The sequence below is a fragment of the Methylobacterium sp. FW102-HT35C08 genome (assembly GCF_058790235.1).
The window spans coordinates 4,266,075-4,379,337 of record NZ_JBYTCL010000002.1 but is presented as its reverse complement, the minus strand read 5'-3'; the positions used below and the strand labels follow the sequence as shown (position 1 = coordinate 4,379,337).

The following is a 113,263-nucleotide window of genomic DNA, read 5'->3' as shown; positions in this document are numbered from 1 at the left end:
GTTTACGGGCCGCGGCTGAAATTGCAATCTGTCGAGGCATTCTGCCTACCGATCGGGCGATTTGGTGTCGAAGCTTGGCTGGCGGCGTGGGTCCGATCATCGGAACCGGTCGCCGAGGACACCGTGAGACATGACGATGCCGGACGGCGGCGATCGACGCCCTGTCCAACGACTGTGTTGTGGAAGGCCCGAGAAAGCCGGGCGGTTATGCAAGCCCGGGTTGCAACCGGGGCGAGACCTTGAGCATTGGAACAGCATAGCCATTCGGCATCCCAAGGTCTCCCATGCTGCTGATCTCGTTCCTCGTGGCGGGCACGTTCGTCCTTGCCACATCGTTCTCGCTCATTGCCGTCCTGACGGACTAGGCGCCAGACCGACGCCGCGCCCGATCCCCAGGCCGGCGCCTCCTGCGAGATCCAACGGCCCGTGTGGGCCAGGATCCTGCACCGAGCTATGGTGTGGAAGCGCACCTGACGGGGAAATCCATCCCACTTATGCGCATCATACGGCCTCGGGCCGGTTGTGCCCTGCGCGGCCGGAGCCTAGAGCGTGTTGTTTTCACACGGAAGCGTAGCCTGAGTTGGTGAGGTAGTTGGCGCATTCGTTGGGCGCGACGAGATCGAGAACGTGCCCGACGCGGCGCCACGTGGCCTCGACGGTCCTGGGTTCGCCGGCTCGGGTGAAATGCTTGAGCTTTGAGAAGAGCTGCTCGATCGGGTTGAGATCGGGGCTGTAGGGCGGCAGGAACAGCAGATGCGCGCCGGCGGCTCGGATGGCAGCCCGGGCGGCTCTGCCTTTGTGGCTTCCAAGATTGTCCAGGATGACGACGTCGCCCGGTTTCAGCTCAGGGACGAGGACGGTCTCGACGTAGCGGCGGAAGATGGCGCCGTTGATCGGCCCGTCGACGACCCAGGGCGCGCTGACCCGGTCATGGCGGAGCGCGGCGATGAAGGTGAGCGTACGCCAGTGGCCGTGTGGGGTCTGCGCGTCCAAGCGCTGGCCGCGCGGTCCCCAGCCGCGCAACGGTGCCAGGTTGGTCTTGACCCAGGTCTCGTCGAGGAAGACCAAGCGGCGCGGATCGACTTTCGCCTGATGCCTTTGCCAGCGTTGGCGCTTACGCGCGACGTCGGCCCGGTCCTGCTCGCTCGCCCGCAGCGTTTTTTTTGAAGCTTAGCTCCTGGGCGCGCACGAACACCCAGACCGCACGCAGGTCCGTCTTCACCCCGCGCTCGGCCAACTCCGCCACCAAGCCCCGCAGGGTGAACGGCCCACCCCGCACCCGCTCGGAAAGCCATGTGCCCGGCTCACCCGACAGCACCGGCTTCTTGTGGCCGCCGATCTGCCCAGGGCTCAGCGTGCCCGTCTCCCGCTTGAGCTTGCGCCACTTCGAGACGCAGGATGGGCTGATCGCCAAAGCCCGAGCGATCATCCGGATCGTCTCGCCGGCCTCAGCGCGGGCCAGAGCCCGCTCGCGTAAATCCTCCGAATAGGGCTGCGTCATCCCACATCGCCCTCCGCTGCAGGGCTGACAGACAACCAGACCACAGCCGGCCCGTGAACCTCGATTCCGTCAAAAAACAACCTGCTCTAGATCGGACGGGTGAGGCCGCGATGGCGTCGCGGTTTCGCAGCCCTTCTCGAGGGCGTTTCCTCCCAAGACTTCGGGCCGCTCCTTCGGGAGTGGCCTTTTTTGTGCCGGCCGCCGCAGAGCTGTGATGACGGCCGCAGCCCCACCGACTATAAGTTTAGCTCCCCCTGCTGATGTGCCCGAGGTGTTCGCGACCCGCACGGTGCTGTTGCGAGGGGACGCGCGATGACAGGGGGGTGCGGACCAGTTCTCCGCACCCTACCCGTGATGCCTTGGCCGGGCGGTCGCGTGAGGGTCGGCGCATGCGGGGGAACTGGACACCGCGAAGCGCCGGCCCACGGCCTTCGATTCACCCTGCCCCGGCCGGCAGCGCGACATTCGATGCGACCGGGGCGCCCTCGCGGTCGAAGACGGTGTAGAGGACGCTGGCAGGGTCGAGCCCGAGCTCGGCGATATGCGCAACCGCCGCGTCCTTGGCTTCGGCCGGCGTACCGAACGGATCGGGCAGCTGGTACATCCGCGCCGCCTGTTCCTCGCCGTCGATCTGCATCGGTGGCGTCGTGATCTCGACCGTGTAGGGCATGGCGTCAGCCCACCTGCGCCTAGTGGAACACGCCGAAGAACCACAGGAGCAGGATGATCGGCAGCGGGATTCCAAGCAGCCAGAGCAATCCACCGCGCAGCATTACCGCCTCCACTTCCGCAACTGTTCTACCCAGGGTTGGGTAGCTCTCGATCGGAACGCACGAGGACGTGAAAGCGATCCTCCCGCTCTGCAGCAAAGCTGGCAATCCTGCTCCGAACCGGAAGAACCGCTTTCGGCCCGCCAAGATCGCAGCGCACGCGCCAGCACGGCGCCTCGGAAGGCTGGACGTGCGCCTCTCCGCTCCTGAGGAGCCCAGGCATCAGAGCCGGCCGCGCCTGCCGGCCCATGAGCGGCATCACGCCGTTCACGCTCCGCCCGAGTTCGTGTACGAGCGTGTGCCGTCGATCGACGACGGCACAGAGCGTGGAGCGCCAGTGACCGAAGACGATGCAGCGCCGGTTTCCACGGGACTGGTCGGTCTCGATCATATCCTGGACGGCGGCTACGCGGCGCGCCGTTCGCATCTCATCGAGGGACGGCCCGGGTCCGGCAAGACCACGCTGGCAATGCAGTTCCTGCTCGAGGGCGCGAAGCGCGGCGAGGGCTGCCTCTACATCACCCTCTCGGAGAGCCGGCGCGAGCTTCTGAACGTCGCGGAGCGTCACGGCTGGTCGCTCGACGGCATCGAGATCTGCGAACTCGTCGCGCCGGAACTCAGCCTGGATCCGAACCTGCAGCAGACCCTCGTCCATACCTCCGACCTCGAACTCGGCGAGACGGTCCGCATGGCCATCGCCGAGATCGAACGTGCCAAGCCCGACCGCGTCGTGTTCGACAGCTTGTCCGAGATCCGGCTGCTCTCGCAAGGCTCGTTGCGCTACCGCCGGCAGGTTCACGCCCTGCGAAGCTTCCTGCTCATCCAGAACATCACGGCGCTTCTTCTGGACGATCTGGCCGCCGAGGAAGACGACCTGAACCTGCACAGCCTGAGTCACGCCGTGATCCGGCTGGAACAGCTCGCGCCCCTGTACGGCGGTGAGCGGCGGCGGCTGCGCGTGATCAAGATGCGCGGCACACCGTTCCGGGGCGGGTACCACGATTACATCATCCGGCGCGGCGGCTTGACCGTGTTCCCGCGGCTCGTGGCCGCCGAGCATCTCGGCACGTTTCTGGACGCCCAGTGCGGCACGGGAAGCGCCGAACTCGACCAGCTTCTCGGGGGCGGTCTCGACCGCGGGACCAGCACGATGCTGATCGGTCCGTCCGGCGTCGGCAAGTCGACGGTGGCGCTCACCAGCGTCACCGCGGCGATCGCCCACGGCGAGAAGGCGCTGATTCTCAGTTTCGACGAGACGACGAGCGTGCTGCGGAGGCGGGCCGCCGGCCTGTCCATGCCGATCGATGACGCGATCGCGTCGGGCGCGCTCCAGGTCGAGCAGATCGATCCGGCGGAGGTTTCGCCGGGCGAGCTCGCCGACATCGTGCAGAACGCGGTCGAGCACCGCGGTGTCACCCTGGTGGTGATCGACTCCCTGACCGGCTATCACAACGCCATGCCGGAGGAGAATTACCTGCTCCTGCAGATGCATGAGCTGCTGACCTACCTGAATCAGCAGGGCGTCATCACGCTCTTGGTCCTGGCACAGCACGGCATGATCGGGGCCATGAGCACGAGCGTCGACCTGACCTATCTCAGCGATACGATCCTGCTCTTCCGCGCGTTCGAGGCCGAGGGGCGTCTGCGCCGTGCGATCTCCGTCGTGAAGAAGCGGACCGGCAGCCACGAGGATACGATCCGCGAGTTGCGGATCGACTCGCAAGGGATCCGCGTTGGCGAGCCGCTGAGCGCGTTCCGAGGTGTCATGACCGGTGTCCCGACCTTCGAAGGTGAGCGGTCGTCGCTTCTCCGCACCCGCGGCGCCTGATGACCGATGCTGACCCGCCGGTCCTCGTCCTCGCACCGACGGGCCGCGACGCGCATGTGGCCGCGACCCTCCTCGGCGAGGAGCGGATCGCGACGCAAACCTGCGGCGACCTCACGGACGTCGTGGCGTGCCTCGATATGGCGGCCTGCGCCATCCTCACCGAGGAGGCACTGTTCTCCTCCAACCGGCAGGCCCTGGCGGACTGGATCGCCGCGCAGCCGCCGTGGTCGGACTTTCCGTTCATCCTGCTGACGCGGCGGGGCGCCGAACCCAAGGTCCACCTGACCGACCTCCTCGGGAACGTCAGTGTTCTGGAGCGCCCGTTCCACCCGGCGACGCTGGTGATGGCGGTGCGCTCGGCCCATCGCGCCAGACGCCGGCAACTCGAGGCGCGCGCCTATCTGGAAGAGCGCGAGCGCTCGGCGGAACGGCAGACGCTCCTGATCCGCGAGCTGCATCATCGTGTGAAGAACACGCTGGCGACGGTCCAGGCTCTGCTGGGCGCGTCGTCCCGATCCGCGACCAGCGTCGAGGCGTTCTACACGTCGTTCTCGGCGCGGGTGATCTCGCTCGCGAAGACGCACAACCTGCTCACCGAGGATTACTGGCAGCAGGCGCCGTTGCGCGACATGCTGATGAACGAACTCGGGCCCTACAACGACAGCGAAGAGTCCCGCATCGTTCTCGACGGCCCCAGGGTCGATCTGGTCGGCGATCTTGCGGTCCCCACCGGGATGGCGATCCACGAACTCACGACGAACGCGGCCAAGCACGGGGCGCTGTCCGTCCCGGAAGGTCGCATCCGGATCAGCTGGACGGTCGAGAAGACCGCGGACCATCAGGTGCTGTGTCTCGACTGGATCGAGCGCGGCGGTCCGCCGACGGAGCCGCCGACCCGCAAGGGCTTCGGGTCGACGCTGCTCCAGCGCGTGCTGAAAGTGCAATGCCAGGCCGAGCTGGCCTTCGATTATCAGCCCGCCGGCCTGCACTTCTCGATGCGCGCGCCGTTGCCGGAGAAGCGCATCGTCCCCGCCTACTGAGGGTGTCGGGGCGGGGCATCGTCCCGCTGCGCAGTGCCTGCGGGCCGGCCACAGCCGCAACCCCGACGAGGCCTGTCCGAGGCGCTGCTGTTTGCCCGCGGTCCAAGAGGTGGTCCAAGAGGTAGTCCAAGACGTGGGACGATCGCGGCCCGTCGGCACGACCGATGCAGCAGGGCCGTGGCCGGCCGCCCCGGCCGCGTTGAACAGGAATCCAGAATGGCGCCGCAAGAAGCATCCAGGTCGCCGGCCCGCGGCGGGCGCGTCGCGATCGCCGGCCTGGGCACCGTCGGGCGGGCCGTGGCGCGGGCCCTCGACGGCGGCGCCATACCGGGCCTGACCCTGACCGCCGTCGCGGTTCGCGATGTCGGGAAGGCGCGTGCCGAACTCGCGGCGTTCGCTCAGCCGCCCGAGATCCTCACCGCGTTCGATGCTCTCGAGCCGCGGGCCGACATCGTGCTGGAATGCGCGCCGTCGCAGTTTCTCCCGTCGATCGTGCGGCCGTTCGTGACGGCCGGCAAGACGGCCGTGGTGCTGAGCTGCGGGGCGCTCCTCGACAACGCGGATCTCGTGGAGGCCGCCCGCGCCCATGGCGGTCAGATCGTCGTCCCGACCGGTGCCTTGCTCGGCCTCGACGCCGTGACGGCCGCCGCGGAGGGCACGATCCACGCGGTGCGCATGATCACCCGCAAGCCGGTGCGCGGCCTCGTCGGTGCGCCCTACCTCGTCGAGCACGGCATCGAGATCGCCGGCATCACCGAGCCGATGCGGGTCTTCGCCGGCAGCCCGCGCGAGGCGGCCCGCGGCTTTCCGGCGAACCTGAACGTCGCGGTCGCGCTCTCGCTCGCCGGCATCGGGCCGGATCGGACCGAGCTGGAGATCTGGGCCGACCCCGGCCTCGACCGCAATACCCACCGCATCGAGGTCGAGGCCGATGCGGCGCGGTTCGCGATGACGATCGAGAACGTGCCGACCGACGAGAACCCCCGCACGGGCCGCATCACCGCACAGTCGGTCATCGCCTACCTGCGCAAGCTCGCCGCCCCGCTCCGGGTCGGGACCTGACGGGCCGGGCCCGGCTGGCACACCCCGTGCTGTCCGTCGCACGCGCCCGGGCCGAGGTCCGCGCGGAGGCCCCGTAATCCCGGAGAGATCCTTGACAGCGGTGAACGGCGAGATCCCGTCCGAGATCGAGCGGGCGACGATGCGGCGGGTCACGGCGCGGCTCATGCCGCTGCTGATGCTGGGCTTCCTCGTCGCCTTCATCGACCGCGTCAACGTCGGCTTCGCGGCCCTGCAGATGAACGCCGATGCCGGCCTGTCGGCCTCGGTCTTCGGCCTGGGTGCGGGCCTCTTCTTCGTCGCCTACTTCCTGTTCGAGGTGCCCTCGAACCTGATGCTCGAGCGGTTCGGGGCCCGCCTCTGGCTCGCCCGGATCATGATCACCTGGGGGCTGATCTCCGCAGCCACCGCGCTCGTCGTCGGGCCGATCTCGTTCTGCGCGGTGCGCTTCCTTCTGGGCGCGGCCGAAGCCGGCTTCTATCCCGGCGTGATCTTCTACCTGACACGCTGGTTCCCGAAGGCCTACCGCGCCCGGGTGATCGCCCTCTTCGCCGTGGCCGTGCCCCTGTCGAACTTCGTCGGCTCGCCGATCTCGGCGGCACTGCTCGGGCTCGACGGCTGGCTGGGCCTGCGCGGTTGGCAGCTGATGTCGATCGTCGAGGCCGCGCCGGCCGTGGTGCTCGGCCTGCTCGCCCTGCGGTTCCTGCCGGAGGGGCCGGACCGGGCGCCCTGGCTCGACGACGCGCAGCGCCGCTGGCTCACCGGGCGCCTGGCGGCCGAGCGCGCGGAGCAGCCGGCGGTCCGGCCCTCCGTCTGGCAGGTGATCCTCGACCGGCGCGTGCTGGCCGCGGGCCTGATCTTCGCCGGCAGCGTCGGCGCGAGCGCCTGCCTGTCGATCTGGCAGCCGCAGATCTTCAAGTCCTACGGTCTGACGACGATGGAGATCGGGCTGCTCAACTCGGTGCCGTTCGGGATCGCGGCCGGGTTGATGGTGCTCTGGGCCCGGCGATCGGACCGCACCGGGGAGCGGGCCTGGCATGTCGCCGGCCCGCAGGCGCTCACCGCGCTCTGCCTCGCCGCGGCGCTGGCCGCCCACGGGTTCGGGCCGACGGTCGCGATCCTGTTCCTGGCGATCCTCGGGACCTACGCGGTCAAGGGCCCGTTCTGGGCGCTGGTCACGGAATGGCTGCCGCCGGGCGCGGCCGCGGCCGGGATCGCGCAGATCAACGCCATCGGCAACCTGGGCGCCTTCGTGGGGACGTACCTGATGGGTGTGATCAAGGATGCGAGCGGGAGCTACGCACTGGGCTTGCTGCCGCTCGCCCTGATCACCGCCGCGGGGGCAGCGCTCGCGCTGGGACTGGGCCGCGCCCGCCCGCCCCTGATCCCGGTCCTGCCGGGCGAGAGGCCTTAGGAAGGCTGCACGCCGCATGAGTCGGCCCGAAGCCGACGCACCCCTCTCACCCGCTCAGGGGGCGTACCGGGTGAAGACGTAATCATGGTTCCTGACGCGCGCTTCGTGGCAGCCAAAGCAGGTTTGATGCTGCGCCTCGTCCACCGGTTTGCCGTCGATGAAACGGCCGAAGCCCCAGCCGCCGGTCGCGGCGTAACGCTTCGCATCCTTGACCATGACCTGCACGGTCGTGGCCCGGCCGGGCACCGTCGCCGACTCGAACTCCGCGGACGGTCTCCGCTCCCAGGCCAGCTTCACCAGGACCGTACCGTCCGGGAACGGCAGCGTACCGGCCCGGTAAGCCGTCACGGCCCGGTCGTTGCCGACGACGGCGCGCAGCTCGTTCAGCGGCGCATCCTCGAGCGCCGGAGCGATCAGGCGCCAGTCGCGGTAGCCGTCGGGAACGGTGACGCCGTAGATCGGCGCGGCGGGCTTGCCGCTCCCGTCCACCGCCCGGGCGACCGCGATCAGGAGGCCTGAGGCGGCGCAGGCCAGGAGAAGGGCGCTGGGCCCGTGGAGGCGACGGTCAGAAGGCATCGACGTCCACCACGGCTTGCGCGAAGGCCTGCGGGGCCTCCTGCGGAAGGTTGTGCCCGATGCCGCCGCTGATCGTGCGATGCGCGTAGGGCCCGGAGAACTGCTTGGCGTAGGCGGCGGGATCGGGGTGCGGTGCCCCGTTCGCGTCCCCCTCCAGGGTGATCGTTGGCACGCCGATTTTCGGCGCCTCCGCCAAGCGGGCTTCCAGGGGATCGTACCGCCGCTCGCCGTCGGCGAGACCAAGGCGCCAGCGGTAATTGTGAATGACGATGCTGACGTGATCCGGATTGTCGAGGGCCGCGGCGCTGCGCGCGAAGGTGGCGTCGTCGAACTGCCAGCGCGGCGAGGCCGTCCGCCAGATCAGCCGGGCGAACTCCGTCCGGTTGGCCTCGTAGCCCGTTCGGCCGCGGCTGGTCGCGAAGTAGAACTGGTACCACCAGGAGAGTTCGGCCTGGGGCGGCAGCGGCTTCTTGCCGGCCTCCTGGTTGCCGATCAGGTACCCGCTGACCGACACCAGGGCCTTGCACCGCTCCGGCCAGAGCGCGGCGACGATGCAGGCGGTGCGGGCGCCCCAGTCGAAACCGGCGAGAACGGCCTGACGGATGGCGAGCGCGTCCATCAGGGCGATGACGTCGACCGCGAGCGCCGCCTGCTGACCGTTGCGCACGGTATCGGCCGCCAGGAAGCGCGTCGTGCCGTAGCCGCGCAGGTAGGGGACGATCACCCGGTATCCCGCCGCGGCGAGCAACGGTACGACCTCCGCGAAGCTGTGGATGTCGTAGGGCCAGCCGTGAAGCAGGAGCGCCACCGGACCGGACGGGTTGCCCGCCTCCAGATAGCCGACGCGCAGGAGGTCGGCGTCGACCGCCTGCAGCGGCCCGAACGCGGCGCCTGCCCCCTGTCCGGTCTGCGCGCGTGCGGGCGGCACGAGGCCGAGTTCGGCGGCCGCGATGGTGGCGGCCGCGCCGCCGAGAAGGCGGCGGCGGCTCCGGTTGATGGTCTCGGACGGCATGGGCGCATCCCGCTGCTGAGGTGTCGATGCGCCGGACATTGCCCCAATCGGCCGCGCGCCGCTTTCAGAACCCGTACAGCGCACCTTCAGAGCCTCTTGATTTTCGGTGCGGGACGGCTCTGCTGCACCGGCATGATCGCTGAGGCGACCGCGTGATCTACCGGTTCTCGTCCTTTACCCTCGACACCGCCCGGCGCGAGCTCAGGGACAGGGACACCCTCGTCGCGCTGGAGCCGCAGGTCTTCGATGTCCTCGCGCACCTCGTCGCCGCCCGCGATCGCGTGGTCAGCCGCGACGACCTCCTGGAGGCCGTCTGGCACGGCCGCATCGTGTCGGACGCGACGATCAGCAGCCGGCTGAACGCCGCGCGCACCGCGATCGGCGACACGGGGCTCGACCAGCGCCTGATTCGCACGCTCCCGCGCAAGGGCGTCCGCTTCGTCGGCGCCGTGGAGGCGGGGGACGACCCCCCGACCAAGCCGGGAGCGGAGACAGGGGCCGATACCGGGCCGTCCTGGCGCGCGGGACCTCGCTTGCCGGCCGTGGCGGTCCTGCCCTTCACCAACATGAGCGGCGACCCGGAGCAGGACTATTTCGCGGACGGGATCTGCGAGGAGATCATCACGGCGCTCTCGCGCATGAGCGGACTGTTCGTCATCGCCCGCAACTCCTCGTTCACCTACAAGGGCCGGGCGATCGACTTGCGCCGGGTCGGCGCGGAACTCGGCGTCGGTTACGTGCTCGAGGGCAGCGTGCGCCGTAGCCACGACCGGCTGCGGATCGCAGGGCAACTCGTCGATGCGGTCTCGGGCGCCCATCTCTGGTCGGACCGGTTCGACGGTGACCTGCACGACGTGTTCGCGCTGCAGGAGCGGGTCGCCGAGGGCGTCGCTGCCGCGATCGAGCCGACCCTTCAGCAGGCCGAGATCGGTCGTGTCGGGCGCACGGCGCCGTCCCGACTCGACGCCTACGAGCGTCTGCTGCGGGCCAACGCGCACCTGTCCGAGTTCACCGGTCCTGGCATGGCCGCAGCCCTGGCCTGCTTGGGCGAGGCTCTGGAGGCCGAACCGGACTACGCCCCCGCGATGGCGGCGACCGCCTATTGCCGCGCGCAGTGCCACTTCCAGGGCTGGGCCGAGCAGGACGACCACGCCCGCAGCGCGGCCGTGGCCCTGGCCTGGCGGGCGGTCGAGCGCGCGCCCGGCGACGCGCAGGTGCTGTGGATGGCCGCCTTCGCGATCTGGAACATGGCCGGGACCGGGCGTGAACGCGCGCGCGACCTCTTCCGGCGCTCGCTGCTCCTCAACCCGAACTCCGCGATGGCGCTGACGCTCGCGGGCTGGATCGAGACGATGTGCGGCAACGGCGCCGAAGGCCGCGCCATGGTGGCCCGCGCGCAGCGGCTCAACCCGCGCGATCCGCGCGGCTGGCTGATGTCCGGCGTGATGGCGGTGGCCGCGTTGATCGACGGAGACGACGCCGCCGCGATCGACTGGGCCGAGCGCGCCCTGGCGCAGAACCGCCGCTTCGCCGTGGCCCTGCGCGTCCTCGCCGTCGCCAATGTCAGGCTCGGGCGGCTGGACCCCGCCCGCGAGGCTGTCGCGGAGATGCTGGCGATCGAGCCGCACTTGACGATCTCGGGCTTTCTCGCACGCATCCCCTTTCCGCTCGAACAGACGGCCAAGCTCTATGCCGAAGCCTTGGCGATCGCGGGCCTCCCGGCCTGATCGCCGAACGGGACCGAGCGAGCGTCCGGGCCGCTTCGCTATTTTCGCGGTTGTCCAGCCGAATGTCCGGTGACTTGGATTGTCGAAATCCACTCTTGCGGACGTGGAATAGGGCGTCGCCAAGCCTGTAGACCTCCGATCAGCTTACGGTGCCGGGGCTGTTGCAGTGGTTCGGACTGCGTCCGATGCGATCCTCGTCGTGTACCCATCGATGACGTGTAGAGAGGCCCTCACGGCGGCCGGAGCGCGTGCGACGGGGGCCCGCACCCCACCGCGGCTTGAAAAAGCTGTCGGCCGCCCGGCTCGAGCCCGATTTCAACTGGCGCGCGCCATATGAATTGCCCAACGCGTTCAGGTTGATGCCGTTGCGGTCCCGCGTAACGTACGAATCGTTGAGGGCCCACGCAAAAAGGGCCGCAGGGAGGACGCGGACATGGATTCCAAGTGGTCGCGGAGATCAATACTGGCGGCCGGCGTCGGAGCCGGCGTGACCACGGCGCTGGCGACCCGGTCGTCGCGCGCGCAATCCTACCCGACGCGCCCGATCCGCTTCGTCGTCGGCTATGCCCCGGGTGGCGCGACCGACGTGCTCGCCCGCCTCATCGCCGAACCGCTCGGACGGCGCCTCGGCCAGCAGGTCCTCGTCGAGAACCGCCCCGGGGCGGGTAACAATATCGGCACCGACGTCGTCGTCCGCGCCGAGCCGGACGGCCACACGATCCTGCTCGCCAATCCGGCCAACGGCATCAACGACAGCCTGTACAAGAATCTGAGCTTCAAGTTTCAGCGCGACATCGCCCCGGTGGCGGGGATCATGCGGTCGCCCAACATCATGGAGGTCAGCCCGAAGCTTCCGATCAAGACCGTGCAGGAGTTCATTGATTACTGTAAGGCCAACCCCGACAAGGTGAACATGGCCTCCAGCGGCATCGGCACGTCGCTGCACATGTCGGGCGAGCTGTTCAAGGCGATGACCGGCGCGCCGATGGTGCATGTGCCCTATCGCGGCGCCGGTCCGGCGATTATCGACATGATCGCGGGCCACGCCGACGTGATCTTCGACAACCTGCCCTCGTCGATCGGCCACGTGCGCGGCGGGACCCTGCGCGCCCTCGCGGTGACGACGGCCGAGCGCTCGCCGGCTTTGCCCGACGTGCCGACGGTGGCCGAGACGGTGCCGGGCTACGAGGCGAGCGCGTGGTTCGGGATCGGCGCACCGCGGAAGACCCCGCCGGAGCTGATCGCGCGCCTCAACAAGGAGGTGAACGACATCCTGGCCGACCCGGCCATGGAGAAGAAGCTCACCGACCTCGGCGGGACGCCCTTGCGGGTCTCGCCCGACGCGTTCGGCACGCTGATCGGCCAGGAGATCGAGAAGTGGCGCAAGGTCGTCGCGTTCTCCGGCGCGACGGTCGACTGACAGGAGTCCTTTCGGCGCTCGCTATCGAGGTCGCCGAGAGCCGCGACCGTCCGTGTGCGACATGCTCGGGCGTGGGAGCGTGTCGTGAGCCGCGGCGACGAGCGTCTTTCCCATCCCCTTCCTCATCCTGAGGTGCCCGCGTCAGCGGGCCTCGAAGGAGGGCTCCAGGGCTCTCGCGGCCGGCTGGAGGGCTCCTTCGAGGCCTCCGCTGCGCTTCGGCACCTCAGGATGAGGTCGAGGGTGGGAAAGCCCGACCTGACGCGACCACCCATGACCTGCCGTCGGCCGTCTCGATGTGGTCGGGAACGGCTCTAACCGCCGGGCGACTTGATCATCGCGGCCGGCGGTGCCTCGTGGTCGAGGTTTCCGACCGAGACGGGCGACGGCCTCCCTGAGCGCATCCGCACGACCGCGGAGACGATCTGCACGAGGATCAGCACGGCGATGAACGCGAGAAGCGTCGCGCTGATCGGTTGCGTGACGAACACCTTGAAGCTGCCGCGGCCGAGCAGCATCGCGCGGCGGAAATTCTCCTCCAGCATCGGGCCGAGGATGAAGCCCAGCATCAGGGGCGCCGGGTCGAGGCTCAGGCGCATCAGGATGTAGCCGAGCAGGCCGAAGGCCGCGGTGATCAGCACGTCGTCGAGGTTGTTGTTGACGCTGTAGGTTCCGACGCAACAGAAGAACAGGATCGACGGGAAGAGGACGCTGTAGGGGATCTTGAAGATCGACAGCCAGAAGCGGACCAGGGGCACGTTGAGGATCAGGAGGAAGCAGTTCCCGATCCACATGCTGGCGACGAGGCCCCAGAACAGGTCCGGATGCTTGGCGATCATGTTGGGGCCGGGCTGGATGCCCTTGATGATGAAGGCGGCCATCATCAACGCCATGACGGCGTTCTCGGGGATGCCGATGCTCATGAGCGGGATGAAGCTCGTCCGCGCGGCGGCCTCGTCGGCGGCGGCCTGCCCGGCCACGCCCTCGATCGACCCGGTGCCGATCTCGTGCCGGTACTTGCTGACCTTCTTGTCGATCGCGTAGGCGGCGAACTGCGCGATGGTGGGCCCGCCCCCCGGCAGGATCCCGAGGAGCGAACCCACCGCGCTGCCGCGCAGGGCGCTCGGGATGATGCGCTTGAATTCCGGCCAGCTCGGCATCAGGCGGATCTTGCCGTTGAACGGCGTCCGCTCCTCGCGGGCGTCCAGGTTCCGGCAGATCTCGGCGATGCCGAAGCAGCCGAGCGCGACGCTCACGACGCTGACGCCGTCGGCGAGCGGCGTCAGGCCGAGGGTGAAGCGCAGCGTGCCGGATTCGAGGTCGGTCCCGATCTGGCCGAGCAGCACGCCGAGCAGGCACATGGCGAGGCCGTTCAGCAGGTTCCCGGTCGTCACGAGGCTGACGCAGACGAACCCGAGCAGCATGAGCGCGAAGTAGTCGGCCGGCCCGAACAGGAAGGCGACCTGCCCGAGAAGCGGTGCGAGGAAGGCCAGGACGACGATGGCGACCGTGCCGCCGATGAAGCTCGACACGCCCGCGGTGAACAGCGCGAGGCCCGTGCGCCCCTTCAGCGTCATCTGGTAGCCGTCGATGCAGGCCACGATGCTCGACGCGTGCGGGATCTTCATCGTGATCGCGCTCACGCTGTCGCCGTACTGGGCGCCGTAATAGATCCCCGCCAGCATGATCAGCGCGCCGTCGACCGGGATGGAATAGGTCAGGGGCAGCAGCAGGCTGATCGTCGCGAGCGGGCCCAGCCCGGGCAGCAGCCCGATCAGGGTGCCGATGACGCAGCCGATCGCGCAGTACAGCAGGTTGCTCCAGGTGAGCGCGTGCTCGAACCCGAAGGCGAGATTCGTGATCACATCCATCAGATCACCTGCAGGTTGAGGCCGAGCAGCTTCTGGAAGGCGAGCGCGACGGCGATGAGCGCGACCGAGATGGCCAGCACCCGCTTCCACGAGAACGACGTGGCCGCCAGCGAGGACACCAGGACGAGGAGCACGATGCCGAGGACGATGCTGGCGACCTTGGCGGCCGCCACGAAAGCCACGAGGCCGAGCAGGATGATGCCGATGTTCCGCCACGCGAAGTGGATGGGCTTCGCCGGCTCGAACCGGGCCTTGACCAGGGTGATGAGACCGAGGAGCAGCAGCAGCGAACTGACCAGCAGCGGGAACAGGCCGGCGCCGGCATGGGCGAAGCTGCCGATCGGGTAGCGCAGCGCCGTCACCCCGAAGCAGAGGGCGATGGCGCTGAGGACCACGCCGCGGACGGTATTCTGGTTGGCCATGTCAGTGCTCCGGACGGGGCGGCTTTGCTGGCGCCGAAGGTGTGAGCGGGAGGGGTTCCGGGCCTGCCCGGTGACCGGGGATGCATGTCAGCCGAGGGACGGGCCGCGCGCCGTCGCGGCGAGCCCGCCATCGACCAGCAGCTCGGTGCCGGTCACGTAGGCCGCGCGGTCCGACGCGAGGAACAGGGCGGCCTCCGCGACGTCGAAGGCGGTGCCCATCCGGCCGAGGGGGCACTGCGACGCGCGGAGCGCCTTCATCCGCGCGAGGTCGCCCACGTAGGCGTTCGCGACGGTCTGCTCGATGCGGGGCGTGTCGATCAGGCCCGGGACGATCGTGTTGGCCCGGATGCCGTGGGGCGCGTTCTCGACCGCCAGCAGGCGCAGGTACTGGATGAGCGCCGCCTTGGTGGCCCCGTAGGCGAGATGCGGATAGCCGACATCCCGTAGGCCCGCGATCGACGACGTGGCGAGGATCACGCCGCGCCGGCGCGCGCGCATGCCCGGGAGGACGGTCGTCGCCGCGACATGGAGCGCGGTGAGGTTCGCGTCGGCGATGCGGCGCCAGTCGGCGGCCGAGGTCTCGATCGACGGACCGGCCTTTCCGATGCCGACGTTGAAGTAGAGGATGTCGGTCCCGCCGCGCGCCGCGCCCGCTGCGGCGAGGCAGGCGGCGAGGCCGGCATCGTCCGCGACATCGACCCCGACCGCCTCGGCGCTGCCGCCCTCTCCGAGGATCAGGTCCCGGGTCTCCTCGGCCGAGGATCGGTCGCGGTCGGCGGCGACGACATGCGCGCCGGCCCGGGCATAGAGCAGGCCGATGGCCCTGCCGATGCCCCACCCGGCCCCGATCGAGCCGGCGCCCAGCACCACCGCGACGCGCCCCTCGAGGTCGCGGGTGGGGATGGGTGCGGTCTCAGCCGCGCTCATCACGCTGTTCCTCCCGCGGAGCGGTCACCGATGGCCTGCGAGGCGAAATCCACGCGCACCTCCTGTCGCGACGGGGCGAACCAACATCGGCGCCGCGCCGATGCTACGGATTACTGTTTCGGCACGCCGGCCTGCTCGATCACGGTCTTCCACTTCTGCAATTCGGTGTCGACGCGCCGGCCGAGATCCTCCGGCGTCCCGCCCTCGGGCACGCCGCCGGTCTCGACGATGAACTTCGCGACTCCGGGCTCCTTGAGCATCGCGTTCACGGCCGCGTTGACGCGATCGACGATCGGCCGCGGGGTGTTGGCCGGCGCGAACAGCCCGAACCAGGCGCTGACGTCGTAGCGCGACAGGTCGGCGCTCTTGGCGGCTTCGGCGAGGGTAGGGACGTCGGGCGCCTGCGGCGAGCGCTTCAGCGTGGTGACCGCCAGCGCCTTCAGGTTGCCCGCCGTCACGTAGGGATAGGCGGACGGCATGTTGTCGAAGATCATCTGGGTCTGGCCGCCCATGACCGACACGATCGCCTGGGCGCTGCCGTGGAACGGCACGTGGGTCATGGTGACCCCCGTCATCGCCTTGAACATCTCGCCGGACAGGTGTGTCGAGGCCCCCGTCCCGGAGGAGGCGAAGTTGAGCGCGTCGGGATGGGCCTTGGCGTAGGCGATGAGCTCGTCGATCGAGTTCACCGGCAGCGCCTTGTTGACGACCACGATGTTGGGGATCGTCTCGATTGACACGATCGGCACGAAGCTCTTGACCGGGTCGTAGCGCAGTTCCGTGTAGAGGTTCGGCGCGATCCCGTGGGAGGACACCTGCCCGAGGAAGAGGGTGTAGCCGTCGGGCTTCGCGTTGGCCGCGAGCGCGGTGCCGAGGGTACCGCCGGCCCCCGGCCGGTTGTCGACCACCACGGTCTTGCCCAGGGCGCCGGACAGCCCCTCCGCGACCTTGCGGGCCAGGATGTCGGTGGCCCCGCCCGCCGAGTAGGGGACGATGATCGACACGGTCCGGGCAGGCCAGGCCGGTTGAGCCCGCGCGGCGTCCGGCGCCGGCACCGCGCATCCGAGCGCCAGGATCGCTCCGAGCAGCGTTCTCAGGCCGCGCCGAGTTATGGATGCCACGGTGTCCTCCCGGTTGGATCGCGTGCTTCGTGCCGCGTTTCTTGTGTCGTGTCGGTCTTGGTGGGCGTCAGACGGAGCCGATCGTCATCCCGCCGCATACGTAGAGAACCTGTCCGGTCACGAAGCCCGCGCGATCGGACAGGAAGAAGCTGACGGCATCCGCGACGTCGTCCGGCGTGCCGAGGCGGGCCAACGGCACGGCGCCGATGATCGCGTTCGTGCGCGGATCGCCCGGCGGATTCACCGCGTCGAACAGGCTCGTCCGGATCGGGCCCGGCCCGACGGCATTCACCGTGATGCCGTGGCGCCCGAGTTCCAGGGCCCAGGTCTTGGTCATCCCGTGCAGGCCGGCCTTGGTCGCCGCGTAGACGGTGCGCAGTTCCTTGCCCAGGGCGACCCGGCTGGAGATGTTGACGATGCGCCCCCGGCCAGCCGCCTTCATGCCCGGCAGGAGCGCCTGCGCGCAGAGGATCGGCGCCTTGAGGTTCACGGCCGCGACGGCGTCGAGGGTCGCGGGGTCGGTGTCCGCGAGGGCTGCGGGCGCCACAATGCCGGCATTGTTGACGAGGCGCGTCACCGTCCGGCCCGCGATGGCGTGCGCGAGTGTCCGCGGCAGCGCGGCCGCGTCGGACAGGTCGGCCTCGACGAAGCTGTCCAGGGCGTCGTGCTCCGGCTTCACGATGTCGAGGACGATGACCTTGAAGCCGTCCGCGGTGAGGCGCCGCGCGATCGCCCCGCCGATGTTGCGGCTGCCGCCGGTGACGAGGGCGTAGTCGGGCATCGTCAGGCCTCGTAGGGGATGGATTTGTCGACGAGGTCCCAGATGAAGCGGCCGCTCGGGCGCTGCTGCTCCTCGGCGATGTGGGCCACGAGGCCGGCCGTGCGGCCGATCAGCGAGAAGCCGCGCATCAGCTCGACCGGCACGCCCATCTCGCCGAGCAGGGCGGCTGTGGCGCCCGTGGCGTTGATGGTGATGTGCCGGCCCGCCCGCTGGTCGACCACCTCCGACAGGAGGCGGAGGGCCACGACGTGACGGCCGGCGAGACCGTTCTCCGCCCCGATCTCCAGGAGGCGGACCGCGCGCGGATCCTCCGGCCGGTGCAGGTGGTGGCCGAAGCCCGGCATGTGCACCTTGCGGGCCTTGTGGTCGTCTACGATGCGCTCCGCGAGGGCACGCTGCGCGTCCGCCTCCAGGGCGACGAGCTGGTTCAGGATCCGGGCGTTGTTCTCGACCGTGCCGACGAACTGGCTGCCGACCGCGAGGAGACCGGCGGCCACCGCGCCCTGCATGTTCTCCGGCGCGCTCATGTAGATCGAGCGGGTCGCGATGGCGCTCGGCGTGAAGCCGTGCTCCATCATGGTGATCATGATCGCGTTGAGGACGCGCCGCTCGCCGTCCGAGACGTCCCGCCCCAGGATGTGGGCGGCGGCCTCCGCGACGAAGTCGGGGGCGGCGCCGGGCTTCAGGATGTCCGTGACGAGGTTCTTCTCGCGATAGTAGATCGCGTCCGTGGTGTGGTGGCTCAGGGCCGTGGTCGGCTGCTTGGTGCTCATGGCTGCTGCCTTTCCCGAGCTTCGCGCGCGATGTGGTCCTCGACCAGGATCTGCTTCTGCAGCTTCCCGTAATTGTTCCGCGGCAGGGCCTCGTAGACGGTGATCGACTTCGGCGCCTTCACCGATCCCAGGCGATCCTTGACGAAGCGGATGATCTCCTGGGGATCCGCCGCCATGCCGTCGCGCAGCGCGACGGCGCCGTGGACCGCCTCGCCCCACTTGTCGTCCGGCACGCCGTAGATCGCGCAGTCGGCGACGGCCGTGTGCTGGCCCAGCACCGGCTCGACATCGACCGGGTAGACGTTGAAGCCGCCCGTGATGATCAGGTCCTTCGCCCGCCCCTTGATGGACAGGAAGCCCTCTTCGTCGAAGCTCCCGAGATCGCCGGTGAGCAGCCAGCCGTCCCGGATCGTCTCGGCGGTCTTGTCCGGCTGCTTCCAATAGCCTGTCATGACCAGGTCGCCGCGGATCGCGATCTCGCCGTCGGCGCCGGTCGGGAGGATGTTGCCCTCGGGATCGAGGATGGCGACCCGGGTCAGCATCGTTTCCCGGCCGACGGTCGCGCGCTTCTCCGGGCGCGTGAGTTCCTCGGCCGAGATCATGGTGGCGATCTGCGGCGCCTCGGTCTGGCCGTAGGTCGAGGCGATGCAGGGGCCGAACACGGATTGCGCCTCGGCGATCGCGTCCGGCCGCATCGCGGCCGAGCCGTAGACGAGGTTGCGCAGGTGCGGATACGCGCCGCGCCGCGCCGCCGGCAGCTCCATCATCATGTAGATGAGCGTCGGCGGCAGGAAGGTCGTGGCGATGCGCTCCTCGGCGAAGCAGCGCAGGATCTCGTCCGGCCGCGGCTGGTCGAGCAGGACGAGCGTGCCGCCGGTGCCCAGCGTCGGCAGGATGTAGGTCGAGGTGCCGTGCGTGATCGGCGCCGCCGCCAGGAGGCGCTCGCCCGGCTTGAGGCCCCAGGCGGCGATCTGGGTCGCGATGTTGGTGTTCCAGGCCCGATAGGGCTGCATCACGCCCTTCGGCTTGCCGGTCGTCCCGCCGGTGAACTTGATGGCCTGCGTCGCGTGGAGCGGCTGCGCGTGGAAGCGCGGTGCCGCGCCCGCGTGATCCTGCGCCAGACCGCCCGTGGTCCCCGCGCGCCCGTCCCGGTCCGCCACCAGGATCCGGGCCCCGGCCCCTTCGACGAGGGGGCGCGCCGCCGCGTCGGCGATCACGATCGAGGCCTCGGTGAAGGCGATGCCGAGGCCGATCTCGGCCGCCTTGTTCTTCGGATAGAGCGGGACCCAGACCTTCCCGGCCGCCACCACCGCCAGCCAGGCCACGACGTGCTCGACGTGGTTGAAGCAGCAGATGCCGACCCGCGATTGCGGCTCCGGGTCGAGCGCCTGCAGGCCGGCGGCGAGCGCCCCGACCCGCGCGGCGAGATCCCCGTAGGTCATCCGCGCCTCCCCGAATTCCAGGGCGACATGCCCGGGCGTCCGGGCGGCCTGACGGTGGAAGAGGTCGATCGGATACATCGGTCAGGCTGCCTCGACGTGGAAGCCGGCATCGGTCACGGCCCGGCGGAGGACCGCGGCGATCCCGGCCCGCGCGTCGCGATGCAGATGCGAGATCGTGTTGGTGACCGAGACGGCGCAGACGACCGCGCCGTCCCGGAAGACCGGGAGCGCCAGGGCGCCGATATCCGGAATGATCAGCGCTTCGTTCACGACGTAGCCGTCGACCGGAAGACGCGCGCAGGCCTCCGCGACGAGATCCGCCGACAGCCGCCCGTATTTGAGGTAGCGCTCCGCCTCGCGCGCGATCACGGCGGCCCGCGCATCGGCCGGATGCGTCGCCAGCAGGGCGAGGCTGGCCGCCCCGACCCCGAGGGGCCGACGCGCCCCGATCTTCAGGGTACTGACGAGGATCGCCGCGCGCCCCTCGATCACGTCGATACATAGGGCCTCTCCGCGGGACGGCACGGACAGGTTGACGAGGCCGCCGAGCGTCCTCTGCGCGGCGTCGAGGAATGGGCGCAGCGTCTTCCGAAGGTGCAGGAACTCGAGGTCGGAGCCGGCCCGATTGACGAGTTCGTAGGGCATCAGGCCGAGGAAGTACCGTTTCGTATAGGGATCGAAGTTCAGGAAGTTCTCGTCGACGAGGGCGCCGAGCAGTCGATGCGCGGTCGCGACATGGAGACCGGTGCGGGCCGCAGCGGAACTCAGGCTGACGCCTTTCTGGCTTCGCTCTGCGACAACCACAAGTAATGACAGGGCTTTGGAGAGCGACGATCGGGACGCCCCCTCGATCGACGCAGCTGTGTCGAGCAGCATCGTTTCTCCCTATGGCCTTGTTCGTTGAACTCAGTCTGCCGGTCCGGCTTGAGCACTGTCCAGCACCGACATTCCGAATTCCGGAATTTCCTTCTCGCTCTGCGAGAAGGTTACTGGCCGAGACAATAGGCTCTCTGTTCACAGGCGCGCGGACTTTGTGGCCGATCACCATTCCGAGCGGTGCAGGACAATGACGCCTTGGGGCTTCGGGTCACCCGAACGCGGGCGTCAGGAAGCCTTCGGCCGATGATTCGATCGCGACTTGCACTGTTCGGTGGAAGACCTGTCGCGGGCACAGCATGAGATCGGGAGGATGTGCGACTGATCTGCAGCCCGCATCCACTTTGCAACACGCTTTGCCGATCACCAGCTTGTCCGCTCTCCCGCTCACGGCTACAGCGCGCTTATGCCCGACAAGCTCAATGCCCTCCTCGAGCGCCTTAAGGCGCATCAGCGCACGCTCATCCTGGCCATGGCCGAATACGACGGCCTACCGGCCGGGAGCGCGCTGCGTCAGGTCGCCGAGCTGGAGAACGTCATCGCCGCGGTCGAGGCGGTCGCGGCCGAAGAGGCCGAGCGCGCGCGAAGCGCCCACGGATCGGCCCCGCGCCGCACTGGCGGCTAGAGCCGCGACCGTCCGGCTGCGACACGCCTCACGAGCGGGGCGCGCGGGCGAGCCGCGACGACCGGCCCATGCTCCATCCCCGCCCTTATCCTGAGGTGCCCGCGTCAGCGGGCCTCGAAGGAGGCCTTCAGGGATCGCGCGGCCGGCTGGAGCCCTCCTTCGAGGCGGCTGCGCCGCACCACAGGATGAGGACCAGGGTGGGATGCCCCCCACCAAACCACGACCCGTGATCTTTCGTCAGGGTCTCAACGCGCTTGGAAAGCCGGAAGCGTCCTGCCGACGCGCGCATCGAGACCCGTTCAACCTGCGCGAACAGCGTCGGATTGCGGAAATCGGCCGCCTGCATCGACCGTCAGACGGCGGCGGCCCGCACAGAATGCTGCCGACCCGGCGGGTCGTCGCAGACGACAACGGCGCAGCAACCGGTGAGGTCACTGCGCCGCTGGATCGGGCTGCTGAGGGGGCGAAAGCAGCCACCGGGAGGCGATAGACCCGGCGCGGCGTCCGCGCGGTGCGCCGGAGCACATCCAGCCCTCTGTGGCTCGGCGGTAACACGCGTCGCGGACCGCCTGTGGACGACGTCGGATGCCTCGGATTGGTCAAGGTTCAGGAGCGAGCGTGAGGTGCTTCCTCCGATCCGGCCCCGCCCCATGTTTGCCAGCCCGCGCGCCTTCATCCTCCACCATCGCGAGCGCCTCGCCGTGCTCGTCTCGTCCGCGTTGTTCTTGACCGGCGCCCTGCCTCTCGTTTGGGCAATTGGCTAATAGCGCGTTCAACCGATCGGAATTTCAGGCAAATGGATGCATATCATTCATATTGGATATAGAATTAACTATTCCGCCGTAAGACCTTAACTTGGCAGCTTCATCGACGCTGGGCTCAGCAGCTGCCTTCGAGGTCAGTCGTGCCGCTCAACTCCTTGTCCATCCGCAGCAAGCTGATTGCTGCCTTCGCCGTTCTGCTCCTGCTGCTCAGTGGCCTGAGCCTCGTCGGGCTTCGAAGCGCCTCAACGCTCAACGGGCTGCTTCTCGATGTCGAGACGAACTGGCTGCCGAGCGTGCGCGCCGCAAGTCAGATCGATTCCCTGACAGGGCGGTATACCACCAGTCTGCTCCGCCATATCCTGACGGAAGAACCGCAGATGCTGGCCAGCGTCGACAAGGATCTCGTCGATCGGGGTCAGAAGATCGATGCAGCAACGAAGATCTACGAGAAGCTGATCAGTTCCCCTGAGGAGCGCGCGCTCTACGAAGCGTTCGTCCGGGATTGGCGCGCGCTCGCAACCGCCGTCGAGCCGATCCTCGCGCTGTCCCGCAAGGGCGAGAAGGCGCAGGCTCTCAGCCTCTACGAGGCCAAGGTGGTCGCGCCGCGTCGGAGCGCGTCAGCGGCGCTCGATAAGATCATCAAGCTCAACCAGGATGGTGCCGAGCAGGCTGCCAGGGACAGCCAGGACACATACGCTCAGACGCGCACCATGCTCATCGGCGTCGGGCTTTTCGCCGTGGCTCTGTCGATTGCGCTGGCGGCCTTGATCATCCTGAGCATCTCGCGCGGCATCAATTCGGTAGTCCAACCGATGCAGGCGCTCGCGGACGGGGACCTTGCCGTCACCATCCCGCATCAGGGCCAGAAGACGGAGATCGGAACGATCGCGAATGCGGTGCAGGTGTTCAAGAATGGCCTGCTCCGCATGAAGGCGCTGGAAGACGAGACCGCAGTGGCGCGGCTCGCCGCCGAGGAGCAGCGCAAGGCCGGCATGCGCCAGATGGCCGACGGCTTCGAGGCTGCCGTCGGCGGCATCATCGGCATGGTGTCGTCTTCGGCGACCGAGTTGCAGGCCACCGCGCAGACGATGACCGCGACGGCAACCGAGACCGCCAGCCAGTCGACCACCGTTGCGGCCGCCGCCGAGGAGGCCGCCTCCAACGTCAACACCGTCGCGGCGGCGGCGGAGGAGCTGGGCTCGTCGGTCCAGGAGATCGGCCGTCAGGTCGCGGGCTCGGCCGAGCTGGCGCAGCGGGCGGTGCACGAGGCCGACCAGACCGGCAGCCTGGTGCAGGAGCTGAGTGCCGCCGTGTCGCGGATCGGCGATGTGGTCGGGTTGATCTCGAACATCGCCGGGCAGACCAACCTGCTGGCCCTCAACGCCACCATCGAGGCGGCGCGGGCCGGTGCGGCGGGCAAGGGCTTTGCGGTCGTCGCCTCCGAGGTGAAGGCGCTGGCCGAGCAGACCGCCAAGGCGACGAACGAGATCTCCGGCCAGATCGCGCAGATCCAGGCCTCGACCGGGCAGGCGGTGACGTCGATCGGCGGCATCACCGGGCGGATCCGCGAGATCAGCGGCGTGGCGACCTCGATCGCGGCGGCGGTCGAGGAGCAGGGTGCGGCCACCCAGGAGATCGTGCGCAACGTCGCGCAAGCCGCCATGGGCACCGGCGAGGTGACGAGCAACATCTCCGGTGTGGCGGGAGCGGCCGAGGAGACCGGGGCGGCGGCCAGCCAGGTTCTGGGCGCGGCCTCGGAGCTGTCGCGTCAGTCCGAGCACCTCGGCGCGGAGGTCGCGCGCTTCCTCGCCACCGTGCGCGCCGCCTGAGCGGACGCCGATCGATATCTGTCGCCGGACCAAGGCCCGCCTTCGCGCATCTGCGGAGGCGGGCCTTTACGCGTTCGGCGGCAGAGCAGCGCGGAGCCGTCGGAGACCCGCCTTGGTGCGCCCCCCGCTGCTTCGATCGGGGCTAGCTGACCTTGTCGTCGGGCTCGGTCGGCTCCACGCTGGTCCCCAGCGCTCCGCCGCGCGGCGCATCGGCCGGATCGTGCCGGTCCCGACGCGACAGGCCGCCGCTCCCGGCGGTGCGCGTATCATGCGGGTGCGTCGCGCGCCGTTCGGCCCCGCTCAACTCCTTGCGGGTCGGGATGGGCCGCCAAGGCGCCGGAGCAGCGCCCAGACGGAGGACCGTCGGGGCCCGCGTGAGAAACACCGCAAGCACCACCCACGGGACGACGAAGACGACAAACGCGGTCAGGCCCATGGCGATGCTCCCAGGATGTTTTGCAGTACTGGTGAGAACGCCGGTCATCCATGACTGATCCCGCCGGGGCGAGCTCAATCGATGCTGCGCCGCAACGCATGGATCATCATCGGCGTCGCAGTGCATCGCCAAGCCGGTCCGGCCCGAACACCGCGTCTTCGATCCCGTCGACGGGCTGCGGCGCGAACGCGGCGGACGCCAACCGCGCGGCCTTCGACCGGAGATGGTCGAGGATCCCGGATCGGTCAGAGCATCGGCGCACGCTGTTCTGCACGAAGACGCTCGGGAACAGGTTCGGCGGCGCCCAATCCTGCACACGCCACGACGAGACCGCTCTGCGTGTTCCCCAGCACATCGGACCGGAGAGCTTGAGCATAGATCTTCCTCAACGACGGCAGCCGCCGCCCATCACGTGGAGATCGTCATGTCCCTCTCAGCCCGCCTCGTCCTGCTCAGCGGTGTCGTCGTCCCGGCCGGAGCCTTGCTCGTCGGCGCGTATGTCGCCCTCGTCAGCCTGGCGCTGCCGATGCACTTCGCCTGAACGCCCGCGCTGGGTGCATGCTGAACCAGGGCCGCCGGCGAGCCACCCTGCATACGCTGTTCTCAGACATTGCCGTCACTCGTTACTGCATTGTACGAGTGCTCATCGCTAGAGACCTGCCGTGCGCTACCAAGCCCTCGTTGCCGTCGCCCTTGCCGTCACTGCACAGGCTGCGCCTGCGCGCGCGCAGCCTCAGGAGCAGGCGCTGGCCCTGCTCCGCGCCTCCAGCGCGCAATCGGCCATCATCACGTTCTGCGGCAAGCACTACGCGATCGACGGCACGACGGCGCTGCGGATCTCCCAGACTGCGCGAGACGTGGCCACCGAGGTGCTGGGCCAGGAGCGCGCGCACGCCGCCTTCAAGGATGAGCTGGCGCGGCGCTACGCCGAGGTGCAGGAAGTCGGGGAGCAGCAATGGTGCACCGACCAGCGCGCGGCGCTGTCCGAGGGCGACGTTCAGATCTTCAAGAACTGAGGCGCCCGCGCGCCGCGCCCGCCGCCTCAGTCGCCGCCGCCATCACCCGCGTCGCCGCTGGCATCCATGAGCCAGTCCGGTATCCCGGGGAGGACGTCGCCGGCCACCGCGCCGGCGGATTCAAGGGCCCGTCCCGCCTTCGCCTCGTCGCTGTCGGCCCGAACCTCGGCGAACAGCTTCCGCGCCAGACGGTCGAGCTCCGCGTCCGACAGGGTCTGGTCCGGCTCGTCCGTCATGGGCGTCCCCTTCGCGGATCGGCCGCTCGGCCCCACCGCGATCTGCTCACGGGGTGGGGGAGCGTCCGATCTCACCAGCGTGGGCCGATACGCAACGCGGCCCGACCGTAAGGTGCCAGGATCGGGTTAGCGGGACGTCAGCTCCACCGGCCCTGCTGTGTGTCGGATCAGGCCAGGGACCGTGCGGCGAGCCCGGGAAGGGCCAGGCGCAACGGTGCTTCACGCGCTTCCGGTTGAACACCCCATATGATGGCAACCGGTCTGTGAGCACGGGGTCCGGCCATGCGGTATCACCTGCGGATCGCCCGAGCACGCCTGCAAGGCAGCGTGGATACGCACTGCACTGTCCTCAACGCCCCGACCATCGAGGCCGCGATCGACCGCGCCGCCGCGATCGTGGACAGCGTCCTCGACGGCCGGCCCGGGGTCGCGACCCTCACCAGTCCCTATCGCGGGCTGATCTGGGCGCATCGCCAGAATTTGCCGGCCCCCGCGTGGCCGTAGATGAAGCCGGGCGGATGTCGCCCGCGCATGCCCCGCGATCGCGGGGCCAGGGCGGCGATGCCGGTGACGTGGGCGTCACCCGTACGCCCATCGCCCTGCTGCGTGCTTCTGCAACGGCCGGATATGGCGGCCCAGGCCGCGGTGCGGACGCCGCGTGGCATCACGGTCCAGCGGCGGTTGCTGGACACCAATGGATCGGCGGTGCCGCAGGCTCCGCAGCCATCTGGGCCGCCGCAGGGTAACGGGGGCCGGTCGGCCCCCGTCGGACAGGAATGTCAGCGCAATCCGTCGGCCGGTCCACCCGCGTGCTGACCCGAGTACCGGTAAGCCGGCGCGGCCCGGTAGTGGGTCACCGAGATCTCCGGCAGCAGGATCGCGGCAGTGTTGCCGGCGTAGCCCGCGTAGGCTGACGCGGGGTAGGGGCTGTGCTTGCTGTCGATGCCCTGCGCGAGGGCGGGCGTGGCGACGGCGACCAGGGCGGCGGCAGCGAGGATGTGGGCCTTCATGACGATCTCCATGCGTGTGCGTTTGACTTCACGGGGAAGCCATCCGGTCAGTCGGGTCGCGTGAGGAAGATCGTCGGTCTGGCGGTCTTGATCGCGGCGGCTGTGCTTGGCCGGCAGTGACCTCTCAACGGCGATCCTCCGCCGATCGTTCGCCGGATTTTGTGCGCCGCCACACAGGGCACGCGGACGGCGTGTCGGGTGGTTCAGGAGGTCCGTCCCGGTCGAGGCGTCGGAGCGCGCGACAGCCCTCGACCCCGCCGGCTCCGTTGCCCGAGACGAGGGTCAATTACGCCGCAACGCGGCCTGCCTGCTCAGAACAGGGCGACCATGGCCACGCCGGCGATCATCAGCAGGGCGCCGAGGACCCGCCACAAACTGGCCGGATGCACCGGGAAGCCGACCCACCCGTAATTGTCCAGCACGAGCGAGACGGCGACGCCCACCGTCACGATGATGCCGAGGAACGACGCGGCGCCGATCGCGGGCGAGGCGTAGAGCTGGGCCAGGATCAACAGGACGCTGAAGAACCCTCCGAGCCAGGCCCACCAGGGCACCGCAGCCAGTTGCTGTCCGCTCGGCACCTCGAGCTTGCCGATGGCGAGGCCACCGATCAGCAGAGCCGCTGAGCTGACGAGGAGCGTGATCAGCCCCGCCGTGACGGGGAGCCCGAGCGACTTCGACAGCGTCGCGTTCTGGCCGGGCTGGATCGCGTTCGCGATGCCCGCGAGGATGGTGAGACCGTAGAGGAACAGCATGCTCGGCTAGCGCGCGAGCCCGCGGCCAAGCTCCGACGATCGGGCGATGCGCGGGGTTCTGCCGCACCGCCGGAGCCCGGTGCGCCGCGCGTCCGGCCCCCGCCCGTAAGCCCCAGGACGACGGATGGCTCTGCCTTCGGTCCGCGGCGGCGATGCGGTCGTGCGTGTGCGCCTGCCCAGCCAAGCCGGTGGCGTGCGGCGTGCGGTGGTGTAGGAGGGCGTGACGACCCCGGCGGAGACGGTGTCGCATCCCTCTCGTGTGTGGGTCGCGGTTCATGCGCGCAAGCCGGTCGTGGTGATCTCCCGCTGGATCGCGGGCCTCGCGCTCATCGCTGTCCTGTGGGCATTCCCGACTGCACCACGCGCACAGACGCCCCCGCCCGGCTTCGGCGGCCTCGCGCTCAGCCGCGACCTGGACGAGCACCTCCGCACCATCCACGACCGAGCGAACCATCTGGCGGTGGCGGCCGCCGGCATACCGGCGGCGACCGCCGCGGCGCTCACCGACATCGCCGCGGACGAGACGGCCTCGCCGGCCGGTCTGGCCGCCCGCCTGCTGCTGCTCTGGCTCGGGGGCTGGCTCGCCGAGCGGCTGTTCTGGCGCTGGTCGGCCTCGTGGATGCAGCGGATCGTCGACAGCCCCCTGGACACGGCGCGCCAGAGGCTGCTGGCGCAGGTCCAGCGCCTCCTGTTCGCCCAGGCCCTCGTCCTGAGCTTCGCGGCGGGCGCGTGCCTCGCCTACCTCGTCGCCGCCCCGTCGGGCGCGGCCGGCGTCATGGCCCTCGACGCGCTCCTGGCCATCGTGGCCGTGCGCAGCACCCGCGCGCTCGGCCGCTTCCTGCTGGCGCCCGGCGGCGCGCGACTGCGTCTGGTCGCCCTGCCGACGCAGGCGGCGTGGCGGGCGCAGCACGGCGTCACGACACTGGCCCTCACGGCGGCGACCGGGCTGCTGTGGGCGGCCGGGCTGCGCTCGGGCGGCGCGGACCCGGCGATCGCGGACGCGGTCACCAGCCTGACGCTGCTGCTCGTGGCGCTGATGGTCCCCGCCGTCGTCGGACTGGTTGCCCTGTCGCTGCGCGGGCCCGACAGGCGGTCGCCGCGCCCGGCCGCGCTGATCCTGGGGCTCGTTCCGATCGCCGCATGGCTGCTGGCCCAGGCCGGCCTGCCCAGCGCCGCCTGGGCCACGCTGGTCCTCGGCGTCGCGCCGGCCCTGTCGCTGGCCCTAGGCGACGCGGCCCGCACGGTCGCGTTCGGGCCGAACCGCGCCGGCGAATTGACGCGCGAGGAGCGCATCGTCGCGCGTGCCGCCCGCAACGTCGCCCTGATCGCGGCCCTGCTGCTCCTCGCGGAGCGGCTGCCGGGCGCGGACGGGGGGCTGGGCCCGGCGATGACCGCGCAGATCGTGTCGGCCCTGCTGATCCTGCTCGGGACCGACCTGGCCTGGCAGGTCGTCCGTAGCCTCATCGACCGCGGTCTCGCCCATGTGGGCGGGGACCCGCGCGCGGATCGCCTCGCCACGATCCTGCCCGCCATGCGCACGGTCGTGCTCGTCGCGCTCTCGGTCACGGCCGCCCTGAGCATCGCCTCCGCCTTCGGCCTGCAGATCGGCCCCCTCCTGGCGGGCGCGGGCGTGGTCGGCCTGACGATCGGCTTCGGGGCGCAGGCGCTGGTCCGCGACGTCATCGCGGGCTTCTTCCTGCTCCTCGACGACGCCTTCCGGGTCGGCGAAACGATCGAGAGCGGCAACCTGCAGGGCCAGGTCGAGGCGTTCTCGCTGCGCTCAGTCCGGCTGCGCGACGACAACGGCCACATGCACACGGTCGCGTTCGGCGAGCTGAAGGCGGTGACGAACTTCTCGCGGGACTGGGCCGGACTGGAGGTGCCGGTCTACGTGCCGCACGGCGTGCCCTACGCGGCCGCGGCGGGGGTGATCGAGGCCGCCATCGCCGAACTGGAGAGCGACGCGGCGCTGAGCGCCTTGATGGTGACGCCGCCCAAATTCGTGGGGCCCACGGCCCTGTCGGAGACCTGCGTCCGGCTCGCCGTGCAGGTCCGGACCCTTCCGGGCAGCCAGGCGCGGCTCAGGTCGGAGCTGCTGCGCCGCATCCTGTCCGGCATGGCGGAAGCCCATGTTCCGCTCAGCACCGGCTAGAGCCGGGACCGTCGGTGTTGCGGCCCGCTCCGGGGGCGGGGAGCGTGCCGGCGCGCCGCAGCAGACAGCCGATGTCTTATCCCTGCCTTATCCTGAGGTGCCCGCGTCAACGGGCTTCGAAGGAGGGCTCCAGAGATCGCAGCGGCATCTGGAGGGCTCCTTCGAGGCCTCCGCTACGCTCCGGCACCTCAGGATGAGGGCGAGGGTGAGAAAACCCACTCCCCACGCCACGACCTGGATCCTGCCGTCGCGCGTCCGACCGCGGTCGGGGGCCTAGCGCGGGGTCACGCGCGCCGCCTGCAGATCCGGACGGAGCTGCAGGGCGAGCAGCCCGGCCGAATAGGTCAGCGAAACGACGAGCGCGGCCGTGAGGGCGAGGGCGGGCCCGAACGGCTCGACCAGCAGGTGAAGCGTGAGCAGCGTCAGGCCGAAGCCGAAGACGCCGCGGATCGTGATGCTCGCCAGCCGGGCCATCGCCGTCCCGCCGACGCGGCGGTGCAGGATCACGAAGGTGCTCGTGAGGGTGACCGGGTAGGCCGCGACGACCCCGGTCCGCGCCGGGCCCAGGGCCGAACTCACGGCGAGGACGGCGGTCACGAACAGGGCGACGGCAGCCGCCCGGACGACGAGGTCGAGGGGGCGGGGTCGCGCGACTGTGGTGCTCCGGGCGAGCGAGGTTCGCGCCGCCGGTCGGGTCAACAGGGTGCCGGCTCCGTACACGGCCGCATTGAGCAGGAACGCGGTCAGCGGTGTCCACGCGACGGCCGAGATCGGAGCGGCCGCCGCGAGCCACGCCACCGCCGCCGGGCCCAGGCTGAGGGCCAGGCCTCGGCCGGCCGCGCGCCGGGCATAGACGATCAGGAACACGCCCGTCGCCGCGGTCGCCGCGAAGCCGTTGAGGGCCGCGCCGGCGACGAAGGCGGGATCGTGTTCCAGGGCCATGAACACGTAGGCCGGTCCGGCCGAGACCGGCAGGCTGATGATGAGCGCCCCCCAGACCGGCCCGAGGATCTCCGCCAGCACCGAGGCGAGCACGACGACGGCTCCCGAGGTCAGGGCCCGGATAAGCGCTGTCACCCAGATCGCTGACAAGACCGTATCCCGTGCGTCGTGCCGCCGATCCGCGGCGGCTTCGGAGTCGCGGCCTCGCTATCACGCGCGACATGGGATGGGCGAAGGCGTCCTGTGCGACGACACGCGATTCTGGACGGGTGTGGCGCAAGCCGCCGCAGGATCATCCGGGCTCGGGATCCGTCATCTGCCCCGCCGCGAAGGCCGACACGCGGCTGCGCACCGATCCCGGTCCGTCGCGGCTCACGTCCGATCGCCTCTTGAACAGCCCGGAGCCCGTCGGCATCTCGGGGGCATGCCCGATGCCACGCTCGACGAAGCCAGCCTGTCCCGTTTTCTCGACGCCTTCTATGCCCGCGTGCGCGGCGATACGCTGATCGGCCCGGTCTTCGCCGCCGCGATCCCCGACCCGGACTGGCCGCGGCATATGGCGACCATCCAGGCCTTCTGGTCCTCGGTGCTGTTCAAGACCGGCCGCTACAAGGGCAATCCGTTCGGCAAGCATCTCGCCTTGGGGCAAATCCAGCCGGCGCATTTCGCCCGCTGGCTCGGCCTGTTCGAGGAGACCGCCCGCGCGCATTTCCCGCGCGACGTGGCGGCCATCCTGATCGAGCGCGCGCACCGCATCGGCGACAGCCTGAAGGCGGGCTTGTTCTTCCGACCGGGGCCGTCAGGAGCAATCTCAGGTGGTCCCGTCCCGGACGCGGTCGGCGGATGATCGCGCCCGGCCTGTTCGCCGACGTGAAACGGTCGTTGCCAAGCCGGATGTCGGCGGCTGTCGTCGGCGCCGGCGGGCGCAAACAGGGATTCCCAGGATGAAGACGATCGGGTTTCTGTCGTTCGGTCACTGGTCGCCGACGGGGCATTCAGAGACGCGCACGGCCGGCGACACCCTGCTGCAATCGATCGACCTCGCGGTCGCGGCGGAGGAGCTCGGCGCAGACGGGGCGTATTTCCGGGTCCATCATTTCGCGCGCCAGCTCGCCTCGCCGTTCCCGTTGCTCGCCGCGGTGGGCGCCCGGACCAAGCGCATCGAGATCGGCACCGGCGTCATCGACATGCGCTACCAGAACCCCCTCGCCATGGTTGAGGATGCCGGCGCGGCGGACCTGATCGCGGGCGGCCGCCTGCAGCTCGGCATCAGCCGGGGCTCGCCCGAGCAGGTCATCGACGGCTGGCGGCATTTCGGCTTCGCGCCGCGTGAGGGCGAGAGCGATGCCGACATGGGACGCCGGCACGCGGAGGTCTTCCTCGATCTGCTGAAGGGGACGGGCTTCGCCGAGCCCAACCCGCGGCCGATGTTCGCCAACCCGCCCGGTCTCCTGCGCCTGGAGCCGCATTCCGAGGGCTTACGCGAGCGGATCTGGTGGGGCTCCGCGTCCGACGCCACCGCGATCTGGGCGGCGCGGCAGGGCATGAACCTGCAGAGCTCGACCCTCAAGGCGGATGAGACCGGCGAGCCGTTCCACGTCCAGCAGGCGAAGCAGATCCGCCGCTACCGGCAGGCCTGGGCGGAGGCGGGGCATCCCCGGACGCCGCGGGTCTCCGTCTCCCGGTCGATCTTCGCGCTCGTGAACGACCGCGACCGCGCGTATTTCGGACGTGGCGCGAGCAGCGACCAGGTCGGCATCATCGACAACATGCGCGCCGTCTTCGGCCGGTCCTACGCGGCGGAGCCCGACCGGCTGGTCGAGGAACTCCGGGCCGACGAGGCGATCGCCGAGGCCGACACCCTCCTGCTGACGGTGCCGAACCAGCTGGGCGTGGCGTACAACGCCCATGTCATCGAGACCATCCTGACGCACGTGGCCCCGCCGCTCGGCTGGCGGTGACCGACCCGACGCGCGGCGGTGCGGCGGGCAGCGGTTCCGCCCGCGCCCGACCCGTCTCGGGCCTTCGGAACGCCCGCTCGCCGACGGTCAGAGGTCCCCGGCTCGGGCGGAACGCGGGATCATCTCGCGGATGCGGGAGGCCAGGGCCTCGACGGCGAACGGCTTGGTCAGCACGGCCATGCCGGGTTCGAGCTGGCCGTTGGTGAGCAGGGCGTTCTCCGCATAGCCGGTGATGAACAGCACCCGGAGGTTCGGCCGGGTTGCCCGCGCCGCATCCGCCATCTGGCGGCCGTTCAGACCGCCCGGCAGGCCGACATCGGTGACGAGCAGGTCGATCCGCGCGTCGGACTGAAGGACCTTGAGACCGCCGGCCCCGTCGGCGGCCTCCACGGCGGTGTAGCCGAGGTCGCTGAGCACGTCCGTCACCAGCATGCGCACGCTCGGCTCGTCGTCCACGACCAGCACGGTCTCGCCGGCCTCCGCGACCGGCATCGGGCCTCCGTCCGGCGAGGCCTCGTCGCGTTCGGCCCCACCCCGGTGGTGTGGCAAGTAGAGGGTGACCGTCGTGCCCTGGCCCACCTCGGAGTGGATGCGGACCTGTCCGCCCGACTGCTTGGCGAACCCGTAGATCATGGACAGGCCCAGGCCCGTACCCTGGCCGAGCGGCTTGGTGGTGAAGAACGGGTCGAAGGCCTTGGCGATCACCTCCGGCGTCATGCCCGTGCCGGTGTCCGACACGCTCAGCGACAGGTACTCGCCCGCCGGCATGTCCTGCCGCTCGGCGGCCGGCGAGGCGATCCGGAGGTTGGCGGTCTCGATGGTGACGCGGCCCCCGTCCGGCATCGCGTCGCGGGCGTTGATGCAGAGGTTGAGCAGCGCGTTCTCGAGCTGGGACGGATCGACCAGCGCGGGCCACAGGCCGGCCAGACCGGCCGTCTCGACCTGCACGCTGGGCCCGACCGTGCGCCGGATCAGGTCGACCATGCCCTCGACCAGGGCGTTCACGTCGGTTCCCTTTGGGGCGAGCGTCTGCCGGCGCGAGAATGCCAGCAGGCGGTGGGTCAGCGCCGCCGCCCGCTTGGTCGCCCCCTGCGCGGCGGCCATGTACCGGTCGACATCTGCCAGGCGCCCCTGGTCGATGCGGGTGCTCATCAGTTCCAGGCTGCCCGAGATGCCGGCCAGCAGGTTGTTGAAGTCGTGCGCGAGGCCCCCGGTCAGCTGGCCCACCGCCTCCATCTTCTGGGCTTGGCGGAGCTGCTCCTCGGTGTTCATCAGCTCCGCGGTGCGCTCGCTGACGCGCTGCTCCAGGGTCTCGGTCAGGGCGCGCAACTGCATGATGGCGCGGTCGCGCTCCTGCTCGACGATGCGGCGTTCCTCGACGTCGAGGACCACGCCGGGAAAGCTCAACGGCGTCCCGTCCGCTGCCTGATCGACCCGGCCGTTGGCCTCGATCCAGTAGTAGCGCCCGTCCGCCCGGCGCACCCGGTACTGGTGCGCATAGGCGCCGCCCCGGGCGATGGCCGCATTGATCGCCCCCGCCAGCCCCTCTTGGTCGTCCGGATGGACGGTGGCGACGATCTGGGCGAGCGGAATGCCGTCGCGCCCGAGCGCGGGATCCAGCCCGAAGCTCCGGGCGAAGCCCTCGTCGACGGTGAAGCGGTCGGTGGGCAAGTCCCAGTGCCAGGTCCCGATGATCGCGCCGGCCGCCAGGGCGAGCTGCACCCGCTCGATGTTGGCCCGGGCCAGCGCCTCGCTCGCCCTCAGGCGCTCCTCGGCCTCGCGCCGCGCGGTCACGTCGTTGAAGATGATGGCGATCTGCCGGTCGACGGGGTCGCCGACCGGCACGGCCCGCACGTCGAACCAGCGTGAGAACGCCTTCGCGTAGCTCTCGAAACTCGCCGGCTCCCGGGTGCTGGCGACGCGCCCGTACGTCTCGAACCAGAACTGCTCCAGGTCCGGCGCGAACTCGGTGACCCACTTGCCGCGAAGGTTGACGCCGGACTCGCGCTCGAAGGCCGGGTTGGCTTCGAGAAAGCGGTAATCGACGGGCCGGTCTTCGGCGTCGAACTTGACCTGGACGATGGCGAAGGCCGCATCGACGGTCTCCAGGATCGTCCGGAACCGCGCCTCGCTCTCGCGCAGGGCAGCATCCGCCGCGCGCAAGTGCAGGATCTCGGCCTCGAGTTCCGCGCGAGACAAGGCATTCAAAGCGGCACCCGACACGAACGACATGTTCCTTCTGGCAGCCGCTGACCGGCGGCGCCCGTGCAAAGAATGAAAGCGGCCGTATCCCGGTTCAGATCACCGCCCCGTATGAGGATGGCAACGCGCGTGCCGAGCACGCGGAGGGCGGCGCACCGGGTGGGGTATCGGGTGCCGGTGCCACGCAACCATGACCGGAAGCAGGCCGCGCCGGAACTGCGTCTAGCGGCTCCGAAGCGGCTTCCTGCGATACGGTCGACCCCCCTGTGGAGCCGCTTGGCCGCCGAGGCCCGCGTCATACCGGTTCTGCGCGCTTCTGTCCGCTTCCGAGAGGCTGAAGGTCGCCGAACGCCCGCGATCGCGCGTCCGGGCCGCACGCGATCGGCAAAGGACGGTCCCATCTCCAGAGCGCGCATCTATTGTGTCGGAACACGGAAGGCTGAATTCCACCATCACCCTGTTCTGATCCCGGCCAAGTCCCGGCATCATGGCCTGGCCGTCGGGTCCGCCGCCCGGGCGATGGTGCCGTCCCGCTCGACCGCGAGGCGGCGGATCCTGACGACCCTGATCCCGCCGGTACGAGGCGCGCCATGATGCGACACGAGCACGGATCCGAGGTGAGCGGAGGCGGATTGGCCCAGGCGACGCGGCGGCATCTGCTCGCCGGCGGCGTTCTGGCGACGGGCGTAGGGGCCGCAGGCGCCGCCGGGGCGGAAGGCCGCCCCGCGCCGGCCGGCGCGGTCCGCCACGGCACCATCCGGGCCGACGGCGTGAACGTCTTCTACCGGGAGGCAGGCCGCCCCGACGCGCCCGCGTTCCTGCTGCTGCACGGCTTCGCCAATTCGTCCTTCTATTTCCGCCATCTCATGCCGAAGCTCGCCGACCGCTTCCACCTGATTGCGCCCGATCTGCCGTCCTTCGGGTTCACGGACGTGCCGGCCGGACGCGGCTACGTCTACGACTTCGCGTCGCTGTCGCGCACGATCGAGGCCTTCGTCGATGCGCTCGGCCTCGACCGCTACATCCTCTACACCTTCGACTACGGAGCGCCGGTCGGATGGGACCTAGCCCTCGCCCATCCCGATCGCGTCGCCGGCATCGTGTCCCAGAACGGCAACGCCTATCTGGACGGACTCGGCGAGGCGGCCTGGGCGCCGCTGCGGGCCTATTGGGCGGCGCCGAACGAAGCCGCCGTCGGGGCGATCCGCGCCCGCATGACCCTCGACGGGGTCAAGGCCGCCTACTTCCAGGGTGTCGCGGATCCATCGCGGATCGAGCCCGAGGCGTACACGCTCGACGCCGCCATCCTGGCGCGCCCCGGCAATGCGGACCGGCAGGTCGCGCTCAAGCTCGACTACAAGCGCAATCTCGAACGGTATCCTCTGGTCCAGGCCTATTTCCGCGCGCGCCGCCCGAAGCTCCTCGCCATCTGGGGCCGGAACGACCTGTTCTTCATCCCGGCGGGAGCCGAGGCGTTCCGGCGCGACATCCCGGAGGCGCGCGTCACCTTCCTCGACACCGGGCACTTCGCCCTCGAAACGGACGGCGATGCAATCGCGGAGGAGATCCGACGCTTCTTCTAAGGCGCTGCGCCGGTTCGGAATGCCGGCGTGCGTCGGCCGGTCCGACCCGTGACCGGCTCGGGCGGCGGGGCCGTGCCTTAGGCGCTGTCGCGGAGCCCGGGCCTGGGCTCATCCTCACCGACGAGGGTCGCGATCAGCCGCCAGAGTTCCTGATGCTCGGGGCCGTTACGGCCCGACGCGAGGAAGGTCGCGAGACTGAAATCCGTCACGTGCCCACCGGACGCGACATTGCCGGTATGGCGGACGAAGCTGTGCCCGGTCGTGGGATCGAACAGAAGATGCCAGTGGTCGCCGTTCGGGCTGGCATAGATCAGGCGCGCGCGTTCGGACGGGCTCACGATCATCCTCCGACCTAGGGCCTGGCGTAGTGCGCCGCGCGGATTCGCAACGCGCTAGTCGCGCCGCGCCTCGGCGCTCGCGCGCTCGACCAGGGTCCGCAACGCTGCGCTGCCTTCCACCGCGAACCAAGCGCGCAGCATGCTGGTGGTCTCCGGCGTGTCGTCCGGCCGCTCGCGGTACAGATCGGCGGCGCGGGCGAGTTCGCGCTCCACGAACATGTCGAGGTAGGCCGCCCCCCTGGTCCTGGCGAGATCGGCGAGCGCGTCTTCGAGGACGCGCCGCATCATCTCGCCGACCATGGCCGAGACGTAGACCGCTTCCGCGCTTCCCTGTTCGGGCTCGTTCAAGAAACGCTCCAGCCTGCCCAGCCGCAACCCTGATCCGCAACGGGCAGGATACAATGAGCGGGCCCCGAGGCCGAAGCCCCGGGTTCTGTTGCTAGGCGTGCCCACGCCCCGGAAGATTACGCCGCGAGGCGCATCTCCATGCCGACGTTGTCGTTGGCATTTAGAGTTTTGGTCAGGTGCTCGGAACGAGGGTTGCCCGCGCCGAACCGGTCGAGTCCTTACCGAAAGCCGCATCTTACCCTGCCGAAGCAGGACAGAACTCGCGATCCCTTTACCGCCCAGTCGAACCTGTTTCACCCCCATCAGAAGCACCCTGGCAGCACGCCATCCGCAACGCCGGACGCGCGCCCTGACCCCCGTGCGGTATCCGGGGCAGGATGCTTCTGGTGGAGGCGCCGGGTACCGCCCCCGGGTCCTGAAGCGTTATTATGAACCGGTCATCAACCTCGCGGCCAACGTATCCGATTGTGGCCGGCCCGTCCATCGCACGCGGGCCACGAACGCGGCCCGAAGATGCCGGCGCGCCGACAGCCGGGGCCGCGCTCGCCAATCTCCCCTGGAGAGATCCGGGCAGGCCCTGAATGGATCGGGTACCGACCGCTCCGGATCGGAGCGGCGCCTGTTATGCCGCACTGAATTTTGATTGCATCGAACGATCGTGCTGCGTTGCGGCGCGTTGGCAAGCATGGCCATTCCGAACCGCTCCGATCGTCACAATGCTGCGCTGAAGCGGCTCGCGCGCGCCCTGAACGTGCCCGCGGAGACGTTCCTGGGCGAGCCGCCGGAAGGCGTCGCCGGAGAGCTGTTCGTCCTGGTGCGCCACTGGTTGGCGATCGAGGACAGCCAAGGTCGCCGACGCGTCCTCAGCGCGGCGCGCCAGGAAGCGGAGCGGTCCGGCTACAAGGAGTGCGCCTGAGCCGTCCCAACCCATGTTGGGCAAGGTCGCTTCTGGCCGCATGGCCACCGGGGCGGGCCTGCCATAGCTCGGCCGCATGCCCTCCGATTTCGCTCCCACCATGCTCCCCGACGCCGCCGCCCTGTGGCGCAGTGCGATCGCGGACCTGTCCCCGCACGCCTCGCCGTGCCGGCATCTCGTCCTGGCGCGCTGGGCGCCGATCCGAGAGGCGGCGATTGATTTCTGCGACCGTCTGGGCCCCGAGGCGCACGCGCTCGGCTGGACGGCGCCCGAGCTGTTCGCCGTTCACCCGGAGCACGGGACCCTGCGGGTCGATTGCTGCGGCGTGCTGATGGTCACCGGCGATCGGGCGCAGGCGGTCGAGCCGGGCCGGCTCGTCTTCGCGCGCGGATCCGCCTACCGGACACGTCCCGGTCAAGTCTGGGGTGTGCCGGTCTGGGAATTCGCGGCGCGCGGTCACGCCAGCGCGTGATGCCGACTGCGGCCTGAAAGAGACGCTGCCCGCCGCAATTGCCTGCAGGTCCGATCCGTACTTCCGCCGCGATCCGATGGCTCGATAGAGTGTCGAGACGTCGGTGATTGCGGCGATAACAGCTGCGGCCGAGATGGGGTGGATTAATGGCCCAGGGCTATTCGCGCGCTGCAGACGTTGCGCGCACCGTCAAGACCGCAATGCGCAACCTCGCTCTCGGACGCGACGATACGCTTCCGGTTGCGCCGCCGCCGACGCGGGGCCCGTCTTATACGGTCGAAGCCGATGTCCCGGTCGATATCGGCTGCATCAAGGTTTTCCGCGCCGAGAGCTTTCCGGAATCCGGGCCCAGCCCCTGGCTCGATCAGCCCGATGCCTTGGAGATCATCGACCGGCGGGTGGCGCGACGCGAGATCAGCCCGAAGCAGGCCGAGATCTGCCGGCACTGGGAGCAGCACGGCTACTACGTCCTGCGCGGCGCCATCGATCCCGACACGATCGACGAGGCGTGGCGTGCCTACGAAGCGGCGATCGCGCGCGGCGACCTCACGCTCGCACCCGAGAAGGCTGCGGCCGATGATCCGCATCCCGGCCGGTACCTCAACCCGCACCTCAAGGTCGAGGAGCTCGATTTCCTCCTGAAGCATCCGGTGCTGATGAACTTCAGCAGCATGGTGCTGGGCCGGCCGGCGATCCCGTTTCAGACGATCTCGTCGCACAAGGGCAGCCAGCAATCCGAGCACTCCGATTCAATCCATATGACGACCTATCCGCTGGGCTATCTGGCCGCCTGCTGGGTCGCCATGGAGGACATCCACGCTGAGGCCGGGCCGCTGGTCTACTACCCCGGCACACACCGTCTGCCGTACCTGTTCAGCCACGACGTCGGCATCTCGACGGACGATTTCCGCGAGCGCGGCTACGGGGCCTACGTCGAGCGCTATGAGCCTGCCATCAAGCACGAGATCGCGGAGCATGGCGCGAAGCCGGAATACTTCACGGCGCGCAAAGGCGACGTGCTGTTCTGGCACGCCAACTTGCTGCACGGGGGCTCCGCCCGCGCCGACATGCAGCGGTCCCGCAAGGCCCTGGTGCACCACTATTTCGCCGAAGGCTGCGTCTGTTACCACGACCTGTCGGCCTCGACGTCGGCCGTGCATGGGCCGGTCGAGAGTCTGCCGACCTGCGGTGCGTCGAGCCCCAACATCCCGGTCAGGGACAAGATCGCATCCTAGATCGCGTCCGGGATCAGGTGACCCGGCCATGAAGGCCTGAGCGCCGAACCGGACATGGGCGCGAGACAGGCAAAGGCCCCGGGACGTCTCCGCCCGGGGCCTCGAATCAGGTCGGATCGCGCCGTTGCGGCCTAAGGGCAGTGATGCCGACGGCCATCGTTGCCCAGGTAGGTCCCCGTGCGCTGATCGTATGACCGGAAGCGCTGGACGCAGTAGCTGACGGAGGTGTCCGGCGTTGTGGCCTCGGATTCGGTCGTGCCCAGGTCGGCGCCGTATCCGGCAGGCGCGTAGCCGGCGCCGTAGCCGGCGGGTCCGAAATCGGCTCCGTAATAGCCGTCGTCGAAGGCCCCGTAGCCGTAGCCCAGACCGGCACCGGCAAGACCTAAGCCGACGCCGAGCCCCAGGCCGCCGTAGCCGAAGCCTCCGCCACGACGGAAGCCGCGTCCGGCAAACCCGCGATTGCCGACAAAGCCGGCACCACGCAGGCCCGAATGGCCGGCGATCCCCCGACCGGCCAAGCCGCCCCGGAATCCCCCGCCCGCGAGTGCATTGCCCTGGAATCCTCCACCCGCGAGCGCATTGCCTCGGAAGCCGCCGCCGACGGCGCCGCCGCGAAAACCACCGGCACCCAGGCCAGCGCCGCGGAAGCCACCCCCGAAGCCGCCACCGTGGAAGCCACCACCGCGGAATCCGCCCCCTCCGAAGCCTCGCGCATCGGCCGAAGCCGGGATCAGCGCCAGCGCGCCAACGATCGTAGCAGCCGTCAAGACGATACGGTTCATCGTGTTCCGCCGATATGTGTGAGGAGCATCTGATGGGACAACACGGCGGCGACCGGGTTGGTCCCGCCGCAATCGGTCCGTGTCGCCGCAGGCCGTGCAGGCCCGCGGTTCGGGAGCCGCCGATGGTTCTCCGCAGGGCCGGCCTGGGTCGAGGACGAGCGACTCGGCGCCGGCGTCCTCGAAAGCCGTTCCCGACCACGTCGAGATGGCCGACCGCAGGACACGGGTCGTCGTGTCGGGTTGGGTCGTCCCTTCCACGACCTCATCCTGAAGTGCCGAAGCGTAGCGGAAGCCTCGAAGGAGCCCTCCAGATGCCGCGGCAATCCCTGGAGCCCTCCCGAGGCCTGCGGACGCGGGCACCTCCGGATGAGGGCGGGGATGGGAAAGACGCTCGTCGTCGCGGCTCGTGACACGCTCCCCACGCCCGGGCGTATCGCAGCACGGACGGCCGCAGCTCTCGGCCGGCTACCGGTGCGGCCTCAACCGCGTCAGCCGTGACGCTGTGCGGCGCGGAACGGGTGGCGCGCCGAGGCGCTGGCTCGCACCGTCGCGGCGACCGCGCCCCGCCGCACGCCGCGCTGGCACGACGCAGGAACACCCTCGGTCAGCGCGCGATGACGGTTCATCGGAACAGGAGGTCTCATGTCCGTTCGCGCTTTCGCCGTCGTCTTTGGCGTCGTGTTCTTGCTCGCTGGAATATCCGGCTTCATCCCCGGCCTGTCGCCCGAGCACGCGCATCCCGGCATGGTCGTGACGTCCGAGTCCCGGCTCGCGCTCGGGCTGTTTCCGGTCAATGTGCTGCACAACCTCGTGCACCTGGCGTTCGGCGCCTGGGGCCTCCTGGCGGCGCGGACCGTCATCGGCTCGATCCACTATGGACGGGGCGTGGCGCTCATCTACGGGCTTCTGACCGTGCTCGGCCTGATCCCGGCCACCAGCACCACGTTCGGCCTGGTACCGATCTACGGCAATGACGTGTGGCTGCACGCCGGACTTGCTGTCGTCGCGGCGTATTTCGGTTTCCTCCACAAACGGCCCGCCGGGGGCTATTCGCAGGCTTGAGGGGAGAGGCTGCGCCCAGAGGCTCGGCCGCGCGGCCGTATCGACACGACTTGAACTGCGCCGCTCGTCCCGGCGATGAAGTCCGCTGACGCGTCGGAGCAGCGGAACGGTATCGAAGGCTTGCGGTTTCCCCTGATCCAGAGTGCCTTACAGGAGTCGCGTCATGCCGAACGGTGCTCAGGACCAGAGATCCCGCGCCGCCGATCCCGATGCCGGCGCGGCTCAGAGCCTGGCGGAGACGCTGCGCCAGCAGACCCAGGGCTATGTTGACAAGCGCAAGGCCGACGCGGCTCGGCTGGTCTCGGATGTGGGTGACGCGATCCGCGACACCGGCAGCAACTTCGACGGGCTGCCGCAGCTGAAGGAATTCTTTGGCCAGGCCGCCCTCGGCGTCGACGAATTGGCCGACAGCATCGCGCGCCGCTCCTTCGGTGAGATGTACGACGAGGTGCACGCCGCCATCCGGCGCCGTCCCGCCTTGGCGACCGCGGCGGCCGTCCTGGCCGGGTTCGCGCTATACCGCACGTTGAATGCTTCGAAGATCCGCCCGATCCCGCGCTCGCATGCCGTGATTCCGGTCGATGTCTTCCCGACACCGGACCTTTAGGAGGACGGCATGGCTGAGCCGGGCTTGCGCAGCATCCCAACCCTCGTCGGCGATGCGGTCCGCGAATTGCGGGACCTCGTCGGCAGCGAGATCACGCTGTTCCGCACCGAGCTTGCGCAGGGCGTCCATCGCATCAGCTTCGGGCTCAGCCTGCTGCTCGTGGCGGCGGTGTTCGCCATCGCGGGCCTGTTCACGCTGCTCCTCGCCCTGGTGAAGGGCATTGCCGTCCTCGTGCAGTCGGACGCGCTGGCCGCGTTGATCGTGGGCGGCGTCTTCCTCCTGCTGGCAATCGGCCTCGGCCTGTTCGGACGCAGCAAGACGTCGCTGTCCACGCTGGAGCCGACCCGGACGGGGCGGCAGGTCAAGCAGGACGCGCAGGTTCTGACGGAACGGATGGACACATGAGCGACGCGCCGGACAAGCTGGAACGAGACGTCGAGGCGAGCCGCGGGCGCCTGGACCGAACGCTGGCCGATCTACAGGCCCGGTTCAACCAGCCGGGGATGCCGCGCGACCTGGCCGATCTGCGCCGGTCGGGGCAGGCCGCGAGCGAGACCGTGGAGCGGATCGCCCAAGATGTCCGCCTCAATCCCGTGCCGGCGCTGCTGATCGCGGCCGGCTTCGGATTGCTCGTCTACGAGGCCTTCCGGACCGCCGCGGAGCGGCGGCGCCTGACCCTCGTCCCATCTGCGACGGCGATGCCGGACCGCCACCTGCCGGAGAACCATCCGGACCGGATGCACGCGCGGCTCGACGACGCGCTGGAGGAGAGCTTTCCCGGCAGCGATCCTGTCTCGGTGCGGATCACCAAGTAAGGCGCTTCGCACTTCGAGCTGGGCCGCGACTCTCAGTGCTGGCGGCGCGTCACCGGCCCGCACCAGCCGGGCAGGTAGTCGGCATCCTTCGACTTGGCGAGGCCCATCGCTTTCTCCAGGGCGGCGTCGAAGTCGTTCTCGATGCGCTTTTCCTTGATGTTCCGCCGCAGGAAGTCGGCCCAGAGGAACTCGCTGAACGGCGTCGTGTCCTTGGCGAAGCCGCCGGCCCGGCGCAGCTCGCCGGCGAGGCTGCGGTAGGGGTCGTCCACCAGCGCATCGATCGACTTCGGGATGTCCGTGAAGTGCTGGCGCACGCCTTCGGCATCGTAGGGATGCACCCAGGACTTGTGATCGCACACCGTCCAGAAGGCGTCCTTGTCGAGGTAGTGCAGGTCCGCCACCACGGTGACCAGCACGCTCTCGACGCCCTCTTCGTGCAGGGCCCGGGACAGGTGGTGGTGATCGATGATGTAGTGGTGCTTCTTCGGCCCGAGCAGCGTCGGGATCATGTGGGCGCCGAGAAATTCCTTCTTCTTCTCGCCGTCGTAGTCCCGCCAGCGCCGCCGCTTCTCCGCCACTTCCCGGTAGCCCACCGTCATCTGCGTCGGGCGCAGCTCCCCGATGGGGACGGGCTTGAGCAACGGTTCGCGATTGGCCATGGACGATCCTTCCTGCGTGGTTTTGTCACGCGATCGTCGCAACATATTCAGGATGACGGGAGCGGACAGGGCGCAGGGCGCTCACGTTTCCGGGATCGCCCGCACGGCCTCCAGCACGAAGACCCGGATCGCCGAGGACAGGTTCTGCGCACCGCGCCCGGCGTCGATCGCGCCGATGAGCGCCTGGACCGACTGGCCGCGGGCTTCCGCGACCTCGCGCAGCGCCGCCCAGAACGGATCCTCGAGGGACACGCTGGTACGGTGGCCGGCGATCATCACGGAGCGCTTGGTGACGCCGGCGCTCATGCGGGATCGGCTGCGTGCCCCGCCCCTGCTTCCTTCCGCTCGCAAGGACGCCGGCCGGGGAGCGACAGGATCATTCTGCGGTATCGGGCTCGGAGGCGCCCCGCTCCAAACGGTGCCCCTCGTGCCGCTCGGTCTCCAGGGCCTTGCGGCGCTGCTGGAGCGTCTTGGCCTTCTTCGGCTGCCCGAAGGCGATCCGGTTGGCCTCGGCCTTCGTGTCGGCCTCGGCGCGGGCCTTCGCCTTGCGGACCTGACGCAGGTTGATGATCTCGGCCATGGATCGCCTCCCGGCAATGGCGGCCGGCGCAGGACATCCGCGCCGGCCAAGTCGCAAACTTAATCGGCGCTGGGGGCCAGCATGGTCTCCGGCCGGACCACGCGCTCGAACTCCTCCTCGGTGACGTAGCCGAGGCGCAGGGCCTCCTCCTTGAGGGTCGTGCCGTTCTTGTGCGCGGTCTTGGCGATCTCGGCGGCCTTGTCGTAGCCAATCGAGGGGGCGAGCGCGGTGACCAGCATGAGCGAGCGGCTCATCAGGTCGGCGATCTTGTCCTCGTTGGCCTTGATGCCGACGACGCAATTGTCGGTGAAGCTCACGGCCGCGTCGGCGAGCAGGCGGATCGACTGCAGCACCGCGTTGGCGATCACCGGCTTGAACACGTTGAGCTCGAAATTGCCCTGGGAGCCGGCGAAGCTCACCGTGGTGGCGTTGCCGATCACCTGGGCGCAGACCATGGTCAGGGCCTCGCACTGGGTCGGGTTAACCTTGCCGGGCATGATCGACGAGCCGGGCTCGTTCTCGGGCAGCGACAGCTCGCCGAGGCCCGAGCGCGGGCCCGAGCCGAGGAAGCGGATGTCCTGGGCGATCTTGAACAGGCCGGCGGCCAGCGCCGACAGGGCGCCCTGCGTGAACACCAGGGCATCGTGGGTGGCGAGTGCCTCGAACTTGTTCTCGGCCGACGTGAACGGCAGGCCGGTCAGCTCGGCGACCTTGGCGGCGAAGCGCTCGGCGAATTCCGGATGGGCGTTGAGGCCGGTGCCGACCGCGGTGCCGCCCTGGGCGAGGGCCAGCACGCCCGGCAGGGTCGCGGCGACCCGCGACCCGCCGAGCGCGACCTGCGCGACGTAGCCGGAGAATTCCTGGCCGAGCGAGACCGGCGTCGCGTCCTGCAAGTGCGTCCGGCCGATCTTGACGATCGACTCGAACGCCTTGGCCTTGGCGTTGAGCGCCGTGTGCAGGTGGCTGAGCGCCGGCAGCAGGCGTCCCTGGATCTCGCGGGCCACCGCGATGTGCATGGCGGTGGGGAAGGTGTCGTTGGAGGACTGGCCGCGGTTGCAATGGTCGTTCGGGTGGACCGGGGACTTGCCGCCGCGCTGGCCGCCCAGGCGCTCGTTGGCGAGGCTGGCGATCACCTCGTTGGCGTTCATGTTCGACTGCGTGCCCGAGCCGGTCTGGTAGATGACGAGCGGGAACTCGTCGTCGTGGCGGCCCTCCACCACCTCGGCGGCCGAGGCCGCGATGGCGTCGGCGAGCTTCGCGTCGAGGGCGCCGAGATCCTTGTTCACCAGGGCGGCGGCCTGCTTCACCACCCCGAGGGCATGGACGAGCGGCGCCGGCATCCGGTCGGTGCCGATCTTGAAGTTCTGGATCGAGCGCTGCGTCTGCGCGCCCCAGTAGCGATGCGCCGGAACCTCGATCGGCCCGAAGGTGTCGGACTCCGTGCGGGTGGCGGTCTCGGTGGGCGACATCGTGGCCTCTACGTCTGGTGCAGTGCGGTGCCTACTTAAATGAGGCGCGGGGGAATCGCGATGCCGGTTTTCCCGGCGCGCCGACAAGGGCGGGGCTCTGTTCCCGCCGGACAAGGAGCCGATGAGCGCCACGATCGACCTGCCCGAGCCCGCCACGCGATTTCGCCCGACCGTGCCGCCCCCGCTGAAGGAGCCGCTCGGCCTGTTCGAGTTCCTTCGGGCGGCCCGGAAGAATCCGATCACCACCTGGATGGACGCGCATTTCAAGCTGCCGGTCGTGGCGGCCGAGAGCGCGATGGGCCGGATCACCCTGGTGAGCGACCCGGCGCTGATCCGCTACCTCTTGATCGAGAACGTCGACGGCTACCGCAAGGACGACCTGCAGCGGCGGGTCCTGGCCCCGGGCCTCGGCAACGGCCTGCTCAGCGCCGAGGGCGACGAGTGGCGGCTCCAGCGCCGGACGCTGGCGCCGATCTTCAACGCCCGCACCGTCCAGGGCTTCTCCGACGCGATGAACGCCGCCGGGGCGCGGCTCGGCCGCCGCCTCGTCCGCCGCGACGGCAAGCCGGTCGACGTCGCCCTGGAGATGACCCGCGTCACCCTCGACGTGCTGGAGCGGACGATCTTCACGCAGGGGCTGCCGAGCGATCCCGACGCGCTGGGCCGCGCCATCACGCGCTTCCTGGAGGCGGTGGGGCCGATCGATCCCCTCGACGTGTTCGGCGTGCCCGATTTCGTGCCGCGGATCGGCCGCTTGCGGGCCCGCCCGGCGGGCCGGTTCTTCGCCGAGGTGGTTGACGCGCTGATCGCCCGGCGCAAGGCGCTGATGGCGCAGGGCGAGGCGCCCCGGGATCTGCTGACGCTGCTGCTCGCCGCCCAGGATCCCGAGACCGGTAACGGGCTCTCGGACCTCGCCGTGAAGGCCAACATCGTCACCTTCATCGCCGCCGGCCACGAGACCACGGCCAATTCCCTGACCTGGGCGCTCTACTGCCTGTCGCAGGATCCCGCCGCGCAGGCGCGGGTCGAGGCCGAAGTCGACGAGGCCGGGCCGGGGGATTTCGCCGTCGAGCGCCTGCCCTTCACCCGGGCGGTGATCGAGGAGGCGATGCGGCTGTTCCCGCCGGTGCCGTTCCTCAGCCGGCAGGCGATCCGGGACGACCGGCTCGGCCGGATCAAGGTGCCGCGGGGCTCGCTGGTGATGGTGGCACCCTGGGTGCTCCACCGCCACCACCTGCTGTGGGAGGACCCGGAGGCTTTCGTGCCGGAGCGTTTCCTGCCCGGGAACCGGGACGCGATCCCGCGCTTCGCCTACCTGCCGTTCGGGGCGGGGCCGCGGGTCTGCATCGGCCAGAGCTTCTCGATCCAGGAGGCGGTGATCCTGCTGGCGCACGTGGTCCGGGCGGTGCGCTTCCGGCTGCCGGAGGGTCACCCGCCGATCACGCCGCTCCACCGGGTGACGCTCCGGCCGGAGCACGGCTTACGCATGGAGGCCGAGCGGCGGGCCTAATCGCCCTGCCGCGCTTCGAGCTTGCGCGTGTTGCGGTCGTAGATCCGTGCGGCGACGAACAAGCCTCCGAGGCCCGGCGCCGACGCGGCGACCGGGATCTGGAGAGCATAGGTCTGTGGCGTGTCGCTCTTCCTCCGCCCGCAGGAACAAACGAAGCGCGATCGGACCGATCAGATGTAGGAGGAGGGCTGCCAGCAGGAAAGCCCATCCGCTGTTCGTCAGGACATCCGTCGGGTGCTGAACCAGCGGCGTTATGAAGGCCGTTCCGAGTGTCAGGATCGCCGTGGCGTTGAAGACCGTCGCAGTAAGCTTCAAGCCTTCGTTGAAGCGCTTGGCGCGATGCGTCCACTCGCTCGCCGACAGCATCGCCTGCGCGACCGTCTCGTCCACCGCGTGAACCCCCGGCCGTCGAGTCGGCCGGGGAAGTTCAGCTCTTCTTGCGGAAAGCGTCCAGGCTTACGACCTCGGCACTGCCCTCCTCGCCCTCCTTCTTGGCGGCAGGGCGGGGCGCCTTATCGTCGGACGTGCCGGCGGCCTTCTCTCCCTGGGCGGCGGGCGCGGGAAGTCCCTTCGGCGCGCTCGCGCCGATCGTGGCGAGCCCGGCGCTCTTGGGCCGCACCTCGCTGGGCTCCGAACCGGCCCCGCGCGGACCGGGTTTGGCCGGGGCGGTGTTCGCCTCCTCGGGGGTCTCGCCGGCCTCACTGAGGTCGAACTTCAGGCCGAACTGCACGGAGGGGTCGAAGAAGCCCGACAGGGCGTCGAACGGCACCAGCAGGCGCTCCGGCACGCCCGAGAAGGACAGGCCGACCTCGAAGGCGTGCTCGGTGACGTTGAGATCCCAGAACTGGTGCTGCAGGACAATCGTCATGTCCTGCGGGTACTTCTCGCGCAGGGCCTGCGACATCCGCACGCCGGGCGCTTCCGTCCGGAACGAGACGTAGAAATGGTGCTCGCCCATCAGCCCCTCGCGGGCCGCGTCGGTCAGCACCTTGCGCACGACGCCGCGCAGGGCGTCCTGTACCAAGAGATCGTAGCGGATCAGGTCGTCTGCCATCTGCGGTCGCGCTCTAGCCCGGTCTGCCCGGCGCCCCGCCGCGGATGGCCGGACCGAGGAATGAGTGGAGGCTTCTGTTGCCAGGTGCCTCCGAACCCCGCCTATGCGGTGCTACCCGCTAGGTCTTTAGGTCGGTATTGGGGACCGCTTACGCGGCCACCGCCACCGGAGCAAAGTTGTCGTTGGCAACTATTGCAAAGGCCCGATAACGGCGGAACCATGCCGAGCGAAAGTCCAACCTTTACGCCCTCGTCGATCCTATTTCGCCCCCGCCGGAACCCAGGCTCGCGGTCACGCGCCTTGCGGCAGCATGTCCTGGGTTCAGGTGGAGGCGCCGGGTACCGCCCCCGGGTCCGATAGGTTTATTGCGAAGAACGTTTATCGCCATAGCCGGCCTCGCGACCGGCTCCCAAGATATAGAGGGGATCGGTCCGGTTTTGAAGCCCGATCGTGTCGCGTCGCTGTCTCATTTGGAGCCTCCGGACGAGGCTGTTGCCGGAAGTGCGCAGTCGCGCGCCGCCGGCCTCGACCACCGCGGGCCGCTCGACCGGGCCTGGGCGGCGACCTGGCGTCTCGGCGCCCTGGTCGCCCTCGTGATCCTCTATCTCGGCGCGGCGAGCCTGCTGTCGCTGGCTGCCGTGCGCGTCGGCTTCGACCTGTGGAACGGGATCGACCCGTTCCTGCCCCCGGAGCGGCGCCCGTTTCTCGGCGCGGTGGAACTCGCCCACCGAGCCTTCGCGATCGACGCCCTGCGCCAGGTCTTCCTCGCGGCCCTGGTGCTCGGCGGCGCGTGGTGGCGCGACCGGTCCGGCTGGCGGCGTCGCCTCGCCCTGGACCGCGAGCGCCCGAACGGGATGCGGCCGGTCGCGCTGCTGGGCCTGCTCCTGGTCTGGCCGGTTCTGCACATCGCCTGGGTGACCGGCACGGCGGAGCTGTTCGGCGCAAGCTTCGGCCAGCACGTGCGGCTGTCGCCGTTCATGAGCCAGGCCGCCATCGCGGCCTGGCTCGTCTATCTCGCGATTCTGGCGCCCGTGGCCGAGGAGCTGCTGCTGCGCGGCGAGGCCTTCGCCCGTGCCAGCGCGGCGGTGGGGCCTGTTGGGGCGATCCTGGTCACTGCGATCATCTTCGCCGCCGCCCACATCTCGTCCTGGGGGCTCGCCCGGCCGGTCTCGCTGCTGCCGCTCGCCCTGGCGTTGGGCTGGCTGCGCTGGCGCACCGGCCGGCTGTGGCCGGGCATCGCCCTGCACGGCTGGTCGAACCTCGCCTTGGTGACCTACCTGCTCTGGCCGGGCTGATCACCATGATGCGGGACGGCGGTGGACATATGCCGGCGGCGAACTTGCCGGGCGGCGCGCCGACGCGCAGGAATGGGCCATGGACGCTTATCACGACCTGCTCCGGCGCATCCTCGACGCGGGCGTCGCCAAGGACGACCGGACCGGCACCGGCACGCTGTCGGTGTTCGGCCACCAGATGCGCTTCGACCTGTCGGCGGGCTTCCCGCTGGTCACCACGAAGCGGCTGCACCTACGCTCGATCATCCACGAGCTGCTCTGGTTCCTAACGGGCGACACCAACGTGGCTGCGCTCCAGGCGAACGGCGTGACGATCTGGGACGAGTGGGCCGACGCGAACGGCGATCTCGGCCCGGTCTACGGCCGGCAGTGGCGCTCCTGGGAGAAGCCCGGAGGCGGCACGGTCGACCAGATCGCCTGGGTGCTCGACGAGATCCGGCGCAACCCCGATTCCCGCCGCCTGATCGTCTCGGCCTGGAACCCGGCCGACCTCGACCGGATGGCGCTCGCCCCGTGCCACTGCCTGTTCCAGTTCTACGTCAGCGAGGGGCGGCTCTCCTGCCAGCTCTACCAGCGCTCGGCGGACGCCTTCCTGGGCGTTCCGTTCAACATCGCGAGCTACGCGCTCCTGACCCACATGATCGCCCAGGTGGCCGGCCTCGGGATCGGCGACTTCGTCCACACCTTCGGCGACGCCCATCTCTACCGGAACCACCTGGAGCAGACCCGGACCCTGCTGGCCCGCGCCCCGCGGCCGCTGCCGCAGCTGCGGCTCAACCCGGAGGTCCGCGACCTCTTCGCCTTCCGGTACGAGGACATCGCCATCGACGGCTACGAGCCGCATCCCGCCATCGCGGCCCCGGTGGCGGTATGATCACGTCCATTGCCCTGGTCGCCGCCGTCGCCCGCAACGGCGTCATCGGCCGCGACAACGGCCTGGCCTGGCACCTGTCCAGCGATCTCAAGCGCTTCAAGGCCCTAACCATGGGCAAGCCGATGCTGATGGGCCGGCGCACCTGGGATTCGATCGGCCGGCCGCTCCCCGGCCGTCGCACGCTCGTCCTGACCCGGGACCACGGCTTCCGCGCCGAGGGCGCCGAGGTTGTCCACGACTGGGAGGCCGCGCTGGCGGCGGCCGCGGGCACCGAGCTGATGGTGGTGGGCGGGGCTGAGATCTACGCACTCGCCTTCGCGCAGGCCGACCGGCTGCATCTGACCGAGGTGGCGGCCGAGCCGGACGGCGACGTGCGGTTCCCGGCCTTCGACCGGGCGCAGTTCCGGGAAACGTTCCGCGAGGCGCATCCCGCCGGACCGCGCGACGAGCACGCCTTCGCGTTCGTCGACTGGGAGCGCATCCGCTGAGGCGCGCCGCCGCATTTGCCTTCCGCGCTCCGCGTGCCCACCTGCCAGCCTTGACAGCATGGGGCGCACGCCCGCAGGTGCCTGTGAAGTGCGCATGCCCCTGCGGGCGCCCGCATCCTGCGGGAAGATGCGTGCGGTCAGGCGCTTAGGCCGGCCTCAAGGACAAGGCCGCATCGCGGCCGATGCTTGAGGCCGGGACTAGGCGGGCGAGCGTGGCCGTTCACGCAGGGGGCGTCGGCCGGGGTTCGGGTCGGGCGCGGACAGGCAGGAGACGACGGCTAGGATGCCTTGGAGCAATCAGAGCGGCGGCGGGGGCCCTTGGGGCCGGCCCGGCGGCAACGGCGGCGGACCCTGGGGCAACGGCGGCAAGACGCCGCCGAACCTTGAGGACCTGCTCCGGCGCGGGCAGGACCGGCTGCGCGGCCTGATCCCCGGCGGTGGCGGCACCGGCGGCTACGGTGGCGGCGGCGGTTCCGCGGGCATCGGCGGCGGTCGCAGCGCGGCCGTGATCGCGGCCCTCGCCGTGGCGGTCTGGCTCGCGACCGGCTTCTACACCGTCTATCCTCGTCAGGTCGGCATCGAGACGATCTTCGGCCGCTACGTCGGCACCAAGGGCGAGGGCCTGCGCTACAACTTCCCCTATCCGATCGGCGGCGTGGTCAAGCCCGACGTCGGCTCGCAGAACTCGATCCAGATCGGCTTCCGCTCCGGCCCCGGCGGCCAGGGCCGCAACCGCGACGTGCCCGACGAGAGCCTGATCCTCACCGGCGACGAGAACATCGTCGATCTCGACTTCGAGGTGCAGTGGCGGATCAATCCGCTGAAGGCTTCCGACTTCGTGTTCAACCTCCAGAACCCGGAGGGCACCATCAAGGCGATCTCCGAGAGCGCGATGCGTGAGGTGATCGGCCGCCGCAACATCCAGGCGATCCTCACCAACGAGCAGTCGAGCATCGCTCAGGAGGTGAAGGAGATGGTCCAGAAGGCGCTGGACGAATACGGTGCCGGCGTGCGCATCGAGGTGGTGCAGCTCGTCTCGGTCAACCCGCCGCCGGAGGTGCGTCCCGCCTTCATCGACGTGAACGCGGCCCAGCAGGACGCCGACACGGCGCAGAACGAGGCCAAGACCTACGCCAGCCGCGAAGTGCCGCAGGCCCGGGGTCGTGCGTCGCAGATCGTCCAGCAGGCCGAGGCCTACCGGACCAAGGCGACCGCCGACGCCACCGGACAGGCGGCGCGCTTCAGCGAGGTCTACGCCTCCTACAAGGCCGCCCCGGCGATCAGCCGCGAGCGGATCTTCCTGGAGACGATGGAGAAGGTTCTGGGCTCCGTGAACAAGGTGATCATCGATCAGAACGGGACGCAGCCTGGCACGGCCTCGGCCGCCGGCGTGCTGCCGGTGCTGCCGCTCGCCGAGTTCGGCGGCCGGGTCCAGAGCCAGACGGGAGCCGCCCGATGAAGCAGGCGCTCCGCACCGGCCTGATCGCCATCGCGGCGATCGTCGCGATCGGGCTCTACGCCTCGATCTTCACCGTCGGCCAGATGCAGCAGGCGCTGGTCCTGCAGTTCGGCCGCGTCCGCGCCGTCCTCAACGCCACCGGCGAGGACAAGCCCGGCCTCTACTTCAAGGTGCCGTTCGTCGAGAACGTCGTGATCTTCGACAAGCGCGTGCTCGACCTCGACCTGCCGGTGCAGACGGTGCTCACCGCCGACCGGCAGAACCTGGAGGTGGACGCCTTCGCCCGCTACCGGATCCTCGATCCGCTGCGCTTCTACCAGGCGGTGGGCAATATCGGGCTGGCCAACCAGCGGCTCGCGAGCTTCACCAATTCGGGCCTGCGCAACGTGCTGGCCCGCTCGACCCGCGACGCCATCGTGAAGACCGATCGTGGGCAGCTGATGCACCAGATCCAGGAGGACGTGAACCGGCAGGCCAAGGCGCTCGGCATCGAGATCGTCGATCTGCGCATGACCCGCGTCGACCTGCCGGCGCAGAACTCGGCCGCGGTCTACAAGCGGATGAAGACCGAGCGCGAGCGCGAGGCCGCCGACATCCGCGCCAACGGCGACCAGATCGCCGCCACGATCCGCGCCAAGGCCGACCGCGAGGTCACGGTGATCCTCGCCGAGGCGACGCAGAAATCCGAGCAGCTGCGCGGACAAGGCGACGCGGACAAGAACCGCATCCTCGCGGACGCGTTCGGTCAGGATGCGGACTTCTTCAGCTTCTACCGGTCGATGCAGGCCTACGAAGTTGGTCTGAAGGGCTCCGACACCCGGCTGGTGATCAGCCCGACTTCGGACTTCTTCCGCTACTTCAGCGATCCGCAGGGTCGGGCGGCCGCCGCGGCGGCGCGTCCCGCGCGCGGACCCGCCGATCCGAGCGCTACCACCGGCTCCACCGCCGGAGCAGGGCGCTGACCGGGTGCGTGTCGGCGCGCTGGTGCGCCGACACCCCTTGCGACAACATTGGCGGGCGTCCGACATCCGGTCGGATGTCCGCAGAGCCGGAAACGCGTTCTTGAAGAGGTCGATCATGCACCCCGTCGCGAGCGCCCCCGAGGCGTCCTTCGGCCGCGCGAAGGCGCAACCCCGCTCACGTGCCCGCGCGCTGATGGCGTCGATCTTGGTCGGCGCGTCGATGGCGACGGCAGCCCTTCCGGTCCCGGCCTTCGCCAAGGGCCCGGCCTCGCTCGCCGACCTCGCCGAGCAGGTCACCGACGCAGTGGTGAACATTTCGGCCTCCACCACGGTCGAGGCGCGCAGCAACCGCGCCGGGCCGCAGGTGCCTCCGGGTACGCCCTTCGAGGACCTGTTCGAGGAATTCTTCAACCGCCGGGGCGGTCGCGGCGGCGGCGGCGGTGGCGAGCGGGGCGACAACGACACGCCGCGCCAGCAGCGCAAGTCGAACTCCCTCGGCTCCGGCTTCATCATCGATGCCGCCGGCCTCGTGGTGACCAACAACCACGTCATCGGCGATGCCAACGACATTCAGGTCATCCTGCACGACGGCACCAAGCTGAAGGCCGAGATCGTCGGCAAGGATTCGAAGATCGACCTCGCCGTGCTGCGGGTGAAGCCCACGGCCGACCGGCCCCTCAAGGCGGTGCCGTTCGGCGATTCCGACAAGATGCGGCCCGGCGACTGGGTCATCGCCATCGGCAACCCGTTCGGGCTCGGCGGCTCGGTCTCCGCCGGCATCGTCTCGGCCCGGGGCCGGAACATCGAGTCCGGACCCTACGACAACTACATCCAGACCGACGCGGCCATCAACAAGGGGAATTCGGGCGGTCCGCTGTTCAACATGGACGGCGAGGTCATCGGCATCAACACGGCGATCCTGTCGCCCACCGGCGGCTCGGTGGGCATCGGCTTCGCGGTGCCGTCGGGCACGGCCAAGCCCGTGATCGACCAGCTGCGCGACTTCGGCGAGGTCCGCCGCGGCTGGCTCGGCGTGCGCATCCAGAACGTCGATGACGCCACCGCCGAAGCCCTCAACCTGAAGGGCGGCGCGCGCGGCGCCCTGGTGGCCGGCGTCGACGAGAAGGGTCCGGCCAAAACCGCCGGCATCGAGCTCGGCGACGTGATCGTGAAGTTCAACGGGACGCCCGTGAAGGCGTCCGGCGACCTGCCGCGCATCGTCGCCTCGACCCCGGTCGGCCAGAAGGTCGACGTGGTCGTGATGCGCAAGGGCGAGGAGGTGACGAAGGCCGTCACCCTCGGCCGCTTGGAGGACGGCGACAAGCCGCAGCTCGCCAACCTACGCCAGCCGGAGCCCGAGAGCGCAACCCGTCAGGCGCTCGGCCTCAACCTGTCCGGCATCACCGACGAGCTGCGCAAAAAGTACTCCATCAAGGACACCGTGAAGGGCGTGGTCGTCACCCGTGTCGATCCGAACTCGACGGCCTCCGACAAGCGGATCCAGCCCGGCGAGGTGATCGTCGAGGTCGGCCAGGAGGCGGTGAGCACCCCCGCCGACGTGACCAAGCGGGTCGACGCCCTGAAGAAGGAGGGTCGCAAGTCGGTCCTGCTGCTCGTGGCGAGCGCTACGGGCGACGTGCGCTTCGTCGCCATCGGGTTGGACTGAGCGACGTCAGGGACGACCTCCGAGGGACTGTCGAAGCCGCGGGACGCGGCTCATCGGGCCCGATGTTCGGAACGCGCCCGCCGCACGGGATCGAATGTCTGATCGGCGCGGGCTTCAAAGGCCCGCGCCGATCATGCGTTCTGGCACACGTAGCCGCGCCGATCCGCCGTCAAGCCGCATCCGCGCCGCCTCGATCACGCGGTCAGCGCGCGTGCCGGGGCGGTGCTCCCGAACCCGTCGCCGAGCTGGCCGCGGAGCCGATCGCCAGCATCCGTGTCTGGCGGGTCGCCAGGATGTGGCGGTGGGCCAGTCGCTCCATCCGAAACGGAAAACGCCCGGCCGTTTCCGGCCGGGCGTTCCGCAGCGTGGCTGATCTGTCTGGCCTTAAGCGGTCAGGACCGTGTTCGGCTCGACCTTCACGCCCGGGCCCATCGTCGAAGTGACGGCGATGCGCTGGACGTAGGTGCCCTTGGCGCCCGCGGGCTTGGCCTTGGCGACCGCGTCCGCGAAGGCCTTGATGTTCTCGACGAGCTTGTCGGCGTCGAACGAGACCTTGCCGACGCCGGCATGGACGATGCCGGCCTTCTCGACGCGGAACTCCACCGAGCCGCCCTTGGCGCCGGCGACGGCGCCCTTCACGTCCATGGTGACGGTGCCGACCTTCGGGTTCGGCATCAGGCCGCGCGGGCCCAGCACCTTACCGAGACGGCCGACCAGCGGCATCATGTCGGGGGTCGCGATGCAGCGATCGAAGTCGATCTTGCCGCTCTGCACGATCTCCAGCAGGTCCTCGGCGCCGACGATGTCGGCACCCGCGGCCTTGGCGTCGTCCGCCTTGGCGCCGCGGGCGAAGACCGCCACGCGCACCGTCCGGCCGGAGCCGTTCGGCAGGTTGCAGACGCCGCGGACCATCTGGTCGGCGTGACGGGGGTCAACGCCGAGATTCATCGAGACCTCGACGGTCTCGTCGAACTTCGCGGTCGCCCGCTCCTTCACCAGCTTGATCGCCTCGTCGAGGGGATAGAGCTTGGTGACCTCGATGCCCTCGCGGGCGGCGCGGATGCGCTTGCCTTCCTTAGCCATGATGTCCTCCCTCAGGCCGTGACTTCAAGGCCCATGGCCCGGGCGGAGCCGCGGATCATGGCAACGGCCGACTCGATCGAGTCGCAGTTGAGGTCGGGCATCTTCTTCTCGGCGATCTCGCGCAGCTGCGCCTCGGAGATCTTGCCGACGGTCGGGCCCTTGCCGGGGGTCTTGGAGCCGGAGGCCGGCTTCTTGCCGAGCTTCAGGCCGACGGCCTTCTTCAGGAAGAAGGTGACCGGGGGCTGCTTCATCTCGAAGGTGAAGGAGCGGTCCTGATACGCGGTGATGATCACCGGGATCGGGGTGCCCTTCTCCATCTGCGCGGTCTTCGCGTTGAAGGCCTTGCAGAATTCCATGATGTTGAGGCCGCGCTGACCGAGCGCGGGGCCGATCGGCGGCGACGGGTTCGCCGCGCCGGCCGGGACCTGAAGCTTCACGTAGCCCGTGATCTTCTTCGCCATGGGACTGCTCCCAATGAGAATCCGCCCCCACGCGGCCTGAAGCGCGGCGGGTCGGACGGTTGCAGGTCGCGGTGCGAGCCGTGGATCCCGGAGGCGAGGCCGGGCGGATCTCCCGCGGATGATGCCCCAGCCTCAGGAGGATGGGGCAAGCTCGCGGCCGCCGCTCAGCGTCGGCCGGAAGGACGGGGCGGCTTCAGGGCCGCCGAAATCAGGAGGCTCAGGCCTTCTCGACCTGGGCGTATTCCAGCTCCACCGGGGTCGCGCGGCCGAAGATCGACACGGCCACCTTGAGGCGGGAGCGGGCGTCGTCAATCTCCTCGACGGTCCCGTTGAAGCTGGCGAACGGGCCGTCGGCGACCCGGACGGTCTCGCCGATCTCGAAGGAGATCGAGGGCTTCGGCCGGTCGACGCCCTCGGCGACCTGGCCCTTGATCCGCTCGGCCTCGGCATCGGGGATCGGAACCGGCTTCGACTTGTCGGCGCCGAGGAAGCCCGTGACCTTCGGGGTGTTCTTGATGAGGTGGTAGACCTCGTCGGTCAGGTCGCACTTCACCAGGACGTAGCCGGGGAAGAACTTGCGCTCGGCGTCGACCTTCCGGCCGCGGCGAACCTCCACGACCTTCTCGGTCGGGACCATCACCTCGTCGAACAGCTCGGTCAGCCCGCGCTGGGCCGCCTGGTCCTTGATGGACTGGGCAACCTTGTTCTCGAAGTTCGAGTAGGCGTGGACGATGTACCAGCGCTTCGACACGGTTCCGTTCAACTCCGACAAGTCCGCGGGGTCTCCCCCGACCGGCGGCGAGCCGCCCTCCGACGCCTCCGACTCAGACGCCCAGGATCAGGCCGACCAGGAAGCGCAGGGCCTGATCCACGACCGTGAAGAACAGGCTGGCGGCCACGACCATCACGAAGACCATGATCGTCGTGATCGTGGTCTCCCGGCGGCTCGGCCACGTGACCTTGCGCGCCTCGTCGCGGACCTGCGCGAAGAACTCGCCCGGCGTGGCGCGCTTCTGCGGCGCGCGCGCCGGCGTCGCCGGCCGGGCCGGCGGCGGGTTCGCAGGGCCGCGGGCTGCGCCGCGCACCAGGTCCACCTTCTTGGTCGCTTCGTTCGATGCCATGGCGCCAGTGTCTGTGCGTGTTCGGCCCCGAGGCAGAGACCGCATCCGGGAATGCGAATATCGGCGCCGAGGACCCGGATGGGCCCGCACCGACGGTCGCTTCAGATCTCGGATTGCGCCCGCTCTAGCGCAACTCCCCCGGCTTGTCGACCGGGCTGCCGCGCGCAATCGGGCAGGTTCTCTGACGGGCCGGGAATCTGGCAGGAGTGGAGGGACTCGAACCCGCAACCTCCGGTTTTGGAGACCGGCGCTCTGACCAGTTGAGCTACACTCCTAGCGCACCGCCCAATGCCTCATCGGGGCTCGGCTTGCAAGAGGCTGCGTGCGGGAAGGGGCGCTCCGGATGCGGGGTCGTGGCGTTGCCCCGCCGAAAAACCGTGTCACCGCCCCAACACGGCGACGCCGGCCCCCGTCGAGACGAGGACCGGCGCGGCAGGGCAGGGCAGGGCGGCACAGGACGCCGCCCCGGATCGGGCTTCAGTCGTTGATGGCGGCGACGACGCCGGCACCGACGGTGCGGCCGCCCTCGCGGATGGCGAAGCGCAGCTTCTCCTCCATGGCCACCGGCACGATCAGCACCACGTCCATGGTCACGTTGTCGCCCGGCATCACCATCTCGGTGCCCTCGGGCAGCGTCACGATCCCGGTCACGTCCGTCGTGCGGAAGTAGAACTGCGGCCGGTAGTTCGTGAAGAACGGCGTGTGACGGCCACCCTCTTCCTTGGTCAGGATGTACGCCTCGGCCTTGAACTTGGCGTGCGGCTTCACCGAACCCGGCTTGCACACGACCTGGCCGCGCTCCACGTCCTCGCGCTTCGTGCCGCGCAGCAGCACGCCGACGTTGTCGCCCGCCTGACCCTGGTCGAGCAGCTTGCGGAACATCTCCACGCCCGTCACCGTCGTGGTCTGCGTGTCGCGGATGCCGACGATCTCAACCGTCTCGCCGACCTTCACGATCCCGCGCTCGACGCGACCCGTCACCACCGTGCCGCGGCCCGAGATCGAGAACACGTCCTCGATCGGCATCAGGAACGGCAGGTCGATCGGACGCTCCGGCTGCGGGATGTAGCTGTCCACGGTCGCCATCAGCGCCAGGACCGCCTCCTTGCCGATCTTCGGCTCCTTGTCCTCCAGCGCCATCAGCGCCGAGCCCTTGGTGATCGGGATGTCGTCACCGGGGAAATCGTACTTCGACAGGAGCTCGCGCACCTCCAGCTCGACCAGCTCCAGAAGCTCCTCGTCGTCGACCATGTCGACCTTGTTGAGGAACACCACCAGCGCCGGAACGCCGACCTGACGCGCCAGCAGGATGTGCTCGCGGGTCTGCGGCATCGGGCCGTCGGCCGCCGACACCACCAGGATCGCGCCGTCCATCTGCGCCGCGCCCGTGATCATGTTCTTCACGTAGTCGGCGTGGCCGGGGCAGTCCACGTGCGCGTAGTGCCGGTTCTGCGTCTCGTACTCCACGTGCGCCGTCGAGATCGTGATCCCGCGCGCCTTCTCCTCCGGTGCCTTGTCGATCTGGTCGTAGGCCGTGAACGTCGCGCCGCCCGACTCCGCCAGAACCTTCGTGATCGCCGCCGTCAGCGACGTCTTGCCGTGGTCAACGTGGCCAATCGTGCCAATGTTGCAGTGCGGCTTGGTGCGGGAGAACTTTTCCTTGCCCATGATTCCCGTTCCTGCGCGGGGACCGGATCGGTGCCCCGGATTGACTCGGCCGCCCCGAACTCGGAACGGGGCGAAAAGCGCGGTCCGCTTAGAGGGTCGGCCGCCCGCGATCAAGCTCTGGCGCGCGAAGCGCGTCTGGCGGGCGGTCCGCTGTCAAGCGCCGAGGGCGAATCGTGCACGGGGCGATAGCAGTCCTCGGCAGTGTTCGGGCGCTTTCAGGTCACAGTGTGGCATTGCGGGCATAGCGGGATTAGTGCGGCCGAGCTTAACTGCGGGCAACAACGCGAAACGTCGGATCTCGCCACCATGATCAAGAAGCTCCTCCTCGCCACCGCCGCCTCGACCCTGGTCGCGACCGCCGCTTCGGCCGCCGACCTGCCGCGCCGCGCCGCGCCGCCGCCGGTGTTCACGCCGGTGCCGGTCTTCACCTGGACGGGCTTCTACGGCGGTCTCGAGACCGCCTACACCTTCACCGACAGCCAGCGGATCACCACGGTCGGCATCTCGCCGGTGAACGCCGCCAACGTGGCGACGGGCGCCCGCCCGGCGGCGACCCGGATCTCCGATGACGGCTTCGCCAACATCGGCGGCACGGCCGGCTTCAACTACCAGTTCACCCCGGGTTCGGGCATCGTGGTCGGCATCGCCAACAGCATCGACTGGACCGATCTGGCCAAGAACCGCGCCTACCTCGGCAGCACCGGTGCGCTGAGCAGCTTCCGGCAGAGCACCGACTGGATCGGCACGCTCGTGGGCCGTGTCGGCTACGCCTTCGACCGTGTCATGGTCTACGGCCTGGGCGGCCTTGCCTACGGCAACGTGTCCTACGACGCGAACTTCTTCTCGCCCACCGGCGCCCTCGCCTTCGCCGGCCGCCACGACGACTTCGAGACCGGCTTCGCCTACGGCGGCGGCATCGAGTTCGCGCTGCCGACCGACAGCTTCCTGAACACCTTCGCGGTGGGCCGGTATCTGGGCCTGAAGTACGACGCCCTGACGGTCAAGGCCGAGTACGTCCACTACGATCTCGGCAGCCGGAACGTGCTCGTCGGCGCGATCCCGGGCGTCGGCGTCGGCTCGGGCTACATCTCGCGCTTCCGGACCGAGGGCAGCATCGTCCGCGCTGGCTTCAACTACAAGTTCGGCGGCCTGTAAGAGCCACGAATCGGATCGCCCGGACGCCTAACGGCCCGGGCGGATCTCTCAGGGCGCGTGCCGGAACCGGCGCGCGCCCTTTTTCATGCGGGCCCTGTCCCCCGACCGGCGGCTCGACCGCGCGGTCCCGCCTCGGCGGCGGAAACGGCCACGACCCTGCGGCGAAGCGGCCCGCCCCTTGCCTCCCTGGACGTGATACCGAAACATACCGGGTGTCCGGTGTGCCGGTACACAACGCGGAGTTGCCGGCCCGCCGCCGGCCGGCGGAGACCGCATGGGCCTCGTCCTCTACGCCCTCAAGTTCCGGATCACGACCTACGTGCTCGCGGTGCTGATGATGCTCGGCGGCGTCGGGGCGATCCTCGTCACGCCCAAGGACGTGCTGCCGGTCGTCGATATCCCGGTCGTCGTGGTGGTCTGGACCTATACCGGCCTTTCGGCGCCGGAGATGGAACAGCGCATCACCACCTATGCCGAGTACGGCATCTCCAACAACGTGAACAACATCCGCCGCATGGAGTCGACGACGCTCCAGGGCACGGCGGTCCAGCGGATCTACTTCGACCCCTCAGTCAGCATCGACCTCGCCATCGCGCAGGTCGTGTCGTCCACCAATTCGATCCGCGCGGTGATGCCCACCGGCACGCAACCGCCGGTGATCGTACGCTATTCGGCTTCGTCGGTGCCAGTGATCCAACTCGCCCTGACCTCGGCCAAGCAGAGCCTCAACGAGGTCTACGATTACGCCCAGTACCGGATCCGCCAGACACTCGCGCAGGTCCCGGGCTCGACCCTGCCGTCCCCGTTCGGCGGCGCTCCCCGGCAGATCATGGTCGATCTCGATCTCAACGCCCTGCAGGCGCTCGGCCTGACGCCGCTCGACGTCACCAACGCCATGACGGCCCAGAACCTGACGGTGCCGTCCGGTCTCACCAAGATCGGCGAGCAGCAATATCCCGTCCAGCTCAACGCCACCCCGCCGTCGATCGAGACGCTCAACACCGCGCCGATCAAGGTGGTCGCCGGGCAGCCCGTTCTGATACGGGACGTCGCCTATGTCCGGGACGGCGGCCCGCCGCAGGTCAACGTGGTCAGCGCCGACGGCCGGCAGGCCGTGCTGATGCAGATCATCAAGAACGGCACCGCCTCGACCCTCAACGTCGTCAACAACGTTAAGGCGGCGATGCCGACGATCCGCGCGGCGGCGCCCGAAGGCCTGTCGATCAAGCAGCTGTTCGATCAGTCGGTCTTCGTCTCGAACGCCATCGAGGGCGTGCTGCACGAGGCGCTCACGGCGGCGGCGCTGACGGGGCTCGCGATCCTGCTGTTCCTCGGCTCCTGGCGCTCGACCATCATCGTGCTGATCTCGATCCCGCTCTGCGTGATGACCTCGCTCGCCGTGCTGGCGGCCCTGGGCCAGACCATCAACGTCATGACGCTCGGCGGCCTCGCGCTCGCGGTCGGCATCTTGGTGGACGACGCTACGGTGGCGATCGAGAACACCTACCGGCTGTTCGAGGAGGGCGAGGAGTTCCGCGAGAGCGTGGTCCACGGCGCCGCCGGGATCGCCAAGCCGGCCCTGATCTCGACGCTGGCGATCTGCGCCGCCTTCACGGCGGTGTTCGCGCTGACCGACACGCCAAAGTACCTGTTCACCCCGCAGGCGCTCGCGGTCGTGTTCGCGATGCTGACCTCCTACCTGCTGTCACGCACCCTGGTGCCGCTGCTGATCGACGTGATCGTAGCGCCGGAATACCGGCAGAAGCACGCCAAGGATCGGGCCGCGCACGAGGCCCCCCGCCGGGGCCGGATCGCTCAGGGACTCGGTCTCGTCGGCGCCCCCGTGATGCGGCTTGCCGCCTGGATCCATGGCCACTTCGAGCGCGGCTTCGCGCGGTTCCATCGGGGCTATGTCGGCCTGCTCCACGCGGTGCTGCGCCACCGGATCGTCACCCTCGGCGCGGTCGGCGGCGTCCTCGGCCTGACCGGGGTGCTGTTCGTGTTCGTCGGCCAGGATTACTTCCCGCAGATCGAGGCGAGCCAGATGACCATGCATCTGCGCACCCGCACCGGCATGCGCATCGAGACCGCCCGGCAGGTCTTCGCCGAGATCGAGGACACGGTCCGCGAGGTGATCCCGCCGGATGAGGTCGACCAGATCCTCCAGAACATCGGCCTGCCGTCGAACAACTACAATTTCGCGTTCTCGGACGGTTCGTTCGTCTCCTACAACGACGGCCAGATGCTGATCAGCCTCAAGGAGGGGCACCACCCGGTGGCCGGCTATCAGAAGCGCCTGCGTGCGGTTCTGATGAAGCGCTTCCCCGACGTGATCGTCTATTTTCAGCCCGCCGACATGATCACCCAGATCCTGAATTTCGGCGTGATCACCCCGATCGACGTGCAGGTCTCCGGCCGCCACAAGGAGAAGGACCTGGAGGTCGCCCAGCGCATCGTGCAGCGGCTGAAGCACACCAAGGGCCTCGTCGACGTGCACCTGCAGCAGATCGTCAACGAGCCGCAATTCTACGTCGATGTCGACCGGCGCCTCGCCTCCGAACTCGGGCTGACCGAGCAGCAGGTGGCGCAGAACATGAATATCTCGCTGTCGGGCAGCTACCAGGTGACGCCGAACTTCTGGCCCGATCCGAAGACCGGCATTCCCTACCAGCTCTGGGTGCAGACGCCCGAATACCGCAACAGCTCGCTCACCGACCTGCGCAACACGCCGATGTTCGTGCGCGCCGCGACCACCGGCTCGGGTCCGGGCGTGCTGACGCTGCTCTCCAGCCTCGCCGACATCCGCCGGGTGCCGACGCAGACCATGATCAGCCACGTCAACATCCAGCCGACCTTCGACATCTTCGCCTCGGTTCAGGACCGGGATCTCGGCGCGGTGGCCCGCGACATCGACGCGATCGTCCAGGACGAGCAGAAGAACCTGGAGGCGCCCGACAAGATCACGGTGCGCGGCCAGATCGAGAACATGCGCTCGGCCTTCTTCCGCCTGGAGGTCGGCCTCGCCATCGCGCTGATCGCCGTCTACCTGCTGATGGCGGTGAACTACCAGAGCTGGGGCGACCCCTTCGTGGTGATCGCGGCCCTGCCGATGGCCTTCTGCGGCATCACCTTCGCGCTGTTCATCACCGGGACCACGTTCTCGATCCCGTCGATCTTCGGGGCGATCATGTCGGTGGGCATCGCCTCGGCGAACTCGATCCTGCTCGTCACCTTCGCCAAGGAGCACCGGGAGGAAACCGGCTGCAGCGCCCTGGAGGCGGCGATCACCGCGGGCGAGACCCGTCTGCGGCCGGTGCTGATGACCGCCTCGGCGATGTTCCTCGGGTTGATCCCGATGGCGCTGGGCACCGGCGAGGGCGGCGAGCAGAACGCCGCGCTCGCCCGCGCCGTCATGGGCGGCATCGCCTTCGCGACGCCGGCGACGCTGCTTCTGGTGCCGTTCCTCTACGTGCTGATGCGGGGCGGCCCGGCCCAGCCGGTGCAGGATTACCTGGAGCCGGGCGCGCAGCCGGCCGCTTGACGATCAGACAGGCGGAGCGGACACCGTCATTCCGGGGCGCCGAAGGCGAGCCCGGAATCCAGAACCGCGGTTCTGCCAGGATCCGGCACGTCGGCGGCTCTGGGTCCCGGGCTCCGCTGCGCGGCCCCGGGACGACACGCTGTTCAGACGATCTTGAAAATCTCCGGACCGCTCACCCCTCCTTGAACCCGTATTCCGGCGTGTCGTCGTCGTTGCCGTAATACTTGTACGGCAGGAACTTGCCCGACATGGTGAGCCGCACGCGGTCGCCCTTGTTGTTGGCCTCGCGGGCCATGTCCATGTTGAAGTCGATCGCCGACATGATGCCGTCGCCGAACTCCTCCTGGATCAGCTCCTTGAAGGTCGTGCCGTAGACCATCACCAGTTCGTAGAACCGGTAGATCAGCGGGTCGGTGGGCGGCATCGACGGGATCGAGCCCCGGTAGGGCGGCTCATTGAGCATGCGCTCCTCGGCGACCGTCAGGCCGAACAACTCGGCCGCCCGCTTGGCCTGGGCCTTCGGCAGCTTCATCTGCCCCATGCAGGCTGCGGTGATCAGGAACGGCGACAGCCCGCCGATCTCCTCATGGATATGCTTCCAGCTCCAGCCCTTCTCGCGCTTGATGTCGAGCAGCTTCTCGGTGAGGTCCTCGCGCTTCATCGTCCGCTCCCAGGTCGACCGTCGGTTTGGCTCGGGTGAGACCGCGGACAAGTCGCGGTCTCACCCCACCCCCGAGGGGTGCGCACCCGGACCGCGCCCGGTGAGGGGAAACGGCCGCGACCGAGCACGGAAGGCTGCCCGCCTTGAGATCGGCGCGGCGCGTCTCTTGGCACTGCGACGACCGACGGCGGTCGCATGATCTTCGGCAAACGTTGTGCCAGGCACTGCCTGCACGAAAACATGCGTCTCTACAGAATGTTGGCTGCGGCGCGTGCATTCACGACATCTCGTCGGAAACGAGATATCGTCAACGGATGACGAGATCTCGTGAGTCCAGAGAGCCGTTCCCATTCGGTCCCATCTTCGAGGCCAGCCCGGATCCGATGCTGGTCCTTGCTCCGGAGGAGGACCGGATCGCGGACGCCAATCCCGCGGCGGTACGACTGCTCGGCCATCCGCGTCAGACGTTGCGTGGCGCGCGGGCCAGCGCGCTCTATCCCGGGCAGCTCGCCGCCCTCACGGTCTTCACCCAGGCCGTCCTGGCGAAAGGGCATTGGTGGACGCGCGCGCTCGCGCCGCGCGACGCCGCCGGCCGCGACCTGCGGGTCGAGACGGCGGCCTTCCCGCTTCCGGGCGGGCCGACGCTTCTCCTCGTGACTCTCGCGGATCCCGACACTGTCCATCGCCGGCAGGTCGACGGCGAGGCCGAGGCCTACATGCGCGCGGGTCTTTCCGAGTGGCAGCGCATGGAGCGGATCTTCCGCGACATCGAGCACGGCAACCAGCTGATCCTTCGGGCAGCCGGGGAGGGGATCTACGGCGTCAACGCCGAGGGCGTGACCACCTTCGTCAACCCGGCCGCCGAGCGGATGCTCGGCTGGGCGGCCGCCGACCTCGTCGGCAAGGACATGCACGCCGCCGTGCACCACACGCACCCGGACGGCAGCACCTATCCGCACCGGGACTGCCCGATCTACGCGGCCTTCCGGGACGGCGCTGTGCGTCAGGTCGATCACGAGGTCTTCTGGCGGGCGGACGGAACGTCCTTTCCCGTCGAGTACACCTCGACGCCGATCCGCGACCGCGGCCGCCTGCTGGGCGCCGTGATCGTGTTCCGCGACGTCAGCCAGCGGCGGGAGGACGAGCGCCGGCTGAAGAGCGCGCTCGCCGAGGTCGACACGCTGCGGCAGCGCCTGGAGCTGGAGAACGCATATCTGAAGGAGGAAATCCGGGCCGAGCGCCATCACCAGGGCATCATCGGCCGCTCGCCGGCCATCGCGGCGACGCTCCGGCAGATCGATCTGGTGGCCGGTACCGACGCCACCGTGCTGATCACCGGCGAGTCCGGCACCGGGAAGGAGCTGATCGCCCGCGCGATCCACGAAGCGAGCCGCCGCAGCGCCCACCCGATGATCCGCGTGAACTGCGCGGCGATTCCGCGCGACCTGTTCGAGAGCGAGTTCTTCGGCCACGCCAAGGGCAGCTTCACGGGCGCACTCCGCGACCGTGTCGGCCGGTTCGAGCTCGCCGATGGCGGCACGCTGTTCCTCGACGAAGTCGGCGAGATTCCCCTGGACCTGCAGGGCAAGCTGCTGCGCGTGCTGCAGGAGCGCTCCTTCGAGCGGGTCGGCGAGGCGCGCACCCGTGCGGTCGACGTGCGGGTGGTGGCTGCCACCAATCGCGACCTGCGCGCCGAGGTGGCGAGCGGGCGCTTCCGCGAGGACCTCTACTTCCGTCTCAACGTCTTCCCGATCCAGGCGCGACCCCTGCGCGAGCGTCCCGAGGACATTCCTCCGATCGCCCAGCATCTGCTCACGGCGGCGGCGCGCCGCCTCAACATCCCGGAGCCGCGGCTCTCGGAGGGCGATGTCCGGCGCCTCTGCCGCTACGCCTGGCCGGGGAATGTCCGCGAGCTGGAGAACGTGATCGAGCGGGCGGCGATCCTCAGTGCCAGGGGGCGGCTCCGCCTCGATCTGCCCGACGGCGAGCCAGCCCGGACGCCCGATCCGGTCCGGTTGCCGGTCGCCGCACCCGATGGACGGCCGCCCACCGAGGCCGAGCGCCGCGCCCGCGACCGCGCCGAGATCGTCGCAGCCCTGGCGCTGGCGGGCGGCCGGATCTCCGGGCCCGGAGGCGCGGCCGCGCTGCTCGGCCTGCGCCCGACGACGCTCGCCTCGCGCATCAGAGCGCACGGCATCTCCCGCGACGACGGCGATCTCCGGCGCAGCTGATCTTTTCGCGGCACAGCGAGCGTGGTTTCGATGCACCGGGCCGGCGGGAAGCGCACAACCGCGGCCGGAAACGCTTGCATCCGTGGCGTGTTTCCGGACCATGCGCCCTCTGGTCTCGGAGGCGGGCTTTGGACGGAGACGATCGGGACGGTCAGAGGGCCGACGAGGGGGCGGGCGCGTCCGCGCCGCCGGCCCCGTGGGAGTTCGTGCTTCCGGAAGAGACGGCGACCGAGGATCTCGGCCTGTTCCTCTCCGAGTTCCTGCGTCCGGGCGACGTCGTGGCCCTGTCGGGCGGTCTCGGCGGCGGCAAGACGACGCTCGCCCGCGCGGTGATCCGCGAACTCGCCGGCGATCCGCGCCTCGAGGTGCCGAGCCCGACCTTCACGCTCATTCAGCCCTACACGGCCCTGGACGGCCGCGCGATCATCCACGCCGACCTCTACCGGCTGCGCGACCCCGATGAATTGGTCGAGCTCGGCTTCGACGAGATGGCCGAGGATGCGATCACGCTCGTCGAATGGCCCGACCGGCTGTCGCCCCGCGACGCCCCGGTGCTGACCGTCGACCTGTCCCTGCGGGCGGAGTTCGGCCCCGAGGCGCGGCTCGCCCGGATCGACGGCACCGGCGGCATGCGGGCCCGCCTCGACCGGGCCCGGGCGGTGCGCCGGCTCCTCGACCGCAGCGGCTGGGATGTGGCCGAGCGCACGCTGATGCAGGGCGACGCCTCGTCCCGCGCCTACGAGCGCCTGACCAAGCCCGACGGCACCAGCGCCGTGCTGATGATCGCCCCGCCCCGGCCCGACGGGCCGCCGGTGCGCGACGGCAAGCCCTACAGCGCGATCGTGCATCTGGCCGAGAGCGTCCACGCCTTCGTGGCCCTCGACCGGGGCCTGCGGGCGCTCGGCTTCTCGGCGCCGAAGATCTACGGCGAGGACCTCGCCGAGGGACTGCTGATCCTGGAGGATCTCGGCAGCGAGCCGGTGATCGAGGCCGGCGCGCCGCGGCCCGAGCGCTACGCCGAGGCCGTGCGGCTGCTCGCCAAGCTCCACGCGACGCCGCTGCCCCCGGTCCTGCCGGTGGCGGACGGGATCGAGCACGTGCTGCCGCCCTACGACACGGAGGCGCTGCTGTTCGAGGCCGAGTTGATGCCCGACTGGTACGCGCCCGCGATCCGGGATGCCACGCTGTCGGCCGAGGCGCGATCGGACTTCGTCGACTTGTGGCGGGCGGCCCTTCAAGGCGCGGTCCCGGACCGGCCGACCTGGACGCTGCGGGACTACCACTCGCCCAACCTGATCTGGCTGCCCGAGCGCGACGGGCTGGAGCGGGTCGGCCTGATCGACTTCCAGGACGCGGTGATGGGTCATCCGGCCTACGACGTCGCCTCGCTGCTGCAGGATGCTCGGGTCGACAGCTCCGCCGAGTTCGAGCTGCGGCTGCTCGGGCTCTACGCCCGCGAGCGCCGCGGGCGGGATCCGGCCTTCGACGTCGGCGCCTTCGCCACGGCCTACGCCCTGCTCGCCGCGCAGCGAGCCACCAAGATCCTCGGCATCTTCGCGCGGCTCGACCGGCGCGACGGCAAGCCCGGCTATCTGGCTCACCTGCCGCGGATCGAGGGCTACCTCGCCCGCAATCTCGCCCATCCCGCGCTCGCGGGGCTGCGCGACTGGCACGCGGCGCATCTGCCGGGCCTCGTCAGCCCCGCCCCCGAATCCTGACCATCGGACCTTCGATCGCATGAGCGAGCTCAAGCCAGCCGTCAGCCGCGCCTTCGTCCTGGCCGCGGGCCTGGGCAAGCGCATGCGTCCGGTGACTGCCACGGTGCCCAAGCCGCTGGTGGAGGTCGCCGGCAAGGCGCTCCTCGACCACGCCCTGGACCGGGTCGCGGAGGCCGGGATCGGCACGGCCGTGGTCAACGTCCACTATCTCGCCGACCTGATCGAGGGCCATCTCGCCCGGCGGGCGGAGGAGTCGGGCCGGGGGCCGGCCACGATCGTGTCGGACGAGCGCGCGGCGCTTCTGGAGACCGGCGGGGGCATCCGCAAGGCGCTGCCGCTTCTGGGCGCGGCGCCCTTCGTGGTGCTGAACTCGGACTCGTTCTGGCTCGAAGGACCGGCCTCCAACCTGAGCCGGCTGATCGGCCGCTGGGACGCGCACCGCATGGATTGCCTGCTGCTGGTGGCCCCCACCGCCACCAGCCTCGGCTACGAGGGCGCCGGCGACTTCGTGATGGAGCCGGATGGACGCCTGGAGCGCCGCGGGGAGCGCGAGGTCGCCCCCTTCATCTACGCGGGGGTGGCGATCCTGAGCCCGAGCCTGTTCGCCGACACGCCGGAGGGCGCCTTCTCGCTCAACCTCCTGTTTGACCGGGCGATCGAGGCCGGCCGGCTTTTCGGCCTGCGCCTCGACGGCCAGTGGCTGCATGTCGGCACGCCGGAGGCGATTCGGGCCGCGGAGGAGCGGGTGCGGGCGAGCGCGCGGACACCGTAGCTGGATCGGGCGGCCGGTCTGCGGTCGCGGTGGATGGGCGATGGCGTTTTCGCATCGACCGCGTGGGGGTGAGGCCCGTGCCGTGCGCGTCATGCGCTGTGATGTAACGAGGTGTCTTGCCAAGCCCGATCCGAGCCTCTAGAAGCCCCCTCACACCGGCGGGCCAAGACCCCGCCGCCGTGTCAGGCGCCCGTAGCTCAGCTGGATAGAGCACCAGACTACGAATCTGGGGGTCAGAGGTTCGAATCCTTTCGGGCGCGCCATAAGCTTCAAGCACTTAGCTAACGTTCCCTTATTTGGTGCTCACGGCAAATAAGGGAAATTGGGCTAGAAGTGCTGCGGCATCCAAACGAGATCATTCATTCGGCTGCGGGCAGGGGTGCGGCACCGAAGCGCGGTCCGGTTTCAGCAGCAGCTACCTCTTAATCAGCGGGTCCTAGGTTCGAACCCTAGTGCGCCCACCAAGATTTTCAGCTAGTTAGATGCAGAAACGCCCTCTTCGGGCTTTCTCGCCTGCCTCAAACGTAACATCTTACGTAACAGCGCACGGAATTGTCCGCTCTTGGGTGGGCGCAATCGGATCCGAGCTGCCGAAGCTGGTGGCGGTGGATTCGGATTGCCCCGCCTAAATCGTTTTGCGCTTCGCCAGGCTGGCGCATTTTGCCTGCCGATCAAACACGCGTTTCACGTCAGCCGCGGCACAGGTGCCGCTATCGCCGACTCCCAGAGCTGAATTAAGCGACACTCAGGCCTGCCGAGGCGTCGAGCTTCCGAACGCACTAGACGGCGCTCAGAAGGTCGACAGCGGCAGTCGGGCTCGGCAGCGCACCCCGGCATGCACTCAGCACGCTCCCGCCCGTACGAGCCGCGCTCTCGCGGTTTCTCGCTATGGTGTGCGCCGCTCATCCCGCTGCACGAGCAACATCAACGGCTCGTAATCCGACTCGAGCGAGAGCGGGCAGGCCGGCACATCGGGTGGCATCCCATCGTGGCGAGACGATCGACACGACAAGATGCGAGCCTTCACACAGGGTGCGAGGGACCCCGCGGTGGCGCAGGCGAAGTTGCTGCTCCAGGAGAACCCGCAGCTCATGCAGGCCCTCCAGAACGCGCAGGGCTCTGAGGAGGGCCACCGCCTTGACGGGGTGGATGCATGGAAGTTCGCGGGCTGCGACCGCCCGGGTGGCGAGAACGCGGCGCGGATGGCGACCACTCAGGACTACGCGGATCGGTTCTCCAACGGGCAGACGCTGCCGAGCACGGGCGCCTCATCGGGATCGCCGTCGCAGATGTCGTCCGGGATCGCTCGGCCTTCCGGAAGTTCGGTGGGCTCGACTGCACAGGCCGGCAATTTCGGGCTCAACGGCATCCAGGTGCTCGGATCGGCCGTGCCGGGCGAGTCCTCGCCGCCGCCGGACGTGGCGTCACTCCGAACCTACGAACTGTAGCCAGTCGAGGGAGGCGCCAACTTCCAGCCAGTAGCAGCTAAATTGCCGATCGACCGCTGGAAGGCCTCGGTGCTCCAGCACATGTTCGAATCCGTAACGAAGATAAGACGGACCGCCGTGAGACAGCTAGGGGCAAATCAACTCCAAAGGAATCCAGCGGTTTGTCGGTCAAGATGCGGCCGGCTCGGATCTGGACGCAGAGCCATTTCATGGGGATGTTCAGTCGGCGTGCAAGGACCTGGACGCCCAGCAGATCCGAGGCATGGCACCAGCCTCACCGTGGCGACATCGCCGCTAATCCGGCCTGCTGGCGTATGCGCTGACCGTCACGGGCAGCACACGCCCGGTTTACCTGGGTGAGCGATGCCCCTCGCCAGTCAAGTGGCGCGGCGATCGCCTCATCCGGGATATCGCTGCGGGCCAGGGCGATGATTCGGTCCCGCATCTCCGCACAGCGCGACAACGCCTCCAAACGACCGACCGCCCGCTTGATCGTGAGTTGGTTGACCGCGCCCCCGCGCAAGACGACGCGCGCCGTCGCCTCATCGTGCAAACCCCGGTCCAAAATGACCTTATCCGCGAGGCAGTGCAGCAGCAACGCAGGAGGCTCGCAGGTGCCGGAGGTGCTCAAGCGCGATTCCATAGCCGGCCACGTTCCGCGGCTAGCGCGGTGGGTCTGGTTAAGATCATCTGGCTTAGAACCCGTCCGATAAGTCGCCTATGAGGCTAAAGGCCGTTCCTCCGTCAGCACTCTCGCGCTGGGCGATGAGGGCACAAAGCCATCTGGCGGGTGCCTTATGGAGCCCTTATCGGACGGGCTCCTAGCGTGTGCCTCGACAACGATCGACTCTACCTGCTCGTAGGTGGCACTCACTCAAAACAATCAATTCTTATTTGGTTTCATTTTTCCGGCATCATTGCTTTTTGCAGCAACTCCCGTTAGCATCTTTAACTCTCCTAGCGTCGTCGAATCACCTTTAGCCATCTTACTCTGACGAAGTTCCGATTCCGGCGTCGAGCTTGGGCCTGCTTCGCCGCCGGCGCTAATTCGCAAGGCGCTTCTATAAGCACCCGCTTCACTCGCATCTAATTTTCTTCCTGTCCAAGGGTGGAAGTTTAACTTACAGCCTGACGGATTGAAACTATGAAAATACGTTCCCATACCGCGGATTTCACCAGTCTTATAACATCTTGGAATCTCTAAAGCGAATTCTTCGGGTATGCCATAATCAGGCCACCCGACGAACAAATAGGTGGCAAGTCTTTTTCCAGTTTCCGGGTCATAGCGCGTATCGCCACTCGCAAGTGCAAGGCAAATTTTTGCGAAATTGAATCCTTGTTTCTCATATTTGGTTACGATTGACTCAGATATGCCTACGGTATGCCCTTCACCCTGGTAAGCGCATTTTCTTAAGCCTGCTCGTTTTGTGTAGTCTGTACTGCCTACAAACCAGCCTATCCCAACTTCTGCAACATCAGCATCTGACGAGAGAAGTACGGGGTATTTAGTCTTGCGAAGCTCCGCGTTGCAATCCACATGTTTGGACCATACAAATCCAATAGGTCTTAATCTGCCATCGATAACCTTCCGTATTTCAACCCAGGGACTATTTTTGCCACCTCTATCAGGAATAACCCCAGTATTGTTCTTTAATGTTTGTATAACTCTCCCGCCCGGCCGCTCTCGAACGTTAAGCTCAGTTCCGGTGGGGTCACGAACCAGGCATTCAGTTCCACGCCACTCATCGCCGAAGATGCCAACTTGCGCACTAACCGGCTCAGCATAGACCGCCTGAAGCACGACCGTTAAGGCCAAGGTAACCGCACATCGGATCTTCATGTCCAGCCTCCGGCAAAACTTCACCGCAAACCTCACCGCATACCTTCGCACGACTCTGCTTCCGCCACAATCTCAACCATGAGCCGTGTACAGCGCCCAGCCTTCTTCATGTATTTGAAATCTTCGAGGACCTGACTTTTAATGTTATCTGCCGCAGCAAGCTGTGCAGAAAATAGATTCCGATATGCCTGCCTTGCTTCTGCGTCTCTACCAAGAAGCATAAGTACGTGAGCATAATTCATGTCGATGTGCTTGAGTGCCAGCGGTGCTGGATGCCCAATAAGTGAGCGAGCGGCATCTAGAAAATTGAGTGCCTCTCTAGCTCTTCCTCCGAGCAAGAGATACCATGCCGCATCGCCAGCAACATCTGCTGCACGAATTTTATCAGCATGGTGTAACTTGATGTCGAGCAAAACCAGAGCCCCCCTCTGAAGAGCATACTCTGCGGCTTCGGAATAATCGCCTTTGTTATTTAGAATAGGTAACACACGACCCAAGACATCGATGAGTAAATTCCGCCATAAGTATGGAGGTATACTATTCGACCGTTGCACTGTAAGTACATCTATACTCCTACGGTATAGATTTAATGCATTCACTAGATCGGATCTACCACGATGAACATCTGCAAGCGCCGCCAGCATCCACGCATTCAAATATCGCACAGAGGGATCATTCTCGAAGCGAGAACTTGATATTTCAGCGATTGCGGCCTCAACAACCGGAACTGCGGAGTCAAATTCGCGGCGACGCGTGTATATTTTGGTGACGTTTACGCAATCCTCAAGGTACTGCTGCAGATCCCGCAGTTGAGATTCTGGACTCTCGATAAACTTCTGGCTCCGTTTCATCGCCGACAGCGCATGAACGAAAGCATCTTCACTCGCTCCCATGCGATCCTCTAAGCGAGCCAGACTTCCTAACAGCCCAATATACCCTCTTTCCCCAACAATAGTGGTGCTGCGAGCATTAAAGTTCGCAATCTCCTTTTGCAGAAGCTCAATGCCAGTAGAGTTATCGCCCAGCGCGGAATAAGCTTCCGCAGCGGAAATGATATATCTGATAGCTTTGTAAGGATCAAGATCCGAGCGCCGTAGATTGATCAGTTCAATTAGACGACTGGCCCGTGCACGAATTGTTGGCTCGTCTTCATATTCAACCGAAAATTCCAACAATTTATGTATGAGGCGAAGCTGATTGAGCTGTAATGATCGATCTTTTTGCTTGATTTCATCAAGAACCTGCATCGCGGCGACATAATTGCGCCAGGCATCGTACGGCAAACTGCGCGCTCTAGAGATTTCCGCCAATCTGTCGTATGACGCTGCTAAATCAACATCAACCTCATCGCTTCTACCGTAATTCTGTCGAAGAGTAAGAAGGAGGTGATTTGCCTCCATCGCGGCTGCTGCGCTGTCATCGAGCCTGTAATTTTCCAGATTTAACGATGCCTCCGTTAGTCGTGCAGCCGCATACGCTCTGATCCGAATCGGCTCCGCAACTTTGCTGGAGCCGTCGAGTTTTTTCAGAGCGTGCTTAGCCGTGTCGATAATGCTGATCTTCAAATCCGAGGGGAGACCGTCCGACAGTGCGCTATCTCCGAACAGATTGTATATAAATTCTGCCGTCGTAAAAGTTGCATCCTGCGCTGTGCCTTCGGCGTGCTGCCTTGCTTGGTCAGCCGATCTCCGTTGAAGTTCCGCAATCGTACCAGCTAAAATGGAACCAGCGAGCAAAAATAGCAAAACGACTATTGTGCACATTACAGCTCTTCGGCGACGCTCTTCTACACGAGCGCCGTGGAAAGCTGCAGCGAGTCGCGCAACTGTTTCTTCCCCCGGATAAACCCGCTGTTCGGGCTCGGTATGACGGAGAATGTCGGGATTAAGTTGCAGCCATTCAAGAAGAGTATCTGGCAATGGTGGCGTTGTATTATAAACCCCGAGGGTATTCCCGCAATCGATAATTATCGGTCGCTTACCAGAAGAAGTAAACACGTCCAACTCTTTGCGCACCCATTTGGATCGGGTCAGGGCATACTTGTTGGCAATGATTACTAGTTGCTTCGAATTTCGAACGTGTAGCCTCGTCAGTAGTCCGAGATCATCTCCCACATGATAATCCCTAGTATCAATATGTGTCTTGAAGCGGTAAGGTTCCGCTTCGAGTGCTTTCGAAAGCGCCTTTGGATATTCGGATCCGTCATCATGTGCATAAGACACAAAAAAATCGTAGCCGAATAAGGCAGAAATAATTGGCTCGATCATTGCCGCAGCAGATTTATTGCGCATCGATGCGTGGCCATACTTATTCTTACATGGCACCAATGATGCTGACGGTGCCGTTGCCCGCTCCATAGATAAGATTATACCAACAGCCCAATAAAGTCTATCATGTGTAGAACGGCGTCAGAGTACCTTCGTAGGACGCAGGAAAATTCGGTACTGAATGGCGAACGAGAATGTTAGTTCCTTTACTTTTGGCGGTGAACAGACCTGCTGCACGACGGCGACATCGATGTCGAGCGGGGGCGCCTGGAACTTATACGAGGCGGAAATCCGTGACGCGATGACGGCGCGCCCTAACCTCGACGCCTATCTCCCATTCACCAACTCAGACAGCGCCGAAGACACGAGCAGACCTATCATCACGGCTCCTGCTTGACCGGCGTGCAAGTATTCCCTGTGGCCGGGGGGCCGAATGGATCGAGCCCCTGCTCTTTGAAATCTTGTCTGAGGGACTACGATGCAACACTTTGCTGGCTCAGGCCGCCCCGACGGTGGCGAAAGCGGTTATGGGGTCGGTCCTCGTGCTGCCTCGCCCGTCTGAGCCGCTCGACGTCTTCAATCGGTTGGTCGTCGGCTCGGCTGACGTTTACCCTAGTCCTTCGCTCACGCGCCTGAAGAGCGAGATGCTTATTAAGTTATTGTCGGCAATCCCACTTGGTACTAGGCTGCTGAGCCTGAGCAAGGTTCTATGACGCGGCTCCCCGGCCGGACGGTCGTCCTGTCGATCAGTGACGCGCACGACAGATCGCGGCTGGGATATCCGCAACGCGAGATCGACCGAGCGCTGTACTCGCTTGTGGCGCTCTAGTCCGCGTCGGCGCCGAGCCGGCGCGCGCCCAGTACGCAGGCGATCTCAAGCCGGATGGCTACATATTTAAACTTTCCAGGCACTTGGCCGGCTCGTGCGCTGGCTGGGACGACAAGCCGGTTGTAGACATCGTGCCGGAGCCCGTGCTGCGCTGGACCCAACTCGAGGGCCTCGTTCGCGGGATGCGGGAGGGGCGCAGAACCACGGAGGCCTTCCTCCTGATCGATGGTCGCCTCTGCGCAGCCAGGGCGGAAGGAGGCGCCTTGGTCGCCGGCTTGGCCTAAAGAAGAAACGTCGCATCGGCACCGACGTCGAAATAGACGCTCGCCTCGACGCGGTCTCCCCGGCCCGTGAGGAGGCGTTCACACAGGCGCGCCTCGCGGTCATGGGAGTAGCTGACGCGCGGGTCGCACTCGGAGGCAAGATTGGGATTCTGGAAAACGAGAACGACCGTCACAAGGACCGATGCTGGGCATCGCCGAAGAGGCACTCCCGTCCTTGAGGTGAACAAGCTCCTTGTGCTTCTCGGAGCTTTTAGGGTGCCAGGAGGGACAACGCCGTGGAACTCGGCCTTTTGCAAACCTCCGCCAGGGTTCCGCGCGGGCCGCAGGCGCCCGGCTACGACCCATGCCTTGTACGTGTCCGTCTCACCTAACACACGCTCCCGGCTTCTCACGTCGGACGTTTGCGCAATATCGCCGCGGGCGACCAGACTGAGCATGCGGCGCAGGTCATCGCGGATCTCCTCCGCAATCAGTTCGCTGCCTGATAGGTATTGATGTCAATGAGCGCGCAAGCAGGTTCATCTGTATTTTCGGTGCTCCGAGGCTGTGGTTCGACTTCCACTTTGTGATCTTCGGTTCACGCCGCGTGCAGCCTGCCGGACCATAGTTTCGAGCGAGGAGGATTTTATGGGGAGTATGAGGGAGACCTCTGACGAGGCCGCCGACGATGTGGCTAGCGCAGCGGCAGACGCGGCTGCAGCGCACGAACTACTCTGCGAATTACGCACCCGGATTACGACGCAGCCGCTCCCCTACCAGTACGGCGTTGAAGCGAGGGCGCTCGAGAGCCTGTGGGAAGTCTTTGCGCAAGCCCGCTTGGCTATGAAGAACAACCCGGGCTGCAAGCGCTTCGCTCAGGTCACCACCGACATGCTCAATGTTGAGCTGCGGCCGGTGACGGCGAAGTGGCACCGGGCGCACGCCGAGGGGCGGCTCGGCTCTCGGGATGGCGCCGACGCGTTTCGTGCCGACCTTTCGGCCGTGCAGGTGAAGCTCAATGCATTCGCGGACATCTTGCACGTGATGGCCTATGGCACAGCGCGCCGGGACGCCTTCGCGCCGCCGGTCCTCGGCGAGGACGGTCTTCTCGAGCTTATGGCGGACCTGCCCTTCGGCTTGGCGGCCGACAAACAGATCCCGGCGCAGACTGCGGCCCAGATCAGCGCCGCGGAGACGGCCGCGATTCGCCTGCGTCGGGGCGAAGCCGAGACCAAGGACCCTCCGGTCAACGCGGTCGGCCTCGGCCTGTCCGGAGGCGGCATCCGCTCGGCCTCGTTCTGCCTCGGCGTGATCCAGGTACTGGCCGACCGCAAGCTTCTGCGTGACGTCGACTATCTCAGCACCGTCTCGGGCGGCGGCTACGTCGGCGCCTTCCTGACTCGCCGGCTAGACGACGCGGCCGGCGAGGCCGCAGTCGCCGCCCCGCACGGCCCGGACACTGACGCGGTGCGCTACCTGCGCCAGCACGCCAAGTACCTCTCGGCCGACCACCTCAAGGAACGCTGGGCGATGGCCGTTGCGGGTCTGGCTGGGATGGTGCTGAACTGGACTGCGCCGCTGTTTCTCGTCGCGCTGTGCGCCTTCGTGCTGCTGGCCGCGGACCCAGCCCTGTCGATGGTCCCCTGGCGCTTGGTGTTCCTTGTGGTCGGCGGCGGCGTGTGCCTCGGCCTCGTGGTACAGGCTGTGAGCCTGCGCAGGCGCGAGCGGGACAGTCCGCTGCTGGCCTGGGTCGTCCTTCTTGCGGCCGCCGCCGTCGTCGTCGCGCTCATTGTTTGGGCCCTGCACCTGGAAGGCATCCGATGGACGACAAATGTCACCGTCGCCGGCGTCGTTGCGGCAGCGGCGGCGGCGACGCCGACACTGCTGCGCTTCCTGCCCGTCCTGCGCAGGCCGGCGACGCGCAATGCATTGCTCAAGGCAGCGCTCGTGCTGGGCGGCATCGCGGTCCCCGTTGGCGCAGTGCTGGCGACGTATGGGCTGTGGAGGCTCGGCCACGTGGACGCCGACGCCGACGCCCATTTGTTCGACCCGCGGCGCTACGGGGGCCCTGGACTCCTCGGCCTCCTCGTGCTGTGCCTCGGGCTGATCGCCTTCTTCCTGCTCGACATCAATCTCACAGGCCCGCACCGACTTTACCGGGACCGCTTGGCGCGGACTTTCGTGCGGCGCGACCCGCACGACGCGAACAGCGTTGTCCTCGCTGCGATTAACGCCACGGGGCACGCGCCCTACCACCTGATCAACGCGGCGGCCGATCTGCCCGCCGGCACCAGCTCGGCGCTGCGCGAGCGGCGAAGCGACTTCTTCCTGTTCTCGAAGGGCTGGTGCGGCTCGCCCAGTATCGGTTATTGGCCGACTTCGAAATGGCGCGCGGGCCGGCGCGCGATCGACCTCGCCACCGCAATGGCGATCTCCGGCGCGGCGGTCTCGCCGCAGATGGGCCTTGGCTCGATCTCGAGCCTCAGCGCGCTCCTGAGCTTTCTCAACGTGCGACTGAACTACTGGATCAGGCGTCCCGGTGCCAAGACGCCCTTCGCCGTGCCAGGCTTCGCCTGTCTGTTGCGGGAGATGACAGGCGTCGGGATGAGCGAGACGGCCGCCTGGCTCAGCCTCTCCGACGGCGGCCACATCGAGAACATGGGCGTCTACGAGCTGCTCAGGCGGCGCTGCAAGTTCATCATCTCGGTCGACGGCGAGGCCGACCCGCTGAGCACGTTCCAGGGACATCTGACGCTCGTGCGCCACGCCCAGATCGACTTCGGTATCCGGATGGAGCCAGATTTGCGCGACCTGCGCCCGGACCTGACCACCCGCTTCAGCCAAACCCACGCCATGATGGTCCGCGTCCGCTATCCGAAGACCGCAACCCAGGAGGCCGGTGACGGTTTGATCCTCTACCTGAAACTCTCGGTCACCGGGAACGAGGCCGAAATCATCAAACGCTACCGCCTGCTCCAGCCGGACTTCCCCCACCAGACGACATTGGACCAATTCTTCGACGAGGAGCAATTTGAGGCCTACCGGCAACTCGGCGTCCACGTAGCCGAGGGCCTGTTCTCACCGGCCCTGGTACCCGGCGACGGGCATCCGCCGAATGTAAAGACTTGGTTCGGCTCGCTCGCCGCGCAGATGCTCGAGCCCAACGCGGCGAGCGTTTCGCCCTAAGCTGTCGCAGCGGGATCCGTCGGCGAGCGCATCGTATTACGAAGGGACTTGGCCTTATCTACCTGATCTTGCACAGCTTTAAGGCAAGGCGATCGGGGAAGCCTCTTGATCGCGACCGATGACGCCTAGAATTGTTGACGCACAGGGCCCCAGCAATGGGCGAGCTTCGCTATACCGCCCTTAGCAGCATCTCATAGGTAACCAATCGGCTGACACCACGCCCGGTTTGAGTGACCTGACCGGCTGGCTTTGGACCGGGCTGATTGAGAGGATCAGCCAGGACTGGAGGAGTCGGCCATGCGGCGAGGTCAGAAGACGAGCGCGGAGCAGGTCGTGCTGAAGCTGCGCCAGATCGAGGTGCAGACGGCACGAGGCAAGAGTTTGGCGCTGGCGTGCAAGGAGGCGGAGATCTCCGAGCAGAGCTACTACCGCTAGCGCAAGGAGTACGGCGGCCTCCAAGTCGACCAGGCCAGGAAGATGAAGGACCTGGAGCGTGAGAACGCGCGGCTGCGGCGGCTTGTGGCCGATCTGTCCCTGGTGGGTCAGGTGTTGGCGGACGTCGCCTCGGGAAACTTATCGCCCCCGAGCGTCGCAGGCAGGCGGTGGATGGCATCCGGGAGAGGTACGGTCTCTCGGAACGCCACGCCTGTCGGATCGTCGGCCAGGACCGCGGCACGCAACGCTATGTGCCCACCGTGCCGGCCGACGAGGATGCGCTGACCCAGGCCATCATCGCCCTGGCGTCCGAGTACGGGCGCTATGGCTACCGACGCGTCACCGCGCTGCTGCAGGCAGCGGGCTGGCAGGTGGGCAAGGACCGGGTTCAGCGCATCTGGCGTCGCGAGGGGCTGAAGGTCCCCAACCGGCATAGGCCACGCAGCCGCCTGTGGCTGAACGACGGCTCGGGCAAACGCCTACGGCCGCTCCATCGCAATCACGTCTGGAGCTTCGACTTCGTACAGGCGCAGACGCACGATGGGCGGAGCCTGCGCATCCTGACGCTGATCGACGAGCACAGCCGGGCTTGCCTCGCCTTGAAGGTGGCGCGGCGTATCAACAGCGTCGGCGTGATCGAGGCCCTGGCGGAGGCGATGTGCCTGCACGGCATCCCGGAGCACTTCCGCTGCGACAATGGCCCTGAGATGATCTCGAAGGCACTGCGCAAGTGGGTCGCCAAAGCTGGCTCGCAGATCCAGTACATCGCACCCGGCTCGCCGTGGGAGAACGGGTACTGTGAGAGCTTCAACGGCAAGCTGCGCGACGAGTGCCTGAGGCAGGAGATCTTCCACTCACTGAAGGAGGCACAGATCGTGATCGGTCTATGGCAAAGCACCTACAACCGCGTCCGACCACATTCATCGCTCCGCTATCGGCCACCCGCGCCCGTCAGCTACCCGGATCTGGCCTTCCAGCTACCCATGGCAGCGGCCATGCAGTAGCCTCGCAACTAGCCCGGTCCAAAATACCGGTCAGGTCACCCGGCTCAGCGCTCTGCCAGCCGTCTGAGCCGCGCTCTCGCAGTTACTCGCTATGGGCGCTCGCCATCTAGCTGCAGCGTCTCAAGCCAAGCACCGAGCCGCCTTACGACGCGGGCCTGATCGCGGACATGCGGGCAGTCAGCCGAGCGTGGGTTGCCGCGTGCATGCCCTTCCGACGCGAAGGAAGGTGGCTGAGTGCACCATTTGGCGGAGTCTCACCCGCGATGCGCTTATAGAGGCGCCAGACCCGAACGATGTCATTGATTCCCTGCGTCCCGTGCTCGACGGCGTAGCAAAGCCCGTGAGCCTCGCGAGAAAGGAAGCGACCAATTTATCCGGGCAGGTAAAGCCGGCAGGCCCGAGCGCCTGTCTGTGGGCGCTCGCCGAAGCAGGCGTTCCAATCCGCCGGATCTGCCGACGCCTGGGTCGCAGCTGCGAGATGGTGCGTGCGGTCTTGCGCGGCGAGCGTTCGGACGTCTTTCGGGGCGTGTCGACCGCAGCTCCGCGGCTCATGGCGCATCAGTTACTGGCATTTCGGTGTAACCCCGTTCAGGCGGGCGCTAACGGCGGTGAGGCTGTTCCTGGCTCTGGGGTCCCTGAGACTCCGCGACTAGAGCAGGTTGTTTTTTGACGGAATCGAGGTTCACGGGCCGGCTGTGGTCTGGTTGTCTGTCAGCCCTGCAGCGGAGGGCGATGTGGGATGACGCAGCCCTATTCGGAGGATTTACGCGAGCGGGCTCTGGCCCGCGCTGAGGCCGGCGAGACGATCCGGATGATCGCTCGGGCTTTGGCGATCAGCCCATCCTGCGTCTCGAAGTGGCGCAAGCTCAAGCGGGAGACGGGCACGCTGAGCCCTGGGCAGATCGGCGGCCACAAGAAGCCGGTGCTGTCGGGTGAGCCGGGCACATGGCTTTCCGAGCGGGTGCGGGGTGGGCCGTTCACCCTGCGGGGCTTGGTGGCGGAGTTGGCCGAGCGCGGGGTGAAGACGGACCTGCGTGCGGTCTGGGTGTTCGTGCGCGCCCAGGAGCTAAGCTTCAAAAAAAACGCTGCGGGCGAGCGAGCAGGACCGGGCCGACGTCGCGCGTAAGCGCCAACGCTGGCAAAGGCATCAGGCGAAAGTCGATCCGCGCCGCTTGGTCTTCCTCGACGAGACCTGGGTCAAGACCAACCTGGCACCGTTGCGCGGCTGGGGACCGCGCGGCCAGCGCTTGGACGCGCAGACCCCACACGGCCACTGGCGTACGCTCACCTTCATCGCCGCGCTCCGCCATGACCGGGTCAGCGCGCCCTGGGTCGTCGACGGGCCGATCAACGGCGCCATCTTCCGCCGCTACGTCGAGACCGTCCTCGTCCCTGAGCTGAAACCGGGCGACGTCGTCATCCTGGACAATCTTGGAAGCCACAAAGGCAGAGCCGCCCGGGCTGCCATCCGAGCCGCCGGCGCGCATCTGCTGTTCCTGCCGCCCTACAGCCCCGATCTCAACCCGATCGAGCAGCTCTTCTCAAAGCTCAAGCATTTCACCCGAGCCGGCGAACCCAGGACCGTCGAGGCCACGTGGCGCCGCGTCGGGCACGTTCTCGATCTCGTCGCGCCCAACGAATGCGCCAACTACCTCACCAACTCAGGCTACGCTTCCGTGTGAAAACAACACGCTCTAGGTGTCAGCAGTCGCGAGCGCGGCGGCGCCGCGCTGTCAGTCCCGCGACAGGGCGAGGACCGGCGGAGGCGGTGCACTCCGATGAGGGCGCAACGGTTGCAACGCTTGCCACGGTTGCAACGGTTGCTCGCACCGGACTGCACCGGGGCGCCGCCACGGTCGCAGGGGGTGTTAAACTCCTACCGCTGAAAGGAAGGCCTACCGTTGCGACCGTTGCAACCGTTGCGATTGCAGCAATATCAAGGGCTTAGACCGCCACGGTCGGGCCCTGGCGCAACGGTTGCACCGTGGCGGGGCGCACCACACCTCAGAATGGCACTCCATCTTCCATGTCCACTGCCGTGATGGTGAACTTGCGCCCGTCGTGCGCCTGCCGGCTTTTCTGAATGGTGATGTTCTCCCTGTCCCGGAGGGTTCGGGCAGCGCGGTTGAGCCTCGCCCGAAGCGCTCGGGGACCCGACGGCCAAGTCTTCGAGTTCCGCTCCACGTCCTCTTGGTTCAGCAGAGCGAGGAGCTGCTTAGCGGTCCCCGCCCATGTTCGCACACGGCGGCCGTGCTCGCATCGCTCCTCCTGGTATCGCATGAACGCGACGACTGCTTGGGCGACTTCGTCCCCCTCCGCGACCAAATCGGCGGTTGCCTCCGCGTTCTCCATGTAGGCGCGCATGAAGGTGCCCCGCTCCCAGCCGCAGGCGACCTCGCACGCAGTCACCCAGTGAGCAAAGTCGGCCATGCGGGGCAATTCTGTGAGGTGCGTCTCCGGCAGCTCCCTCAGGCCATGAACGGCCGCATTGAGCAGGGCGCCCAGGATACTCGGGCGTGCGGCCTCGAAGGCCTGCCACAGCTCCTGCTCTGGCCGCCGCTTGTCGTTCTCAATTGGCTCAAGGGTGACCGAGATCGTTCGGTTGGCAAGATCGGGGCGGGTCACTACCTCGGGAATGCCGTTGAGGATCATGGGGCGCTCGGCTACGAAGAGGGTCTCGTCCTCATCAGTGTAGTTGGTGCGCTCGGCATGGCCGCCGCCGGTTGCGATGCGACAAAGGGTGTCCGACATCCAATCAGGAATCCAAGACAGATTGTCGAAGCCCAGCACGCGGTTATTGTTGGCGCCGACGAACAGGCTTCGGTTGTCCCTCGGCGGGGCTCGCAGGGGCACGTGGTTGGGATCGATCAGCGCCCTAAGGGCCTTACAGAACGATGTCTTGGCCGAGCCCTCAGGTCCCGAGGTGGCGAGGATCGGGTATGGGCCACGCGGGGACAGGGCGCCCAGTAGCCACGATGCTGCAAGGACAAAGTCCTCCTCAGTCTCGACGTTCACGAAGGCGCGCAAGTCAGTGAGATGTCCTCCCCGCGCTGGGGTCGGCAGGGGCAGCATGCCCTTGGTCCTGCGGAACCGAACGGGCGGGCTGGCGATCACGCGCCAGCCCTCTGGGGTTACCTCAACCGCCTCCCATTGGTCATTGCAAAGGTCGAGGAAGATGCGTCCCTCGGCTCCTGCGACGCGAAGGGATACATCCCGCACTGGGGCGCCGAAAAGCGCCTGCGCCTCAACCGCAGCCACTGCAGCGTCTAGGGCAGCTTCGCTGGGAGGCTTGCTGGTACGCTCGTAAGCCCGGCGCGTCAGCCACAGCCTGAACTCCTTGGATTTTACAGGCCAGGTCTCGCGGCGCGTGCCGATGAGCAGGTCAACGAACGCCACCATGTCGGCGGTATGGAACCCGTCGATTTCGCCTGCTAGCGGAGCCAGGAGGTCGGGGGAGCCTCGCCCCTTGGTCGCGCGCGCCTTCAGATCATCATGGGGGCGCTGCATGCCACGCTTGAGCGCCCCTGCGATGGTGCGGAGAGTGGATTTTCGCTCGTCGCCGTGCATCAGCCCGCAAGCCTCAGCCGCGGACAGCATCACTCGGCGCACTTCCTCAAGCCCAATCCAGCCTCGCGGAACCATTGAGGCGAGGTGGAAGGTGGCCCTGTTCAGGGCATTATTGCGTTGCCCCTCAGGAGCGTTTGCCACCTGAGCCCCGTATCGCTGCAGCATGATCGCCGAGTAAGCTCCCCCATCTTCGCCGTGATCTTCGAAGATGGAGGTCTCCGCGCCGCCCTGCTCAGGCGTCCCGGCCTGCGAGTCCGACAAATCCTCCCGTGCACTCCAGGCTTCGAAACCGGCTGGAGACAGTTGTCTACGGTGTGCCTCCTCGAGAAATTCGTTAGGCTCAAGCGCGCGATCAGACGAAGTCGCGTACCTCGTCGTGAGTTCAGCGCGGAAGTACGGCGCATTCAGCCAGCTTCCGTGATCGCCGTCATCGAGACTATTCTGCTTGGGGAAGATCTCGGCTGAAGCGAACCCTAGTAGTCCAGCCAAGTCGCTCAGAAACGCTCGCGCATCCCGCGCCGGAACAGGCTCGCTGAAAAACGCCAGGAGGTGCGCCCCGCCCGACTTGGAGCAGCACACGATGAGAGGGAGCCCAAGGCGCTCGATTTCCGCTGCGAGGCGTTTGTGATTTGTGGCGCGGTACTCGTCCACATCGATGCAGCCCCACCGACATGTGCCGTCGTCCTGGATAGGGATGACGCCGAGCGGCACTGTCCCTTCCAAGTGCTTGAGCCATAGAGCCGGAGTAGCAGATCCAGGTAATGTGCGGTAACCTTCCGGAAGAACCTTTCCGCGTTCGGTGCGCCGTTTCCGGATCGGATCATGAGTGCCGTGATGCCGCTCGTTACCGGCGAAAACTTCATGGAATTGGGCCGCAAGGTGTGCCATAGCTTCGGGCTCGCGGTCGCTGGTCCTAAGCCGCTCGTCGGCCTTGCTGAAAAGGGTGGTCATAGTGTATCCCGGGCCGGACTAAGGCAAATGCCACTAAGAGCGGAGACCACCTCGGATACATTTCTTCCGCGCGGGCGAAATGGTCGCTCTAATTCATCGTCAGCGGCGTCAAGGAACCTCCAGACATGGCCTTTGATTTCGGCCTCAGATGCCGTTCTACTTAGATTCCAGAATTTACCGTCGAAAAACCGGAGAGTGGGCCAGGTAGAGTGGAATGCCCGCGCAATGCTCATAGGATCGTCGCGCCGCAAGATCAGACGTTTTGCTGTATCACGTCGGATTTCTATATCGGACGTATTGATATTAGCGGGCGATACATTGTTGAGTGTACCATCTGTGCCGCCTCTGATCAGTTGTTTATTTCGAGACATGGTTCAGGCCACCTCCCCGTAGCGCGAGGTTGAGGCAAACGTACGTTCCTCAAGCCAAGTGAGGACATCGCTCCGGCGATAACGGATGCGGGCAGGGGCAATGCGGATGAACATCGGCCCGTAGCCCCGAGAGCGTCCGATCTCGAGGAACTGGGCTGAAACGCCTAGCCAGGCTGCCACATCACGTGTGGAGAGCAGGTCGTCGAGGTTCCCTTCTCCAAGTTCCGCGAGATGTGATGCACGGCGATCCAAATGATGTCGCCGCGATCGAGAGGAGCTTGTATTTATTGAAATCAACGCCGCATTGTCGGCGATGTCATTCTGCGGGGACTTGACCAATATGGCCTCCGTCGGAGGCACCGGGCACCGTAATAGGCTGCCCAGTGCTCTCGCACCAAAGCAACCTTCGGTTTGCAAGGCCTGTGGGGCAGCCTAGCGGCGTTGTCAGCGCCCGAAGAGTCGGTTTGCGGTCCTGAGGGCAAGGCCAGCCCAGGTACCGGGACCCTTTCTATGCATGCCAGGAAAACCCACTCCTGGCGGCGGGTTAAACTTAGTACGTCAGTTTGTAATTGTAAAGCATACTAGTGCAGTGGCGCGGACGGATGATTCACGCTGATGGCGAGACGTGCGAGTCTGTGCGATGGCTTAGACGGTATGCGTGCTCCTGGATGCGAGCGACGCGACACGGTTGGCTGCGATCGCCAGCGGCCGCTCCCGGCCGCTCAAGCACATCCAGCGCGCCCGCATCGTCCTGCTCTTAGCCGAGCGCTTGAGCGTCCAGGACGTCGCCCGGCGGGCACGAGTCAGCCGCCCGGCCGTGTGGCGCTGGCAGCAGCGCTACGCCGAGGCGGACGTCGAAGGTCTGTTGCGCGACAAGACACGTCCACCCGGCACGCCGCCCCATTCGACCGAGACGGTGGCTGAGGTGCTGGCGCTGACCTGCTCGGAGCCGCCGGGCGAGGTCACGCACTGGACCGGCCGGGCCGTGGCCCGCGCGGTCGGGACTTGGTCGCGCGCCGTGCACCGGATCTGCGACGCTCACCGCCTCGAACCGCATCGACTGCGCACGTTCAAGCGCTCGCGCGACCCGGCCTTCGCCGTCAAGGTCAAGGACGGGCACCCATCGAACCTGTTCGATGGTATCCCCGCTTCGTCGGCCTCTACATGGACCCGCCCGCCCACGCGGTGGTGCTGTCCATCGATAAGAAGAGCCAGATCCCGGCCCTGGAGCAGACCCGCACCGACCGTCCGCTCGCCCCCGGCCATCCCGCCGCCCAGACCCACGACTATACCCGTCACGGCACCACGACGCTCTGTGCGGCCCTCGACGTCCGGGCCGGTACCGTGCTCGGCCGCTGCATGCAGCGCCACCGGAACGGTGAGTTCGTCCGGTTCCTCGACGCCGTCGAGGCCGCCCCGTCCGGCAAGGCGATCCACGCCATCCTCGACAACGTCGCCACCCACAAACATCCGAAGGTGCGCGCCTGGCTGGCTCACTACCCGCGGCTTCACCTTCCACTTCACCCCGACCTCGGCGTCGTGGCTCAACGCGGTCGAGGGCTTCTTCTCCGCGCTGACCCGACGCCGCTTGCGACGCGGTTCCTTCACAGACGTCGTCGATCTGAAGGCGGCGATCAACCGCTACATCGCCTAGCACAACCGACGCGTTAGACCATTCGTCTGGACCAAACCCGCCACCGACATCCTCGCCGCCGTCAGCCGATCCCCTGAACCATCCGTCTGAGTCAGTGCACTAGGTCGCGGACTCATAAGGCACGCAGCCAGACACGCAGGGCTGCGATTTTGACGCTGGCCAGGAAGTTGTCGGGATCCTTGTCGTAGCGGGTAGCGACGGCTCGGAAGTGCTTGATCTTGCTGAAGAAGCGCTCAACCAGGTTGCGGTACTTGTACAGGAACGGGCTGAACGCCAGTACCTGCTTGCGGTTGGGCATCGGCTTCACATTCGCCCACGCGCCCTGCTCCGCCATCTGTGCTCGCAGCGCGTCATTGTCATAGGCCCGGTCACCCAGCAGGATCTGACCTGCACCCAACCCGCCCAGCATGTCGGCCGCTGAGCGTCCGTCATGCGCTTGGCCTTCCGTGATCTTGAGGGCCACGGGACGGCCCTCGGCATCCACCAGCGCGTGGATCTTGCTCGTCAGGCCGCCGCGCGAGCGACCCATGCTACCGGATCGGCCGTCTTTTTTTGGGCGCAGGCGGCATGCTGGTGCACCCGCACGCTGGTGGCGTCGATCATCTGCAGGTCGCCCTCGTAAGCCTTTGACACGGCGTCCAGAAGTCGATCCCAGATGCCGCGCTTGCGCCAGCGCCGAAAGCGGTTGCCGCAGGTCGTATGCGGGCCGTAGCGCGCCGGGATGTCGGCCCAGGGTGCACCCGTGCGCAGCCGCCAGAAGATCCCGTTGAGCACCCGCCGGTCATCCACGCGCTCCTTGCCGCGCACGTCCGTCGGCAACAGCGGCCCGATCACCGCCCACTCCGCATCCGTCAGATCAAACCGCGCCATCCAAGTCCCTCCTGCTCAGAGGGCTAACAGCGCCGCACCTCAACCGTGCCAGCCGTTATGGGTTCGCGACCTAGGGCGTTGGAACACGCCTTGCAGACCCAGGCTCGTCGTTCTTCCGCGCCTTAGCGCTGAACTCTGCGCACTACGTGTTTGATCTCCCGGTGTGGTGGGCTAAGTCTAATCGTACATAATATTACAGAAAATCGAAATCTATCTGACCAATGAAAAGGTCCAAGATCAACGCAGTTAGCATCAGGGTCGGCGGCATTTATCTTTAGTAGAAGTGCTCCAAATTACCGCCAAACCTAAGACAATGAAGGGGATAGTCAGTGTTTGTCCCAGATTTATCGGAATACTTGAGTGCAACGGTTGAAAATTGTCCTTTAAGAACTCCCATGCGAAGCGCGTGATGAAGATGCCAAGCATACCGACCCCAAACGTAAAGCCAGGGGCAAACTTCTCCCGACGCATGTACATTGAACACGTAACGAAAAACAATGATAGGTAGGTCAATGCTTCATATATTTGCACTGGATGGCGCGGTAAAATATCATGCTGCTTAAATATAAATCCCCAAGGTAATTCGGTCCGCTTTCCGATTATCTCGGAATTCAATAAATTACCTGCGCGAATTGCCGCACCAATTAGGCACGCCGGTATTATCAACCTATCAAACAGCCAAGATATTGTGTAGTCCTTAGTGCGGTGCTGAAAAAACCAAATAGCAACGAATACTCCAAGTACACCTCCGTGGCTAGCAAGCCCACCGCGCCATATTTGTGGTATCTCGATTGGATTCCGATAGTAATAATCGTATTCCCAAAACAGACAATGCGCCGATCTGGCGCCAACAATGATGCCAACCAGCAGGTACCCGAAGAGCTTATCGAGGTCTCCACCATTCTTCCCTTCATGCTTTGCCATCCATATTACAATTTGGCAACTGACAATGACGGAAATCATAAAAAGTAAACCATACCAACGTATTGTGATGGGTCCAAAATCGAGCAGGGTGGGGCTGGGATTCCAAACTATCATTATATGCCCAGTAAAGAAATTGTTTGCACTTCTGAAAGAGCGCGACGAGCCGGGCATCTACCGCTGGCACGCGCTCGATTGGGCCCGTGAGCAGACCAAGATCGAGCATAGCCTAATCAAGCCGCGCTGCCCGTGGGCGAACGGTCAAGTCGGGCGGATGAACCGCACCATCAAGGACACGGCGGTCAAGCGCTACCATTACGCCAGCCACGACGACCTCCGACCGCACCTGCGGCTGTTCGTGGTCGCCTACAACTACGGCCGCCGGCTCAAGATTCTGCGCGGTCTCACGCCCTACGAGTTCATCTGCCAGACCTGGACGAAAGAGCCCGAGTGCTTCAGGTTCGATCCGTCACACCACTTGCGGGGACCGAACATCTAAGGGTGAAGCCCGCGGCGATCGACCAGCAGGAGCGCAGTTCCGACAGGATGAGCGTCGGCAGCCCCTCCTGTTGCCACAGAAGCAGATCCGCGCGAGCTTTCACATGCTGCGAGCGCCGGTCGTGGGCATGCGGTTAAGCCGCGATCCGGCCCCTCGCTCGAAGCTCTGATGAAAGTGAATTACGCTTGCGGGACTGATCCCGATGCAGTGGATCGTCTCACGACGCTAGGCGCCCTCACGCACCGCCTTCACGGCACGTTTGAGCAAATCTAATAGTAACGGTGAAGCGATCGATCTCCCCGTCGAAAGCTGACAGAAAAATGTATCGACTCCCAACAGTGAGCCTCGACACATTACAACTTATTAGAGCGGGCCTCCTCTAGCATCCGGAATGAAGCGGCAGTGCCCCAGCGCTGCTGGAAAGAGCAAAGAATCTGCGCCCGATCGGATCGCAAACCTAATCAGTTCGCAATCACCGGCACGCGTATCGTGGCTGTAAGATCCTGATGAGCGCTCCAGTTTTTAAAGTGCATACAAATAGTTCCTGTATCAGCAAACTTTTCTGTGTTGAAAGACTTAGCATAACCGTCAAAGTCAAATATGCCTACGGCTTCTCTCGAGTCATCAAGGATGTACCCAGCGGGGAGTTTTCCACAAAGCCGTCTACATCTAGCCCAGTCCTGGGGAATTGGCACTGGCAATTGATCAAGTAAGTTTTCGTTGTCTTGAGGAGCGCACTGAGGATCATTAGTTCCTGATTGTAGCCGCCAACTAATTTTCTTTATTACAATCGACGCAGACGCTGTGTTTCCGCTCCCATCTACCTCCAGATTCTTTGTTGGACCTTGCATCTGAGCGATGGCTTGGCCGATACCGGCGATAGATACCGCAGCGCATGTGATTGCGCAAAACCCGAATGAGGGCCGATGAGGCATATGAACGATCCTTCCTCCAATCTAAAAAAGCCTGTTAGTCCGGGCTGTATATGACCAACCGAGCCGATGCTGGATTTAGTTCATTGATACCGCCCTTAGCACCCACCGCCACACCGACCATTGACGCTATTTCTACATTGGCTTTCCGGTCTGCATTGGGGCGTGCCTCCGCTTGGACTACTTCTGTCCTCACACCAACAGTTTCCAGTGCTGCGAACGCCATCGCCGGAAGGTCCAAATACGCCGTTAGTTTCACAGGCAGGAAGACCCAGTAGCAGAAAGAAACGCGCATATAAAAACGCCCTTTTCATTTTTGATCTCCTATGGAAACTAACAGGGGAGATTGCATTGCCCCCTTTCAGCAGGGCATTCACTCTTTCTAACGCACTGGGACACCAAGCGTTCTTTAGTTTCGCACCAACAGTGATTCAAAGCAATATCAGCAAATTGAGACGCAGGAGCGACACCTAGGCTAAAACTTGCGAGATCGCAGCCGCCAATAGGGACGAAAAATAATAACGCGGACAATGCTAGGATTTTCTTCATTTCGTTTTAACCTCAAGCCGCGCATCAATGCCGATCAATTCTTGGTTGCTGAATTGTCTTTGTACATTCCCCTCTATATTATAAGGACGGCCTTCGACTTCTATAGGAAGGTCAATACGAGAAACAAAGGTCCGCAGTTCCTGCCCCTTCAATACGGTACTAATCATATTACCAAGAGCCACACCGATGGGCGGAAAAATTGCATTTTCAGCTGCGCACCTCAACGCATCTTCAATTGGTATGGCGGGGCACTGACGCTGCATGTAACCTGTTGTAAATTGTTTTATTTCGAGGTTGCTTGCACCGAGTCCTAACTCTGCCTGGTATCGACGATCTTTGTCGTCCACCAAGGTGCCTTTCAGCTTTAGCTCGTCTGTACTTTCAGCGTGCGCCGATAGACTTGTTGCTTGAAGTCCTTGAACCGGAAGGCCGGATGTTTCAATTTTTATTGGATTACTGGGTAGGTATAAGCTTAAAAATTTATTTGCCGCATTCAATGGTACTCGGACATGCGCAACCTCGTTGCCAGGGGTTCCAACAAAATCGCGTAATTCAGCTTCGCTGGGAAAGGCGACCTCATTGGTCGCATTAGCTAGCCGGCCGGCAAGCAGCATGCCCGAGTTTGTGAAGTAAGGCTTCACAATCATGGAAATCGGCGCGGTGGATGAAGCATGAATTGGGATAGGATTGATTTTGGCTGTTTTGACTATGTTCCCTTTGCCAGTTATATCAGCGCCGATCCGATCACGATCTTCCTTTGATTTTATACTGTCTGGGGGGAATGCAGTTTCAACAACATTGAAAACGAACTTGTTGTCGATCCACGACACTTTTACCTTTAACAAAAAAGCCTCGGCATAAGATGCCCCAATCCATTTACTTAGATCTTTCTTTTCTTTTAGACTAGAGGCAACTTGCGGCAGAGTATAAGAGCAATCTGCTTTCTCTAGTACCTGAGATGGTCTTTTATAATGCGACCACTTAAATGTTTCAGATGGCTCGCCCACATATGCTATCGCGATTACGCTTGCGTCATTTTCAGCTAGAGCTCCACAGTAACGAAAATCTGGTATCGTAACTGTTAAGCTGCGGTCTGATACGTTTATTTTCTGCGTAATCGGTGTGAATATCTTCAGAAAACTGTTTGATACATCGTCTCCTAAAGATAAAACTATTGGTTTTTCAGGGATGGTTTCGCCACACAGATCATCTACTTTTGCTTTGGTAAATCCTGCTCTAGATAGCGCCAATCTATCCTCTGCAGTGCATCTCTGAGCAGCGGCAATTTGAGATGAACAGAACAGCACAAATGCGGCTGAAGTACCGATCTTGGAAACGGCTGCCGCCATCGAGGTCCAGGAAGCCATTACTTCACCTGCCTTGATCATGTGAGCTGCGCGACCGTCGGCGAGCCGATTCGTTACATTACTTACTTTGCCTCTGGTTGTCCATTCTGATTTCTCTCGCGTTAAGCAGCCTTGGCTCTTGGCCGGGCAGTGGTATCGACCGAGCGCAAGCTTTCCGCCTGGAGGGTATTTAGCAGAACATTGTCAAGCTTAAGATGAACCGCGCAGGAGAGATCTTTGACCGGACGGTACGCTGGAGCGAGTCTCAACCCGTCAAAGTATAAGCATCATCGTCGCAGCTTGCGGCTGTGAATCAGAGCCGGTCCCGCGCCGCTTAAGACGGGTCAGCGGGTGGCGCGTTGACAGACGAAGGGGTTTGCTCATGTCTTCACCGTTGTCTGCGGACCTGCGCAAGGGTGTCATGTCTGCCGTGTCAGCGGGTGCTTCCTCTCATCGCGCCGGGGCTCGCTTTGGGGTCAGCGTGTCGAGCGCCAGCCGCTGGTGCGGGCAGTCTGCTCGAGGCGGTCACGACGCGCTCAAGCCGATGGGCGGAGGTCACACCTTGAAGCGCATCGAGGCGCATGCCGGGCTGATCCTGGCGACCTCCGAGCAGGAGCCACATCTTTTCCTGCACGAGCTGCGCGACCGACTGGCTGGGCAGGGCGTCCAGACCAACACGAGCTGACTATCGCGCTTCTTCCAGCGACACGCGGTCACCTGGATAAGGGGGCGACGTTCGCAACTGAGCAGGAGCGTGCGGACGTAAAGGCCGCCGAAGCGTGATCGAGGTACAGCCTGAGCTCGATCCGGACCGGGTGGTGTTCATGGATGAGACGGCGGCTGCCACCAACAGGGGGCGCCGCTATGGTTGGGCTCCGTGCGGCGAGCGCTGTCGGCTTGCAGCCCGGTTGGGCCACGACAAAACCACGACTATTACGGCCGCCTTGCGCACGAGCGGGCTGTGCGCGACCGCGCTGTTGTATGGTCGCCTCTTCGGCGACACCCCTTTCGGCGCTATTCTCAGGGTCCTTGGACGCCTGGTCTTCGCCATCACACAGGCGTGGGTTAATCACGCGCAGAACTCTTGTTACATCGCCATCGCAAACTTATTGCGCGGCGCGCCCTGCGGGAGGTGGGGCCACACGTTGCAAAGGAGCAAATCGCTAATGCACCTAACCGAATAGCCGGGCAAGCTGCCGAGGAGGTCGGCAGGCCAAAAGTGCGGATCGACAACATTCAGCTTGGCAGTGTCAGTCTTCGTTTTGATCGCGTTAATCCAATGGCCGCTCGCGTGCGCATCGGTAACGTTCAGTTGCAACATCCTGCTGCTACCGACACGATCGCCCGTTCAGCAGCATAATTCAAGGGGCAGACGCGAAGTGATCATGTGCTCCGCGAATCCTATTTCGGTGCCGCTTCGCTGAGGTCCGCTCCAAACTTCTAGTTGCATGGTCGGTTACGTTGCTTGAGGGTTTTGGAAGTGGTCTCTCCTGACTCTCACCTTTGATCTTGAGAGTTGGGCGGGGCTTCGCATAGCCGCTTAAGCCTATCTGTAACTCGCTGTGCAGGCTGCCGGAGCCTTTCCGCCGTCATAATAACGTAGCCCGACGTGACATCGCGTCCGAGCGAGTGGTTCACGAGTGCTGAGAGCCCGAGAGGCGAGATGTCCACGCTTTCGGCCACGGTCACAAAGGTCCGCCTCAGATCGTGGGCGGACACACGGATGCCGGTCGAAATTGCGATCTGCTCGAGCGGGTAGGCGGGTTCCTCGATGTGCCCGCTCGCGCTGTCCGCCGAGAAAACAAACGGTCCCTCCTTGCCTACGGCCCGTCGTGCCGTCAGCAGGTCCTGGACAACGTCAGTCATCGGGAGATCCAGCTTCCTTCCTGCCTTCGTGTTGGCGGCAGGCAACCGGATGACACGCTCGGCAAAATCTATGTGCTCCCAGCGGAGTGATGCAGCTTCGCGCCGCCGCAGCCCCGTAAATAGAAGCAACAAGAGGTAGTCGCGAGCGACCGGATTGGGCAGGCTGAGAACGCCTTGGTAGAAACGCGGCATCTCCTCCGTCCGTACCACCCGCTCTCGACGACGTTCTTGATACCACTGCCGTTTGAGGCGTCTGACAGGGTTCGTCGGCAGGTTAGGATCGCGGTCGGCTGCGTAGTTCCAGAGGAACCGCAACGATCGCATCACGCCGTTAGCGGTGGGCTCACCATTGTGGCGCCCCGCAGCCTGGATCTCCGAGGCAATAGCCCGATGGCGTGCCTCCACCAGTTCAGGTGTGATGTCCCTGAGCGGCCTATCCAACCAGACCTTCAGATGTCGCTCAACGCTCCGGCGGTACTCCTCAGCCGTAGTCTGCCGCAGTGGGCGGGCGGCGAGGTACTCCTCTAGGACAGCGCGGAGCGTGAGGATTACCGTGGCCGGAGCTTTTGGATCAATGCCGCGATAGAGATCCGCGAGCGTAGCCTCAGCGCGGCGGCGCGCCTCATCAATAGGAACCACGTTGGTAGGCGCTACTGTCACGCGCCGCGTGCGCCCGTTCGGAAGGTCGCGCTGAACGACGTAGGTTTTTGCATTCGTCTTTCCGGAGCACAGCACGCCGAATCCGCGCAGCTCGGTGTCCCAGTGGAGCACCTGCCGCCCTGACGCGTCGGGTGCCGGCAATTTTTCGATCACCCGTTGTGTTAGCTTGAGGCGGGGCATAGTGCTGTCCGTCAAATAAGGAAAATGGGGGCTCAAACGCCGCCCTACGGAGCTTTACATCGGCACTACGTTATTGGGTCTGCGCCTAAAAATAAAGCGGAGATAATGGGTTAGGATCTGCGGCGCCTTATTTTTAAAACGGGAGAGGGCGTGCGCCTGCAAACTACGAATCTGGGGGTCAGAGGTTCGAATCCTTTCGGGCGCGCCATCACTTATCTAGACTTTAAGACATCACCGAATCGACCGGGGCAACGCTGCGGCTAGCAGCGGGACCACTCGAGTTCAGCTTCCGCGCACATTGGATGCGCGAGCGGCACGCGTGAACGGCAGGCTGATAAAGCTGTCGACAGCGTCCGCCCCCTGGAACCGCTCAGCGCTCCATCCGTAGCATCCGTGTCGCTGATTGATACGGGGGCCATCATGATGGCGCTGGGCGTGTTCTGTGTCGTGGCAGGCGTCAGCATGGCAGCCGGATCCCTGTGGTCTCCGCGTTACCGTGCCATCCTTGAAGTGATGGGTGGCAGCCTGTTCCTCGCCGGGCTTGGCTTCGCGGGAGCAGACCTCACACTGGCGTCCTGATCCAGCCCCTCTCTCGGTCCGTGACCCTGGGCGACAGGGTCCCGCTCGGGCGGCTGCCACGAAGCTAAACTCTTTCGTGATCGCTCCTCCGGAACCATCAATCAGCGCCCTGCCTTCCTCAAGGGGTCGAGGACGTTTTGCTGCCCCCCTCGATCCGCTGGTTATCCGGCTCCGACGGGCGGCACGAGAGGAAGCCTCCCTTGCGCACTTCGATGATCACCGCCGCTCTCCTGGCCGCGTTCAGTGCCGCCGCCTTTGTCGCCCCGGCATCGGCAGCCCCTCTCAGCCCGGCTCCAGCCGCGACGGTTGCCGGCGCCCCGGACAGCATCACCGACATTCGTTGGCACCCGATCCGCCGCATGCATCGCGCGGAACGTCGCTTCATGCATCGGCATTTCCGCCACCGCAGGTAGCAGCTCGGCGGCTGCTGCCGGCGACGCCATCTGAAGCTCGGCCGCGGAGGACACCGCTGCCGGGCCTTTCTTTTGCGATCTGGGGCAGGGGCTCGGCGCTTGGCGGTAGCCGCTCCTGCCCGTCCACCGCTTCCCCCAGATGGCCAGGGCGGACGAGGTGCCCAGGTCATTCTTCCAGATCCCGGTCCCCACCACGCAACCACACGATCTGTGAGGTGTGGTGATTTTCGCTGGGCCCAGGCTCGGCTCCGGATCGCTACCGTCCTCGAGGTCCGGCTCGCCGTCGATCTCGTCCAGACTCTTGCGCCGAGCCAGCGTCCACGTCGCCTTGAGCGCGCTAAGGCACGGCCGCGTCGATGATCAGCAAGCCACGGGCTTTGCCGGACGTGGCGTCGAGCGTCGTGACGGCGCGCCACAAGCGCTCGCTGCCGACAAGAAAAGGCCGGTAATCCCCGTTCACATCGCCGACAAAGACGAGATCGCGGTCCGGGAGATATCCGAGGATCGGCGAGAAGTGCCCGGCGCCCCGGCCGAACAAGGGCCCCCGGTGGAAGTTGACGATCAGCCGCTTGGCGGGATCGTTGCCGCTGATCATCGCCGCGCGGAATTCGGGCAACGAGAGATCACGGACAACACGGACCGGACGATCGAGCCGCCTTCGGATCAGCTCCGCCAGCTCATCCAGCGTCAGCCCGTTCACCAGCACCCCGAACCAGGGCTGAAACGCCGTGCCGCGGAGCACGTCGGTTTGTGAAAAATCGACGCCGAGGGAGCGGAGCAGGTTCGCCACGCTGGCAGGACCGCAGAAGCTCGGGTTGCTCTGGTATTCGTAAGGACGACGCCGGTACGCCGCGGCCACGGGCAGGGCCCAGGCCCGCGCCAGAAGGGCAGGATCGTGAAAGTCCGCGCCTGTCGCGATCGAGATCACGGACGGGTCGGCGTTCGGGCTGACGAGACGCAGACCGAGGATCGCCGCGCCGAGGATCCCGACCAGGAGCGCGATCGCTCCGAGGACAGCGGACCGGCGGCGCCTCCAGCCACGGCCGCGTCGCACCTGTTCGGCTACCATGCTGCGAACCCTCCGCTCCGAATGGGATTGCGCCCGGCCGCTACGGGTCCAGCCGGATGGCGAACAGGCGCAGGACGGCACAGGCTCCGCGCACCGGCCGAACGGCGACGATCCGCGCCTCGCCGGAGGTCGCATCCTGAACCACGGACTCCGAAACGATGCAGTCGCAGGCCAGGGTGCGGGTCATCTGCTCCAGGCGGCGGGCCACGTTGACGGTGTCGCCGACCGCGGTGAACTCGACGCGCTCCGCCTCGATGGTGCCGATGAAGACCGAGCCGCGGTGCAGCCCGATCCCGATCCGGACCGGCGGCAGACCCGCTTGCTCCCGCTCGCCGCTCCAGGCCGTCATCGCGGCCGCGAGTGCGCGGGCCGCCGCCACGGCGCGATCGGTATCTCCAGGCGCCGCGTGCGGCACGCCGAACACGGCCATGACCTCGTCGCCGACGAACTTGTCGACAAGGCCGCCTGCCGCCTCGATCGCCCGCGCGGTGCGCGTCCGGAACTCCGCGAGGAAGGCCGCAACCTCGCCAGGCGCCAAGGTCTCGCACAGACGGGTGAAGCCGCGGATGTCGGCAAACAGCACCGTCGCCGCCTGCTCCCAGCCGGCGCGCAGCGCGACCGAATCGGTCTCGGCGACCAATCGGGCGACCGCCGGCGCAGCCAGGCGCGCGAGGTTGTCGCGATGACGCGTCGCGATCCGGGCCGCGGAGCGCAGGCGCTGCGTCCGCAACGCGAGCCACGTCAGGGCAAGCCCGGCGAGGCTGAGGGTGACGGGTTCCGGCGCCGTCGCGGTTGCGAGTCCCAGAAGCAGCGGCATCGCCGCCGCGGCGAGGAGCGGGGCGCCCCATGCCGCGGCGGTGTCGCGTTGGCGGACGGACTGCGGCCCGGCTTCCCGACGCTTCCGACCGGAGCTGGGACCGGCGTCCACCGTCGCCGTGCGGGCATCCGGAAGGGACATCGTTGGCATCAGCAGCCCGAGCAGACGCGGTTGATGATGCGCTGCGCCTTGAGGTGCTCGCGCTCGACGGCGGGAGAGCGGGAATCTTGGCCTTGCGAGGCCGGGAGGGGATGGGCCGTCGCGGCCGGGCTCGGAACGTCGGGCTGTGCGAAGCGCGGGATCGGCTGCGACCACGCGGCATTCGGGGCCGCCAGCGCGAGGACAAAGGCTGCGATCGCGGCGCCTGCCGTAAATCTCGTCCGATAGTGGATCATGGTTCTGAGCTCCGGATTTCGGAGCCTCATGCGTACATCTTCGATATTTCGCCGCTGTTCCGCAAAGCGGAAATGCTATTACAGCGGAAATGTGGCAGATATTTTCCATATCTCGAGGGATGTTCTGATCAATATCTATTTAATTTTTGGGCTGGCGTGAAATCACGCGAACGGCACCCGGTCCAGCGGGCCGGGTGCCGTCATAGTCACAGAGAGGGCGGCCACGCGTCCTGTAGCGGCCCTCGGCAAGGTCCGGTGTGCGATCAGGCGGCCTTGCGCACGCGGCCGCCGTATTGGGACAGGAGCCGCAGGATCTCGGCCTTCGCGTCGTACGTCGCATAGGCGGCGGCGAGGCGCTGCGCCTCCCGACGGTGGCCCGGCGCGTCGAGCACGGTCCGGACCGCCCGCCGGATCGCCGCCGGCGTCGGCTCGTTCGTGGCGAGGTCGATCCCGGCCCCCGACCACGCGATGCGGGCATTCACGTCGGCCTTATCCTCCGTGAGACCGGCGGCGACGAGCGGGATTCCGAAGCTCAGCGCTTGGTTGACGCTCCCGTAGCCGCCGTTGGTCACCATGGCGTCGATCCGGGGCAGCAGCCACTCGAACGGCAGGTATTGTGAGAGCCGCGCATTGGCGGGAATCGGACCCGGGATGGCGTCCAAGCCCCGCCCGCCCGCCGTCACCACGGTCAGGATATCGGGCTCACCGGCGAGAGCCTGGAGGGCCGGGCCGACGAGCAGGCCGAAATCGTGGTTTGCGACCGTGCCTTGCGTGACGAGCACGACCTTGCGGGTGCCGTCGAGATCGCCGGCCCAGGGCGGGAGCGCCGCCTGACCCGGGACGATCGGCAAGGCCCCGATGAAGCGCACCGTCGGCGGCATCGCGAACGGGTATTCGAAGCTCGGGACGGTGAGCTGCAGGTAGGTGTCGGCGAGCCGGACGACCGCGTCGAACAGCGGCCAGGGCGGCGCCGCCAGGCCGAGCTCCGCCAGGACGGCGGCGAGGCTCAGCCCGACCGGCCGGTCGACCGCCGCGTCGTAAGCCTCGGCGATCCGCCCGTAGGCCCTCTCCTGCTCCGGTGACTCCGCCGGCGGAAGGCCCATGAAAGCCGGGGCTTTGTCGGGGCGCGTGCAGTGGAGGAACGAGGTGCCGCACAGGACGATGGCGGGCCGCTGCGCGCGCGGCCCGAGCAGCAGCGGCAGGGCGCCGAAGAACATGTCGTCGCCAATCACCACCGAGGCGGGAAAGGCCTGCAGCGCCGCGCGCAGGCCCCGGTGCTGGTCGGGGATCCGATCGACGAAGATCCGCTCCATGGCGACGCGCAGCCAATCCGGCCCGGGCGGGATCTGAGCCAGTTCGGGCACGACGGCGCGGAGATCGCGGCCGTCGAAATCCGCTGTGCCCGGCAGGGGCATGAAGCGCGCACCCGACGCCGTGATGCGGTCGCGGAAGGCGGAGCCCGACAGGACCATGACCTCGTGGCCGTCATCGACCAGCATGCGGGCGATGGCCAGCAGGGGGTTGAGATGCCCGGTGGCGGGCGTCGAGCAGAGGAGGACCTTCATCGCATGTCCTATCTGTGAGGGGGGATAGCGGGCGCCGCACGATCGCCGCGAGGCCCGGGAGACAGGCTGGGGGCGGCCTGTTACGGCGCGGCTGCGGAGCGCGGCCGAAACGATTACGGCTGAAACGGGGGCGGGCAGGCCCTATGCGGCGACCCGCAGCGCATCGATGCGGCGGATTCCGCTATGGCCCTGGACGACCGGCATCGCGCCCGTCAGGCGCAGGTCTGGGGCGAGGCGCATCAGGGCGCCCAGGCCCTCTTCCAGCTCGATCCGGGCCAGGGCCTCGCCGATGCAGCGATGCGCGCCGCCGCCGAAGATCGGATGCAGGCGGGGAAGGTCGGTGCGCCGGATATCGAACGTGTCGGGATGCGCGTAGACCGCTTCGTCCCGCAGCGCCGACAGCGTCGAGAGCAGGATCATGCTTCCCGCCGGCACGACATGTCCGTCGAGCGCAATATCCTCCTGGGCGACCCGCCCGGCGGAGCCGACGCTCGGCTCGTAGCGGAGCGACTCCGCCACCGCGGCCGGGATCAAACCGGGATCGCGGCGCACCGCCGCCCATTGCCCGGGATGCTGCAGCAGCAGCGCCACCTGCATCGCGCCGGCGACCCGGGTCGTGTCGGTGCCGCCGATGATCATCTGCACGAGCTGGACGACCACCTCCTGCGGGGTGAGTTCGCCCGCCGCATCCGCCTCCGCCAGGAAGCGTGACAGGAAATCGTCCTGGGGCGACGACCGGCGCGCCTCGAGGATCGCGCGCACGTAATCCTGCAGCGCGAGCGCCGCCGCTTCGAGTTCCGGAATGTCCTCCGGTCCGAAGGTGAAGCTCAGCACCCGGGAGACCTCGTAGGCGAGCCGCGTGAAGCGTGGGATGTCGTCGCGCGGCAGGCCGAGGATGTCGGCGATGGTCTGGGCCGGGATCAGGGACGTGTAGCGCTCGACGAGGTCGATCTCGTCCTCCGCCAGCACGTCGCGGCCGAGGCTCTCCGCGGCCGCCCGGATCCGGGGACGCAGGCCTTCGATCATCCGAGCCGCGAAGGTGCGGGTGAAGGGCGAGCGGCGCCGGCGATGGACGGCCCCGTTGGCAGTGAGCATCCCGTGCGCGAAGATATCGAACAGCGTGCCTTCCGGGATCCCGCGCGTCTCCGGATAGAGCGTCTCCGTCGCCCGGGCGCGGGGGTCGCGCATCAGCAAGTCGACATCGCGGGCACGGAGCACGAGGTAGCCCGCGACCTCGTGGCCGACGACGGGCAGTCGGGGCCGCCAGGCGCGGAACACGCCGTGCGGATCGGCCTCCAGCTCCGCCACCGTCAGCGTCGGGACGCCGTCCGGAGTCTCGGACAGGCCGCCGTGACGCGTCGGGTCATCGGTTCCGTTCATCTGTCATCCTCGCTGCTGTGATGCGCGAGAACTCTCGGAAGCCCGAGCTACAGGATGATTTCGGAAGCTCGGCCGACGGTTACGATCATAACATTCGGCGCGCCGGAAGGCACGAGCAGAAGAGCGGGCGGGCTGAGGGGCCATTCGCCCGGATTGTGCGCAAGGACACGTCCGCTGCGCTGCGTTTCGTGCGTCGGATAATCCGAAATCATGCCGTAACCCGGCCTATCGAGAGAGGCTCCGCTTCACAGAAGGAGAAGTCCTCATGGTTGAAGGGTGGGCGAATACGGACGACGTTTTCGAGACGTTGCTGAGGCGGACGATCACCGAGTCCGTGATCGGCGATTTGGATCACGGCGTCGCGCGTGACGAAGATCTCATCCTCCGCCTGCGCCAATACGAGCGGCGCGCGCGCGCGGAGCAGCTGAGTTCTCAGACGCTCCAGGTCATCACATCGGCGCGGCGCCTCCTGGGTGATCGGTCCGGGCAGGACGGGATCGGTGGCGGCAGATCGCGGTGACGCCTGATCGGTGCGGACTGGCGGTGCTGTCAGTCCGGTCGTGGCACCGCCTCCGGTGCCACATGTGGCTCGATGTCCCTCTCACATGCGGGTTTGCGGTTCCACCTTGTGCGTTCTGCACCACCCCCACCTCCGGAGCCTCCCTACGAGGGCTACGGGCTATAAGCTTGAAAAAATTTATCTGCCTGTCGATGGCATGCGCCTGTTGGAGCAAGCCCGTCATTCCGGGTCGCCCCAGGCGAGCCCGGAATCCAGAACCGCTCTCAGCGCAAGGTCTTGCCGCGTCGGCGTGTCTGGATCCCGGGCTCCGCTGCGCGGCCCCGGGATGACGCGCAGATGCGGCGATAGAGAAAAGAAGATGGAGAAATTGTCTCGAACGGGAGATGAAAATCACCCGATGTGCAACCCTTAGCCACGAGGGGAGGAAGCGGGCGTCGCTCTTCTTCGAAGACGCGGCGTGACCATCCATCCCTCTGTGGCAGAGTGAGCCGGGCGCGCCGGTTCGCGCCGACACCGGAGCCTTGCCTTCCGTCAGGCGCGGCTATCGCCCGCGGCTCCTCAGGCCGACCGCCAGGAAGCGCTCGATCATCGGGTTGACCTGCTCGGCCACCTCGATCGTGTTGAAGTGGCCCGCGAGCAGCGTCTTGGCGGTGACGAGCTGCGGGCAGAGTTCGCGCAGCAACTCCAGGTCGCGCGCCGCCTCGACCAGGGGCACGTCTGCCGAGATGTAGGCCATGGGAATCCGGCAGGCGCGCGCAGCCGGCACCGGGTCGTGGTGCCGGATCATGTTGCGGAGCGCCGAATAGGCCACGTGCTGCGGTGTCCTCAGGCAGGGGCCGAGGATGAACGTGTCGAAGAGTGCCTGCCGCCGCGCCGGGTGGTCGTAGTCGCAGCCGATCGACCAGGCCATCTCGCGCACGACGGCCCGGTAATCCGGGCCGCCGACGCCCGCCAGCAGCCCCTCGATCTCGGGGCTGCCGGCTGCGTCCGGTGACGGCAAGACGATGGTGTCGATCATCACGAGACCGGCGGCGAGGTCGGGATGGCGGCCGCACAGCTCAAGGGCCACGGCGCCGCCGAGGCTGTGGCCGATGACGACCGGCTTCACCAGACCGAGGGTCCGGCTCTGCCACGCGATGTCGTCGGCGAAGCCCGCCATCGTGTAGTCCTGCTCGGGCGCATCGCTGGCGCCGTGACCCCGCAGGTCCACCGCCACGACGCGGCGGGTCTTCGAGAAGTGCCGGATCTGCGGCGTGAAGATGCCGTGATCGCCGGTCCAGCCGTTGATCAACAGGAGCGGCTGCCCCTCGGGCGTGAGCGGTCCGGCCTCGATATGGGCGAGCTTGGCGCCGTCGCGCGTCAGGTGGACGGGCTGCCAGGGGGGCGGGTCGAAGATCATGCGGTTTCTCCGTGCTGTCGAGAGGGGGACGGGAAGGGGGCGGGGGATCGCCGGTCGGCCGGACGCGTGAGGCCGGCATGGGCGGCGGTTGCGGCGAGGCTGCATCCGAGCATCACGGCGGCCATCGACAGGGCGGACCGCCCGTCGAAGAACCGGGCCACGAGGTCGCTCGCGAGGGCCGCGCCGCCCATCTGCAGGAAGACCGCGACGGCGCTCGCCGCGCCCGCCGCATCCGGGCTGAGTTCCGTGGCGCCGTGCATGGCGTTCGGCGAGACGAGGCCGAAGGCCAGGGCGACGCCGACCATCGCGGCGATCACCGGCGCGGCCGCGGGAGGCCCGGCCAGGGCGGCACCGAGGAGGAGCGCCGCGGAGGCTGTCGCCAGGGCGAGGCCGGCGCCGATCACGCGCGAGGGCCCGACGCTCCGGGCCGCGAGGCGGCCGTTCAGGAACGCGCCGCCCATCACCGACAGGGAGCTTGCCCCGAAGACCAGCCCGTAGGTCAGCGGATGGAACCTGAGGGCGTCGATGAACACCAGCGCGGAGCCGGTGATGTAGGCGAAGACCGCGCCCGCCGCCGCGGCGTTGCACAGGGCGTAGCCGAGGAAGACCCGGCTCGCCAGGATCCGGCCGTAGCCGCGCAGGATGCCGGTCGCCGCCGCCCCGGGAGCCGAGACGCGCCGCAGGGGCTCGTCGATGTGCCGGATCGCCGCCAGCGCCACCACGGCGGCGGCGATCGGCGCGGCGTGGATCAGGCGCCAGCCGCCGAGATCCATCAGCCCCGCGCCCACCGTCGGGGCGATCATCGGCACCACGTTGATGGTGAGGACGACGAACGACATCCGGGCCCGCGCCGCCTCGCCCTCGAACAGGTCGCGCACCATCGCGAGGACCGCCATGCCGGGGCCGGCGGCGCCGATGCCCTGGAGGGCCCGGAACAGCAGGAAGTGCGGCAGCGTCCGCGCCGCGGCGCAGCCGAGGCTGCCGCCGATCAGGAGCAGGCACCCGAAGGCGATGGCGGGCTTGCGGCCCAGGCGGTCCGAGGCCGGACCGTAGACCAGCAGGGCCCCGCCGAGGCCGAGCAGGTAGGCACCCATGGCCGCGCCCATCGCGGAGGGCGGGACATTCAGCGCGGCGGCCGTGTCCGAAAGGCTCGGCAGGATCATGTCGATCCCGAAGGTGGGGAGCGCCGCCAGCAGCCCGAGCAGCGCCGAGAAGGCGGCCGAGCCGGAGCGGATGCGGGGATGCGCCGGCACGGCGGCGGCCCGGATCAGGCCCAAAGCCGATCTCCGCCCCGGGCGGCGCCGCGATGCGACGCCGTCATCGCCTCGATCTCGCGGACGAGCCCGTTCGCGTCGAGATCCGCCCGCACGGCCGCACCGAGGGCCGCGGCGGCGGTGCGGAAGCCCGGCTCCGCCAGGATCCGGCGGGCGGCCGCCGCGATCTCGGCCTCACTCGCCCCGGCGGGCAGGCGTAGACCGGCGCCGCGCAGGGCGATGCGGGCGGCGTTGTCGGTCTGGTCGCGGGCGAGCGGGATCACCAGCAGCGGCGCGCCGTGCAGGAGCGCCCGGCTGACGGTGCCGTGACCGCCCTGGCACACCACCAGATCGGCTTCGGCCATGAGGGCGTCATGGGAGGCGGCCGCCACGACATGGATGGAGTCCGGGGCGGCAAGGTCCTCCGCCCCGACATGGGGGCCGGTGGTCAGGACGGTCTCGGCCTCGATCGTCCCGAGCGCCCGCGCGACCCGCCGCAGGAGGTCGGTCTGGTTCTGGGCGCCGGTGCTGCCGGCGACGAGGATCCGCGGCCGGCGCGCCCCGGGCCACGTGGTCAGCGCCCCGCGGGACCAGCCCGGCGCGTCGAGCAGGGGCCCGATGTACCGGTAATTGGCGGGCAGCGCCTCGGTGTCGAAGTCGAAGGTGCGGCTGACGGCCAGGAGCACGCGGTCGGCGCGATCGAAATGGGCGAAGGCGCTGGCGACCGGCGGCAGCCCGAAGGCGCGCCGCGCGGCGTTGAGCGCCGGCCGACCCTGCTCCATGGCCGACACGATCGCGTCGGTCGCCGCGTCCACCACGGCCCGCTCCTCGGCATTCCGCGGCGGCGTCAGGCCGCTCGCGGCGGGCGGCATGCCGGGCAGCGGGCGGATGCTGATATGCGGCGACAGGACCGCGTGCGGCAGGCTGGCCGCCTCGGCCGCCAGGGCGCAGCCGGGCAGCAGATCGAGGCTCAGGACGGCGTCGGTGGGGAGGCGGCGGATCTCGTCGAGGGTGTCGGCCGCGTAGGCGCCCGCCGGAGCGAACATGGTCTGGCCCAGCCAATCGGCCAGATCCGAGAAGTCGGCCGGGTCGGCATCGCTGCCGGTCGGGGCCCGGCGCCACCCGATGAACGGGAAGCCCGCCGCTTCGACCTCGCCGCGCATCACCGGGTCGGCCATGACGCGCGGCTGGTGCCCCGCCCGGTTCAGTTGCCGGGCCGCCGTCAGCACGGGGCTGAGATTGCCCGTGGTTCCCCACGAGATGCAGAGCACATTGAGGGACATGGACAGTGGTTCCCAATCTGATCGCGCAGGCAGGCGCATCGGCCGGCCTGTATTCGAGCGATTTTTCCGGGGGTCGTCGTTGAGTTATTTGGTGATGAACTCAGAATATAGATCTATTACTTGATCTGTAAAATCGATTATCTTCGCGAGTTTTATATTTATGGCCCGGATGATCTGCTTAGATCGCGCAGAAAGTCGACATAGTCCGGATGCATGTTGTGGATGCAGCCGCCGTAGGCGAAGCTGACCACCAATCCCTCCAGCAGCCACCGACCGAGGCCGCGACGCGCCGATCGGCCCCGGGCGTCCGACGCTGAAGCCGGGCCGGCCCGCTCCCGCGACCAAAATCCCGATCGTTTCGCAAGATCAGCTACGGCGTTACCGCGTGCTGATCGTGATTTGAGCGCGTATCGTCCGCCATTCTGGCGCAGATTGGAGATTGCGGCGTCAGTCATGGTCGCCTCTCTATTGCGAGAGAATGACCCTGGTATTTGCAGATTACATCCCTATTTCGGGGTGCATCGGTTCCGGTTACAACGGTAACCGTGCCAATTGCCTTTGTCCGGACCAGCCATGTCCGGCGCGAATGCTCGTATCGTGTTGCCCCGCACAATACGAAGGGCGCAATCCTTTGGGGGGCGTGATATCAACGCGACCTGCAAGGCCCGACGTCCGGACGCGCCTCGATGGGCCGCCGGGATGGGTCGGCGATGGACGCGAAGGTCACCCGGTCGGCGATGTCCCCGATCGGAGCGGCGCTCCCGCTCCGCGAGCCGGCGCATCGAGATCGTGCCGTCGCGGCAGGCTGCCGCGAACCGGAGGTGGCCATGATCGAACCCAGTCTGGACCGGGGGCAGGGTCGGAATGCGCGTCCCGGCACGACCCGCATTCTCCTCATCGAGGACGATGCGGGCATGCAGCGCATCGTCTCGGACCACTTCGCCGACCACGACGTCGACGTCACCCCGGCGATCAACCGGGCGGAGGCGGAGAAGCGGCTCGCGGAGGATGATTTCGACCTCGTCGTGCTCGACCTGCGGTTGGGCTCGGAGAACGGTCTCGACCTGCTGCGCGACCTGCGCGCCAAGAGTGATCTTCCGGTCATCATCACCACCGGCCATCGCCGGGACGAGATCGACCGGGTGATCGGCCTCGAACTCGGCGCCGACGATTACCTCGTCAAACCCTACGGGCTGCGCGAGCTGCTCGCGCGGGTGCGGGTCATCCTGCGCCGGGCCGAGGTCGCGCCCGCCCCGGCCCGGGCCCAGGATTCCCATCGTAGCCGCTTCGACGGCTGGGTGCTCGACCGGCGCCGGCGGCGCCTCGCCAATCCGGCCGGCGCGGATGTCGCCCTCAGCAAGGGCGAGTACGCCCTGCTGGTGGCCTTCCTCGACGCGCCCCAGCGCCCGCTGAGCCGCGAGCAGCTCCTGCAGGCCACGCGCGTCCACGAGGACGTGTTCGACCGCAGCATCGACGTCCAGATCCTGCGGCTGCGCCGCAAGCTGGAGGCGGACCCGAGCGCGCCGCGCCTGATCGTCACCGAGCGCGGCATCGGCTACGTCTTCGCCGTGCCGGTCGAGAAGCTTTAGCCGTGGCCCCGCCGCGCCTCGCCCGTTCCCTCGCGGCGGCTCTCGGGGCCGGCCTCGTCGGCAGCGCCCTGGCCATCCTGGCGCCCCGCGCCCAGGAGCAGACGGCCGGCGGCCCGCGGCCCGCCGACGCCGTGGAGGCGATGGACGTCATCACGCCCGTCCCGAGCAGCCTCGGGGCGGATCCCGACCGGGCCGCCCTGGGCCGGATGCTGTTCACCGACACCCGGCTGTCGCGCCGGGGCGACCGGGCCTGCATCACCTGCCACGACATCCGCAGCAACGGTGCGAGCGCGGTCGCCCGGAATCTCACCACCGATGGCACGCCGGTGCCCCGCAACACGCCCACGGCCTTCAACGCGGCGCTGAGCTTCCGCCTGGGCTGGGCCGGCGACATCCCGAGCCTTCACGAGCAGGCCGAGCTCGCCCTGACGCGCCCCGAGTTCCTGGGCGGCTCCTGGCCCCGGATCCTGGACACGGTCCGCGGCGACCCGGTGTTCGCCCCGCTCTTCCAGGCCGCCTACGGGCGCGCGGCCGACCGGGAGGCGGTGATCGACGCGATCAACAGCTTCGAGCGCACCCTGCTGACCCCGGACAGCCGCTTCGACCGCTGGCTGCGCGGCGACGTCCACGCGATCACCGAGGCGGAGCGGGCGGGCTACGATCTGTTCCGGGGGATCGGCTGCGCGGCCTGCCACCAGGGCGTCAATGTCGGCGGCAACCTGTTCGAGAAGGTCGGGATCTTCGTCGCGATCCCCAACAAGGCCGCCGAGGTGCTGCGGGTGCCGAGCCTGCGCAACGTCGCGGTCACGGCGCCGTACTTCGACGATGGCGGCGTGGCCACGCTCCCCGAGGCGGTGCGGCTCATGGCCCGGGCGCAGCTCGGCCGGGAGCTGACGCCGTCGCAGACCGCCGCGATCGTGGCGTTCCTCGGGACGCTCACCGGCTCCTACGCGGGACGGCCCCTCACGGCCCCGAACGCGCCCGGCGCCGCGCCGCAGCCATGAGGCTGACCGCGCAGGCCGCCGTGCTCGGGGTGCTTCTGGCCGGTCTGCTCACGTGGCTGATGATCAACGGCAAGGGCGAGATGGACGCCGCCTACGTGCAGACCCAGCGCACGATCGACGCCCTCGCGCTCGCCGAATCCCGGATGCAGCACGACGTGCTCCGGGCGCGGACCGGGCTCCTGCGCAACTACGATCCGATCGTCACCCATCTCCGGGAGATGCAGGCGGCGCTCGCCGCGATACGGGCGTCGAGCGGGCCGGACGATCGCGAGGTGCGCGCCCTCGCCGAGGCGATGAACCGCGAGGCGCAGATGGTCGAGCGCTTCAAGACCGGCAACGCCCTTGTGCAGAACTCGATCGCCTATTTCGATTCCCTCAGCGACCGTCTGTCCGAGCCGGACATCGATCCCTGGCTTGCCCGGGCGGTCGCCGCCCTGCAGATCCGGGTCTCGGAACTCGCCCGGGAGTCCAGTCCGAGGCGCCTCGACGACATCCGCGCCCGGCTCGACGCCCTGGCGGCGGTCAGCCATCCGGCGGGTCGGGGAGCGGACATCGCCGCCATCGTCCTGCACGGGCGCCAGCTCCTCGAGCTGCTGCCGCAGGTCGACACCGTCACCCGCTCCCTGCCGGCCTCGTCGAGTGAGCCGGCGCGTCAGGCTCTCCTGGAGGCGCGCCGCGCTCTGAAGGACCAGAGACAGGTCCGCGCGGACGGGTTCCGCCTCGCGCTCTACGCGGCGGCCCTGGCCCTGGTGGCCCTGGTGGTGCGGGTCGGCCTGTTGATGCGGGCCGGCACCATAATTTTACGCCGGACCATCGTGTTCCAAGCCGTTGTGGCGCAAGCCAACAACCTCTTCCTTGCGAGCCAGCCCGATCAGATCGAGGCGCACATCGTCGATGCCATGGCCATCGTGGGAGAAGGGGCGAACACGGACCATTGCTACGTCCTCATGCTCGACGGCACCAACGCGACGCATCTGTGGAACCGGCCTGGCCATCCGGCTCCCCGCGGATGGCCGGACGCACAACGTGCCCTGGTGCCGGATCTTATCGCTGCTCCAGACGATCACATCTTTGTCGAAACGGCGGGGGGGATTGGACCTCCGGCCCTGATTCAAGCTCTCGCGCAGCGTGGCGTCACCACGCTCACATGCGCGCGCTTGCGCCGGGGGGAGAGAATCGTCGGCGTGTTGTGCTTCGAGCGCACGCGGAGCACCCTGCCGCCTTGGATGCGGCACTCGCGCGGCCTTCTGCAGGTTGTCGCTGACAGCTTCGGGGCCGCCCTGGAGCGCCAGCACGTCTGGGCCGAGCGCCGCGAAATTGAGGCGACCCTCCGGCGCGCGCAGCGCCTCGAAGCGATCGGGATCTTCGCCAGCGGCGTGGCGCACAACATCAACAACGTGCTCAACGTCATGCTCGGCCATGCCGAGATCGCCGCCGACGCCCTGCCGGCCGATCCGCACCGGGCTGCCAAGCAGATCGATCTGTTGGTTCAGGCGGGCGGGCGCGCGCACGAGATCGCGGGGCAGATTCTCGATTACGGTCGTCGGGGCGGTGCGACGCAGAGCACGAGCGACGTCGATGCGGTCGTCGCCGAGACGGTCGCCCAGATCCGGACGTCGACCGCCGACCGGGCCGCGATCCGCCTGACCGGGGCTGCCCAGGGCGCGGTCGTCGACGGCGAGCCGGCGCAGCTGCAGCAGGTGGTCCATAACCTGATCCGCAACGCCATCCAGGCTTCCGATCCGGGCAAGGCGATCGACGTGCAGCTCGAACGTGTCCGCCTCGCCGAGCGGCGGACGCTCTCCCACGGCGAGCTGTCCCCCGGCGACCACGTCCGGATCCGCGTGGTCGACGCTGGCCGCGGGATGGACGAGGCCACGCTCGCGCGGATCTTCGAGCCGTTCTTCACCACCCGTCCGGCCGGCACCGGCCTCGGGCTCGCCACCGCCTTCGAGTTTGTCCAAGAACAGGACGGCGCCTTTCACGTCCGCAGTGAACCAGGGGTGGGCAGCGCGTTCGAGGTTTGGTTGCCCGTCCGCCCGCAGACCGAGCCCGGCGACTCGGCCGCCGGCGGCACCGTGATGATCGTGGGCGGTGCGCGCTCCGCGGTGCAGGAGGATGAGGAGACGCTGGCGGCCTTGGGCTACGAGCCGATCGGCTACACGGACCCGGAAGCGGCGCTGACGGCCCTGCGCGCGGAGCCGGGGCGCTTCGACCTGCTGATCGTCGAGAACCGACCGTCGGGTCCTTTGGGCCTCGCCTTCGCCCGCCGCGCCGCTCGGATCGTGGATCGTCCGATCGTGCTCTCGCTCTCGGCCGCGGACACGGTCCGGCCGGAGGTTCTCTCGGCCATCCCCATCGTCGACGTTGCGCGCCGACCCTGGCGTTCGACCGCACTGGCGCTCACGCTGCGGCGACACCTGGGCTCCGAAACGCGGGGCGCTTCGCCTCGGCGCAAGGCGGTCGAGAACCGGGCGGCGTTGCATTAGCGACTGCTGGCGGAGTCTCGCCATGCGGTTGCCGAGGCGGAGCGACCGTCGAGGCCCGGCAGCCGCTCCCAACGCCCTCGGGTCGGCGGCGGGCGTGGATGCATAAGTCTTGCTTCCGGGGCGCGTCGAGTCTCCTCTCGACCGCCACGCTCGCCCCGAAGCCATCCCCCAGACTGACGGGCGAGCGTGGATGCCCGAAAGGGCCTCGGTTTCCCGCATAGGTGAGAGACCGGGGTCTCGCGCACGCCGTAAAAGGCATTCCTTAAAGGATGCGGGGGCAACCTCGGTGTTTCCACGCTCTTGCGGGCGTTCAGCCTGAGCGCCGGGGCACCTGCCATGACCATCCTGAGTCTGTTCTGCCTGCTCTCGGGTGCGGTGCTCGCCGGCCTGGCTCCGCGCCGCTCGGTTCAGCAGGCGACCCTGGAGAGCGCGGGCGGCGGCCTGATCGTGCTCGGTCTCGTCATCATCGGTGCCGGCCTGCCCCTGTTCCGGTAGCCGTCTCCACGGAGCGCGCTACGCCTCCGCTCGATACCGTTTCCCGACGAGGATTGCGGCGCGGTCGTCTCTGCGCGCGGAGCGAAGCAGGCCAGGCGGCGCGACGCCTTCTGACGTCGCGCCGCCCTGGGTCAAATCGCTGCGCGCGTGATGACGGGCTGGGCCCCGTCTACGGAAGCATTCGAACGGAACCTCTTTGACCGATACGGTCCCGGTTTGGCGGCACGTTGCTCGAAGAGCGTTGATCCGGCTCGCAAGCTCCGCAGAATTGTCTTTCAGCCGTATAGAAACGAAGTAAATCTACCGCCTGTCCGGGGGTGGTCTTTGCCGGCAATGGCCTTTATGGTCATCCGCCAGCGATGCTGATCGATGTTTTGAAATCCTATAAAGTAAAGACCGGGAGCATTTGAGCGATGTCCTGTCCGGACAGGAACGAGGTTTGCGGCGTCCCGGGAGGGAATCGGGCGAGACCAGGCGCCGTCCTCGCGGGGCCGCTCGTCGAGGCGGAGGCCGAGATCGTCTCCGCGCGCCTTCTCCAGGGGCGCCGGGAAGTCGTCATCCGCCACAGCGGCCAGCGCTATCGCCTGCGTGTCACCGCGAGCGACAAGCTGATCCTGACCAAATGATCGGGCTCATCCCACCCCGCCCGGCCGGTCCCTGGTCGCGCCGCGCGCTTCTCGCCGCCCTGGCCGCGGGCGCGCTCGCCCCGCGCGGCGCCGCGGCGCAGACGGCCACCCGCATCGCCGCCCTCGGCGGCGCAATCACCGAGATCCTCTACCGCCTCGGGGCCGGCGACCGGATCGTGGCGGTCGACACGACCAGCCTCTACCCGGCCGAGGCCCTCCGCGAGAAGCCGAATGTCGGTTACCTGCGGGCGCTCTCGGCCGAGGGCCTGCTCGCCCAGCGGCCCGATCTGATCATCGCCGCGGAGGGCGCGGGCCCGCCCGCGGTCCTGGCGCAGCTGCGCGAGGCCGGGCTGCGGGTCGAGCCGGTGACGGAGCCGCCGAGTCCCGAAGGTGTGCTCGACAAGGTCGCCACGGTCGGGCGCCTCGCCGGGCTCGAGCGGGAAGCCGAGATCCTCGAGGCCGACCTGCGTGCCCGCTTCACCGATCTCGCGGCCCGGCGCGCCCGGATCGCGCGGGCCGCCCGCGCGCTCGTCGTCCTGTCCCTGCAGAACGGCCGGACCGTCGTCGGCGGCACAGGATCGGCGGCGGACGGCATCCTGGCTCTGGCCGGCATCGCCAACGCGGCGTCCGGGATCGCGGGTTTCAAGCCGATGACCGACGAGGCCGTCGTGGCGGCGGCGCCGGAGACGGTGGTGATCATGCAGAACGGCCCGGAGCCGCTGGGGCCCGAGCGCGTCTTCGCGCCTGGTACCGCGCTGGGCCAGACGCCCGCGGCGGCCGCACGCAGGCTCGTGGCGATGGACGGGCTCTACCTTCTCGGCTTCGGCCCGCGCACGCCCGAGGCGGCCACGGACCTGATGCGGGCGGTCTACCCGGATCTGCCGCGTGATTGAGCCCGGACCCGGCGGAGCCTGCGCGTGAGCCGGCCTGCCGCGACGCTCCCGGTCCTGGGATGTCTCGCCGTCCTGGCCCTTGCGGCGGCGCTGCTCTCGGTGAGCCTGGGGGCGATCCGCATCCCGGTCGCGCGCGTCCTCGCCGTGCTGACCGGCGGCGGGGCCGATCCGGCGCTCGCCCGCGACGCTCTGGTGATCCTCACCATCCGCCTGCCCCGAACCCTGCTGGGGCTGATGATCGGGGCGGGGCTGGCGGTCTCCGGGGCGCTGATGCAGGGCCTGTTCCGCAACCCCCTGGCCGATCCCGCTCTGGTCGGGGTCTCGTCGGGGGCGGGCCTCGCGGCCGCCGGCATCATCGTCCTCGGCGACCGGCTCCTCGCCGCTCTTGGCCTGCCGGGGCCGCTGCCCTACGCCGTCCTGCCGGCCGGCGCCTTCCTCGGGGGCCTCAGCGCAACGCTCGTCCTCTACGCCCTGGCGACCCGGTCCGGACGCACGGCGGTGGCGACGATGCTGCTCGCCGGGATCGCCCTCGGAGCCCTGAGCGGTGCGCTGACCGGGCTGCTCACCTTCGTCAGCGACGATCGGCAATTGCGCGATCTCGCCTTCTGGTCTTTGGGCAGCCTCGGCGGCGCGACCTGGGCCAAGGTCACGGCCTCGGCGCCGCTGATCCTGCCGGTGCTGGCCGCCCTGCCGTTCCTCGGCCGCGGCCTCAACGCCCTGGTTCTCGGCGAGGCCGAGGCGGTCCATCTCGGGGTCCCGGTGGAGCGCCTGAAACGGGCCTGCATC

General features: G+C 67.4%; 97 protein-coding genes, 2 tRNA genes, 2 other RNA genes and 5 pseudogenes (1 of these 106 running past the window's edge). 51 read left to right on the top strand and 55 right to left on the bottom strand.

The annotated features are described in order from the left end of the window. Nucleotides 1-558 precede the first annotated feature (558 nt). Nucleotides 559-1,501 (bottom strand): IS630 family transposase gene (locus AC3WSN_RS20810; RefSeq protein WP_447715880.1). Its coding sequence is split into 2 segments (ribosomal slippage): nt 559-1,164 and nt 1,166-1,501, totalling 942 coding nucleotides; the frame shifts between segments, so codons are not numbered across the junction. Nucleotides 1,502-1,937: 436 nt separating this feature from the next. Next, nucleotides 1,938-2,171: a hypothetical protein gene (locus AC3WSN_RS20805; protein WP_492540471.1), complete on the bottom strand. Its 234-nt coding sequence runs from the start codon at nt 2,169-2,171 to the stop codon at nt 1,938-1,940. A gap of 437 nt (nt 2,172-2,608) precedes the next feature. Here AC3WSN_RS20805 and AC3WSN_RS20800 point away from each other — a divergent pair, with 437 nt between their 5' ends. From AC3WSN_RS20800 to AC3WSN_RS20785, 4 genes are all read left to right on the top strand, one after another. Beyond that, nucleotides 2,609-4,099, top strand: coding sequence for an ATPase domain-containing protein (locus tag AC3WSN_RS20800; protein WP_492540469.1), 1,491 nt, complete (start codon nt 2,609-2,611; stop codon nt 4,097-4,099). Continuing rightward, nucleotides 4,099-5,139 carry a sensor histidine kinase gene (locus AC3WSN_RS20795; protein ID WP_492540467.1) on the top strand — a complete coding sequence of 347 codons (1,041 nt, stop codon included), beginning with the start codon at nt 4,099-4,101 and terminating at the stop codon, nt 5,137-5,139. Before AC3WSN_RS20800 ends, AC3WSN_RS20795 begins: the two co-directional genes overlap by 1 nt. A gap of 216 nt (nt 5,140-5,355) precedes the next feature. Next, on the top strand, nt 5,356-6,201 hold the full coding sequence (locus AC3WSN_RS20790) for an aspartate dehydrogenase (RefSeq protein ID WP_492540465.1): 846 nt from the start codon (nt 5,356-5,358) through the stop codon (nt 6,199-6,201). 139 nt (nt 6,202-6,340) lie between these two features. Next, entirely contained in the window at nt 6,341-7,612 is a 1,272-nt protein-coding gene (locus tag AC3WSN_RS20785) for an MFS transporter (protein WP_209578437.1), read from the top strand. A gap of 54 nt (nt 7,613-7,666) precedes the next feature. Here the strand turns inward: AC3WSN_RS20785 and AC3WSN_RS20780 are convergent, their stop codons facing one another. Both AC3WSN_RS20780 and AC3WSN_RS20775 read right to left on the bottom strand, forming a co-directional pair. Next, entirely contained in the window at nt 7,667-8,188 is a 522-nt protein-coding gene (locus tag AC3WSN_RS20780; RefSeq protein WP_492540463.1) for a cytochrome P460 family protein, read from the bottom strand. After that, nucleotides 8,178-9,200, bottom strand: coding sequence for an alpha/beta fold hydrolase (locus tag AC3WSN_RS20775; protein WP_492540461.1), 1,023 nt, complete (start codon nt 9,198-9,200; stop codon nt 8,178-8,180). Before AC3WSN_RS20775 ends, AC3WSN_RS20780 begins: the two co-directional genes overlap by 11 nt. Before the next feature lie 152 nt (nt 9,201-9,352). On the opposite strand from AC3WSN_RS20775, the gene AC3WSN_RS20770 reads away from it, so the two are divergent. Beyond that, complete coding sequence (locus AC3WSN_RS20770; protein ID WP_492540459.1) at nt 9,353-10,927, top strand: winged helix-turn-helix domain-containing tetratricopeptide repeat protein; 1,575 nt, start codon at nt 9,353-9,355, stop codon at nt 10,925-10,927. 433 nt (nt 10,928-11,360) lie between these two features. Next, nucleotides 11,361-12,347: a Bug family tripartite tricarboxylate transporter substrate binding protein gene (locus AC3WSN_RS20765; RefSeq protein ID WP_492540457.1), complete on the top strand. Its 987-nt coding sequence runs from the start codon at nt 11,361-11,363 to the stop codon at nt 12,345-12,347. A 311-nt stretch (nt 12,348-12,658) separates the two neighbouring features. On the opposite strand, the gene AC3WSN_RS20760 is transcribed toward AC3WSN_RS20765, so the two are convergent. The 8 genes from AC3WSN_RS20760 to AC3WSN_RS20725 form a co-directional block, all read right to left on the bottom strand. Next, a complete protein-coding gene (locus tag AC3WSN_RS20760) occupies nt 12,659-14,215 on the bottom strand; it encodes a tripartite tricarboxylate transporter permease (RefSeq protein ID WP_492540455.1) in 1,557 nt (518 codons plus the stop codon). Beyond that, nucleotides 14,215-14,637, bottom strand: coding sequence for a tripartite tricarboxylate transporter TctB family protein (locus tag AC3WSN_RS20755; RefSeq protein ID WP_492540453.1), 423 nt, complete (start codon nt 14,635-14,637; stop codon nt 14,215-14,217). Before AC3WSN_RS20755 ends, AC3WSN_RS20760 begins: the two co-directional genes overlap by 1 nt. Nucleotides 14,638-14,724: 87 nt before the next feature. After that, on the bottom strand, nt 14,725-15,564 hold the full coding sequence (locus AC3WSN_RS20750) for an SDR family NAD(P)-dependent oxidoreductase (protein ID WP_492540451.1): 840 nt from the start codon (nt 15,562-15,564) through the stop codon (nt 14,725-14,727). Between the two features lie 110 nt (nt 15,565-15,674). Beyond that, nucleotides 15,675-16,685: a Bug family tripartite tricarboxylate transporter substrate binding protein gene (locus AC3WSN_RS20745; RefSeq protein WP_492540449.1), complete on the bottom strand. Its 1,011-nt coding sequence runs from the start codon at nt 16,683-16,685 to the stop codon at nt 15,675-15,677. A 67-nt stretch (nt 16,686-16,752) separates the two neighbouring features. After that, nucleotides 16,753-17,466, bottom strand: a complete 714-nt coding sequence (locus tag AC3WSN_RS20740; RefSeq protein ID WP_192711227.1) for an SDR family NAD(P)-dependent oxidoreductase — start codon at nt 17,464-17,466, stop codon at nt 16,753-16,755. 2 nt (nt 17,467-17,468) lie between these two features. Next, nucleotides 17,469-18,239, bottom strand: coding sequence for a citryl-CoA lyase (locus AC3WSN_RS20735; RefSeq protein WP_492540447.1), 771 nt, complete (start codon nt 18,237-18,239; stop codon nt 17,469-17,471). Beyond that, entirely contained in the window at nt 18,236-19,759 is a 1,524-nt protein-coding gene (locus AC3WSN_RS20730; RefSeq protein ID WP_492540445.1) for a class I adenylate-forming enzyme family protein, read from the bottom strand. Before AC3WSN_RS20730 ends, AC3WSN_RS20735 begins: the two co-directional genes overlap by 4 nt. A 3-nt stretch (nt 19,760-19,762) precedes the next feature. Continuing rightward, nucleotides 19,763-20,557 carry an IclR family transcriptional regulator gene (locus AC3WSN_RS20725; RefSeq protein WP_492540443.1) on the bottom strand — a complete coding sequence of 265 codons (795 nt, stop codon included), beginning with the start codon at nt 20,555-20,557 and terminating at the stop codon, nt 19,763-19,765. Nucleotides 20,558-20,963: 406 nt separating this feature from the next. On the opposite strand from AC3WSN_RS20725, the gene AC3WSN_RS20720 reads away from it, so the two are divergent. Further along, nucleotides 20,964-21,182 carry a hypothetical protein gene (locus AC3WSN_RS20720; protein ID WP_192711231.1) on the top strand — a complete coding sequence of 73 codons (219 nt, stop codon included), beginning with the start codon at nt 20,964-20,966 and terminating at the stop codon, nt 21,180-21,182. A 127-nt stretch (nt 21,183-21,309) separates the two neighbouring features. Here AC3WSN_RS20720 and AC3WSN_RS20715 read toward each other — a convergent pair whose 3' ends face one another. Then, nucleotides 21,310-21,528, bottom strand: a complete 219-nt coding sequence (locus tag AC3WSN_RS20715) for a hypothetical protein (RefSeq protein ID WP_492540441.1) — start codon at nt 21,526-21,528, stop codon at nt 21,310-21,312. A 558-nt stretch (nt 21,529-22,086) separates the two neighbouring features. Between AC3WSN_RS20715 and AC3WSN_RS20710 the strand changes: the two genes are divergently transcribed. Then, nucleotides 22,087-23,775, top strand: coding sequence for a methyl-accepting chemotaxis protein (locus AC3WSN_RS20710; protein ID WP_492540439.1), 1,689 nt, complete (start codon nt 22,087-22,089; stop codon nt 23,773-23,775). A 142-nt stretch (nt 23,776-23,917) separates the two neighbouring features. Here the strand turns inward: AC3WSN_RS20710 and AC3WSN_RS20705 are convergent, their stop codons facing one another. Continuing rightward, a complete protein-coding gene (locus tag AC3WSN_RS20705) occupies nt 23,918-24,259 on the bottom strand; it encodes a hypothetical protein (RefSeq protein WP_492540437.1) in 342 nt (113 codons plus the stop codon). A gap of 58 nt (nt 24,260-24,317) precedes the next feature. Beyond that, nucleotides 24,318-24,587, bottom strand: coding sequence for a hypothetical protein (locus AC3WSN_RS20700; RefSeq protein ID WP_492540435.1), 270 nt, complete (start codon nt 24,585-24,587; stop codon nt 24,318-24,320). A gap of 286 nt (nt 24,588-24,873) precedes the next feature. On the opposite strand from AC3WSN_RS20700, the gene AC3WSN_RS20695 reads away from it, so the two are divergent. Continuing rightward, nucleotides 24,874-25,227, top strand: a complete 354-nt coding sequence (locus tag AC3WSN_RS20695) for a hypothetical protein (RefSeq protein WP_492540433.1) — start codon at nt 24,874-24,876, stop codon at nt 25,225-25,227. Nucleotides 25,228-25,253: 26 nt separating this feature from the next. Here AC3WSN_RS20695 and AC3WSN_RS20690 read toward each other — a convergent pair whose 3' ends face one another. Further along, complete coding sequence (locus AC3WSN_RS20690; RefSeq protein ID WP_492540431.1) at nt 25,254-25,463, bottom strand: hypothetical protein; 210 nt, start codon at nt 25,461-25,463, stop codon at nt 25,254-25,256. Nucleotides 25,464-25,745: 282 nt separating this feature from the next. Between AC3WSN_RS20690 and AC3WSN_RS20685 the strand changes: the two genes are divergently transcribed. Continuing rightward, complete coding sequence (locus AC3WSN_RS20685) at nt 25,746-25,967, top strand: hypothetical protein (protein ID WP_238196961.1); 222 nt, start codon at nt 25,746-25,748, stop codon at nt 25,965-25,967. A 275-nt stretch (nt 25,968-26,242) separates the two neighbouring features. On the opposite strand, the gene AC3WSN_RS20680 is transcribed toward AC3WSN_RS20685, so the two are convergent. Together AC3WSN_RS20680 and AC3WSN_RS20675 are read right to left on the bottom strand one after the other, a co-directional pair. Further along, on the bottom strand, nt 26,243-26,473 hold the full coding sequence (locus tag AC3WSN_RS20680; protein ID WP_192711238.1) for a hypothetical protein: 231 nt from the start codon (nt 26,471-26,473) through the stop codon (nt 26,243-26,245). Between the two features lie 311 nt (nt 26,474-26,784). Next, nucleotides 26,785-27,228: a DMT family transporter gene (locus AC3WSN_RS20675; protein ID WP_492540428.1), complete on the bottom strand. Its 444-nt coding sequence runs from the start codon at nt 27,226-27,228 to the stop codon at nt 26,785-26,787. A 220-nt stretch (nt 27,229-27,448) separates the two neighbouring features. Between AC3WSN_RS20675 and AC3WSN_RS20670 the strand changes: the two genes are divergently transcribed. Beyond that, a complete protein-coding gene (locus AC3WSN_RS20670) occupies nt 27,449-29,380 on the top strand; it encodes a mechanosensitive ion channel domain-containing protein (RefSeq protein ID WP_492540426.1) in 1,932 nt (643 codons plus the stop codon). 273 nt (nt 29,381-29,653) lie between these two features. Here AC3WSN_RS20670 and AC3WSN_RS20665 read toward each other — a convergent pair whose 3' ends face one another. After that, on the bottom strand, nt 29,654-30,457 hold the full coding sequence (locus tag AC3WSN_RS20665) for a hypothetical protein (RefSeq protein ID WP_492540424.1): 804 nt from the start codon (nt 30,455-30,457) through the stop codon (nt 29,654-29,656). A 289-nt stretch (nt 30,458-30,746) separates the two neighbouring features. Between AC3WSN_RS20665 and AC3WSN_RS20660 the strand changes: the two genes are divergently transcribed. Beyond that, the gene (locus AC3WSN_RS20660; RefSeq protein WP_492540422.1) at nt 30,747-31,169 is read left to right on the top strand and encodes a group III truncated hemoglobin; all 423 of its coding nucleotides are present in this window, start codon (nt 30,747-30,749) and stop codon (nt 31,167-31,169) included. Between the two features lie 97 nt (nt 31,170-31,266). Next, nucleotides 31,267-32,283 carry an LLM class flavin-dependent oxidoreductase gene (locus tag AC3WSN_RS20655; protein WP_492540420.1) on the top strand — a complete coding sequence of 339 codons (1,017 nt, stop codon included), beginning with the start codon at nt 31,267-31,269 and terminating at the stop codon, nt 32,281-32,283. A gap of 87 nt (nt 32,284-32,370) precedes the next feature. Here the strand turns inward: AC3WSN_RS20655 and AC3WSN_RS20650 are convergent, their stop codons facing one another. After that, entirely contained in the window at nt 32,371-34,515 is a 2,145-nt protein-coding gene (locus AC3WSN_RS20650) for an ATP-binding protein (RefSeq protein WP_492540418.1), read from the bottom strand. Nucleotides 34,516-35,075: 560 nt separating this feature from the next. Here AC3WSN_RS20650 and AC3WSN_RS20645 point away from each other — a divergent pair. Beyond that, entirely contained in the window at nt 35,076-36,068 is a 993-nt protein-coding gene (locus AC3WSN_RS20645) for an alpha/beta fold hydrolase (protein ID WP_492540416.1), read from the top strand. A gap of 77 nt (nt 36,069-36,145) precedes the next feature. Here AC3WSN_RS20645 and AC3WSN_RS20640 read toward each other — a convergent pair whose 3' ends face one another. The 3 genes from AC3WSN_RS20640 to ssrA (AC3WSN_RS20630) all read right to left on the bottom strand — a co-directional run bounded on the left by AC3WSN_RS20640 (nt 36,146) and on the right by ssrA (AC3WSN_RS20630) (nt 37,190). Further along, a complete protein-coding gene (locus AC3WSN_RS20640; RefSeq protein ID WP_373622092.1) occupies nt 36,146-36,406 on the bottom strand; it encodes a hypothetical protein in 261 nt (86 codons plus the stop codon). A 54-nt stretch (nt 36,407-36,460) separates the two neighbouring features. Next, nucleotides 36,461-36,754 (bottom strand): hypothetical protein, encoded by a 294-nt coding sequence (locus AC3WSN_RS20635; RefSeq protein WP_192711247.1) that lies wholly within the window; start codon nt 36,752-36,754, stop codon nt 36,461-36,463. Between the two features lie 263 nt (nt 36,755-37,017). After that, nucleotides 37,018-37,190: a transfer-messenger RNA gene (ssrA, locus tag AC3WSN_RS20630) on the bottom strand. Between the two features lie 249 nt (nt 37,191-37,439). Between ssrA (AC3WSN_RS20630) and AC3WSN_RS20625 the strand changes: the two genes are divergently transcribed. From AC3WSN_RS20625 to AC3WSN_RS20615, 3 genes are all read left to right on the top strand, one after another. Then, on the top strand, nt 37,440-37,670 hold the full coding sequence (locus AC3WSN_RS20625; RefSeq protein ID WP_492540414.1) for a hypothetical protein: 231 nt from the start codon (nt 37,440-37,442) through the stop codon (nt 37,668-37,670). Nucleotides 37,671-37,770: 100 nt separating this feature from the next. Beyond that, nucleotides 37,771-38,142, top strand: a complete 372-nt coding sequence (locus AC3WSN_RS20620; protein WP_492540412.1) for a hypothetical protein — start codon at nt 37,771-37,773, stop codon at nt 38,140-38,142. A gap of 200 nt (nt 38,143-38,342) precedes the next feature. Then, the gene (locus AC3WSN_RS20615) at nt 38,343-39,377 is read left to right on the top strand and encodes a phytanoyl-CoA dioxygenase family protein (RefSeq protein ID WP_492540410.1); all 1,035 of its coding nucleotides are present in this window, start codon (nt 38,343-38,345) and stop codon (nt 39,375-39,377) included. 131 nt (nt 39,378-39,508) lie between these two features. On the opposite strand, the gene AC3WSN_RS20610 is transcribed toward AC3WSN_RS20615, so the two are convergent. Next, the gene (locus tag AC3WSN_RS20610; RefSeq protein ID WP_492540408.1) at nt 39,509-39,895 is read right to left on the bottom strand and encodes a BA14K family protein; all 387 of its coding nucleotides are present in this window, start codon (nt 39,893-39,895) and stop codon (nt 39,509-39,511) included. Here AC3WSN_RS20610 and AC3WSN_RS20605 point away from each other — a divergent pair. The 5 genes from AC3WSN_RS20605 (at nt 39,869) to AC3WSN_RS20585 (ending at nt 42,643) form a co-directional block, all read left to right on the top strand. Then, nucleotides 39,869-40,192: a hypothetical protein gene (locus AC3WSN_RS20605; protein ID WP_492540406.1), complete on the top strand. Its 324-nt coding sequence runs from the start codon at nt 39,869-39,871 to the stop codon at nt 40,190-40,192. The two genes, AC3WSN_RS20610 and AC3WSN_RS20605, sit on opposite strands and share 27 nt — an antisense overlap. 609 nt (nt 40,193-40,801) lie before the next feature. Beyond that, the gene (locus AC3WSN_RS20600) at nt 40,802-41,221 is read left to right on the top strand and encodes a DUF4383 domain-containing protein (protein ID WP_192711252.1); all 420 of its coding nucleotides are present in this window, start codon (nt 40,802-40,804) and stop codon (nt 41,219-41,221) included. A 163-nt stretch (nt 41,222-41,384) separates the two neighbouring features. Then, the gene (locus AC3WSN_RS20595) at nt 41,385-41,828 is read left to right on the top strand and encodes a hypothetical protein (RefSeq protein WP_492540404.1); all 444 of its coding nucleotides are present in this window, start codon (nt 41,385-41,387) and stop codon (nt 41,826-41,828) included. Between the two features lie 9 nt (nt 41,829-41,837). Beyond that, nucleotides 41,838-42,233 (top strand): phage holin family protein, encoded by a 396-nt coding sequence (locus AC3WSN_RS20590; protein ID WP_192711254.1) that lies wholly within the window; start codon nt 41,838-41,840, stop codon nt 42,231-42,233. After that, nucleotides 42,230-42,643, top strand: a complete 414-nt coding sequence (locus AC3WSN_RS20585) for a DUF3618 domain-containing protein (protein WP_492540401.1) — start codon at nt 42,230-42,232, stop codon at nt 42,641-42,643. Before AC3WSN_RS20590 ends, AC3WSN_RS20585 begins: the two co-directional genes overlap by 4 nt. A gap of 32 nt (nt 42,644-42,675) precedes the next feature. Here the strand turns inward: AC3WSN_RS20585 and AC3WSN_RS20580 are convergent, their stop codons facing one another. From AC3WSN_RS20580 to fumC, 4 genes are all read right to left on the bottom strand, one after another. Further along, nucleotides 42,676-43,302, bottom strand: a complete 627-nt coding sequence (locus tag AC3WSN_RS20580; protein ID WP_492540400.1) for a ParB-like protein — start codon at nt 43,300-43,302, stop codon at nt 42,676-42,678. A gap of 81 nt (nt 43,303-43,383) precedes the next feature. Then, nucleotides 43,384-43,608, bottom strand: coding sequence for a ribbon-helix-helix domain-containing protein (locus AC3WSN_RS20575; RefSeq protein WP_238196977.1), 225 nt, complete (start codon nt 43,606-43,608; stop codon nt 43,384-43,386). A 70-nt stretch (nt 43,609-43,678) separates the two neighbouring features. Beyond that, nucleotides 43,679-43,882 (bottom strand): DUF4169 family protein, encoded by a 204-nt coding sequence (locus tag AC3WSN_RS20570; RefSeq protein ID WP_192711257.1) that lies wholly within the window; start codon nt 43,880-43,882, stop codon nt 43,679-43,681. Between the two features lie 59 nt (nt 43,883-43,941). Then, a complete protein-coding gene (fumC, locus tag AC3WSN_RS20565; RefSeq protein WP_492540398.1) occupies nt 43,942-45,351 on the bottom strand; it encodes a class II fumarate hydratase in 1,410 nt (469 codons plus the stop codon). 121 nt (nt 45,352-45,472) lie between these two features. Between fumC and AC3WSN_RS20560 the strand changes: the two genes are divergently transcribed. Next, nucleotides 45,473-46,861 (top strand): cytochrome P450, encoded by a 1,389-nt coding sequence (locus AC3WSN_RS20560; protein ID WP_492540396.1) that lies wholly within the window; start codon nt 45,473-45,475, stop codon nt 46,859-46,861. Here AC3WSN_RS20560 and AC3WSN_RS20555 read toward each other — a convergent pair. The 3 genes from AC3WSN_RS20555 to ssrA (AC3WSN_RS20545) form a co-directional block, all read right to left on the bottom strand. Beyond that, nucleotides 46,832-47,251, bottom strand: coding sequence for a hypothetical protein (locus AC3WSN_RS20555; protein WP_492540394.1), 420 nt, complete (start codon nt 47,249-47,251; stop codon nt 46,832-46,834). The two genes, AC3WSN_RS20560 and AC3WSN_RS20555, sit on opposite strands and share 30 nt — an antisense overlap. A gap of 37 nt (nt 47,252-47,288) precedes the next feature. After that, the gene (locus AC3WSN_RS20550) at nt 47,289-47,915 is read right to left on the bottom strand and encodes an SspB family protein (RefSeq protein ID WP_192711261.1); all 627 of its coding nucleotides are present in this window, start codon (nt 47,913-47,915) and stop codon (nt 47,289-47,291) included. A 63-nt stretch (nt 47,916-47,978) separates the two neighbouring features. Next, nucleotides 47,979-48,361, bottom strand: a transfer-messenger RNA (tmRNA) gene (gene ssrA / locus AC3WSN_RS20545). Here ssrA (AC3WSN_RS20545) and AC3WSN_RS20540 point away from each other — a divergent pair. The 6 genes from AC3WSN_RS20540 to AC3WSN_RS20515 all read left to right on the top strand — a co-directional run bounded on the left by AC3WSN_RS20540 (nt 48,353) and on the right by AC3WSN_RS20515 (nt 54,659). Continuing rightward, nucleotides 48,353-49,210, top strand: coding sequence for a CPBP family intramembrane glutamic endopeptidase (locus AC3WSN_RS20540; RefSeq protein WP_192711262.1), 858 nt, complete (start codon nt 48,353-48,355; stop codon nt 49,208-49,210). The genes ssrA (AC3WSN_RS20545) and AC3WSN_RS20540 overlap by 9 nt on opposite strands. A gap of 79 nt (nt 49,211-49,289) precedes the next feature. Continuing rightward, entirely contained in the window at nt 49,290-50,084 is a 795-nt protein-coding gene (locus AC3WSN_RS20535; RefSeq protein ID WP_192711263.1) for a thymidylate synthase, read from the top strand. Beyond that, the gene (locus AC3WSN_RS20530; RefSeq protein WP_192711264.1) at nt 50,081-50,572 is read left to right on the top strand and encodes a dihydrofolate reductase; all 492 of its coding nucleotides are present in this window, start codon (nt 50,081-50,083) and stop codon (nt 50,570-50,572) included. The genes AC3WSN_RS20535 and AC3WSN_RS20530 overlap by 4 nt, the downstream gene beginning before the upstream one ends. Before the next feature lie 283 nt (nt 50,573-50,855). Next, nucleotides 50,856-52,031: an FtsH protease activity modulator HflK gene (gene hflK / locus AC3WSN_RS20525; RefSeq protein WP_192711265.1), complete on the top strand. Its 1,176-nt coding sequence runs from the start codon at nt 50,856-50,858 to the stop codon at nt 52,029-52,031. After that, a complete protein-coding gene (hflC, locus tag AC3WSN_RS20520; RefSeq protein WP_192711266.1) occupies nt 52,028-52,993 on the top strand; it encodes a protease modulator HflC in 966 nt (321 codons plus the stop codon). Before hflK ends, hflC begins: the two co-directional genes overlap by 4 nt. Before the next feature lie 115 nt (nt 52,994-53,108). Then, nucleotides 53,109-54,659, top strand: a complete 1,551-nt coding sequence (locus AC3WSN_RS20515; protein ID WP_192711267.1) for a DegQ family serine endoprotease — start codon at nt 53,109-53,111, stop codon at nt 54,657-54,659. Between the two features lie 384 nt (nt 54,660-55,043). On the opposite strand, the gene rplA is transcribed toward AC3WSN_RS20515, so the two are convergent. The 6 genes from rplA to tuf all read right to left on the bottom strand — a co-directional run bounded on the left by rplA (nt 55,044) and on the right by tuf (nt 58,992). Then, nucleotides 55,044-55,742, bottom strand: a complete 699-nt coding sequence (gene rplA, locus AC3WSN_RS20510; protein ID WP_192711268.1) for a 50S ribosomal protein L1 — start codon at nt 55,740-55,742, stop codon at nt 55,044-55,046. Between the two features lie 11 nt (nt 55,743-55,753). Continuing rightward, entirely contained in the window at nt 55,754-56,203 is a 450-nt protein-coding gene (gene rplK / locus AC3WSN_RS20505) for a 50S ribosomal protein L11 (RefSeq protein ID WP_043348285.1), read from the bottom strand. Between the two features lie 217 nt (nt 56,204-56,420). Continuing rightward, the gene (nusG, locus tag AC3WSN_RS20500) at nt 56,421-56,954 is read right to left on the bottom strand and encodes a transcription termination/antitermination protein NusG (RefSeq protein ID WP_012320778.1); all 534 of its coding nucleotides are present in this window, start codon (nt 56,952-56,954) and stop codon (nt 56,421-56,423) included. A gap of 73 nt (nt 56,955-57,027) precedes the next feature. Further along, nucleotides 57,028-57,324: a preprotein translocase subunit SecE gene (gene secE, locus AC3WSN_RS20495; RefSeq protein WP_056526345.1), complete on the bottom strand. Its 297-nt coding sequence runs from the start codon at nt 57,322-57,324 to the stop codon at nt 57,028-57,030. Between the two features lie 198 nt (nt 57,325-57,522). Further along, nucleotides 57,523-57,599, bottom strand: a tRNA-Trp gene (locus AC3WSN_RS20490). A 202-nt stretch (nt 57,600-57,801) separates the two neighbouring features. After that, a complete protein-coding gene (gene tuf, locus AC3WSN_RS20485) occupies nt 57,802-58,992 on the bottom strand; it encodes an elongation factor Tu (protein ID WP_192711805.1) in 1,191 nt (396 codons plus the stop codon). Between the two features lie 306 nt (nt 58,993-59,298). On the opposite strand from tuf, the gene AC3WSN_RS20480 reads away from it, so the two are divergent. Both AC3WSN_RS20480 and AC3WSN_RS20475 read left to right on the top strand, forming a co-directional pair. Then, nucleotides 59,299-60,147, top strand: a complete 849-nt coding sequence (locus tag AC3WSN_RS20480; RefSeq protein ID WP_192710226.1) for an outer membrane protein — start codon at nt 59,299-59,301, stop codon at nt 60,145-60,147. A 274-nt stretch (nt 60,148-60,421) separates the two neighbouring features. Next, nucleotides 60,422-63,688: an efflux RND transporter permease subunit gene (locus AC3WSN_RS20475; protein WP_492540388.1), complete on the top strand. Its 3,267-nt coding sequence runs from the start codon at nt 60,422-60,424 to the stop codon at nt 63,686-63,688. A 172-nt stretch (nt 63,689-63,860) separates the two neighbouring features. Here AC3WSN_RS20475 and cynS read toward each other — a convergent pair whose 3' ends face one another. After that, nucleotides 63,861-64,349 (bottom strand): cyanase, encoded by a 489-nt coding sequence (cynS, locus tag AC3WSN_RS20470; RefSeq protein WP_238197709.1) that lies wholly within the window; start codon nt 64,347-64,349, stop codon nt 63,861-63,863. 314 nt (nt 64,350-64,663) lie between these two features. Between cynS and AC3WSN_RS20465 the strand changes: the two genes are divergently transcribed. The 5 genes from AC3WSN_RS20465 to AC3WSN_RS20445 all read left to right on the top strand — a co-directional run bounded on the left by AC3WSN_RS20465 (nt 64,664) and on the right by AC3WSN_RS20445 (nt 70,518). After that, nucleotides 64,664-66,580 (top strand): sigma-54 interaction domain-containing protein, encoded by a 1,917-nt coding sequence (locus AC3WSN_RS20465; protein WP_492540385.1) that lies wholly within the window; start codon nt 64,664-64,666, stop codon nt 66,578-66,580. A 128-nt stretch (nt 66,581-66,708) separates the two neighbouring features. Then, on the top strand, nt 66,709-68,298 hold the full coding sequence (gene tsaE, locus AC3WSN_RS20460) for a tRNA (adenosine(37)-N6)-threonylcarbamoyltransferase complex ATPase subunit type 1 TsaE (protein WP_492540383.1): 1,590 nt from the start codon (nt 66,709-66,711) through the stop codon (nt 68,296-68,298). 19 nt (nt 68,299-68,317) lie between these two features. Beyond that, nucleotides 68,318-69,070 carry a nucleotidyltransferase family protein gene (locus AC3WSN_RS20455; RefSeq protein WP_192710221.1) on the top strand — a complete coding sequence of 251 codons (753 nt, stop codon included), beginning with the start codon at nt 68,318-68,320 and terminating at the stop codon, nt 69,068-69,070. 186 nt (nt 69,071-69,256) lie between these two features. After that, a tRNA-Arg gene (locus AC3WSN_RS20450) sits at nt 69,257-69,333 on the top strand. A gap of 750 nt (nt 69,334-70,083) precedes the next feature. Continuing rightward, nucleotides 70,084-70,518: a hypothetical protein gene (locus AC3WSN_RS20445; RefSeq protein WP_492540381.1), complete on the top strand. Its 435-nt coding sequence runs from the start codon at nt 70,084-70,086 to the stop codon at nt 70,516-70,518. A 274-nt stretch (nt 70,519-70,792) separates the two neighbouring features. Here the strand turns inward: AC3WSN_RS20445 and AC3WSN_RS20440 are convergent, their stop codons facing one another. From AC3WSN_RS20440 to AC3WSN_RS20425, 4 genes are all read right to left on the bottom strand, one after another. Next, nucleotides 70,793-71,161, bottom strand: a complete 369-nt coding sequence (locus AC3WSN_RS20440) for a hypothetical protein (protein ID WP_492540379.1) — start codon at nt 71,159-71,161, stop codon at nt 70,793-70,795. Between the two features lie 240 nt (nt 71,162-71,401). Next, nucleotides 71,402-72,358, bottom strand: coding sequence for an Rcat domain-containing protein (locus AC3WSN_RS20435; protein ID WP_492540377.1), 957 nt, complete (start codon nt 72,356-72,358; stop codon nt 71,402-71,404). A 32-nt stretch (nt 72,359-72,390) separates the two neighbouring features. Beyond that, nucleotides 72,391-74,649 (bottom strand): TIR domain-containing protein, encoded by a 2,259-nt coding sequence (locus AC3WSN_RS20430; RefSeq protein ID WP_492540375.1) that lies wholly within the window; start codon nt 74,647-74,649, stop codon nt 72,391-72,393. Between the two features lie 1,085 nt (nt 74,650-75,734). Beyond that, nucleotides 75,735-75,911, bottom strand: a complete 177-nt coding sequence (locus AC3WSN_RS20425) for a hypothetical protein (RefSeq protein ID WP_492540373.1) — start codon at nt 75,909-75,911, stop codon at nt 75,735-75,737. A 463-nt stretch (nt 75,912-76,374) separates the two neighbouring features. On the opposite strand from AC3WSN_RS20425, the gene AC3WSN_RS20420 reads away from it, so the two are divergent. From AC3WSN_RS20420 to AC3WSN_RS20410, 3 genes and pseudogenes are all read left to right on the top strand, one after another. Beyond that, the gene (locus tag AC3WSN_RS20420; RefSeq protein WP_492540371.1) at nt 76,375-78,903 is read left to right on the top strand and encodes a patatin-like phospholipase family protein; all 2,529 of its coding nucleotides are present in this window, start codon (nt 76,375-76,377) and stop codon (nt 78,901-78,903) included. A 297-nt stretch (nt 78,904-79,200) separates the two neighbouring features. Continuing rightward, nucleotides 79,201-80,342 (top strand): annotated as a pseudogene (locus tag AC3WSN_RS20415) (IS3 family transposase). A 739-nt stretch (nt 80,343-81,081) separates the two neighbouring features. Beyond that, a protein-coding gene (locus AC3WSN_RS20410) for an IS630 family transposase (RefSeq protein ID WP_447715880.1) occupies nt 81,082-82,024 on the top strand; the annotation gives its coding sequence in 2 pieces (ribosomal slippage) (nt 81,082-81,417 and nt 81,419-82,024; 942 coding nt in all). A gap of 322 nt (nt 82,025-82,346) precedes the next feature. Here AC3WSN_RS20410 and AC3WSN_RS20405 read toward each other — a convergent pair. Continuing rightward, nucleotides 82,347-84,860, bottom strand: a complete 2,514-nt coding sequence (locus AC3WSN_RS20405) for an AICE element replication initiation protein (protein WP_492540369.1) — start codon at nt 84,858-84,860, stop codon at nt 82,347-82,349. 1,029 nt (nt 84,861-85,889) lie between these two features. On the opposite strand from AC3WSN_RS20405, the pseudogene AC3WSN_RS20400 reads away from it, so the two are divergent. Further along, nucleotides 85,890-86,975: pseudogene (locus AC3WSN_RS20400) on the top strand (IS630 family transposase). Nucleotides 86,976-86,997: 22 nt separating this feature from the next. Here the strand turns inward: AC3WSN_RS20400 and AC3WSN_RS20395 are convergent. Further along, nucleotides 86,998-87,755: pseudogene (locus AC3WSN_RS20395) on the bottom strand (IS5 family transposase). Between the two features lie 252 nt (nt 87,756-88,007). Next, entirely contained in the window at nt 88,008-88,793 is a 786-nt protein-coding gene (gene lgt / locus AC3WSN_RS20390; protein WP_492540367.1) for a prolipoprotein diacylglyceryl transferase, read from the bottom strand. A gap of 97 nt (nt 88,794-88,890) precedes the next feature. Here lgt and AC3WSN_RS20385 point away from each other — a divergent pair. Continuing rightward, a pseudogene (locus tag AC3WSN_RS20385) lies at nt 88,891-89,175 on the top strand (integrase core domain-containing protein); the annotation flags it as partial. 1,477 nt (nt 89,176-90,652) lie between these two features. On the opposite strand, the gene AC3WSN_RS20380 reads toward AC3WSN_RS20385, so the two are convergent. Beyond that, nucleotides 90,653-92,044 carry a hypothetical protein gene (locus AC3WSN_RS20380; protein WP_492540365.1) on the bottom strand — a complete coding sequence of 464 codons (1,392 nt, stop codon included), beginning with the start codon at nt 92,042-92,044 and terminating at the stop codon, nt 90,653-90,655. A 340-nt stretch (nt 92,045-92,384) separates the two neighbouring features. Here AC3WSN_RS20380 and AC3WSN_RS20375 point away from each other — a divergent pair. Then, a pseudogene (locus tag AC3WSN_RS20375) lies at nt 92,385-93,000 on the top strand (transposase); the annotation flags it as partial. 499 nt (nt 93,001-93,499) lie between these two features. On the opposite strand, the gene AC3WSN_RS20370 reads toward AC3WSN_RS20375, so the two are convergent. Further along, on the bottom strand, nt 93,500-94,708 hold the full coding sequence (locus AC3WSN_RS20370) for a tyrosine-type recombinase/integrase (RefSeq protein ID WP_492540363.1): 1,209 nt from the start codon (nt 94,706-94,708) through the stop codon (nt 93,500-93,502). 393 nt (nt 94,709-95,101) lie between these two features. Here AC3WSN_RS20370 and AC3WSN_RS20365 point away from each other — a divergent pair, with 393 nt between their 5' ends. Continuing rightward, nucleotides 95,102-95,287 (top strand): hypothetical protein, encoded by a 186-nt coding sequence (locus AC3WSN_RS20365; protein WP_192710237.1) that lies wholly within the window; start codon nt 95,102-95,104, stop codon nt 95,285-95,287. Between the two features lie 750 nt (nt 95,288-96,037). On the opposite strand, the gene AC3WSN_RS20360 is transcribed toward AC3WSN_RS20365, so the two are convergent. The 5 genes from AC3WSN_RS20360 to AC3WSN_RS20340 form a co-directional block, all read right to left on the bottom strand. Beyond that, nucleotides 96,038-96,628, bottom strand: a complete 591-nt coding sequence (locus AC3WSN_RS20360; RefSeq protein ID WP_492540360.1) for a phytochelatin synthase family protein — start codon at nt 96,626-96,628, stop codon at nt 96,038-96,040. Nucleotides 96,629-96,809: 181 nt separating this feature from the next. Next, nucleotides 96,810-97,727, bottom strand: a complete 918-nt coding sequence (locus AC3WSN_RS20355) for an adenylate/guanylate cyclase domain-containing protein (protein WP_492540358.1) — start codon at nt 97,725-97,727, stop codon at nt 96,810-96,812. A gap of 8 nt (nt 97,728-97,735) precedes the next feature. Beyond that, complete coding sequence (locus tag AC3WSN_RS20350) at nt 97,736-97,981, bottom strand: hypothetical protein (protein ID WP_192710201.1); 246 nt, start codon at nt 97,979-97,981, stop codon at nt 97,736-97,738. 263 nt (nt 97,982-98,244) lie between these two features. Further along, nucleotides 98,245-99,546, bottom strand: coding sequence for a glycosyltransferase (locus tag AC3WSN_RS20345; protein ID WP_492540356.1), 1,302 nt, complete (start codon nt 99,544-99,546; stop codon nt 98,245-98,247). Between the two features lie 141 nt (nt 99,547-99,687). Then, entirely contained in the window at nt 99,688-100,926 is a 1,239-nt protein-coding gene (locus tag AC3WSN_RS20340; RefSeq protein ID WP_492540354.1) for a cytochrome P450, read from the bottom strand. 334 nt (nt 100,927-101,260) lie between these two features. Here AC3WSN_RS20340 and AC3WSN_RS20335 point away from each other — a divergent pair, with 334 nt between their 5' ends. Beyond that, the gene (locus tag AC3WSN_RS20335) at nt 101,261-101,446 is read left to right on the top strand and encodes a hypothetical protein (protein WP_492540352.1); all 186 of its coding nucleotides are present in this window, start codon (nt 101,261-101,263) and stop codon (nt 101,444-101,446) included. 541 nt (nt 101,447-101,987) lie between these two features. Here the strand turns inward: AC3WSN_RS20335 and AC3WSN_RS20330 are convergent. Genes AC3WSN_RS20330 through AC3WSN_RS20320 form a run of 3 tightly spaced genes read right to left on the bottom strand, consistent with a single transcriptional unit; the run spans nt 101,988 to nt 105,381 of the window. After that, nucleotides 101,988-102,845 carry an alpha/beta fold hydrolase gene (locus AC3WSN_RS20330; protein ID WP_492540350.1) on the bottom strand — a complete coding sequence of 286 codons (858 nt, stop codon included), beginning with the start codon at nt 102,843-102,845 and terminating at the stop codon, nt 101,988-101,990. Continuing rightward, nucleotides 102,842-104,122 carry a Bcr/CflA family efflux MFS transporter gene (locus tag AC3WSN_RS20325; protein WP_492540348.1) on the bottom strand — a complete coding sequence of 427 codons (1,281 nt, stop codon included), beginning with the start codon at nt 104,120-104,122 and terminating at the stop codon, nt 102,842-102,844. Before AC3WSN_RS20325 ends, AC3WSN_RS20330 begins: the two co-directional genes overlap by 4 nt. Then, entirely contained in the window at nt 104,113-105,381 is a 1,269-nt protein-coding gene (locus AC3WSN_RS20320; RefSeq protein WP_492540346.1) for a glycosyltransferase, read from the bottom strand. Before AC3WSN_RS20320 ends, AC3WSN_RS20325 begins: the two co-directional genes overlap by 10 nt. 827 nt (nt 105,382-106,208) lie before the next feature. Here AC3WSN_RS20320 and AC3WSN_RS20315 point away from each other — a divergent pair. The 7 genes from AC3WSN_RS20315 to AC3WSN_RS20285 form a co-directional block, all read left to right on the top strand. Further along, nucleotides 106,209-106,970, top strand: a complete 762-nt coding sequence (locus AC3WSN_RS20315) for a response regulator (RefSeq protein ID WP_238197685.1) — start codon at nt 106,209-106,211, stop codon at nt 106,968-106,970. Between the two features lie 2 nt (nt 106,971-106,972). After that, on the top strand, nt 106,973-107,974 hold the full coding sequence (locus AC3WSN_RS20310; protein ID WP_492540343.1) for a cytochrome-c peroxidase: 1,002 nt from the start codon (nt 106,973-106,975) through the stop codon (nt 107,972-107,974). Continuing rightward, nucleotides 107,971-110,463, top strand: coding sequence for a two-component system VirA-like sensor kinase (locus AC3WSN_RS20305; RefSeq protein ID WP_192710192.1), 2,493 nt, complete (start codon nt 107,971-107,973; stop codon nt 110,461-110,463). The genes AC3WSN_RS20310 and AC3WSN_RS20305 overlap by 4 nt, the downstream gene beginning before the upstream one ends. Nucleotides 110,464-110,799: 336 nt before the next feature. Further along, nucleotides 110,800-110,958, top strand: a complete 159-nt coding sequence (locus tag AC3WSN_RS20300; protein ID WP_192710191.1) for a hypothetical protein — start codon at nt 110,800-110,802, stop codon at nt 110,956-110,958. 413 nt (nt 110,959-111,371) lie between these two features. After that, entirely contained in the window at nt 111,372-111,584 is a 213-nt protein-coding gene (gene hemP, locus AC3WSN_RS20295) for a hemin uptake protein HemP (RefSeq protein ID WP_192710190.1), read from the top strand. After that, nucleotides 111,581-112,477, top strand: a complete 897-nt coding sequence (locus AC3WSN_RS20290; RefSeq protein WP_492540340.1) for a heme/hemin ABC transporter substrate-binding protein — start codon at nt 111,581-111,583, stop codon at nt 112,475-112,477. The genes hemP and AC3WSN_RS20290 overlap by 4 nt, the downstream gene beginning before the upstream one ends. Nucleotides 112,478-112,501: 24 nt before the next feature. Further along, nucleotides 112,502-113,263, top strand: partial view of a FecCD family ABC transporter permease gene (locus tag AC3WSN_RS20285; RefSeq protein WP_492540338.1) — the 5' portion only. 285 nt of this gene lie beyond the right edge of the window; 762 of the gene's 1,047 nt are visible here — the first part of the coding sequence; it begins with the start codon at nt 112,502-112,504; its stop codon lies off the right edge, out of view.

Excerpts from the sequence above, each read along its gene's own strand:
- AC3WSN_RS20805 (WP_492540471.1), bottom strand. The coding sequence starts at position 2,171 with ATGCCCTACACGGTCGAGATCACGACGCCACCGATGCAGATCGACGGC.
- AC3WSN_RS20795 (WP_492540467.1), top strand. The coding sequence starts at position 4,099 with ATGACCGATGCTGACCCGCCGGTCCTCGTCCTCGCACCGACGGGCCGC.
- AC3WSN_RS20790 (WP_492540465.1), top strand. The coding sequence starts at position 5,356 with ATGGCGCCGCAAGAAGCATCCAGGTCGCCGGCCCGCGGCGGGCGCGTC.
- AC3WSN_RS20785 (WP_209578437.1), top strand. The coding sequence starts at position 6,341 with ATGCGGCGGGTCACGGCGCGGCTCATGCCGCTGCTGATGCTGGGCTTC.
- AC3WSN_RS20780 (WP_492540463.1), bottom strand. The coding sequence starts at position 8,188 with ATGCCTTCTGACCGTCGCCTCCACGGGCCCAGCGCCCTTCTCCTGGCC.
- AC3WSN_RS20775 (WP_492540461.1), bottom strand. The coding sequence starts at position 9,200 with ATGCCGTCCGAGACCATCAACCGGAGCCGCCGCCGCCTTCTCGGCGGC.
- AC3WSN_RS20765 (WP_492540457.1), top strand. The coding sequence starts at position 11,361 with ATGGATTCCAAGTGGTCGCGGAGATCAATACTGGCGGCCGGCGTCGGA.
- AC3WSN_RS20760 (WP_492540455.1), bottom strand. The coding sequence starts at position 14,215 with ATGGATGTGATCACGAATCTCGCCTTCGGGTTCGAGCACGCGCTCACC.
- AC3WSN_RS20755 (WP_492540453.1), bottom strand. The coding sequence starts at position 14,637 with ATGGCCAACCAGAATACCGTCCGCGGCGTGGTCCTCAGCGCCATCGCC.
- AC3WSN_RS20750 (WP_492540451.1), bottom strand. The coding sequence starts at position 15,564 with ATGAGCGCGGCTGAGACCGCACCCATCCCCACCCGCGACCTCGAGGGG.
- AC3WSN_RS20740 (WP_192711227.1), bottom strand. The coding sequence starts at position 17,466 with ATGCCCGACTACGCCCTCGTCACCGGCGGCAGCCGCAACATCGGCGGG.
- AC3WSN_RS20735 (WP_492540447.1), bottom strand. The coding sequence starts at position 18,239 with ATGAGCACCAAGCAGCCGACCACGGCCCTGAGCCACCACACCACGGAC.
- AC3WSN_RS20730 (WP_492540445.1), bottom strand. The coding sequence starts at position 19,759 with ATGTATCCGATCGACCTCTTCCACCGTCAGGCCGCCCGGACGCCCGGG.
- AC3WSN_RS20725 (WP_492540443.1), bottom strand. The coding sequence starts at position 20,557 with ATGCTGCTCGACACAGCTGCGTCGATCGAGGGGGCGTCCCGATCGTCG.
- AC3WSN_RS20720 (WP_192711231.1), top strand. The coding sequence starts at position 20,964 with ATGCCCGACAAGCTCAATGCCCTCCTCGAGCGCCTTAAGGCGCATCAG.
- AC3WSN_RS20715 (WP_492540441.1), bottom strand. The coding sequence starts at position 21,528 with ATGCAGGCGGCCGATTTCCGCAATCCGACGCTGTTCGCGCAGGTTGAA.
- AC3WSN_RS20705 (WP_492540437.1), bottom strand. The coding sequence starts at position 24,259 with ATGACCGGCGTTCTCACCAGTACTGCAAAACATCCTGGGAGCATCGCC.
- AC3WSN_RS20700 (WP_492540435.1), bottom strand. The coding sequence starts at position 24,587 with ATGCTCAAGCTCTCCGGTCCGATGTGCTGGGGAACACGCAGAGCGGTC.
- AC3WSN_RS20690 (WP_492540431.1), bottom strand. The coding sequence starts at position 25,463 with ATGACGGACGAGCCGGACCAGACCCTGTCGGACGCGGAGCTCGACCGT.
- AC3WSN_RS20685 (WP_238196961.1), top strand. The coding sequence starts at position 25,746 with ATGCGGTATCACCTGCGGATCGCCCGAGCACGCCTGCAAGGCAGCGTG.
- AC3WSN_RS20680 (WP_192711238.1), bottom strand. The coding sequence starts at position 26,473 with ATGAAGGCCCACATCCTCGCTGCCGCCGCCCTGGTCGCCGTCGCCACG.
- AC3WSN_RS20675 (WP_492540428.1), bottom strand. The coding sequence starts at position 27,228 with ATGCTGTTCCTCTACGGTCTCACCATCCTCGCGGGCATCGCGAACGCG.
- AC3WSN_RS20660 (WP_492540422.1), top strand. The coding sequence starts at position 30,747 with ATGCCCGATGCCACGCTCGACGAAGCCAGCCTGTCCCGTTTTCTCGAC.
- AC3WSN_RS20655 (WP_492540420.1), top strand. The coding sequence starts at position 31,267 with ATGAAGACGATCGGGTTTCTGTCGTTCGGTCACTGGTCGCCGACGGGG.
- AC3WSN_RS20650 (WP_492540418.1), bottom strand. The coding sequence starts at position 34,515 with ATGTCGTTCGTGTCGGGTGCCGCTTTGAATGCCTTGTCTCGCGCGGAA.
- AC3WSN_RS20645 (WP_492540416.1), top strand. The coding sequence starts at position 35,076 with ATGATGCGACACGAGCACGGATCCGAGGTGAGCGGAGGCGGATTGGCC.
- AC3WSN_RS20625 (WP_492540414.1), top strand. The coding sequence starts at position 37,440 with ATGGCCATTCCGAACCGCTCCGATCGTCACAATGCTGCGCTGAAGCGG.
- AC3WSN_RS20620 (WP_492540412.1), top strand. The coding sequence starts at position 37,771 with ATGCTCCCCGACGCCGCCGCCCTGTGGCGCAGTGCGATCGCGGACCTG.
- AC3WSN_RS20615 (WP_492540410.1), top strand. The coding sequence starts at position 38,343 with ATGCGCAACCTCGCTCTCGGACGCGACGATACGCTTCCGGTTGCGCCG.
- AC3WSN_RS20605 (WP_492540406.1), top strand. The coding sequence starts at position 39,869 with ATGGCCGGCGATCCCCCGACCGGCCAAGCCGCCCCGGAATCCCCCGCC.
- AC3WSN_RS20600 (WP_192711252.1), top strand. The coding sequence starts at position 40,802 with ATGTCCGTTCGCGCTTTCGCCGTCGTCTTTGGCGTCGTGTTCTTGCTC.
- AC3WSN_RS20595 (WP_492540404.1), top strand. The coding sequence starts at position 41,385 with ATGCCGAACGGTGCTCAGGACCAGAGATCCCGCGCCGCCGATCCCGAT.
- AC3WSN_RS20590 (WP_192711254.1), top strand. The coding sequence starts at position 41,838 with ATGGCTGAGCCGGGCTTGCGCAGCATCCCAACCCTCGTCGGCGATGCG.
- AC3WSN_RS20585 (WP_492540401.1), top strand. The coding sequence starts at position 42,230 with ATGAGCGACGCGCCGGACAAGCTGGAACGAGACGTCGAGGCGAGCCGC.
- AC3WSN_RS20580 (WP_492540400.1), bottom strand. The coding sequence starts at position 43,302 with ATGGCCAATCGCGAACCGTTGCTCAAGCCCGTCCCCATCGGGGAGCTG.
- AC3WSN_RS20575 (WP_238196977.1), bottom strand. The coding sequence starts at position 43,608 with ATGAGCGCCGGCGTCACCAAGCGCTCCGTGATGATCGCCGGCCACCGT.
- AC3WSN_RS20570 (WP_192711257.1), bottom strand. The coding sequence starts at position 43,882 with ATGGCCGAGATCATCAACCTGCGTCAGGTCCGCAAGGCGAAGGCCCGC.
- fumC (WP_492540398.1), bottom strand. The coding sequence starts at position 45,351 with ATGTCGCCCACCGAGACCGCCACCCGCACGGAGTCCGACACCTTCGGG.
- AC3WSN_RS20560 (WP_492540396.1), top strand. The coding sequence starts at position 45,473 with ATGAGCGCCACGATCGACCTGCCCGAGCCCGCCACGCGATTTCGCCCG.
- AC3WSN_RS20550 (WP_192711261.1), bottom strand. The coding sequence starts at position 47,915 with ATGGCAGACGACCTGATCCGCTACGATCTCTTGGTACAGGACGCCCTG.
- AC3WSN_RS20535 (WP_192711263.1), top strand. The coding sequence starts at position 49,290 with ATGGACGCTTATCACGACCTGCTCCGGCGCATCCTCGACGCGGGCGTC.
- AC3WSN_RS20530 (WP_192711264.1), top strand. The coding sequence starts at position 50,081 with ATGATCACGTCCATTGCCCTGGTCGCCGCCGTCGCCCGCAACGGCGTC.
- hflK (WP_192711265.1), top strand. The coding sequence starts at position 50,856 with ATGCCTTGGAGCAATCAGAGCGGCGGCGGGGGCCCTTGGGGCCGGCCC.
- hflC (WP_192711266.1), top strand. The coding sequence starts at position 52,028 with ATGAAGCAGGCGCTCCGCACCGGCCTGATCGCCATCGCGGCGATCGTC.
- AC3WSN_RS20515 (WP_192711267.1), top strand. The coding sequence starts at position 53,109 with ATGCACCCCGTCGCGAGCGCCCCCGAGGCGTCCTTCGGCCGCGCGAAG.
- rplA (WP_192711268.1), bottom strand. The coding sequence starts at position 55,742 with ATGGCTAAGGAAGGCAAGCGCATCCGCGCCGCCCGCGAGGGCATCGAG.
- rplK (WP_043348285.1), bottom strand. The coding sequence starts at position 56,203 with ATGGCGAAGAAGATCACGGGCTACGTGAAGCTTCAGGTCCCGGCCGGC.
- secE (WP_056526345.1), bottom strand. The coding sequence starts at position 57,324 with ATGGCATCGAACGAAGCGACCAAGAAGGTGGACCTGGTGCGCGGCGCA.
- tuf (WP_192711805.1), bottom strand. The coding sequence starts at position 58,992 with ATGGGCAAGGAAAAGTTCTCCCGCACCAAGCCGCACTGCAACATTGGC.
- AC3WSN_RS20480 (WP_192710226.1), top strand. The coding sequence starts at position 59,299 with ATGATCAAGAAGCTCCTCCTCGCCACCGCCGCCTCGACCCTGGTCGCG.
- AC3WSN_RS20475 (WP_492540388.1), top strand. The coding sequence starts at position 60,422 with ATGGGCCTCGTCCTCTACGCCCTCAAGTTCCGGATCACGACCTACGTG.
- cynS (WP_238197709.1), bottom strand. The coding sequence starts at position 64,349 with ATGAAGCGCGAGGACCTCACCGAGAAGCTGCTCGACATCAAGCGCGAG.
- AC3WSN_RS20465 (WP_492540385.1), top strand. The coding sequence starts at position 64,664 with ATGACGAGATCTCGTGAGTCCAGAGAGCCGTTCCCATTCGGTCCCATC.
- AC3WSN_RS20455 (WP_192710221.1), top strand. The coding sequence starts at position 68,318 with ATGAGCGAGCTCAAGCCAGCCGTCAGCCGCGCCTTCGTCCTGGCCGCG.
- AC3WSN_RS20445 (WP_492540381.1), top strand. The coding sequence starts at position 70,084 with ATGCGAGCCTTCACACAGGGTGCGAGGGACCCCGCGGTGGCGCAGGCG.
- AC3WSN_RS20440 (WP_492540379.1), bottom strand. The coding sequence starts at position 71,161 with ATGGAATCGCGCTTGAGCACCTCCGGCACCTGCGAGCCTCCTGCGTTG.
- AC3WSN_RS20435 (WP_492540377.1), bottom strand. The coding sequence starts at position 72,358 with ATGAAGATCCGATGTGCGGTTACCTTGGCCTTAACGGTCGTGCTTCAG.
- AC3WSN_RS20430 (WP_492540375.1), bottom strand. The coding sequence starts at position 74,649 with ATGCGCAATAAATCTGCTGCGGCAATGATCGAGCCAATTATTTCTGCC.
- AC3WSN_RS20420 (WP_492540371.1), top strand. The coding sequence starts at position 76,375 with ATGAGGGAGACCTCTGACGAGGCCGCCGACGATGTGGCTAGCGCAGCG.
- AC3WSN_RS20405 (WP_492540369.1), bottom strand. The coding sequence starts at position 84,860 with ATGACCACCCTTTTCAGCAAGGCCGACGAGCGGCTTAGGACCAGCGAC.
- lgt (WP_492540367.1), bottom strand. The coding sequence starts at position 88,793 with ATGATAGTTTGGAATCCCAGCCCCACCCTGCTCGATTTTGGACCCATC.
- AC3WSN_RS20380 (WP_492540365.1), bottom strand. The coding sequence starts at position 92,044 with ATGATCAAGGCAGGTGAAGTAATGGCTTCCTGGACCTCGATGGCGGCA.
- AC3WSN_RS20370 (WP_492540363.1), bottom strand. The coding sequence starts at position 94,708 with ATGCCCCGCCTCAAGCTAACACAACGGGTGATCGAAAAATTGCCGGCA.
- AC3WSN_RS20355 (WP_492540358.1), bottom strand. The coding sequence starts at position 97,727 with ATGTCCCTTCCGGATGCCCGCACGGCGACGGTGGACGCCGGTCCCAGC.
- AC3WSN_RS20350 (WP_192710201.1), bottom strand. The coding sequence starts at position 97,981 with ATGATCCACTATCGGACGAGATTTACGGCAGGCGCCGCGATCGCAGCC.
- AC3WSN_RS20345 (WP_492540356.1), bottom strand. The coding sequence starts at position 99,546 with ATGAAGGTCCTCCTCTGCTCGACGCCCGCCACCGGGCATCTCAACCCC.
- AC3WSN_RS20340 (WP_492540354.1), bottom strand. The coding sequence starts at position 100,926 with ATGAACGGAACCGATGACCCGACGCGTCACGGCGGCCTGTCCGAGACT.
- AC3WSN_RS20330 (WP_492540350.1), bottom strand. The coding sequence starts at position 102,845 with ATGATCTTCGACCCGCCCCCCTGGCAGCCCGTCCACCTGACGCGCGAC.
- AC3WSN_RS20320 (WP_492540346.1), bottom strand. The coding sequence starts at position 105,381 with ATGTCCCTCAATGTGCTCTGCATCTCGTGGGGAACCACGGGCAATCTC.
- AC3WSN_RS20315 (WP_238197685.1), top strand. The coding sequence starts at position 106,209 with ATGATCGAACCCAGTCTGGACCGGGGGCAGGGTCGGAATGCGCGTCCC.
- AC3WSN_RS20305 (WP_192710192.1), top strand. The coding sequence starts at position 107,971 with ATGAGGCTGACCGCGCAGGCCGCCGTGCTCGGGGTGCTTCTGGCCGGT.
- AC3WSN_RS20300 (WP_192710191.1), top strand. The coding sequence starts at position 110,800 with ATGACCATCCTGAGTCTGTTCTGCCTGCTCTCGGGTGCGGTGCTCGCC.
- hemP (WP_192710190.1), top strand. The coding sequence starts at position 111,372 with ATGTCCTGTCCGGACAGGAACGAGGTTTGCGGCGTCCCGGGAGGGAAT.
- AC3WSN_RS20290 (WP_492540340.1), top strand. The coding sequence starts at position 111,581 with ATGATCGGGCTCATCCCACCCCGCCCGGCCGGTCCCTGGTCGCGCCGC.